This window comes from Roseovarius sp. MBR-51, from assembly GCF_053628575.1.
Genome location: NZ_JBRJGQ010000005.1, coordinates 1 through 114,829, shown reverse-complemented (window position 1 = coordinate 114,829; position 114,829 = coordinate 1). Strand labels below are relative to the sequence as shown.

Sequence of the window (114,829 nt, the reverse complement as noted above, 5' to 3'; positions counted from 1 at the left end):
TCCTGTTCTCGCATTGCGAACTCCGCGGTCTGCAGATGGGTCAATCCTTTGCGCAAAAGCCAACAGTGACCAAGATTGAAGAGTTGTTCGGCACCAAGAACCGCGTCACTGGCACACAATTGGGGCGCATCGCCATGCAGCTTCTCAATCTCAATCCGGTGCCGGTGGCCTGGGAAGAGACGCTTGATGGTCTCAAGCAGGGTTTGATCGACGGTGCTGAGACATGGGCCTCAGCCGTGGCTTATGCCAATATGTCGCCAGTGGTCAGCCAGTCTGTTGATCTCAAGTTCTTCTGTGGCACCGAACATACCTCGATGTCGGCCAAAGTCTTCGACGCCATGGAGGGGCATTTACAGGATGCGATCATGGAATCCGCCTATCTGGCGCAGGTCCATGTGCAGGCTGCCAATGAGGCGGCGCTGGTCAAGACCGTCGGGTTCTCTGATCCGCAACTGCCCGGAACTATTTTTGCCGAGAACAACGTGCGCCCTGCCTTTCTTGCGGATGAGCAGATCAAGATCGCCGAGGAAATGTGCTCGCCAGAGTTCAACCCCGAGCCTTGGGCGCAGTGGCGCGAGCGGCTCAATGGCTGGGCAGGTGGCATCGATACCTATCAAGCGATTTATGACGTTGCGCGGGAAATCCCGGTGGATACTCTGCCCGAAAACGTTGAACCGCGCCGGTGGTGGCGGTCGGCCTGAGCCTTTGCCTCAGGAACCGGGCTGCCTTCCGGGTGGCCCGGACGACAACGCAACGATTGATGTTGCGCAATTGGAATGACCCGAAGGGAGATTCAAGCATGACCGGCTGGTTTCAGGGCACAGGCGAAATCCTGAGCGCCCTCATGGCAGGCGATTCCTGGATGTTGAGCGCGGCGATGAACCAACCTGCGGTTTGGCCGCTTGGTCTCGCTGCGATGTTGGCGCTGTCCCTTTTGATCCTTTTGCTCTATCGCCTCAGCCCTTGGGCCGAGCGCAATCTGGAGCAGACGCTTATGGTCGTCTCCTATCTTGCCATCGGGGGGATCATTTTTGTTGAAGTGTTCCGCCGCTTCGTCTTCTCGCAACAGGTGCCGTGGTCTACGACCTTGCCGCCATTTCTCTTTCTCATCATGACGTGGTTCGGATGCAGCTATAACGTCAAACTACGAACGCATCTGGCCTTTGCCGAATTTCGAACCGCCATGCCGCGCGGCGGGCAAATTGCCTGCCTGATGCTGGATGCGGCTCTCTGGATCGGATTTTCATGGGTGGTTGTCGTCACCTCGTCCAAGGTCGTCGCCAATTCCGCCTCGAATTTTCAGATCATGCTGGGCACCGACAATGTCATGCAATGGTGGTTCCTGCTTTCCGTGCCGATAGCGTTTATAACCCTAGTGGCGCGTGTGATCGAGAATGCCCTGACGGATATCGCGAACTTCCGTAGCGGTGAGACCCTGATTACCCAAGCCGTGATAGGAGGTGATTGAGATGTCCGATCCAACCCTTATCACCTTGATTTCTATCGCAGTTACCTTTCTCTTCATGTTGGGCGTGCCGGTCTTTCTGGTCATCGGTTACTGGGTCATCGGCATTTCCTTTGTGCTTGGTATGTCCTTGCAGAATATCGGCGGGGCATTGGCGGATGTGTTCACCGATGGCTTTGCCCTTCTGGCGATGCCGCTCTTTATTCTGACCGGAGATCTGATCAACCGCTCTGGAATTGCGCGGCGTCTGAGTGATTTTGCCTATGCGTGCCTTGGATGGATCCGGGGCGGGCTTGCCATGGCTTCGCTCGGGGCCTGCGGACTCTTTGCGGCAATCTCCGGTTCAAATTCTGCTACGACCGCGACCATCGGCTCGATGTTACACCCTGAAATGGTCAAAGGAGGCTATGACGAGCGCTTTTCAGCGGCCACGGCGGCGGCGGGCGGCACGGTTGGGATCATCATTCCACCTTCGATCATCTTCATTGTCTATGGGTTCCTCCTTAATCTGCCGATTTCGGAACTGTTCGTCGCGGGCATCATTCCCGGCACCCTGATGGTGCTGGCGATGATGCTGGCCGCGTTCCTGATCTGCTGGCGCAACGGCTGGGGCATTCTCATTGCGCTCAGCCCGATGCGCGTGCTCAAAACAGCCATCGGCGCTTGGCTCGGGTTCTTTGCTATCGGCCTAGTGCTCTGGGGCATTTATACCGGCAAGTTTTCCCCAACCGAAGCGGCGGGTGTAACCGTTGGCTTCTGCGTGATCGTGGGCTTTGTCAGCTTGCCGCTTTACAAGCTCATGGGTGGGGCCAAGGGCCGTGATGTCAGCGAAAAGAAAATCTCGGAAATGCTGGTGGTAGAAGGATTCAGCCCTCTGGAGCTGCCGTCTATCACCATGCGTTCGGCACAGATTACGGGTATTCTGGCGCCGCTCATCGCGGTGTCGGTGGTGATGCAACAGATCCTTTCGGTACTGGGTGCGCAGGAAACCATTGGCAGCTTTGTGACTTCGATGGGCGGCTATTACGCTGTGCTCTTCACCTCCATGGCCATCGTTTTTGTCTGTGGCATGGTGCTGGAAAGCTTGCCGGTCACCATTATCCTCGCTCCCATTCTCGCCCCGATTGCACATGCCGTGGGTGTCGAGCCGGTGCAGTTTGCGGTGATCTTCCTTGTAGGCGCGTCGATCGGATTCATCACGCCGCCCTATGGGCTCAATCTCTATGTGGCGTCTGGGGTGACGGGCGTTCCCTATTTCAAGCTTTTGCGCTACACGGTTCCTTATCTCGTGGCTCTGCTCGCGGTCTGGGTCCTTGTCGCATTGGTTCCCGGTCTCTCGACAGCGCTGCTTCCACAACGGTGAAGATGGGCTAGGCATGGACGGCGAGGACTCAGCAACGATACCGACCAACCTGCGGCTGTTGCTGGTGATCGAAGAGATTGCGCGTGTGGGCGTCCCCATCACGCCGACCGAGGTCAACGCCGCGATTGGCCTGCCCAAGCCAACCATCCACCGCCTCTTTGCCACGTTGGAGGAGGAGGGGTTTCTGCAACGCGATCTTGATGGGCGAAGCTATTCTCCGGGGCCGCGCCTGCGTACCTTGGCGGGCGGCGTGCTGTCATCGCTGCGAATTCGCACCGCTCGGCAGGCGGTTTTGCAACGTCTCAGCCGTCAGATCGGCGAAACCTGCAATATCGCCCTGCCGGATCGGGACGCGATGATCTATCTTGAGCGGATCGAGACGGAATGGCCTCTGCGTATCCAACTTCCCATCGGTACGCGTGTGCCGTTTTATTGTACGGCCAGCGGTAAGATGTATCTCAGTACGCTCGCGCGCAGTCATCTGATGCGATACCTCGGCGCGACTGATCTTGAGGCGCGCACGCCCAACACGCTGACCGATCCTGACGCCCTATTGCAAGAGATTCAGCAGGTGCGAGTTCAGGGCTATTCTCTCGACCGCGAGGAGTTCATGGAGGACATGATCGCCCTCGCCGTGCCGATTTTGGACGTTAACGACCGGCTCATGGCGACACTGGCGTTTCACGCGCCAACGCAGCGTTTCAGCATCGAGAAGGCTTTGGATTATCTCGGTATCATGCGCGAGGCAGCGTCCGATCTGTCACAGCTCGTAGCCTGACGCGGGGTCAGATCCATTTCGCCATGGGCGGAAGGCTCATCAATACGGCGTTCGCATCATGCCCGGTGGCGAGACCGAACTTCGTGCCACGATCGTAGACGAGGTTGTATTCGGCATAGAGGCCGCGATGGATCAGTTGGGTATCCTTGTCGGCCTCTGACCAATCCTGCGCCCGGCGCTTTTCGATCAGTGGCACATAGGCGGGCAAGAAGGCACGACCGATGTCTTGCGTCAGGGCAAAATCCGCCTCCCAGTCGCCGGTATTGCGGTCATCCATGAAAATGCCGCCAACGCCACGCGCGCGGTTGCGATGCGGTACAAAGAAATACTCATCCGCCCATGCTTTGAGTGTGGGATAGAGATCAATGCCATGCGGATCGAGATGCGCCTGTTGTTGAGCGTGAAAATGTGCCGTGTCCTCAGGATACTCGATGCAGGGATTGAGATCGGACCCGCCCCCGAACCACCATGCATGTGGCGTCCAGAACATCCGCGTGTTCATATGTACCGCAGGCGCGTGCGGGTTCTGCATATGCGCCACAAGGCTGATGCCCGAAGCCCAGAACCGCGGATCGCTGTCCATCCCCGGCACGCCGCGGGCCGCCATCGAACGCTGTGCCGCCTCGCCCAAGGTGCCATAGACCTCTGAGACATTGACGCCAACCTTTTCAAACACCCGGCCCCCGCGTAGCACGCTCATGAGGCCGCCCCCGGCGTCCGATCCATCCTCGCTGTGGCGGCGGGTATCGCTGACTTCAAAGCGTCCCGGCGCGGTGTCTGACAGGGGACCTTTGGCGTGACTGTCCTCCAGCCCCTCGAAGGCGGCGACGATGTCATCGCGCAACTGGCGGAACCAAGCGGCGGCGCGGGTTTTCTCCTGGGTAAATTCGTCGGTCATGCGTCTTGTCCTAGGGCAATGATGCCTATTAGTGCGCCGGGGCTGCGCAGGGGTCAAGCAGGGTGCGCCCACCATCGACCGTCATGATCTGCCCGGTCATAAAGGCCGATCCGTCGCAGGCGAGATAGTGCACGGCCTCGGCCAGTTCCGCAGCAGACGCGATCCGACCGAGCGGAGTGTGGCACTCGATGTCGGCACGATAGTCGCTGTGTTCGCGCAAGGTTTCCTTGAGCGAGGCGCTCATGACCGACCCAAAGGCCAGCGCGTTAACCCGAATCCGATGTGGTGCAAGGGCAAGCGCAAGACTGCGTGTCATCTGATCAAGAGCTGCGGAAGAAATCGAATAGGCCAGCAGAGCAGGATGGGTGCAGCGCGCGGCAATCGACGAGATGTTGACAATTGTGCCGGCGCTTCCTTCGGTTTGACCTTCGGATTGTTTGATCATCCGACGCGCGACCTGTTGGCTCATCCGCAGCGCGGTCAGCAAGTTTTGCTGCAACAGCATCTCGACCGCATCATCATCGGGGTTCAGTGCATCAGAAGGGACAATCTGACGGCAGGCATTCACGAGGATGTCGATCTGCTCGAATGCATCAATCGTGGCGGATACGAGATTGGCTTGGGTCAATTTTTCGCGCAGATCTCCGGCGAAATAGCGGACTTTGCTGCTGTCGTCATTCTCACCCAATTCCTTGATCAGCCGTGCCTCGTCCATGTCGGCAAAAACGACATTGGCGCCCTTGTCCACGAAATGACGACCGATCGCGAGACCGATTCCGTTCGCCCCGCCGGTGATGATCGCGGTTTTGCCAGAGATGGAGAATGACATGCTGGGCCTTTCGAGCTGGGTCCAAGGCGTGCGCGCTGGATCCGGTTAGTGGGTTTTCCGCGCGGGACGGCTGGCGTGGAGGATCTTGAAGCGGGTATCGCCTGCTGCCTCGGTGACCGAAGTGAAGCATTGTGCAAGCGTGGTTTCATAGGGGAGATGGCGATTGGCCACCATCCAGAGGGCACCCGAGGGTTTGAGCATTCCCGCCGCTGCACGAATAAAGGCGCGGCCCAGATCCGGATCGGCGGCGCGGCTCTCGTGAAATGGGGGGTTCATGATAACGGCATCGGCGCGCGCCTCAGGTTGCCATCGGGTGGCGTCAGCCCAATGAAAATAGGCGCGGGGGTCCTTGACGTTCTTGCGCGCGCAGGTGAGTGCCGCATGGTCCGCCTCGACCAGATCAAGCCGCGCAATGCTGTCGCGCTCCAGCGCACGGGCGCTCAGATAGCCCCAGCCGGCGCCCAGATCAATCACATACGCGCCCAGCTTGGGTGGCAGGCTGTTGGCCAGAAACTCGGATGCGGGATCAATGCCATCCGCAGAAAACACGCCGGGTGCGGTGACATAACCGCCTTCGATCTCTTGCGGCACGGTCGCGGCCCACTCGGAGAATTCCGGCCCGGCGGCCAAGCTGAAGATCTTGCCATGCGCCTTGGACAGTGGCGTGCTGATGGTCACGCGGCGGCGACAATCCCGCAGCACCGATTCTATGCCATCGGTTTTCAGACCATCGACGATCACCGGGCCATCGGTCACCGATGCAGCCTCTGCCAGCGCGGCACGGGCTCTTGCCTTGGCACGGGGCAGACAGAGGATCGCCGCACCATATCGCCCCTCGGGCGCAACAGCGCAGTCATATCCCAAACCTGCAAAGTAATCGAAATCGGGTTTCAGCGTGGTGATCACCTGCACCCGGTCCATCGGCAACGCCGACAGGTCTGAATCCACACGCGGCGTGAAAACGGCAATCCGCCCCGCTTCGGGAATGGTAACTACCCCGTCGGCGAGGGCAATGGTCAGGCGTGTGGCAGTGGCCAAGTTATTCTTTTTCCATTGTGCATTGCAGCGGGTGCTGGTGGCGGCGGGCAAAATCCATCACCTGCGCCACCTTGGTTTCGGCAATCTCATGACTGAACACACCGACAACGGCGAGGCCCTTCTTATGCACCGTCAGCATGATTTCAAACGCCTGTGCATGCGACATGCCAAAGAAACGTTCCAGCACGGCGACCACAAACTCCATCGGCGTGTAGTCATCATTGAGCAGCAGAACCTTATAGAGCGGTGGACGCTTGGTTTTGGGCCGGGTGGCGACCACGACCGCGGGATCTCCCGCGTCCTCATCGGGCCCGGCCATTGTAATCGGATGTTGGATCATTTGTGTCGCACTATCGGATTATTGCCATGGGACAGGGTCTGTTTCATGACGTCTATATATCTTTTGCCCCCGGTTAGAAAAGGGTCAGCGTGAAAGAAGCGGTTCAATCCGTTGTGTCTGCTACTGGCTCGATCTGTGCGGGGCCACGCGCCCGGCTTGAATTGACCCGAGGATCGACGCGCCACCTCACTAATGTGGTCTCCGGTGCGGGTTGCATGAGAGGGTTGTCACGGTAACGGGTTTGAGGTTGCTGTTTCATTGATCTGGTCTTTGGCGGTGTCGATGCAGACAGAGAAAATCAGCTACAAGCATCACCGGTTTCCACCCCAGACCATTGCGCATGTTGTCCGGCTCTACGCCGGGTTCAACTTGGGTCTGCGCGAGGTCGAGGACATCGCGGGCCGCTCATGTAAAACTTAGGTCTCTAGATTTTAGTGTGAGTTGGAATGTTCGTCGCACATGCTTGGATCGCTGGGTACATAAGAACGAATAGGCGCGAACGGGAACATTCAAAACCTAGCCTCATAGGTTTTCGAGCACCCAAGGTCTTGCGCCGGAGAAATGCGGCCGCTAGCTCGCAAATTTGGGGTCAATAATAGTATACCGCGTTCCTTGGAGGGACCCGTTTCTAGAGACCGGCGGCGTCGAGCATTTCGTAGAAAAAGGTTGTCGAGCGAACAGCGATTGCGCGTAAAGGGTAGAATGGAACTTTGGGGATGCTTGCGCGCGCAATCAGGCCAAGGTCATGTGGTTGGCCGGTCATGCGCCTGGCGATCTGATCCCCAACGAAGCCCGACATCGCGACACCGGCACCGTTGAATCCCGCCGCATAGCCAATGCGGTTCGACAGGAGACCAGCTTGTGGAAGGCCGTCAAAGGTCAATGCAACCTGACCGGACCAGCGCAGCGCAATCGGCACATCGTGCAGTTCGGGGAAAATCTTGAGCATTGCGCCTTCAAGTCGACGAAAGGCGGCTGGTGCATCCACGGCCCCCAATGCACCGCGCCCCCCAAAGATCACCCGCCCATCCACCTTGCGGAACCAGCGCATCATGCGGCGGGTTTCGGTGTAGCTTCGGCATTTGGGTAGCAAAAGCTGATCCAGTTGGTCGGGCAAAGGCTCGGTTGCAACCATGGCACTTCGGAACGGCACGATACTCCTGGCGACAGGCTTTCCCGCCGGAGTAAGCCAAGAGTAAGCGTTGGTGGCCAGCAGAACGCGGTCAGCCATGACGCTTGCGCCCGGTGTAGTCAAGACCACCCGTCCTCCCTTTTCCGCGATGGATTGCACTGGGGTCTGGGCAAAGACGCCAATGCCACGGGCTTTGGCTGCTCCCCATAGGCCCAGTAGATAGGCGAGGGGCTGAATGGTTCCGGCACCATCCTGCAACACGCCGCCGACAAAGCTACTGGAACCTGTCTCCTCGGCGACGGCCTCGGCGCACAGAACGTGCAATCCGGTGTCGCCCAAAGTGTTTCGCAACCAGTCCGCCTCTTGCCGCGCGTGGTAAAAGGCCTTGGCTGAATGCGCGCATTTCAAAGCGCCAACCCGGCGAAATCCAGTGTTCGACAAATCAAATCTGATGAGGGTCGTCGTCAGATGCCCGACGCTGTCGGTTGCGATGGTGTGCATACGTTGCGCCATCTCAAGACCGTGCGATCGGGCAATGTCGCTGAAACCACGGCGAAATTTGGCTGATACGACGCCGCCGTTCCGACCGCTGCCGCCGATCCCTGGCTCTCCAGCCTCGAGCACAATCACGCTTAAACCTGCATCGGCAAAGGTGTGGGCCGCGTTCAAACCGGTATATCCGCCGCCAATGATCGCAATGTCATACGCGCAATCCTGCCGCAGCGCCGGATAGTCCGGGCTGGCGGGTTCTTGCTCTCGCCAAAGCGATTTGGCTGGCGGCGGAACCGGCATCATGCGGCTCCAAATACGGCGTCGGCAAGCGCTTTGAGGCTGGTCAGGCGCAGATCGGGTTCGGTCAAGCGTGCCGGATCCGGGGTTGCGCCGTAGCCCGCCTGATCATGCCGTCGTTCGATCCAGCATGTTTTATAGCCCAAGGATTTAGCGACGCCGATATCGTGATGCTGGCTTTGGGCAACGTGCAGGATTTCGCTTTGTTTGTAGCCAAGCGCCGATTGCCGACCAAGGTTGAAAGCAAAGAACTCCGGGTTCGGTTTAGCGCATTGCGCCTCGTCGCAGGTCACTGCGTCGTGAAAAGGCAGACCGAGCCGATGCGCATAGGCGGAGTATGCCGTGCGATCCGCGTTGGTCATCGCCACCAGACGGAACCGCGTGCGCAAACGCCCGAGGGCCTCGACAGAGTCTGCGAACGCAGGCCATTCTAGGACTGAAAGCTGAAAGTCGCGGGCGGCATCTGGGCTTGTCCGTAGGCCGAGCTCTTGGGCGAGATGCACGTAAACATCTGCGAAAACCTCGCTGGAGCGCCCGTAGTTCAGGTCGCGACCCGCCATATAGGGGCCAAAGATGTCATCATCAGACAGCTGGGCGGCGGCACTGCCACCGATGCGGCGCACGGCGTCCAAAACGCCCTTTTCAAAGTCGATGCAGGTGCCGACGATATCGAATGTCAGCACTTTGAATGCGGAAAAATCCATGGAAGCCTCGTGTTGTTTGCCCCGGTCGGGCGTTCGTATTGAAGTGACAATGATGCAGAGCCCCCCATTTGAGCAATTGCCAAATACTGAGACTTTCCATAACTTGACATCATGAATGGATTGCGTCGAAAATTGCCTTCTGCGAATGCGCTCTTTGTGTTCGAAGCCGCTGCACGGCATGAGAATTTCACCCGCGCTGCTGAAGAGTTGAACGTGACCCAGCCTGCGGTTAGCCGCACGCTTGCGGGTCTTGAAACGCATTTGGGGGCGCAACTGTTTTTGCGTGGCAAGCCCGGAGCCCGACTGACGGATGATGGATTGCTTCTGAAAGAGGTTGTGGAATCGGCATTCTCTCAGATAAACGGCGTTCTCGATCAGTTGCAGGAGCGACGCACAGGCAAGGCGCAGGTTACGATATCGGTTTCGACCGCCTTTACCACGCATTGGCTGATGCCGCGCATCGCACAGTTTCAAGAGGCTTTTCCAAGTGTCGATCTGCGCTTTCAACTGATCCCCGGTCCAGTAACTGGCCCGACAGCCGGGGTCGACATTGCCATGCGCTATAGCAGTGCATCAGAGACGTCGGGGCGTTTTGTCATGCGTGAAGCTTATGTTCCAGTCTGCGCGCCCGGGTATCTGAACCCGCCGCCGCAGGATGGGCCCGCGTTGATCCGTTTGGATGGCGAGGCCACCGAAGGGGTGGCGTCCTTGATGCCAGGTCTGGGTCTGCGGCGCGAAGGACAACTGGGATTCTCAGACTATGCCGTGGTGATTCAGGCAGCCCTCGTCGGGCAGGGTATTGCCGCGGGTTGGATGAACATTGTCAGCTACTGGATGAACGAAGGACGCCTTGTGCCCGCGGTCAACGAGTTGGTCTTTCCAGGCCGAGATTGCCGTATCTTATCGCGCACCGATGGCGCGAATGCCGATGTCGTTCAAGCGGTGAGAGACTGGTTGGTGGACGAGATACAGTCTGACCTGAGGAAAATTGCGATGCTCTATCCGCCACTTGGTGTCGAAAGCGTTCTGAAACCAAGAGATTATCTATGAAATTGCATCCATCTGTTTACGAGGCATTTCAAGTCGTCATGCGGTCAGGGACCGTATCTGGTGCCGCAGACTATCTGGGCCGTAGTCAACCAGCCGTCAGCCGCATGATCGACAAGTTGGAAAGCAGTGTGGGCGTGAAGCTGTTTGAGCGACGCAAGGGGCGTGTCGTGCCCACCCATGCGGCGCATTTATTGCTGGACGAGGTGGAACGGTTGTTCGTGTCCCTGTCGTCACTGGATGATTTCAGCCGTCGGATGGAAGAGGGGCAGGATGGTGGTGTCAGAATTGCCGCTCTGCCAGCTCTTGGGTTGGATTTCCTGCCGGAAGTCATTTCGCGGTTCTCGAAGGATAGACCCCAAGCCCGGGTCAAGCTGAACGTGCGCATGTCGGTCAGCGTTGAAAAGTGGGTTGCGACCCAGCAAGTCGATTTTGGGCTTGCTGAAACGCCGTTCCAGCTCTCCGGGTTTGGAACACGGATTTTTGCAGATACAGTCTATATCGCCGCTATTCCCGCCGATCATGCTCTCGCCGAGGAAGAGGTCGTACGCCCCGACCATCTACGCCGTGAGCCGCTGATCGGTTGGACCGTCTCGGTTTCCGCTCGCCGCATTTTTGACGACATTATGCAGGGCGCGGGGATCGTACCACAGCAATTGATCGAAACCACGATGTCGGCCACCATGTGCAGCATGGTCAAGCGCGGCTTGGGGCTGGCGGTGGTGGATCCCTTCACGGCATGGGCCAATCCGGACCCCAGAATTGTTTATCGCCCGTTTCTTCCTCAGATTCCGTGCAGGTTTGCATTGCTGCGACCGGACACCCGGACGCCAACAGTACTGGCCACCGAGTTGATCGGCCATGCGGAAAGTCTGCGGGATGAGGTGCTTGCCCAGATGAGGTAGGCGGCGACACCTTTCAGTATGCGCTAAACGTATATTGAAAGGCTAACTTTGCATTTTGATTCTAATGATCGCTGGTTCTTAATGCGGTCCATGAACCAGAAACCCGGCTCAATTTCCGCGTCTGACGCACAAGAATTTGACGTTGTCATCATCGGTGGCGGCGTCAACGGAACCGCCGCTTTGCGTGAACTGGCGCGGGCGGGATACGCGGTTTTGCTGGTCGAAGCAGAAGACTTGGGCGCGGGGGCCAGCGGTCGGTCTTCGCGCATGCTCCATTGTGGACTGCGCTATCTGGAAACGCCCAATCCGGTATGGAACGCACTACGCCACCCCATCCACTTTGCGCGCGCGTTGGGCATGGCCCGCGACGCTATGACGGCGCGGGCGGAGTTGTCGCAGGATACCAGCGTCGGGACACGATCCATCGAATTGTCGTTTCCGATCTGGCGCGATGGGCCGTTTCCACGATGGCAACTTGATGCGGGTTTGCGTCTGCTTCAACTACTCGGGCCGCCGGAGCCATCGCTTGACCGCACGATCCGCGACGCGGATGCTGCGCGCGCGCATCCCATCGGCCGCAATCTGCGCAATCAGGACGCGCTTCGCGGCATGGTCAGCTTCCGCGAATATCTGTTTACCGCACCCGAGCGGCTCTGCATCGACAATGCGCTGGACGCTGAGGCCTATGGGGCCAAACTGCGGTTGATGACCCGCGCCGAGTTGCGCGGACGCGACGGTTCTGGGCTATGGCGGATGGCTTTGGATGGGCCAGAGGGCAAAACCGAAGTTCTGGCCCATGCAGTTCTGAACATGGCCGGAAGCTGGGCTGACGAGGTTGGGAGTTTTGGTAAACGGCTGATACGAGGCAGCAAGGGAGCGCATATCATTCTGCGCCTGCCCGATGGTTTTGCCAATCGCGGAATAGCGACAGTGCATCGTGGCGGGCATCCGTTTTACGGCCTGCCATTGGGCGATGATCGTTTCTATTTCGGACCGACGGAAACCCTGTTCGAGGGGGATGCGCGGAACGCCCATGCCGATGCTGACGATGTGGCGTTCTTGTTGGCGGAGGCAAACTTTCTGCTACCAGGGCTGGGCCTGACGAGAAACCATATCGAACAATGTTGGGCGGGTGTGAGACCCCTCACCGAAGACCCTGATCGCCCGATGGGCGCGCGCGAACGCCGTGTGCATGATCTTGCACCGCAGGGGTTTGAAAACGTTTTGGCGATGACTGCGGGGCCAGTGATGAGCCTGCGCAGCGCCGGACGGCGGATGTTGTCTGAGGTTTCAGCGCGGATCGGGCCGCCGCCTGCACGTGCAACCATCAGCCTGCGTGGCGTGTCCCAAGCTAGCCAAAATCCTGTCGAGTACGCCGTGACCCATGAACATGCGCCAGACCTCTATTCGGTGTTGACCCGGCGCACCGGAGCCATCTGGCACGGGTTGATCAGCGGCGAGGACGCGGCACGGGTGGCCGACACTGTTGCCCCGCTGTTCGGCTGGTCCTGTGCGGAAAAAGATCATCAGGTCGCGGCATTTCTGGCCCGACAGGAAACCGAATTCTGTGCGCCTTCGGATCACAGGAGATAACCGGAAAAGCCGGCAAATTAACGGTAGAGAACCCAACAAGGAGAGACCAATGATCACTCTAAAAACACTGCTCGGTATGATCGCAATCACTGCGCTGACTGCGACAGCGAGCTTTGCCCAAGAGGTCGGAAACAACCGTTTCAAAGAAGTGTTGGAGCGTGGTGTGCTGCGCGTCGGCGTTCAGGGCGCGTTCAAACCCTGGGCCTTTCGTGCGCCAGAGGGCACCATTCAAGGCATCGAGGTCGACCTCGCACAAACGGTCGCCGACCGTATGGGCGTGACCTTGGAAACCGTGGTGATTTCCTCGGCCAATCGGATGGAATTCTTGCAACAGGGCAATGTCGACCTGCTGATTGGTGCCATGTCCGACCGCCCTGACCGCCGCAAGGTCGTAGGCATCATCGAGCCTGCGTATTGGACCTCCGGTCCCACCCTCATGGCCAAAGAAGGTGTCATTTCTTCTTGGGACGATATCACGGGCAAGCCGGTTTGCGGCAAGCAGGGCGTGTTCTACAACAAGATCGCGGAAGTCGAGTTTGGTGCGAATGTCGTGGCCTTTGGCGGCAACACCGAAGCGAAGGAAGCGCTGCGTTCGGGCAAATGCCTAGCTTGGGTTTATGACGACACTTCGATTGCGGCAGACATCGCAAGTGGCGAATGGGATGGCTATGAAATGCCTGTAGACACGGTGTTTTCCAACCCGTGGGGCGTTGCTGTGCCGCTCGAGGAAAAGGACGGCATCTGGGGCGCTTTCATGTCCGGCATGGCCTATAACTGGCACAAGGACGGCACGCTGATTGAGCTTGAAAAGAAATGGGGCGTCAAGGCGTCGCCGTGGCTTGCCGCGCTGCACGAGCAGTTGCAGTACGACAACTCGTATCTCGACAATTGATGATACCGGGGGGGTGCATCCCCCCCGAGCTTTGGACAGGATAACACGCGTGCTGGACCTTATCGCGCCGTTCTTTGAACGGCTATACGACACCACCGGGCTTAACTTCTCGCCGTTTTACAACTCCTATGACTGGGGTCGGCTGGTCGAGGGGATGTGGGTTTCGGTCAAACTTATCACGGCGATCATTGCCGTTTCGTTGGTGATCGGAGTGATCGGTGCGGGTGCGCAAACATCACGGCTGCGGATCGTGCGTTGGATGGTGTCGGCTTATATTGAGATTTTTCGCAACACACCGCCCATCGTGCAGCTTTTGTTCTTTTACTTCGGGCTAGGCGCGATCACTCCGCAGGTGGATATGGGCGGTTGGTACGAGCCTGTAATTGGGTCGTTTGGGTGGGCGGTCATTGCCATCGGCATTTTCGGCGGCAGCTATAACGTCGAGATTTTTCGTTCGGGTATCGAGGCGGTGCCAGCCTCGACGAAAGAGGCGGCGGAGTCGCTCGGCTTTTCCGGGTTCAAGATATTTGTCTACGTGACCTTTCCGCTGGCCCTGCGCATCTGCCTGCCCGCGCTCACCAACAACATCGTCTCGCTGGCCAAGACGTCATCGCTGGCCTATGTGATTGCGGTTCCCGAGATCACGTATTCGCTAAGCGGCATCTGGTCGGACAGCGTGAACGTGCCAGAAATGATGCTGCTTCTCTTTGGCTATTACATCGTTCTGATTGCGATCATTGCGCGGATCATGACCATGATCGAGCGTAGAATAGCACTGCCGGGGTACGGACAATGACGCCGAATTGGACCGTTTCTCGTCTGACGTGGCGGGCCCCCGTTCTTGCGGCAGGGCTATGCGTTCTGGCTACATTGGCCGCTATGGCACAAGATGGGTCAACCGGACGCCCTTCGGCGTTGGCCACGCTAATCACCTGGGTGCCGTTTATCCTCAAAGGGTTTGGGTTGAACTTGTTGATGAGCGTTCTGGCCATGGCGCTGGCCACGGCTAGTGGTGTGATCTTGGGCTTTATGCAGATTAGCCCAGTCACACTAATTCGGCTCCCTGCCAAGCTGGTCACGAACCTCTTTCGCAACTCACCTTGGCTGGTGATCTTATTTGCGATCATGTTTCTGGTGCCGTTTCAGATCACGCTGCCGGGTGGAGACAAGGTGATTGTTCCCGACTGGCTTAAGGCCACTTTCGGCTTTTCCTTGCCGGTCATGGCGAATGTCTCTGAAATTCTTCGCGGAGCGGTGGCGTCGATCCCTTCCGGCCAATGGGAAAGTGCTGAGAGCCTTGCATTTACTCGCGGTCAGACGCTTCGTCATATCATCTTGCCGCAATGTATCCGCCGGATGCTTCCGCCGTGGATGAACTGGTACGCGCTGCTGACGTTGATGACGCCGATGGCGGCAATTCTTGGCGTCAACGAGGCGCTTGGCAACACACAGGCAGCCATGGAAGCGGCAGGGTCGCGTCCCGAGTTCCTGATCCCTTTCTACCTCTTTCTGATGACGATCTTCTTTGTCGTCATCTATCCGATATCAATTTGCACCCGTCGGCTTGAAAAGCGCTTCGCCACTGGGTCCTGACAGGAGACTTGACGATGATGTCCCCCACCGGAAACTGGACCGTCGAACAGCCGATCGTGGCCTTGCACGGTGTCCACAAAAGCTTTGGTAGCCTTGAAGTGCTCAAAGGCATCGATATCGACGTCATGAAAGGTGAAGTGGTCTGTATCATCGGACCGTCCGGTTCAGGCAAATCCACCCTGATCCGCACGATCAACGGGCTGACCCCGGTCAGCAAGGGATCGGTAAAGGTCGAAGGGATTGAGGTGCATGATGCAAAGCTCGACAAGCTGGCGCTGCGGCGCAAGGTCGGAATTGTATTTCAGCAATACAACCTCTTTCCGCACCGCACTGTTTTGCAAAACGTGATGATGGCGCCGCTGCTGGTGCTCAAGGAAAGCCGCAAAGAGGTCGAGGAGCGGGCCCGTGCCCTGCTGGCCAAGGTCAAGTTGAAGGATAAGGAAAACGCTTATCCTGCGGAACTCTCGGGCGGTCAGCAACAGCGTGTCGCCATCGCCCGCAGCCTGTGCATGCGGCCCGACGTGATGTTATTCGATGAGGTGACGGCAGCACTAGACCCAGAAACGGTTAAAGAAGTGCTGGTGACGATCAGGGATCTAGCGATGGACGGGATGACCTGCATGTTGGTCACTCATGAGATGGGCTTTGCCCGCGAGATATCGGACCGGGTCTATTTCACCGATGCAGGGCGTATCGTGGAAAGTGGCCCGCCGTCGCAGATCTTTGAAACACCGCAAGATCCGCGCACGCAGGAATTCCTGTCCAAAGTGCTCTGATCCCGACCCCGAACGATAATCGAAAATTCGACAGGTCGCTACGGCCACGTCCTAACCGGAGTTTATGCTATGGCCATCCAGAGCCCCATCCGCGCCAAAGACCCGCTGCTGCAGCCGCTCCAGATTAAAAAGCTGGTTCTGCGCAATAGGATCATGAGCACATCGCATGCCTGCGGGCTGGAGAAAGATGGCTTTCCACAGGAGGCCTATCAGGCCTACCACGAAGAAAAGGCACGGGGCGGCATTGCACTTTCAATGTTTGGTGGGTCGTCGAATGTCGACATCGACAGCCCGAACATCTTTCAGCAGCTCAATGTCGGAACCGACCAGATCATTCCGCATCTGCAACGCTTTTCAGAGCGGATGCATGCGCAAGGAGCGGCGTTGATGTGTCAGATCACACATCTCGGGCGGCGGGGTGATCCCTATGCGCAGGATTGGCTGCCGCCGATTGGCCCGTCTCCGATCCGCGAGACATTGCACCGTGGCATACCCCGAGAGATGGATGAGCACGATATCGCGCGGGTGGTCAAAGCCTATGGTCAGGCCGCGCGCCGCTGCGAGGAGGGCGGGCTGGACGGGATCGAAACACTTGCTGCCGGACATATGATCGGACAGTTCCTGTCACCCAAGACAAACCACCGCACAGACCGGTTTGGCGGGTCATTGGAGAACCGTGTGAGGTTTGCCTTGATGGTGCATGACGAAATCCGTCGCAATGTCAGCGGCGAATTCATCGTTGGCATGCGCTATGTAGTGGATGAGGGCATTGATGGCGAACTGTCCGCAGAGGACTGCTTGGCGGCGGCGCAGATCCTTGAGCACGAAGGCTCTGTCGATTTTTTCAATGCGCTTTTTGGGTCAATGGACACCTCCCGGTCGCTGTCGGAAGAGGTGTTTCCCGGCATGGGAATGCCAGCAGCCCCTTGGGTTGCGGCCGTTGGCCGGTTTAAACGCGAGGTGAAGCTGCCGGTTTTCCATGCGGCGAAACTATCCGACATGGCCTCGGCACGTTTTGCCGTTTCGGAGGGGCATGTGGATATGGCGGGGCTGACCCGCCCGCATATCGCAGACCCGCATATGGTGAACAAGCTTATGCGCGGTGAAGAGCACCGCATACGGCCATGTGTCGGGGCCGGTCATTGTCAGTCACAGCATCGCCCCAAATGCCTTCATAACGCATCAACCGGACGCGAGTTGACGATTGGCCACCGCATTGAACGCGTACAAACCCCGCGCGATGCCGTTGTTGTAGGGGCCGGCCCTGCCGGGTTGGAAGCGGCGCGGGTTTTGGCGGAACGTGGTCACAACGTCCGCCTCTTCGAAGCGGCCGCGCAGCCGGGTGGTCAGGTGCTTATGGCCGCGGCAGACTGGCGGCGAGATCTGATCGGGATCATAGATTGGCGTCTTGCCGAGCTAGAAACTCTGCGGGTCGCGGTGGAATGCAACCGCTACATGGACGCGGAAAGTGTCGCCGCGCTCAATCCTGATCTGGCCATTCTGGCAACGGGCGGTATCCCACAAACCGAATTTGGTGCAGGGGATAATCTGGTGCATTCGGCATGGGACATCGTAGGTCGGCAGGTCAAGCCGGTTGGGGATGTCCTGATCTGGGATAACACCGGCCGACATCCGGCGTTGTTGGCTGCGCAGAGTGCGCAGGCGGAAGGGGCGAATGTGCGGCTAGCGACCATCGATGTGAACATCGGTCAGGATCTCGTCTATCCGGAGTCCACGCGCTGGCACAAAGAATTTGCCAAGTCTGGCCTGCGCCCCGAGGGCAACCTGCGGCTGATCGGCGTCGCGCGCAAAGGCAACAAGCTACAGGCGACGTTGATGAACGAGCTGACCCATGCCATCGAACAGAACCTCTATGATCAGGTGATCGTCGAAATGGGCACGATACCGATGAATGAGATGTTCGAGGATCTGCGCAGGCAATCGACCAATGATGGGGTCACAGACCTTCATGCGCTTAAGAATCTTACGCCCCAACCCAGACAGGGCAAAGGGTTTGAGCTTTACCGCATCGGCGATGCGCAGTCGTCACGCAATATCCACGCGGCGGTTTATGATGCCTTGCGGCTTTGTTCGGTGGCTTAAGTCTCGCTTACGCCTAACACCGATCTCGCGTCTGATGCCGGAGCGTGCAAAATCCTACGCTAAGGCGGTTTGATCACCTTTTGGGCAACGCCTAGTTTCTGGTGACAAGGATGTGGGTTAACCCAAGTGGCGAGATGTGCGCCAAAGGTCTTGTCACGTTAACCGCGGGGTTTGCCAAGTCTGGCCTGTTTTTCGTTGATCACACGACGTTTGCCGCTGATGTCCACGCCTCGAGTGCGTCTAGCCGATGGTAGCGAATGGTGAGAGCGGGACGACGGCAGGCTGGGACGGCGAAGTAATGACGTATTGTGGACTGAATGATCGCGAAACGTTGCACTCCGAGCGGTAATCGGAGACCCTGCATAACCCGCTGTCGTTTTCGGAAAGGCAGATGGCTGTTTTCGGCGCGGTTCTCGAGTCCCTTGTGTGACCAATATTCACGACCCGGCGCGACCTCGCGCAGACCCAAGTTGAACCGGGCGTAGAGCCGGACAACATGCGCATTGGTCTGGGGCGGAAACTGGTTGCTCGGCGATGGTTCCGGCTGGTCGTTGTCAGGGGCCGTCCCAAAGAGCTGCGCCATGGCGTCATTGGGCAGAGTGATGACAAAACGACCCCACATCCTTGGCTTGCCCTCGGTCCGGTCAGGGTTGGCGAGGCAGGCCGGTGCCGATCATTGAATCACGGGTGACAAGGCTGGCCAGCTGCTCTTGGCTCAGTCCTTCGGTCCCCTCTGGTCGGGCAGGCAACACCATATAACGCATGTCGGCGGTGCTGTCGTGAACCCGAACCGTGACACTCTCAGCCAGATCAAGACCGAATTCCCGCAACACAGCGCGCGGCTCGCGCACCGCGCGGCTGCGGTATTCGCGCGTTTTGTACCAGTCGGGCGGCAGGCCCAAGAGGTTCCGGGGGTAACAGGAACAGAGGGTGCAGACGATCAGATTGTGCGCGTCTGCGGTGTTCTCGACAGCAATCAGGTTGAGCGGGCCGATATCGAATCCCATCTCGCGGCTTGCGGCAGAGGCATTGGCGAGCAAGCGTGCCTTGAAATCAGGATCAATCCATGCCCGCGCCACAACCGCCGCACCATTTGCGGGGCTGCGGGCGTCCATGACCTCGATCTGAGTGGCTATCTGTGCAGGTGTCAGGTGAGCTTTTTCCACCAACAACTCACGAACGGCAATTTCCATGCGTTGCCAATAGCTCAGCGGGCCATCATTATCGGAGCGGTAAGGATGACCTGAGGAGCTCATACCCTCGTGGTGATAATCGTCGTGATCGTGGTGGTCATGCGGCATGAATGACCACCTTCTCCAACCAGTGGGCGTAGATCTCGGCATCGAGCGTGTCGTTTGGGTTCTCTGCCGCATCACCCCAGATTTCTGCCATGGAAAAGCGCACGCGATAAAGCGGCTTTTCTTCGGCCGGTAGGCCATAGGCCAATTGCTCAGGATTGTGAAACGCGCCCAAGGGCCGCTCGATCTCACCCGTCTTGCCCCTGAGATACCACGGCACGCGGACATGACCCGGCGGTGTCAGCGCCTTGACTCGCACCCGCTCAGCCATGTTGCGCCTCGGCATAGGTCGGACCGCGCGCGGCGATCTCATCCATCCGGGTGGCCAACTCCTCTAGGGAATAGACCCCCGCTTCCAGCAAGTTCTGATTTACGGCGGCGATCCAGCGTTCGTAGTAGCTGTATTTTTCAAAGGCGTCTTCGCCCATATCCTCGATCGCCCGGCGCAGCCCGTCGACGGTAAAGAGCCCCTTTTGTCCGCAGAGCACCATCAGCGCATCAATTCGCTTTTCCCAGCGAGCAAAGTCATGCCCTTCCATAGGCACAGGCCCGGCTGCCTGTCCTCCCATGTCGTGCCAGCGGCGTCCATCCCAATCACTCATAGGTCCAAGCCTATGTCTGGCTTTTCCGCTTGTCCAGTGGTCAGTCGCCGCTCTGCTCCTCATCTTCCGGGGTGACAAAACTGATCTCTCCAGCGGCTTCTAGCGTGCGTACGGCATTGACGACAGCTGTCATTGCCTCTTCGGCGTCGCGCAGACGGACACGACCCCGCTCTTGCATTTCCTCGCGGATCGCCTCGGACATGCGTTTCCCGAGATTGTTCAGAATGAACTCCGCCACCGTCGCCACATCGCCCGAGGCTGCTCCGGCGAGGGCGGTGACCAAAACCGCCTGATCAAGCTCACGCGTGATCCGGGGAATATCGGTGGGTTTGACCCGGTCTGGTATATGCACAAAGGTAAAGATCGCGCGGCGGACAAGTGCCGCGAATTCCTGATCGGTTTCTTCGAGCCCGGTCAGCACGTCATCCCGAGTGGCCGCAAGTGAGAAATTGAGGATTGCGCCCACGCGTTCCACCGCCCCTTGGGCAAATGCGGTTTCAGGCACGTCATGCAGTTCTGCCGCCAATGCCAAGCCGATCCTGTCCACGGCTTCGGGACTGACCGATCCAGTTTGTGAGACCGCATAGGTGATCCGCCGCGCCAGTTCACCCGGCAATCTGCCCAAAAGATCCGCAGCGCGCGACACCTCGAGTTTGGACAAAAGGACCGCCGCCACCTCTGTACTTTCGCGCTCAATAATAGGAATGAGCGCCGTAAGATTTGCCTCCTTTACCTGATCCCAAGGATCGCCGTATTGCCGCACACCCGCCTCTTTGCGGAGCCGGGCGGCGGTTTGCGGACTGATCCGACCGCCAAGAGTCGACAGCGCACCTGCCACGCCACGCGGAAAGATCAGCCCCATGCCCTCTAGCTCCTGCGCAAACTCCGCGACGACATCGGCCAGCGTGCCGCGGTCGACATAGCGCATGGAGCCCATTTGCGTCGTCAGGCGCGCTTGTAACCCGTCAGGCAGGTCAGTCAGCGCAATCTCGGCACCCTCATTGATCAAGAACCGAACAATGATCGCAGCCTTTTGCGACCGGGTCAGATGGGCCGCGGCCCCGCCGCGTGGCGCTATCCGGGCAAGTGGGGTGGTTGCTTTCATTTTTGGCCTCTGTTCGGGTCTTGAAAGACCTTAAGAGGCAAAGCGTGAAGAAATCTCTAAACCTTCCCCGGCATTTTGACGGTTTCCCGGATGACGTCGCTTTCGCTTCGTGCTAGGGCCAAGCCATGAGCCAGATGCCCAATAAGGACGAGATTCTGCAATGGATCTCGGATAACCCGACCCTCACCGCAAAGCGCGATATTGCCAAGGCTTTTGGCATCAAGGGGGCTGCGCGGATCGACCTCAAGCGCCTGCTCAAGGAGTTGGAGGAAGCAGGCCATCTTGAGAAGCGCAAGAAGACCTACCGCGATCCCGACCGGCTGCCGCCCGTCAGCGTCCTTCAGGTCACTGGTCAGGCCTCTGACGGCGAGTTGTTGGCCAAGCCTCTGGAATGGACCGGCGAGGGGGTGGAGCCAATCGTTCTGCTGATCCCACGCGCCTCTGATCCGGCGATGGGTGCGGGCGACCGTATTCTGGCGCGGCTGCAAGAGGTCAAGGGCGAGGCCTATCACTATGAAGCGCGGCTCATCCGCCGGATCGGAACCAATCCGCGCAAGGTCTTGGGGGTGTTTCGCAAGGGCGCCGAAGGGGGCCGCATCCTGCCCATCGACAAGGGCGACGGCAAGGAATGGACCGTTGCCCCCGATGCCACCGGCGGCGCGCAGGACGGAGAACTGGTCGAGGCCGAACAGGCTGGACCCGCAGGCCGTATGGGCCTGCCGCGCGCGCGGGTTCTGGAACGATTGGGAGATCCCTCCGCCCCCAAGGCGGTATCGCTGATTGCCATTCATCAGCACGGCATTCCCGATGCCTTTCCCGATGACGTGGTCGCCGAAGCGGACGGCATGAAACCGGCGGGCCTGAAGGGCCGCGACGATCTGCGGGACATGCCTCTGATCACGATTGACCCCTGGGATGCGCGCGACCATGACGATGCAGTCTGGGCGCATGCCGACGACGATCCCAAGAACGCCGGCGGGCATGTGATCTGGGTGGCCATTGCCGATGTCGCGCATTACGTACGCCCCGGCTCGGCACTGGATCACGAGGCGCGCAAGCGCGGCAATTCGAGCTACTTCCCTGATCGGGTGGTCCCTATGCTGCCGGACCGTCTGTCGGGCGATCTATGTTCCTTGCACGAAGGCGTGCCGCGCGCCTGTATTGCAGTGCGGATGCAGATCAACGCTCATGGCGACAAGATCGGGCACCGCTTTGTGCGCGGCCTTATGCGCTCCGCCGCCTCGCTGAATTATCAGCAGGTTCAGGCCGCACAGGACGGCACGCCGGATGACAAATGCGGGCCTCTGGTGGAAGAGGTGATTACCCCCCTTTATGCGGCCTACGCCGCATTGGAGGAGGCACGTCGACGCAGGCAGCCGCTCGATTTGGATCTTCCGGAACGCAAAGTGGTGCTGAGCGACGAGGGCAAGGTTCTGTCGGTCAATTTCGCCGACCGGCTGGATGCGCACAAGTTGATCGAGGAATGCATGGTGCTGGCCAACGTGGCCGCGGCAGAGACGCTGGTTGCCCGGAAATCGGCGCTTCTGTTCCGCGTTCATGAGGAACCTACACCGGAAAAACTGGAAACGCTGCGCGATGTTGCGGAGGCGGCTGGTCTGGTTCTTGCCAAGGGGCAAGTGCTGAAAACTGCGCATCTCAACGCGCTCTTATACGCCGCACGCGACACGGATCATTCTGAGGTCATCAACATGTCCACCCTGCGCGCCATGACGCAGGCCTATTACGCGCCGCAGAATTTCGGGCACTTCGGCCTCGCGTTGCAGGCCTATGCGCATTTCACCTCGCCTATCCGGCGGTATTCCGACCTTGTGGTGCACCGGGCGCTGATTTCGGCGCATGGGTGGGGTGACGATGGTCTGAGCCATGAGGAAGAGGCGCGGCTTGAGGCGACGGCGCAGCACATTTCCGACACCGAACGCCGCTCGATGATGGCTGAGCGTGACACGAATGACCGCTATCTGGCGGCGTTTCTTTCGGAACGGCTGGGTGAGGAATTTACCGGGCGGATCAGCGGTATCGCCAAGTTTGGCGCCTTCGTGAAACTGGATGAAACCGGGGCCGATGGACTAATTCCCGTGCGCTCGCTGGGGCGGGAGTATTTCCATTTTGACCGGGACGCTGGCACGTTGATGGGCTCTGATACGGGTTTGACGATTGGCCTTGGACAGCGCGTCACGGTCAAGCTGGCAGAGGCCGCACCTGTGACGGGCGGCATCGCGCTGGAACTCGTCAGCATCGAGGGCACGACCATGCCCAAAGGGCCGAGAGGTGCGCGTGGCAAACCTCCCAAACGCAAGCTAGGGAGCGCCAAGCGCAAGGCCGCTGTGGAAAAACGCAAAGTCGAACGCAAACGCCGATAGGTCGTCACACGAGCGTCGCGTGATGTGGTGTGTGACCTTGAAATGCCGCGCGATCATCGAGTCCTTCGTCGCGCAGTTGATCGGCGGTCACGCGCGCGCAGCCCGCGAGATTGCTTTTGATTCGCAAACAATCGGGCTATCCTATCTCCAGAGCCACATCACAAGGGGGCCAAGCCATGCGAGCGGTACACCTAGGACTACTGAGCTTTTTGATCGGAACGACACCGGCTCTTGCCGGTGCAGTGGAGCAATCCTTGCGTCCACAAATGAGACCCGGTTCGGGCGTCATATCAATGGCGGTCATCGTCTCAAGCGACCTGCCGGTGCGCAGTCTACGGCCGCAATTGCGACCCGAGACTGAGGGCAAGGCTGTCATCGTGCAGGCCAGTGCAAATCCCGGATTCGACAATTGGATCGCTGGCTTTCGCGGACGTGCGGTGGCGCAGGGGGTCAACGGGCAAGTGTTCGACCGGGCCTTTCGCGGTGTAACCTTCAATCCCGAGATCGTCGCCAAGGACCGTAACCAATCAGAATTCAAACGCGAGATATGGGATTATCTCGACAGCGCGGTGTCGCCGGTCCGTGTCAAAAATGGCCAGGAAGCGCTACGCCGCAACCGCCGCGCTCTGGACCGGATTGAGGCGCATTACGGCGTCGAGAAAGAGGTTGTCGCCGCTGTATGGGGCATGGAGAGCACCTATGGCGAGCGGTTGGGAGATCTGCCGCTGATACAGTCACTGGCAACGCTGGCGTATGACGGGCGGCGGGGGGCGTTTTTCGAAAAGCAACTCATCGCGGCCCTGCAGATCCTGCAATCGGGCGATGTGACGCCAGAGAACATGAAGGGATCTTGGGCCGGGGCCATGGGGCACACGCAATTTATCCCGACCTCCTATCTTGCTTATGCTGTGGATTTCACCGGTGATGGCAAACGGGACATCTGGTCAGACAACCCAACCGACGCTCTGGCCTCAACGGCGGCCTATCTCAAGCGCTTTGGCTGGACCAAGGGTCAGCCTTGGGGCGTCGAAGTGCGGTTGCCGCGTGGGTTCAGCACCGGGTCGGCTAAATCAAAACGAATGCCCTCCCAATGGGCGGCGCAGGGTGTCGTGGGGGTCGATGGTCGCGCGGTCCGGGATTATGGAGGCGCATCTATCTACCTGCCAGCGGGGCTACAAGGACCGGCCTTCATGGTCTTTGACAACTTCGGGGTCATCAAACGCTACAACAATTCCGATGCCTACGCGATGGGGGTCGGTCATTTGGCGGATCGGATTGGCGGAGGGCCCGAAGTTCAGGGGGCATGGCCGCGTGGGTATAATCCACTGTCTTTTGACGAACGGATGGAGATGCAGCGACGCCTGCAGCGCAAAGGCTTTGGGATCGAGAAGATCGACGGGATCATCGGTCCCAACACGGTCAATGCAATTCGCGCGTTTCAGCAATCGGTTGGGGCAACGCCGGACGGGCTGCCCTCACAGGAGTTGCTGGCGCTTCTCAAGCGATCGTGAGTGAGCCAACAGACCGTCGCGATGATCTGGACGGATTGATCGCCTGTCCGGAATGCGATCTGGTCTATACCGCGCCACAGGTAGCGATGCGACAGCGCGCGGTGTGCGCGCGCTGTCACACGGTGTTGATTGCCCCCCGGCGCAAGGCCGGCAAGCAACTCATCGCTCTGGCGTTGACTGTCCTAATTCTGATTGTGGCGGCAACACTCTTTCCGTTTTTGTCGATCGGCGCGGGGGGCATGCACCATGATGCGTCGATCCTTCAGGCCGCCTTTGTGTTCGAGGGGGGGCTATCGGTACTTTCCGTTGCGGTTCTGTTCTTTATCGTGCTGATACCGGCGCTGCGCCTCATTCTGCTGATTTACGTGCTCGCTCCCATCATTCGTGATCGTCCTCCCGCGCCGCTCGCACGGTCTGCGTTCCGCTTGTCGGAGTCGCTGCTGCCATGGTCCATGGCCGAGATCTTCGCCATCGGGTGCGCGGTCGCGCTGGTAAAATTGAGCGATCTGGCCGATGTGGTGTTTGGTCCGGCGGCGTGGATGTTCGCGGTGTTAGTGGTCTTGGTGGTCGCCACTGACAACCTGATGTGCCGCTATTCGATATGGGCCTCGTTGGACGAATGAGAACGGCGCGCGATATGGGCCTTGTGGGGTGTACCCGCTGCATGCGGGTGAGCCACTCAGGCACGCAGATCTGCCCGCGCTGCGGGAGTGCGTTGCAGTCCCGCGATCCGTTCTCGCTGCAAAAGGTTTGGGCGTGGTGGCTTCTCGGGCTGGGGTGTTACATCCCGGCAAATATCTATCCGATGCTGGAAACGCGCACTTTGGTCAGCACGCAGAGCGATACAATTGTGGGCGGTGCGGTAACGCTGGCGCAGCATGGCAACTGGGGCGTGGCGCTGATCATTCTTGTGGCCAGCGTGGTGATTCCCGTGGCCAAGTTCTTCGCATTGGCGGGCCTCGGCATCGGGGTCTGGCGCGGCTCGCGCCTGTCCGAGAGACAGCGGCATCTGCTCTACGAGGTGGTAGAATACATCGGGCGCTGGTCCATGATCGACGTGTTTGTGGTGGCGATCCTGTCCTCCTTGGTGCAATTGCAGGCGCTGGCGACCATCACACCGGGGCGTGCCAGCCTGTTTTTCGCTCTTTCGGTGATTTTTACGATGCTCTCGGCGCAGAGTTTTGATAGCCGGTTGATCTGGGACAGTGCCCGCAGACCTGATCGCAAAGAGGACACCCACCCGTGACGCATGACGATATGACCCCGCCTGAGGCCACTGTGAAACCGGCAGGCCGTGGCCTGTTGGAGCGGGTCTCGATAATTTGGCTGGTGCCCTTGGCGGCGCTTGTCGTCGTGCTGGGTGTGGCGTGGCAGACCTATGCAGATCGTGGTCCGATCATTGAGATCGGGTTCGACAATGCCTCCGGCGTGCGGCCCGGCACCACCGAATTGCGCTACCGTGATGTGTCCGTCGGCTTGGTAGAGGATGTGAGCTTTGCCCCCGGATTGGGCCGGGTTCTGGTCAAAGTGCGGGTGGATCAAGAGGTTGCGCCCTATATCGACACTGATGCCCAATTCTGGGTCGTGCGTCCTCAGGTCAGTGCGCGCGGCGTGACCGGATTGGGCACGGTGCTATCGGGCGTTTATATCGAAGGGCTCTGGGATGAGACGCCCGGTGAGGTGTCGGAGCGGTTCGACGGCCTGTCGGATGCGCCGCTGGAACGGGTGGGCCAGAGCGGTTTGCGCCTGACGTTGCGCGCGCAAGGCAAGGCGTCTTTGGTCGAGGGGGCACCGATTGTCTATCGCGGGATCGAGGTCGGGCGGGTCGGCAGGCCGACCATCACCGCGGACGGTTCGTCAGCACAGGCCGAGGCGTTGGTTTTTGCCCCGCATGACAGTCTGATCAACAGCGCGACGCGGTTTTGGGACACGTCCGGATTTTCCTTTTCATTGGGGCCAAGCGGCGCGCAGCTCGATTTCTCTTCGGTGGCGGCGCTTGTGTCGGGGGGCGTCACCTTCGAGACCATGATTTCCGGTGGGACACCGGCGCAATCGGGTGACGTTTATACAGTTTTCCCTGAAGAATCAGCGGCGCGCGCCAATCTCTTTGTCGGCGATGACAGCGAAGTCCTGTCGCTTTCGGCGGTCTTTGAGGAGAATATCGCCGGACTCAGCGTCGATGCACCGGTTGAATTCAATGGCTTACGCATTGGGCAGGTGAGTGCGCTCAACGGTCTAGTCGATAATGAACGGTTCGGCGATGGACGGGTTCGGCTCTTGGTCACTCTGGCGATCCGGCCCGGGCGGCTGGGGCTGGAAGGCGGGGCAGGGCGTGAGGCGGCGCTTGAATTTCTGCGTGAGAGTGTGGCTTTGGGGCTGCGGGCACGCTTGGCCTCTGCCTCGCTTCTGACCGGTGGGCTCAAGGTCGAATTGGTCGAAATTGCCAATCCGCAACCTGACGAGATCGAAGAATTCGGTGAGGATGGCCTGTTCATTCCCACCACCGAGAGTGATATTGCAGACGTCTCGGCCACCGCCACAGGCGTATTCGAGCGGATCAACGCCCTGCCTGTGGAAGAGGTGATGTCCGAAGTCATCACCTTGATGCAAAACGCAAATGCGCTGATTTCCAGCTCTGATATCCGCGCCGTTCCGGGCAATGTCAACGCGCTCTTGGATGAGACGCGGGGCGTGGTCGGCGCGCCAGAGGTGCAAGGCTTGCCGGGGCGGCTGGACGCGGTCTTGACGGAAATGGAGACACTGGTTGCTCAGATCGCGCAAGAAGCCTTGGCCGCCAAGTTGAGCGCGGCGCTCAGTGATGCCTCTGCGGCCTCGCAGGGTGTCAGTGATGCGGTGAGTGGTGTGCCGGACCTTGTGGCGCGAATGGATGCCGTGGCGCGCAAGGCGGAAACGGTTGAAATTGACGCCATGGCGGCAGAGTTGACCGCGCTCATTCGGTCGGCTGAGGCGTTGTTGGCCGGGGATGGTGCGCAGGCTTTGCCCGACACGTTGAACGCAACACTTGAAGAATTACGTAATGTTTTGGCACAGTTACGAGAAGGCGGGGTGGTCGAGAACGCAACCGCCGCCCTTGGGTCAGCCCGCGATGCGGCGGATACCTTTGCCGAAGCCGGGCGGGATCTGCCGGGGTTGATTGCCGAGGCGGAAGCGGTCTTGGCGCAGGCGCGGGGGACTTTGGCGGGATATGCGGCTGAGAACGGGGTGGGCCGGGATGCGCGGGCGGCGCTGCGCGAGGTTGAACGGGCAGCCCGAGCCGTGTCATCCTTGGCCCGAACGATTGAACGCAATCCGAACTCTTTGCTGTTAGGACGTTGATTACCATGAAAAAAATATCCGCTTTCGTCGTGCTGACTGCCCTCATCGGCTGCACCTCTGTCCCCGAGCAACGGCTGACTGTGCCGCGTGCGGCGATTGAGACCAAGCAGCGGATTGCCTTTGGGTCGGTCGCGCTGCGCGAGGTGTCATTGCCGGGTTATGCGGCGGGGGAGCAGATCTATCTCTCTGATTCCATGGGAGTTTTAAGCACGCAGCCGGGTTTGTTATGGGCGGATGATCCGGGGCGGGCGATCACGCTGGAGCTAAGCCGGCATCTTGCGCAGCTGACCGGGGCGCAGGTGGCGGCTGAACCTTGGCCGTTTGGTGAGGTCCCAGAGGCGCAGGTCGAGGTGCGGATTGAAGAGATGTTGGCACAAAATGTTGGTGTTTTCCGGTTGGCGGGCCAATATTTTGTGTCATCTGAGAGCGGACGTGCGCGAGCGCGGCTGTTTGATCTGAGCGTTCCAGTGGCCACGGGAGAGGATGCAAGCGTTGCGGCGATTGCCGCCGCACGCGGTCAGGCGGTGCGGGATCTCGCGGTCGAGATTGCGCGGAACGGGTTGCGGTAGGGGTACACCCGGTACATTTTGGCCCCCGGTTATGTACGCAAGTTCAAGACGGTGTGGATGCCTATGGGGTGAAGGCGGTGCTTGCCCCTGATCAGGTGCCATCGCGCTTGGGTCACAGCTTCGGTCAAGAGAGGGTATCCCTCACCGGGCGGCAAATTCTCTGGAAGTTTCTTTGAGACTCTCCATACATGAAAAAGGCGCGGCGATGTCTCGCCGCGCCTCTCGCGTTTTGGTCGACCGGTCCGGTCAGACCAGATCGAAGCGGTCCGCGTTCATCACCTTGGTCCATGCGGCGACGAAATCGCGCACGAATTTTTCGGGGGCATCGTCCTGTGCATAGATCTCGGCATAGGCGCGCAGGATGGAGTTGGAGCCGAACACCAGATCGACGCGGGTGGCGGTATGTTTCACCGCGCCCGATTTGCGATCCACGATGTTGTAGGTGCCATCGCCATTCGGGTCCCACTTGAAGCCCATGTCGGTGAGCGTGGTGAAGAAGTCGGTCGTCAGTGCGCCCACCTTGTCGGTAAAGACGCCATGCATCGTGCCAGCGTGGTTGGTGCCCAGCACCCGCATGCCGCCGATGAGGCAGGTCATTTCATGCGCGCTGAGGCCCATGAGCTGTGCCCGGTCGAGCAGCATTTCCTCGGGGGTGACGATGTAATCCTTCTTGAGCCAGTTGCGGAAGCCATCGGCCAGCGGTTCCAGCACCTCGAAGGAGTCCCCGTCGGTCATGTCCTCGGTGGCGTCGCCGCGACCGGGGGCAAAGGGCACGTCTATAGCGAAACCTGCGGCTTTGGCCGCCTGTTCGATCCCGAGATTACCGGCCAGAACGATGACATCCGCGACGCTCGCCCCGGTTTCTGCTGCGATCGGTTCGAGCGCTGCCAGAACCCGCGCCAGACGGGCAGGCTCGTTGCCCTCCCAATCCTTTTGTGGGGCAAGGCGGATGCGCGCGCCATTGGCCCCGCCGCGCAGGTCAGAGCCGCGGAAGGTGCGGGCGCTGTCCCAAGCGGTGGCGACCATCTCCGACAGGCTCAGACCGCTTGCGGCAATCTTGGCCTTGACGGCGGCGACATCATAGCCGGTCGACCCCGCCGGGATCGGGTCTTGCCAGATCAGATCCTCTTGGGGCACGTCCGGGCCGATGTAGCGGGCCTTGGGGCCGAGATCGCGGTGGGTCAGCTTGAACCATGCGCGGGCAAAGCAATCCTCGAAATAGGCTTGATCCGCCATGAACTTTTCACAGATGGCGCGATAGGTCGGGTCCATCTTCATCGCCATGTCGGCATCGGTCATCATCGGCATGACGCGCTTGGAGGTGTCGGTTGCGTCAACCGGCATATCCTCTTCTTTGATGCCGATGGGCTGCCACTGTTGCGCGCCTGCCGGGGATCTGGTGAGTTCCCAGTCATAGCCGAACAGCAGTTTGAAATAGCCCATGTCCCACTTGGTCGGATGGGTGGTCCACGCGCCCTCGATGCCAGAGGTGACGGCATTGGTGGCCTTGCCGCCGAGGTTGGGATTGACCCAGCCAAAGCCTTGGGTTTCGAGATCGGCGGCTTCGGGTGCATCGCCCAGAGTCTCGGCATCGCCATTGCCATGCGCCTTGCCGACGGTATGACCGCCGCAGGTCAAAGCCGCGGTTTCCTCGTCGTTCATGGCCATGCGGGCAAAGGTTTCACGGACCTGTCCGGCGGTGGCCAGCGGATCGGGTTTGCTGTTCACGCCCTCGGGGTTCACATAGATCAGACCCATCTGCACGGCGGCGAGGGGGTTTTCCATGGTGGCCGGATTCTCGACGTTCTCATAGCGGCTGTCACTAGGGGCCAGCCATTCCTTTTCCGCGCCCCAATAGGTGTCTTTCTCGGGGTGCCAGATATCTTCGCGGCCAAAGGAGAAGCCAAAGGTTTTGAGGCCCATGGATTCATAGGCCATGTTGCCTGCGAGCAGGATCAGGTCAGCCCAGCTCAGCTTGTTGCCGTATTTCTTTTTGACTGGCCAGAGGATGCGGCGGGCCTTGTCGAGATTGCCGTTGTCGGGCCAGCTGTTGAGCGGGGCAAAGCGGATGTTGCCATGGCCACCGCCGCCGCGCCCATCGGCCAGACGGTAGGAGCCCGCGGAATGCCATGCGAGACGGATCATCAAGCCGCCGTAATGGCCCCAATCGGCCGGCCACCAGTCCTGACTGTCGGTCATCAGCGCCTTGACGTCGGCCTTGACCGCCTCGAAGTCGAGGGTCTTGACCTCTTCGGCATAGTTGAAATCCGCCCCGAGGGGATTGGTTTTGTGGTCGTGCTGGTGCAGGATATCGAGGTTCAGGGCCTTGGGCCACCAATCCATGACGCTGGTGCCTGTTTCTGTCACGCTGCCATGCATGACCGGGCATTTGCCAATGTTGTTGCCGTCCATTTTCGTCTCCTACTTGAATGTTGTCTTCGGTGAGGTCGCCCAGAGTCGTCGCGATGGATGCGACTGATTCCTTGGGCGTGCGCGGTATCCTTGATGCGTTTACCAGAAGCGTTCAATAATTAATAATTGGTTTTACTAAACGTATTCATAGCCTGGGGTTATGGGTTTCGATCCCGCCGATAGCGAAATACGCCGGTGCCCGTGGCGATGAGCGCCCCGGTTTCATCCCGCACGGTGCCTTGGGCAAAATAGGTGGATTTGCCGCCGCCCGTGCGCCGTGCCTCGGCGATCAGCCGTGTTCCGGTGGCCTGCCCCAGATAATTGACCGTCAGCGACAGGGTGAGCGCCATCTGCTGCTGCTCCGGGTCGCCGGTGTAGCACCCGGCAAAACCCATGGCGGTATCGAGCATGGTGGCGTGGATGCCGCCATGGGGCAGACCCTGACGGTTCATCAGGTAGGGCTCCAGCGGCAGTTCCAGCCGGGCAAAGTCTTTGGACCAGGCAATGAGGCGATAGCCGAGATGGGTCTGCAGCGCCGAGGGCGGTTCGAGGAGGTTTGGGTCGATGTCCTGGGTCATGTCTTGTCCTTGGTCGCGATAAGGCCCGCGCGGGCGAAGTCGGGCACATACTCCCCGAGGCGCAGGCCGCGTGCGGGGTCAGAGGCATTGCCATCCAGCGCACGTTTCTTGACGCCTTGCAGGATGGCCGCCATGCGGAAATAGCTGAAGGCGAGGTAGAAATGGAACCCCTCGATCGGGGCAATCCCGCGCCGTTCGCAATAGCGGGCGATAAACTCCGCATCTGACCAGAGACCAAGTGCTGCGCGGTCCACACCCGCAAGGCCGCGTCCCTCTGCGGTGGCGGGCATCGACCATTGCATGATCACGGCGGCAAGGTCGGCGTAGGGGTGGCCGAGGGTGGAAAGCTCCCAGTCGAGCACGGCGACGCAGGCGGTGCCATGGGATTCAAAGAGCAGATTGTCGAGCCGGTAGTCGCCATGCACCAGCGTGCGTTGCCCGTCATCGTCAGGAATATGCGCATCGAGCCACGCCATGAGCGTGGTCATGTCAGGCAGATCATCGGTGGCGGTGGCGGTATATTGCGCGCACCAGCGATCCACCTGACGGCGATAGTAACTGCCGGAGGGGCCATAGTCCGTGAGGCCGGTTTGCACGAGGTCAATGTCATGGATGGCGGCCAGAACGCGGTTCATCTCGTCGATTATGGCGTGGCGTTCGGGCGGGGTGAGGCCGGGCATCGCGGGGGCGTCAAAGGTGCGGCCCTTGACCTCGTCCATGATGTAAAAGGGCGTGCCGATGACACGCTCATCCTCGCACAAAAGGTGCATCCGGGCGACCGGGACCGCCGTATTCTCAAGCGCGCGCTGCACGCGGAATTCGCGCTCGACCGCATGGGCGGATTTCAAGAGCACGCCGGGCGGTTTGCGGCGCAGGACGTAACTGCGCGTGGGGGTTGTCAGGCGGTAGGTGGGGTTGGATTGCCCGCCGCTGAATTTCTGCGCCTCCGCCGGGCCATGGAACCCCGGCAGATGATCGCCGAGCCATGCGGCGACGGCTTCAGTGTCGAGCGCGCTCATACCCCGTCCCCGCGCAGGTCGGGGTGGATGTAATCGGCGAATTGCTCGCGTAGTGTCAGTTTCGAGACTTTGCCGGTGGCGGTCAGCGGCAGCGCCTCGACCCAGAGCAGATCGTCGGGCAATTGCCATTTGGCGAAATGGGTTTCCATATGGGCGCAGATCTCTGACAGTGCGGGGCGGTCCGGCCCTGCGGCCACGGCCACCAAGACGGGGCGTTCGTCCCATTTCGGATGCGGCACGGCGATTACGGCGCAGGCGACGATGCCGGGATGCGACAGGGCGGCGTTTTCCAGATCAATCGAGCTGATCCATTCGCCACCCGATTTCACCAGATCCTTGGATCTGTCGCGGATCGTGAGCCGCCCCGCGGGGCCGACCGAGGCGACATCGCCCGTGCCAAACCAACCCTCGCTATCCATAGCGGCGCGGGTGGCCTCTGGGTTCTCGAAATAACCACTGATGACGGTATTGCCGCGAATGAATAGCTCGCCCGCCGCCTGTCCGTCATGGGGCAGGCGCTGGCCCGCGTCATCGACGATCTTGTACTCCACCCCAAAGAGGCGACGCCCGGCACAGCATTTGGCGGCGATGCGGTCCGCCATCGGCGCCGCTTGCAGCGCCGGGGACAGGACGCCATAAGCGCCGATGGGGCTGGTTTCGGTCATACCCCAAGCCTGCGAGACCACGACGCCGCGCGTCTCATAAGCCTCGATCATCACGCGCGGCATGGCAGAGCCACCGACCACCAGATCGGCAAAGCCAGCGGGGATGCGCCCCTGTGCCTTGATTTCCGCCAGCAGCCCCGCCCAGACCGTCGGCACGCCCCAGGCGGAATAAACCCCCTCCGCGTCCATCAGACTAAAGAGACTGGCCCCGTCGAGATGCGGTCCCGGCATCACCAGCGTCATGCCGGTGAGTGGGGCGACATAGGGCAGCCCCCAGGCATTGACGTGAAAGAGCGGCACCACAGGCAGCACGCGGCCCCCAGCGCGAAAGCTGGAGGTTTGGCAGAGCGGCACTTGCAGCGCATGCAAGAGCGTGGAGCGGTGGGTATAAAGCGCGCCCTTGGGGTTGCCGGTCGTGCCGGAGGTGTAGCAGAGACCGGCGGCGGTCTCCTCAGCGAAGGTCGGCCAGTCAAACTCGGGCGGCTGCGCCGCCAGCAAATCCTCGTAGCAGAGCGCATCAAAGGCGCAGTCGGGCATACGCGCACGGTCGGTCAGGATCACAAAGCGCAGGTCCGGCGGCAGATCGGGCAAGAGCGCCTCGATCAGCGGCACGAAGGTGAGATCGAGGAACAAAAACCGGTCGCCCGCATGTCCGATTATATAGAGCAATTGCTCGCGCGACAGGCGCGGGTTGAGGGTATGGCACACCGCGCCGATGCCCGAAATCCCGTAATAAAGTTCGAAATGCCGGTGGCCGTTCCACGCCAGCGTGCCGATCCGGTCGCCCGGTTCCAGTCCAAGTGCCGTGAGCGCCTGCGCCAGTTGTGCCGCCCGCGCCAGCGTTTGCGGATAGCTCTGGCGGTGGAGATCACCCTCGACCCGCGCCGACACGATGCCCTCGGTGGCATGCGCCTCGGCGGCGTGCAACAGGATGTCTATGATCCTGAGCGGCCGATGCATCATCTGGCCCTGCATGGTGGTTCCCTCCCTCGTGCCTCCGCCGCGACGGTGGCATGAAAGCGGAGGGGGATCAATCGGCCGGAGGGGGCCTTGACTTGTTGCGAATAGTTCTCATATTCATTCTCATGTCACATCACATCACAGCCTTTCCGTCTCTGACCCGCCGCCGCGCGCTTGGCCTTGCGCTGGGTGCGGCAGTCCTTGCCTCGCGCCCTGCAGTCGCCCAAACCGCCCCGCTGGAGGTGGTCGCCACCACCGGCATGATCGCTGACGCCGCGCGGGTCGTGGGTGGCGACCGCGTGCAGGTGCGCGCCCTGATGGGGCCGGGGATTGATCCGCATTCCTACCGCCAGACCCGCAGCGATATTGCCGCCCTCGCCCGCGCTGATCTGGTGCTCTGGCATGGCCTCTATCTTGAGGCGCAGATGGAGGAGTTTTTGCTGAAACTTGCCGCGCGCTCGCCCGTTGTCCCGGTGGGCGAGGCGGTGCCCGACGCCGCGCGCATCGCGCATGAGGATTACGAGGGCCGCTATGATCCGCATGTCTGGATGGTGCCGGAGTTGTGGGCCTCTGTTGTGGACCGCATCGCCGAGACGCTGAGCGCCGAACGGCCCGAGGATGCGGACCTCTTTGTCAGCAATGCCGCGCGCTACAAAGAAGATTTGGCGCGGCTGGGCCGCTATGCCACGGGTGTTCTGGACACGGTGGCCGAGCCTGAGCGCGTGCTGGTCACGGCGCATGATGCCTTTGGCTATTTTGGCCGGGCGTACGGCTACCGCGTCGAGGGTATTCAGGGATTGTCCACGGAATCCGAGGCCGGTCTGGCGCGCATCCGTGATCTGGTTGATCTGTTGGTCAGTCGTCAGATCAGGGCGGTGTTTGTCGAGAGCACCGTGTCAGATCGCAATATCCGTGCCCTGATCGAAGGGGCGGCGGCGCAGGGCCATGAGGTGATCGTTGGCGGCGAGCTTTTCTCGGATGCGATGGGCGCACCCGGCACCTATGAGGGCAGCTATCTGGGCATGATCGACCATAATGTGACCACCATCGCCACTGCCTTGGGTGGCACCGCTCCGGGGCGCGGGATGGATGGAAAACTGGCGGCAGGGGGATGAGCATGGCACTGGAACTGGTTAGCAAAGCCACCGCGCCAGACACCGACAGCCCGCTGTCGATCCGGGGGCTGACGGTCTCTTATGGTGAAAAGCCGGCGGTTTTTTCCGTCGATGTCAGTTTTCGCCCCGGTCAGATGACCGCCATCGTTGGCCCCAATGGCGCGGGCAAATCGACGCTGCTCAAGGCCGCACTCGGGATCATCCGGCCCCTGTCGGGGCAGATCACAAGCTATGGTCGTGCGCTGCACGAGCAGCGCGCGCGGATTGCCTATGTGCCACAGCGCGCCAGTGTGGATTGGGATTTTCCGGCCCGCGTGCTTGATGTGGTGATGATGGGTCTCACCCGTGAACTGGGTCTCTTGGGCCGGGTGCGGGCCAGCCACCGTGCCCGCGCCACGGCCTGTCTTGACCGGGTCGGGATGGCAGGTTTTGCCCATCGCCAGATCGGGCAGCTCTCGGGCGGGCAGCAACAGCGGGTGTTTCTGGCGCGGGCCTTGGCGCAGGAGGCGGATCTCTATCTGCTGGACGAGCCCTTTGCTGGCGTCGACGCCGCCACGGAAAAGGCGATCATCGCGGTGTTGCACGGGTTGCGCGCCGAGGGCAAGACAGTGATCGCCGTGCATCACGATCTGGCCACGGTGGCCGAATATTTCGACCGCGTGTTTCTCATCAACACCACCGCCATTGCCGAAGGTCCGGTGGCCGAGGTGTTCACCCCCGCGCATTTGCAAACCGCCTATGGCGGGCGGCTGGCGTTGGCGCAGATGGGTGGGGCGGCGGCGGGTTGAGCATGCTTTGGGACGCGCTCACGCTGCAACTGGGCTATAACGCCACGCTGGTCACGCTGGGGGCTACGATGCTGGGTGTGGGAGCGGGGGCCACGGGCACCTATCTCTATCTGGGCAAGCGTGCGCTGGTGTCGGATGCCATCAGCCATGCCACGCTGCCCGGCGTCGTGCTGGGGTTCATGGTGATGGTGGCGATGGGGGGCGAAGGCCGGTTTCTGCCCGGTCTCATGCTGGGGGCGGCGCTGTCGGCGGGGCTGGGCCTTCTCGCCGTCACATGGCTCACGACGCGCACGCGGTTGCATGAGGATGCCGCGATTGGCGCGGTGCTGTCGGTGTTCTTTGGCTTTGGCGTTGTCCTGCTGACGGTGGTGCAGGTGATGGATGCCGGGCGGCAGGCGGGGCTTGAGACCTTTTTGCTGGGCGCTACGGCAGGCATGCTGCGCGACGAGGCGCTGACGATTGCGGCAGGCGGTGCTGTGGTGCTGGCGTTGGTGCGGCTCTTGCATCGGCCGATGATCCTTGTGGCCTTTGACCCCGAATATGCAGTGGGGCAGGGGATGCGGCTTGCGCGTGTCGATCTGGCGATGATGGGATTGGCACTGGCCATCACCGTGACCGGGCTCAAGGTGGTGGGCCTCGTGCTTATCGTGGCGCTCTTGATCATCCCGCCGGTGGCGGCGCGGTTCTGGTCCGAGCGCGCGGGGCATGTGGTGATGATCGCGGGGATCATTGGCGGGGTTGCGGGCTATCTGGGGGCTGCGGTGTCGGCCACGGCACCGGACTTGCCCACCGGACCGCTCATCGTGCTGGCGGCCTTTACGCTCTTCGTGCTGTCGCTCTTGATGGCACCGGGGCGGGGCGTGCTGGCGGCGGCCTTGCGGCATCTACGATTTCAGCGCCGGGTGCATCTGCGTCAGGGCCTCTTGGCGCTGGCGGCGGGGCAGCCGGTCTATGAGCGGCTGACCCTGCGCTTGATGCGCCGGGCCGGGCTGGCGCGGGCCGATGGCGTCGCGACCGAGGCAGGCCGTGCCATGGCGGCACGCGCGCGGCTGGATGAGCGGCGCTGGCAAATCCTGCGCTCGGACCCGGCATTCGAGGCGGCGGCGGCGCGGTACGATGGGCTGACACCGTTGGACGAGGTCTTGACGGGCGATCAGATTGCAGCACTGGACCGGGGGCTTGGGCCAGAGGGGGCGGTGTGATGGGGCAGGATTTCGTCATGCTGTCGCTCACGCCGCTTCTGATTGGCATTGCGGCAGCGGTGGCCTGTGCGCTGCCGGGGAATTTCCTGTTGCTGCGGCGTCAGGCGCTGATCGGCGATGCGATCAGCCATGTGGTTTTGCCGGGGATCGTGGCCGGGTTCCTTGTGACCGGCATGGTCGCCACCGGGCCGATGATGCTGGGGGCGGCGGCGGCGGCGATGGTGGCTGTGATCCTGATCGAGGTGATCCGCCGTCTGGGCCGGATCGAACCGGGGGCAGCAATGGGTGTGGTCTTTACCGCCATGTTCGCGGGTGGCGTGTTGCTCTTGGAACAAAGCGCCGCCTCTGGCGTGCATCTCGACGTGCAACACGCGCTTTACGGCAATCTCGAAAGCCTGATCTGGCTGGATGGCTATGGCTGGGGCGCGCTGACCGATCCGAAGGCGCTGGCAGGCTTGCCGCCCGAACTGGGGCGGATGGTCGCCGTTCTGCTCTGCACAGTGCTTTTTATCGCGGTGCTGTGGCGCCCCTTGGTGATTGCGACCTTTGACGAGGGGTTTGCCCGCGCCATGGGTATCCCAACGGCCATTTTGGGGCTGGCCTTGGTGGCGGTGGCGGCGCTGGCGGCGGTGGCGGCGTTTGACGCGGTGGGGTCGATCATCGTGATCGCGATGTTCATCTGCCCCCCCGCGAGTGCCCGTCTGATGACCGACCGCTTGGGACGTCAGTTGGCGTGGAGCGTGGTCTTTGCCACGCTGTCGGCGGTGTTGGGCTATGTGCTGGCTGGCTACGGCCCGCTCTGGCTGGGTTATGACAATGCGGTCAGTGCGGCGGGCATGATCGCCACGGTCTCGGGCGTGATCCTTGGGGGAGCTGCTCTTTTTGGTCCGCGGCGGCAGAGCGTCAGCCGCGCAGACGCCACGTCTCTCGCATCAACTCCGGCAGAATAGCCGCGCATCGTGCATAGCGGGGCAGCATCCGGCGTGGGCTGGCGAGCGCGCGCCACAGCCATTCAAAGGCCAGACGTCGCAGCCAGAGCGGCGCGCGGGGTTGCACCCCGGCGATGAAATCAAGCCCGGCACCGACGCTGGCAAAGCCCATATGCGGCAGGGCGGCATGGGCGCGGGCGGCGAAAATCTCTTGCTTGGGCGCGCCAAGCGCCACGAGGCATAACCCCGCACCCGAGGCGCGCAGCGCGGCAATCACCTCGTCGCCTTGAAGGCCCATCGGATCAAACGCCATCGGTGGTGCGATGCGCGCGGCGATCACCAGCCCCGGCACACAGGCACAAAGCCCCTCTTCGGCGGCGCGCAACGCCGCGTTTGTGCTGCCCACAAGGGCCACGCTTGCCCCTGTATCGGCCGCAAGCTGCGCCATCGGCACCACCATGTCAGCCCCTGGCACCAGCCCGACGGGACGCCCGGCAAGGTACGACAGCCATACCACCGGGTTGCCATCGGCAACGATCAGATCATGCTGCCCATAGGCCGCCAGAAAGGCGGGATCGCGGCGCAGTTTCACCAGATGGTCGAGGTTGAGCGTCGCCAGCGCAAAGCCGCTCTTGTCGCGCAACCGATTGCTCAGGACCGACAGCAGGCGCGAGGCATCGCGGGGCGCGATCCGTATCACCTCATCCTTAATGTGAAATTCCACCCGATTCCCCTACGAAAGTCGCGGCCTTTGGTGCTATATCTACCCTAGCGCGTGGTTACACTAGGGCGAAAATGTGCAGCTTTTGCGGCAATGCGGTGGGGACTGTGTCCGCGTTGCATCAAGGGTGTGCAAGGGATTGAAACTGTAGGGAAATGGTCGGATTCTTGCCATGATTCTGTGATTATCCGAGGCGCGAGATACAGGGGTAATGATGCAGGCAGAGGGCAGAGGGAGCAGCAGCCGGACGGCACGGCTGGGGCGCGTGGCGCTGGTGGGCTGCGGATTCGTGGCCGATCTCTACATGCGGTCGCTCGCGGCCCATCCCGAGATTGCCGTGATCGCCGCCCATGACCATGATCCCGCACGGCTGGCCAAATTTGCGGCGCATTGGGGCGTTGCGACCGACGCGACCCTCGCGGCGCTCTTGGCGCGGCTCAGCCCCGGCGATGTGGTGCTGAACCTCACGAACCCTGCGGCGCATTATGCCGTGAGCCGCGCCTGTCTTGAGGCAGGCCATCACGTCTGGTGCGAAAAGCCGCTGACGCTTGAAGTCGCGCAGGCCCGCGCGCTGCATGATCTGGCAGAGGCGCAGGGGCTCATGCTGGCCTCTGCGCCGTCGTCGGTGCTGGGCGAGGCGGCACAGCTGCTGATTGGCGCGGTGCGGCGCGGTGTGGCGGGCACGCCCCGGCTGATCTATGCCGAGATGGATGACGGCTTTATCCCTCAGGCCCCCTATGGCAAATGGCAGAGCGAGAGTGGGGCACCGTGGCCCCATGCCGATGAATTCGCGGTTGGCTGCACGCTGGAGCATGCGGGCTATGTGCTAAGCTGGCTCATCGCCATGTTCGGCAGCGTGACGCGGGTGGTGTCGGCCTCGGCCGAGGTCATTCCCGATAAACCGGGTGCGGGGGGGGCGCCCGATGTTTCGGTGGCCACGCTCGTCTTTGAGGCAGGCCCGGTGACGCGGCTCACATGCTCGATTGTGGCGTCCCATGATCACCGCCTGCGGGTCTTTGGTGACGAGGGCGTGTTGCAGGTGCGCGAGGTTTGGGACAATGCGGCGGCCGTGCGGTTTTATCGCCGTTTCACACTGCGGCGCAGGCTGATCGAGACGCCCTTTGGCCGGCGCATCCGGGCGCGTGGGCCGTCGCATCCCAAGGTGGGGCGATGGGGGGCGGCGTCGATGAATTTCGCCCTTGGTCCCGCCGAGATGCTGGCGGCACTGGCCGAGGCGCGCGCCTGTCGTCTGACGAATGCCATGGCGCTGCATCTGACCGAGGTGACACTGGCGCTTCGGGGTCCAAGCGGCGTCGTGGAGATCGAGAGCCGCTGCGCCCCGATGGAGGTCGCATCATGGGTCTGAGCCTTGTTGTCACGGGGGCAGGCGGGTTTCTGGGCCGGGCAGTGGTCGCAGAGGCCCGCGCGCAGGGTCATGCGGTGCGGGGCGTGACGCGCGCTGATATGGATCTGGCGGCGGGCGGGGTGGGTGACATCCTCGACGGGATTGACTGCGTGATCCATCTGGCCGGGGCGCTCTCGGGCGACTGGGCCGTGCAGGACCGCGACACGCTCACCGCCACGCGCCACCTCATTGCGGCGATGCAGGCGCAGCCTTTGCCGCCGCGTCTGGTGCTGGCGAGTTCGATTGTCGTCTACAGCGCTGATGCAATGGGCGTTGTCACCGAGGCGACACCGCTCGAAGACCGTCCTGAGCGGCGCGACGCCTATGCCCGTGCCAAGCTGGCGCAAGAGGCGATGTTGCGTGAGAGTGGCCTGCGCCATACAATTTTGCGGCCCGGTGCGATCCTTGGGCCGGGGCGGGTGATGAATGCCCATCTGGGGCTGGGGATTGGGGGGACGTTGATCCTGATGGAGCGGGGCGGCGAGGTGCCGGTGGTGTCGCTCACCGATTGTGCCCGCGCCTTTGTTCTGGCGGCAGAGGCGCCGGGCGAGGGGCGTGCGCTCAATATTCTGGGCGCGGACCTGCCGACGCGGGCGCGGTATGTGGACGCCCTGCGGCGCACAGGCTGGCCGCGCCATGTGGTGCCGGTCAACTGGCGACTGGTTGCCCCCTTGGCAGGGTTGCTCTCGCCCTTGGGCGCGCGTGTGCCGGGGCTCTTGCGCCCCGCTGTGCTGCGCGCGCGGATGCGGCCGCTACGCTATGACATTGCGGCGGCGGAATTGGCGCTGGGCTGGGTGCCGCAGGATGATTTCGAGACGGCGTTTGCGCGCGCGGCGGAGGGCGCGGCATGACCCTGCGCATCGCCTATCTGACCGGCGAATATCCCCGCGCCACCGATACCTTTATTCAGCGCGAAGTGGCGGCGCTGCGCGCGCAGGGGCTCACGGTCGAGACCTGTTCGATCCGCCGCACCGGGGCCGAGCATCACACCGGACCCGAGCAGCGGGCCGAGGCGGCGGGGACGTTTCATGTGTTGGAAACCGCCCGCTCGCTCCGCCGCCTGATGGCCGCGCATCTGGCGGCGTGGCGTAGGCCGGGGGCGTGGCTGCGCGCCCTGCGTCTGGCATGGCGCACCAGCCCCGGCGGGATCAAGGCCACGCTCTACCAGTTCATCTATCTGGCTGAGGCCGCCGTTCTGGCGGAGCATCTGCGCGCCCGTGGGCTGACGCATCTGCACAATCACATCGCAAAATCGAGCTGCACCGTGGCGATGCTCATGTCGGAAATGTCGGGTATTGCCTATAGTTTCACGCTGCATGGGCCGGATATTTTCTATGAGCCTTATCGCTGGCGGCTGGATGAAAAGATTGCCCGCGCGCGTTTCGTTGCCTGTATCAGCCATTTCGCCCGCTCGCAGGCGATGGCCTTTTCCGACCCCCGGCATTGGCACAAGTTGCATATCGTGCATTGCGGGGTTGATCCGGCGCGCTATGACCGCCCTGCCAGCCGTGCGCCCGCGCATCTTCTGTTTGTCGGCCGTCTGGCGGCGGTTAAGGGCGTGCCGATGCTCTTTGATGCCCTGCGCGACCTGAGCAAGGATCATCCTGCGCTGCATCTGACGCTTGTGGGAGACGGTCCTGAGCGCGCTGCACTGGAGCGGCGTGCCCGCGACATGGGCCTTGCGTCGCGGATCACCTTTGCGGGCTATAGGTCTCAGGCCGAAGTGGCGGACCTGCTGCGCACGGCGACGGCGCTTGTCCTGCCCAGCTTTGCCGAAGGCGTGCCGGTCGTGCTGATGGAGGCGATGGCGGCGCGGGTGCCGGTGGTGACAACCCGCATCGCGGGCGTGCCGGAACTGGTCGAGGACGGGGTGAGCGGCCTCTTGGTGCCGCCCGGTGATGCCGATGCCCTGCGTGTGGCGCTTGTCCGTTTGCTGGACGATGCCGACCTCTGCCGCGTCATGGGCGAGGCGGGGCGGTTGCGCGTCAGCGCTGAGTTTGCCTCGGACACCGAGGCGGCATGGCTGGCCGCTCTCTTTGAGGGTTATGCAGAGGGGGTGCCCCCCAAACACCTCAGACCGGAAGGGCAAGAATGAAAATCGCCGTTGTTCTGATCGGACGCAATGAGGGCGCGCGGCTAGTGGCGAGCCTCGCCTCGCTCAGCGGGCAGGGGCTGCGGGTGGTCTATGTCGACAGCGGTTCGAGCGATGGCAGCGTGGCCGCAGCGCGGGCGGCAGGGGCCGAGGTGGTGGCGTTGGACACAACCACGCCCTTTACCGCCGCGCGGGCGCGAAACGCGGGTTTCGCCGCTCTGGCTCCGGACCTGCCCGACGCGGTGCAATTCATCGACGGCGATTGCATCGTGGTGCCGGGCTGGATCGACCGGGCGGCAGCGGTGCTGATGGCGGAGGACAGCATCGGCCTTGTCACCGGCTGGCGGTCTGAAATCCATCCCGAGGCCTCCGTCTACAATGCGCTCTGCGATCACGAATGGCACCGGCCTGCGGGTGAGATCACCGCCTGCGGCGGCGATATGCTGTTGCGGGTCGCGGCCTATCAGGAGGTTGGCGGCTTTGACGGCACGATCATCGCCTCTGAAGACGAGGAATTCTGTCAACGCCTGCGCAAGGCGGGCTGGCGTCTGATCCGCCTGCCCGAACCGATGACCCGGCACGATGCTGCGATGCGGACCTTTGGCCAATGGTGGCGGCGGGCGGTGCGCTCGGGGCACGGATTTGCGCAGGTCGGGGACATGCACCCCGGCTATTTCGCGCGGGAACGTGCGCGGGTCCGGGTCTATGGGCTGGCTCTACCTCTTTTGGCGGTGGCAGGGCTATTCTGGTTTCCGTTGCTGGCAGGCGTTTTGTCGGCTTATGCGTTGTCCTATGCCAAGACGGTGCAGGGGTTGCGCAGCTCCGGGATGGGCATGCGGAGCGCGCTGCATCAGGCGCTGTTTCTCAGCCTGTCCAAATTTCCAAATCTGATCGGCATGGTGACCTACAAGCTGCGCAAGTGGCGTGGCGATGCGATGCAGATCATCGAGTACAAGTAAGGGAATCTGCGATGAGTAAAGTGATCAATGTGGGCCTGATCGGCGCGGGCTATATCGCAGGCTGGCATGCCGATGCGCTCAAGCTCACACCGGGGGTGCGGCTGGCGGCGGTCTGTGATCTGTCGGCCTCTGCCGCCGAAGGCTTGGCGGGCGCGCATGGGGCGCGGGCGTTTTCCTCGGTCGAGGATCTGATTGCGAGCGGTGCGGTCGAGGCGGTGCATATCCTGACGCCGCCCGATAGCCATGCGGCGCTTGCGCGCAAATGTCTGGCGGCGGGGCTGCATGTTCTGATCGAAAAGCCGGTGGCCCTCTCGGGCGACGAGACCGCGGGCATTGCCAGTGTTGCACGGGCGGCGGGGCGTATCTTGGCCGCCGGTCACAATTTTCTTGGGCTGCCCAGTTATCTGCGCCTCAAGGATCAGATCGCACGCGGCGAGTTGGGCCGTATTTCCAGCGCCGAGATCACCTGGGCCTTGCCGCTGGCGCCTTTGCGCTCTGGCCCCTATGGCCTCTGGCTCTTGCGAGAACCGCGCAACCTCTTGCTGGAACTCGGGCCGCATCTCTTTGCCTTTGCCCATGATCTCTTTGGGCCGGTCACCGTGACCGGGGTTTACCTGAGCAAGCCCGTGGCCCTGCCGGGGGCGGGGGCGCGACCGCAAAGCTGGCGGATCACGGCACAGGCGGGGGGTGTTGATCTTGCCTTCAACCTGCAACTGGTCGAGACGGTCGATGACCGATCGCTGATCCTGCGCGGTTCCTCGGGTCTGGCGCGGTTGGATTATGCCGCCGATGTGCTGACCGTGACCCATGAGAACACCGCCGATCTGGTGCTCAATCCGTTTCTGCGCCAGATGGGCGCAGCCTGGGAGAATCTGCGCGACGGCGTGGGAAATGCCGCGCGGCAGGTCGGATCGCTCAACCGGAAATCGCCCTATGCGCTTGGCTTTGTCGGCACGTTTGCGGCGTTCTATACCGCCATTCGCGAGGACAAGCCGCTCGATGCGCGCTTTGACGGCGTGGCGGCGGAAGCGGTGATGCGCGCGATTGATGCGGCGATTGCGATGATGCCGGATCAGGGCCGCGAAACCTGGGCAGCGCCCAAGGCGCGGCGCAAGCCTAAGCCCACGGCGTTGGTGATTGGCGGCACCGGGTTTTTGGGACGCGACCTGACGCGCGCGCTGGTGGCGCGGGGGCAGGATGTGCGGGTGCTGTCGCGCGGGGCGCATGGCCCGTTTGACGACCTGCCCGAAAGCGTCGAGACCTGCGCGGTTAGCCTGCGCGATGAGGCGGGGCTGAGCCGCGCGATGGAGGGGATCGAGGTGGTTTATAACCTTGCCCGCGCGCTCGGCACCTCTTGGGAGGACTGTTTGGAGAATGATGTGGCCGTGTCGGACCGGATTGCGCGGGCGGCACTGGCGGCAGGTGTGGGCCGGTTCGTCTATACCGGCACGATTGCGTCTTATGACATGTCCAACCCGCAGACGGTGATTACTGAATCGACGCCCTTCGCGCAGGATATGCGTGACCGCAACCTCTATGCTCGCTCCAAGGCGGAATGTGAGCGGCGGCTCTGGGAGATGGCGCGCGATCATGGCCTGCCGCTGACCATCGCGCGACCGGGAATCGTGGTTGGTTATGGCGGGCCGTTGCAACATTGGGGCATCGGGCGCTGGCATGGCGCGGGCGCGGTGCGGCTCTGGGGGTCGGGAGACAACCCGCTGCCCTTTGTGCTGATCGGGGATGTGTCGGACGCGCTCATCCGGATGGGCGAGAGCAGGGCCGCGCCGGGGCAATCCTTTAACCTTGTTGGCGATGTGCCTCTCACAGCGCGCAGTTATTTCAACGCGATCCATATGCGGTTGGGCGCGCGGATTCGTGTGAGTTCCGGCAATCTGACGGCGATGTGGGCGGCGGATGCGGTCAAATCGGCGCTCAAGACCTATGCCCTGCGCCGCCCCGGCGTGATCCGCGCGTCGCGGCGAGACTGGCAATCGCGGGCGCATTTCGCGCAGTTCGACAATACCAAATCCAAGGCTTTGTTGGGCTGGAAACCGGTGTCGAACCGCGAAGAATTTCTGCAAGAGGCCGTGGACCGCGCCGGGCTGATTGGGTTCTGAGCGGCGAGATGGGCATATAATCCCGCGCTTTTGGTCGCATTGTTGCCGGATTTTCGGGCCATACCTGCGGCAACAGGCAGGAGACCTTGCAATGGCAGGACAGGCCACCCCCGGCAGACCCACAGGCACGCGCCGCGGCGCGGGGCCGTGGCATGGGGTGCGATCATGAACCTCAAGCGCCATGACGACTATATGCGCCGCCGCGCCGCCCGTCGGGCCAAGATGGAGGCCGAAGCCGAGGAGAATGCGCCGGTCGTGCGCCCCAACCTTGAATGGCCGGAAGACGAGGAATCGGTACTTGCCACATTCTCCGAGGTGCTAAATCTTCCTGAGCCTGAGCCTGAGCCTGAGCCTGAGCCTGAGCCTGAGCCTGAGCCTGAGCCTGAGCCTGAGCCGGCGATCGCCTCAGATGTCGCGCCAGACCCCACACCTGCGCCTGCGCCGCTGCTGTGGCCTGCGCTGCGCCGGGTGGTGTTCGACCCCAAGCATCTGGCGATGCACCGACTCATTTCCGCCACGCGCGAGGACCCCGCGCATGTGGCCTTTGACGTGCTGCGCACCAAGCTCTTGGCGGCGCTGCGTGCGAATGGGTGGCACCGGGTGGCGATTACCTCGCCCACCCCCGATTGCGGCAAATCCTTTGTCGCGGCCAATCTCGCGATCAGCCTGTCGCGGCAATCGAGTGTGCGCACCGTGTTGATGGACATGGACCTGCGCCGCCCCTCTTTGGCCCATACCCTGGGCCAGCCAGATCCCGGACGCATGGCCGGGTTCCTGAGCGGTGATATTCCGTTAGAGCGGTTTTTGACCTGTCCCGAGGACAATCCGCTCCATATCGGTCAGACCCTCGCCATGGGGCTCAACGACCGGGCAGAGCCCTATGCCGCCGAAATCCTGCATACGCCAGAGACCGGCGAGGTGTTGCAGGACATGTATCGTCGGCTTGCCCCGGATGTGGTGATCTTTGATATGCCGCCCGCGCTTTATTACGACGATGTGCTGGGGTTTCGCCCGCAATTCGACGGGGTGTTGATTGTGGTGGGCGGTGGGCGCACCACCGCGCGGCATGTGCGTGACCTCAAGGCGCGGTTCGGCACGGACACGCCGCTCTTGGGCGTGGTGATGAACCGGGCCGAGGGCGAGAGCATCGCCAAATACGGCTACTGAGCGGGTTTGAGGCGCTGGGGCTCCGGCTGAGAGTCGCGCGGCGGCGCGTGCCGCGCCTTTTTTCGCGCGAGTGGCACTGTAAATGGCGTAGGCAGGCTAGATCTTTGCAAATGCCTCGGACGGTGCCCTAGTTGCCGCCCAGCAGTCGCAGCGGCATCAGCCGCTCCTGCGCAAACTTCACCAGAATGGGAACGATGAGCAGGATCATCACCACAGTTCCGGCGATCTTGAGCGCGCGACGCCGCCGCTCGTGACGCAGGCGCACGATCGGAATGGTCACGACAGGCGTGATCTCCAGCTCTTGTTCGAGCTGCGCCGCGCTGCGGATTGCCGGGTTCATGATCTCCAGCAGCACCGCAAATCCGATCCCGGCAACAAGGCTGGCCAACGCGCCCGCAATCACCAGTTTCTTGCGACTGGCTGAGACCGGAAATTCGGGGGGAATCGCGGTTTCCAGAATCTCGAACCGTTCTTGTTGCTGGCGCGATTCCAGCACGCTTGCCATTTCCGCCTCGACCCGGTTGGTGGTGATCGTTCTCAACTGGTCCTGCAACTGGGTCAGATCGCGGGTGAGCGCGCCCAATTCCCGTTCGACGCGGGGGGCCGCCGCCAAGGCTGCCTCATTCTCGGCGATACGCCCGGCCACCAGCGCGCGCTGTTCCGTCAACTGACCGATCTGTCGGGCAAAGACTTCTTGGCGTTGGCGCGAGGCCTCGGTTTCCAGCGTGATGATCTGCTGATCAAGCGCAAGCAGCGTTTCATTCAGGGTGCGCAATTCCTCGCGGACCGGCGTGATGCTGGTGGGCAGGGATTCTGCATTGGCGCGTTTGAAATCGGCGATGACGCCTTCGACTTCTGCGATGCGCGCGCTGACCCGCGTCTCTTCGGCACTGAAAAAATCGAGGGTTTCGCGGACCAGCGCCATCCGCCGCTCGCGGTTCTCGGCAATCACGGTCTCGACGAAATCATTGGCCACCTCGGCGGCCTTGACCGGATCGTTGAGATTCACCGTCACACTCAGACCCGAGGGGGCCGTTGCCGGACCCATGCCGGGAACACCAACGGTGATCGGCGTGATGCGAGCGGAAATCCGAAGCTGATGCACCTTTTCAGCCAGTGGCATGTTGCGGGCATTGGCAAAGAGGCCGTGCCGCTCGATCACCTTGACCAGATTGTCCCGCGCCATCAATCGCTGTTCGATCAGTTGCAGCCGGTGATTGGCATCGGTGGCAATGGTTTGTCCGGCCAGATCGCTGCCGACCTGCGGCGTCTCGATCTGAATGACGGCGGTGGCCTGAAATACCTTGGGCTGATTGAGCGCCACGATGATCGACAGAATTGCGCCGACCACAGCCACCAGCACGATCAGCCAGAGCTTGCGGTGCAAGAGCCGCATCAGATCGGGAAAGGACTGGATCGCGCTCATGGCTTGCCTATCAGTGTCGTTTCAACGCGGCTGAACGCAAAAGACCGCTCGGGTTACTCGATGCTGACGGACGGCCGCGCAACTGCGGGGTGCCATCCTGTCAGCCGAATGCCCCCAAACGGCCCTGACAGAATTAAGTCTCAACTCGGCCACAATTTAGCAATCACGCCATAATTTCGCCACAGGTTATTTGCCGGGGTTTGGAAACAGACTGTTCAGAGGCGGGGCAGGGCGACGAGGGCCGCGAGGATATTGCCGGTTTGCAGGCTGTGTCCGGCAAAGCGTGTGGCGGGGGGAAAGGGGGGGCAGGCGGTCTGGAGGTGGGCGATGAACCCGCCTGCCCCGTCAAAGCTGACTTCAAGATCGTGGAAGGAAAGCAGCCTGCGGCTCTGGGCATATTGCGCCTTGTAGGTGGCTTCCTTGGCGCAAAAGAGGCGGCGGGAGAGGAGGCCGCTGGGGTCTTGGGCTACGGTCTCACGCTCGGCGGGGGTGCAGATTGTGGCAACGGTGTCCTCGGGCAGGGGCAAGGCCGGCTCAAAATCGAGGCCAAGCCCGGCCCAGTCTTCGGTGCGCCCAAGGAGCGCCAGACAGATCCCGGCACCGTGGCTGATCGTGCCGGTCACACCCTCGGGCCAGAGCGGCACGCGGTCGGGGGCCATGGGGATGGCGGCCGGGGCGTGGCCAAGCGTGGCCAAGGCGCTGCGCGCCGCGCGGCGGCCAGCGGCGAATTCGCGGCGGCGGTTGGGCACTGCGCGGGCCATGGCTGTGGCCTCCTCGGGCCAGAGGCCGGTTGCCTCGGCGCGTGGATCGCTTGCGGCCAAGGCCAGCCCCTCGGGCAGAAGGGCGCGCAGCGCGGCGATCAGCGCGGCGCTCACCCTTGGCGCGCCGCCCGCATGGCGCGGCGGCGGGCCATGGCATCGGAGCGTGCATCGGCACGACCGGGGCTGGGGGCCGGGGCGGGGGTATTGGCGGGCGTGGGGGGCGCGTCGCCGCGCAATTCCGCCACACGCGCCGCCAGAGTGGCGAGTTTCGGGCAGCGGAAAATATCGGTGATGCTGAGCCGGTCGACCGCCAGCGTGCTTCGGATCTCGCGATGCGCCTGCACCGCCAAGAGGGAGTGACCGCCCAGATCAAAGAAACTGTCCTGTGCGCCAATCTCGGCCACGCCAAGAATGCGCGCCCAGATCGCCGCGATGTCGCGCTCGATCGTATTGGCGGGCGTGACCGGTTTGGGGGCGGCTGCGGGGCGCGGGGCTTTGACTTCGGTCTCTGGCGCAGGCAGCGCCTTGCGGTCCACCTTGCGGTTGGGGGTGAGGGGGAAGTGCTCCAGCACGACGACATGCGACGGGATCATGTGGGCGGGCAGATGTGTGGCCAGATGCGCGCGCGCGGCCTCTGGTGTGATCGTGCCGCGCAGATAGGCCACGAGACGCATGTCGCCGGGGGTATCCTCGCGCGCCAGCACCACCGCTTGTGCGACGCCGGTGCAGCCCTCAAGTGCGGCCTCGATCTCGCCCAGTTCAATGCGGTAGCCGCGCAGTTTTACCTGTGCATCGGCGCGCCCGACGAAATCGAGCCGCCCATCGGCGCGCCAGCGCACCAGATCGCCGGTGCCATAGATGCGCCCGCCCGCACGGAACGGATCGGGGCGGAAGCGGTCTGCTGTCAGGTCGTCGCGCCCGAGATAGCCGCGTGTGACGCCATCGCCGCCAATCCAGAGCTCGCCTGCCACGCCCACGGGCAACGGCTGCATGTCGGGGCCCAGAACATACGCCTGCGTATTGGTGATGGGCGTGCCGATGGCGGCGGGGCCGGGGGTCTCTTCGGCGGGGCCGGTGGTGGACCAGATGGTCGTTTCCGTGGGACCGTACATATTGGTCATCCGTGCGCGCGTGACCTGCCGCAACTCTTGGACCAGAGCGCCCGGCAGCGCCTCGCCGCCCAGCATCAGGTGCCGCAGCCGCCCGAGGGCGTGGCGGGATTCGTCGTTCATGGCGATCATCCGCGCCATTGAGGGGGTGCATTGCAGATGCGTCACGCCATGGCGCAGGATTTGCGCGGCGATGGAAAAGTCATCCTCGGGGATAGCCCCCACACGGTTCGAGCGCTCCAGCACGCGCGCGAGCGGGCGCAGACCGTCAAGCACCTGTCGCGCGGGAATACCGTAGTCGATAAGACAGGCCACTTCATCCACGCCGATGCGTTTGAGCCCTTCGACGCGAGCGACGCAATCCTCGACCGTGCCGAAAAGGCCGGAATCCTCGAAATAGCGCTCGAAGGCGAAATCGAGGATGCCGTCGAGTTCCTCTGGGCTGAGCGATCCGAGGTCAAGCTCGAAAGGGTTGCTCACACCTTGCGGGCGTTTGAAGGCGGGGAAGGCCCAAGCGTATTGCTTGATGAGGGCGGCGGCGGAGCGCAGATAGTCCTTCATCGGCTCGCGCGCCACGCGCCGCGCCTCGTCGCGGGTTTCGGCCACATAGGTATGCAGCATGAGCGTGACGGTGAAGGCGTCCGGATCATTCCCTGCCTCGCGCAGGGCGGTGCGGTAGAGGGTGATCTTGCCCGCCACCTCGTCGATGGATTGCCCCAAGAGATGCGTGAGCACATTGGCGCCATGCGCGCCCGCCTCGCGCCATGTCTCGGGGTTGCCGGCGGTTGTGACCCAGACGGGCAGCACCTTGGACACCGGGCGCGGTTGGGTCACGACGGCGTGCATCGTGCCATCGGCGCGGGGAAATTCCACCGCCTCGCCGCGCCAGAGGCGGCGCAGATCACGGATCGCCTCGAACATCGCCGGTTTGTTGCGGGGCGGCGTGTTTTCCGGGCGCAGGATGAAATCATCGGGGTGCCAGCCGCTTGCAATCGCAAGGCCCGCGCGCCCGTTGGTGAGGTTGTCGATGACCGCCCATTCCTCGGCAATGCGCGCGGGATGGTGGAGGGGGGCAACGCAGCTTCCGGCGCGCACGGCGATGTTTTGCGTGACCGCCGCGACGGCGGCCCCCGTTACCGAGGGGTTGGGATAGGGGCCGCCAAAGGCGTGGAAATGCCGCTCGGGCGTCCAGACTGCGCAAAAGCCGTGGGTGTCGGCGAATTGCGCGCCTTCGAGCAGGGATTTGTATTTGTCGCGCCCCATGCCATCGTCATTGCCCCAATAGTAAAGGCTGAACTGCATGCCCCGGTCGGACGTGGCCAATTGCCCAGACGAGACCAGCGCGCGGCTTTCGTCGCCGCTAAGGATGAGGGTGTAGCCGCGCGCGAGCGTGTAAAAGAGTTCGAGCACGGAAATGTCGAAATTGAGGCTTGTCACGGCGAGCCAGACCGCCCCCGGTTCCGCCGGGATACGGTCATCCATGCCGGCAAAGAAATTGGCGACGTTGCGATGCGTGACCATGACGCCCTTGGGGCGGCCGGTCGAGCCGGAGGTATAGATCACATAGGCCAGATCATCGGGGCCTGCGCCGCCGTCAACCGCGCTGTCGGGGGCGTGCGCGACGCGCGGGTCGGTGTCGAGCGTGAGGGTATGCGCTGTTGGCGGCAGGGTCTGTGCCACGTCAGAGCGGGTGACGACCACCCGCGCGCCGCTGTCGCTGAGATAGAGCGCCAGACGCTCGGCGGGATAGGCCGGGTCCATCGGCACATAGGCCCCGCCTGCCTTCCATATGCCCAAGGCGGCGGCGATCATATCGGCAGAGCGCGGCAGGCAGAGGCCCACCAGCACGCCGGGGCCGACGCCCATCTGGCGCAGCACATGGGCGATGCGGTTGGCGCGGGCGTCAAGGGCGGCATAGGTGAGGGTTTCGGCCTCGAACACAACGGCGCGGGCATGGGGCGTCTTGGCAATCTGTGTGGCGATCAGGCGGTGCAGGGGGCGGGCGTCATAGGGGGTATCGGTGCGGTTCCACGCCTCGACGACCATGCGGCGCTCGGCCTCGGGCAGGGGGGCGGTGTCGCCGCGCGCCAAGGTCTCAACCCGCCGCGCGAGAAGGTCGGCCATGGCGGGCGAAAGGCGTGCGGCGTCATAGACGAGCGTGGGTGTGTCAGAGAGGTCGATGGTCAGCACCGTGCCGGGAATAAGGCCGCGCCCCGCGACACGCAGGCCGATATGCGGGGTCTGCGCGGCATCAAGGGCCGGGTCACGGGCGAAGAGATCGAGCGCGAAGGCCCCGCGGGCCTCGGCCTCGGGGATGCTTTGGGGCAGGTTCGGGGCGGCAACCGGCACCCATGGGCAGACATGGCCGGGGGCAAGTGCCGCCTCGACCGCCGCCCCGGCATAGGCAATATGCGTGGCCTCCTCGCCGCCCAGACGCGCGGCCCAGAGGCCGATCGCGTCGAGCGCATCGGCGGGCAGATCAAGCGTGCGGCGCTCTTCAACGCCTGCGCCGCTGCCCAGTGGCAAGGTGATCGGGCGCAGGGCGCGCAGGCTGCGACGCCAATAGCCGTCTTGGGAGGCGAGCTTTGTCAGAAGGTCGGTGATGGCTTGAGTGGTCAGGACCGACCCCACGGCGATGCCTGCAAGAGAGGTCGCGCCGCCATCCGGTCCGGTCAGCGCACTGAGCCGTAACGCACCCGCACCTGTGGCCACGGTGAGGCGTGCGCCCTCGACGCTGAGGACCACGCCCGGTGCGCCGTTGCCCGGCACCACCTCGGCCCGGCCCACGAGCAGCACGCGGTCGCCCGCGATGATCCGCGCCCTGTTGAGCGGGTTGGCATAGCCGCCGTGATCAAGCGCGCGCACCAGCCGTGCCAGAGCCTCGGCGGGTTGGGTGAAATCGAGGCAGAGCCCCTCGGGGCGCTGGTCGCGGGCGAAATAGCTGCGCGCGCTGAGGTCTTGGGTCTGTGCCGTCACGGCGCCCTGTTCGAGGGCGGTGATCACATCGGGAAAGCTGTCGAGCGCCGCTGCGTAGCATTTGGCGTTGAGGGTAAAGGCGGTTTCATCCCCCGAGATGTCCACCATGCGCTGAGTGATGATGCGCCCTTCGTCCACCCCGCCTTCGATCAGGTGCCAAGTGATGCCATGCCGCACCTCGCCGTTCAGAATAGCCCAGACCGGCGCATTGAGACCGGCGTAGCGCGGCAAGGGGCCATCGTGGAAATTGACCGCGCCGCGCGTGGCGCGCGCCAGCACGGTCTGCGGCAAGAGGTCGAGATTGGCGATGGACAAGAGCCAATCGCAAGTGAGATCGCCCAAGCGTTTGGCCAGACCCGGACCGGGGGGCACGACGCGCAGGCCTTTGGCCTCGGCCCAAGCGGTCACATCCGCATGGCGGGTGATCACCGCCTTGATGCCGTGCCCGCGCGCGAGCCAGGTCTCGCCACACTGAAGGGCGAGGGATTCGTTGCCGATCAAGAGGGCCTGCATCATGGCTTGATCCTTTTTTGCCGGTTCAGCGCCGCGCCCAGATCGCCCAGCACCAGATCGCGCAGGAAATAGGGTGGGCGGCTTGCGCCCTTGCGCCGCAGGAGCCGCCAGAGCGTGCCAAGCCCGGCCCCCAGCAGATGCGCCAGCGTGACAAGGGCGAGATAGGCGGCACCGTGGTTCTTGGTGAAATAATAGCGGCGCGAGGCAAACCAGTAGGCGGGCACGCGGTCCCAGCCCTTCATCCCGGTGCTGACCGATCCGATATGCTCGATCCGGCTATTTTCGACGAAATCGGTGCGCCAACCCGTGCGCGCGGCGCGCAGGCAGAGGTCGGTTTCCTCGAAATAAAGGAAGAACCGCTCGTCAAAGCCACCGATTTGATCAAGCACGTCTTGGCGGATCATCAGGCTGGCTCCGGCCAGCCAATCGACCGTCTGCGAGGTCTGGGGCACGGGCAGGGGCACGGCGACAGTGCGCAAGAGGCGGCTGATCGGGCCGATCCGCGCCGCGCCCTCGAATTCACCCAAGATCGAGGGAAAGCGGAAGCAGGTGACATGGGCCGCGCCATCGGGGCCGTGGATATAGCTGCCTGCGAGGCCGGTTTTGGGATGCGCCTCAAGATGCGTCACCAGCGCGGCAATGGCATCCGGGGCGGGAAAGGCATCGGAGTTGAGGATATAGACGTAATCGGGGCGCGTGCCGTCGCTAAGACCGGCGCGCATGCCCGCGTTATTGCCCGCGCCAAAGCCGCCGTTATGGCCGGATTGCACCACGCGCACGCGGTCCCAATCGGCGGTGGCCTTTTGCATGGCCTCAAACGAGCCATCGCCGGAATCGTTGTCCACCAGCACGATCTCGCCCGCGATGCCCCGCATGGCGCGCCATGCGGCATCCGCTGCCTTGAGGCTCATGTCAGGCGTGCGCCAGTTGAGGACGATGGTGAGGACGCGGGGAACGGTCATTCTGCGGCCTCGCGGTGATCGGGCATGGTTTGTGCCACTTCTGCCGCCTCGATCACCCGGCGCAGGCGCGCGGCCAAGACCCGCACATTCGGCTCCAACACCATGGAATCATGCGTGCCGGGTACCTCTGTCACCTGCACCTGCGGGGCAAAGCCCGCCCAGTCATTATCAGGCAGGACATAGGCACGCTCGCTGCTGACCCAACGGCCATCGGAGACCTGCCATTTGCCCACCAGCGGCGGACGGAAGAGATGCAGCGCGCCTGCCCATGGGCGCAGCTGATATTTGGCGATGGCGCGGTAAAAGGCGGCCTCTATGGCGCTGTCGTGGAATTGGTGCGTGTCGGTCACGGCCTCGGGTTTGGGCTGGCGTTTGGTGATTTCCCACGCGAGCCTGCGCGCCGCCCACCGCAGCGGATAGAGCGGGCCGCCGGCCCTGAGCTCCTGCCATTGGATCATCAGCCGATCGCGGCGCGAGAGCGGGCGGCGCTGTGGCAGCGGCGTGTCGAGCATCACGATCAGCGCCACATCTTCGCCTGCCGCGCGCAATTGCTGCGCCATTTCATAGGCGGTGATGCCGCCGCCCGAGAAACCACCCAAGAGATAGGGGCCGTGCGGCTGCACCTGCCGCAGTTCGGCGATCATGTCGGCTGCGGCCTCGGTCAGATCGTCATGGGGGGCCGCGCCGCCATAGAGGCCGCGCGCCTGAAGACCGTAAAAGGGCCGATCCTCGCCCAAGAGATGCGCCAGATGGCGTAGGTTCAGCACATTGCCGAACATGCCCGCGACAAGGAAGAAGGGTGTTTTCGGCCCGCCTTCGCCCCGATGCATCGGCACAAGATGGGTAAAGCGGCGCTGTGGTTCTTGTGGTGCGGGGGTGTCCTCTCCCGCCTCCTGCGGCCCGATTTGCGCCTCGATCAGCGCGGCGCAGGCGCGGATGGTGGGGGCCTCGAAAAGGATCGAAATGGGCAGATCGACGCGATACGCCTTGCGGATCATGCCAAAGAGGCGGACCGCGATCAAGGAATGACCGCCAAGATCAAAGAAGGAGTCCTCGGCGCCCACCTGCTCCAGCCCCAGAAGGTCTGACCAGAAGCCCGCAAGCCGGGTCTCGATCTCGCCCTCAGGGGCTGTGAAATCACTGTCGAGATCGGGGCGTTCAAAGCGTTGTCCGTTGCTCTCAGGTGCCTGCGCGCCCGCCTCTGCCTGCGCGATGAGGGCGGGAAGGTCGAGCGAGGAGACGAGGATTTGCGGCGCGGATTGCGCCAAGGCACGGCGAAAGGCCTCGGCCCCCTCAGTGGGGCGGATACCTTCGCGCAAGGCGTGGCGCAGGCGCTCTTCGGCGGGGCTTGTCGGGGCGCTCTCGGTCTGGCCCTCGAACCGGATTTCGCTGGGACGTGGCGGGGTCAGGGCGAGACCGCCCACCTGTTTGCGGATGGCGAAATCGGTGATCTCGATCAGCACCCGGCCTGCAGCATCGCAAAGCGTGATGTCAAAGCGCGCGGTTTCATCGCTCGCGTGATTGTCGGCGGCATTGCGGACATGAGACCAGACATCGGCCCCCAAGGGCGCATGGACGCTGAGCGACCTGTAGGACATAGGCACCCAGAGATCGGACCCGTCATAGCCCGCAATCAGCCCCATGGCCCAGCCGGTTGCGATATCCATCAACGCGGGATGCAGGAGATAGCCCGCCGCCAGATCGCGTTGGGCGCTCTCGGGCAGGTGCAGATGCGCGAGCCCCTCGCCCTGTCCAAGCCCCATGGCGCGCAACACGCGCCAGCGTGGGCCGAACTCAAGATGCACCTCTTGTGGGGCGGCAAGGGCGGTATCGCCTGCCTGTTGCCAGTTTTGCATACGGTAACGTATGGAATCAAGATCGAGCGCCGCAGGAGCGGGGAGCGGCAAGAGGCTCAGCCCGGCCTCGGCCAGTGTGACCCAGCCCTGACGCCCGGCCTGCGCATGATCGCCCTCGATCCGCGCGGCATAGCCGGTGTCGTTGCGCGTCAGGGTGAGGCGCATGTCGCGGGTGCCGCCCTCGGGCATGTCAAAGGCGCGCAGGAACCACAGATCGCGGATCTCAAACGGGCCATCCTCGCCCTGTGCGCGCAGCGCCTCGGCCAAAAGCTCCAGATAGCCGGTGCCGGGCAAGAGCGCCTGACCGGATTTGGTGCGGTGCTGATCGAATACCCAGAGACCGGCATCATAGCGGGCGTGAAAGAGGCGGTTGCCCATCGCATCATGGCTGGTCTCTTGCACCAAGGGGGCCTGCACGGGCAGGCGCGGGGCGGCGAGGGTGTCGCCGCGTTGCTGCGCCACAGCCTCGGCGGCCATGCCCACCTCGGACCAGATGCCCCAGTTGAGCGCGATGACGCGGGTCTTGTCGCCTGCGCGGCTGCGCGCATAGGCGTTGAGATACTCATTGGCGGCGACGTAATCCACCTGTCCCGCCGGGGCGGTGGCGGTGGAGGAGGAGGAAAAGAGCACGAGCCAGTCGAGCGTGCCATCGGGAAACACCTCGTCCAACACCTGCGTGCCGTGGATTTTCGGGGTGAACACATCCTCGATCGTATCGGGGCCTTTGCTGAGGAGCGGCGCGTCCTTGATGACACCGGCGGCGTGGATCACGCCATGAAGCGCGCCAAAGCGGGCCTCGATGTCCGCGCGGGCGGTTTGCATATCCTCGATATTGCTGACATCGCCCGCCACGACCATGACCTGACCGCCCAAGCCCTCCAATCGCTCAACGGCAGCGATGCGGCGGGCCAGTGGATCGCCTGCGCCGCGTGTGGCCATCATGCGCGGCCAGTCGGCGCGGGGCGGCAGCGGGCGGCGCGCCATGAGGACGATCTTGGCGTTGGAATGCGTGATCAGATCCTCGGCCAAGGTGAGGCCGATGCCACCAAAGCCGCCGGTGATGAGCACGGTCTGGCCCTCTGCCAACGGGGTCTGAGCGGGCAGGAGGGGTGTTGCGCGCCAACCCGCCTCGTAGCGCCGCGCGCCGCGCAGGGCAGCCACATGATTGCGCGGGGGCTGCATCAGATCCTCGAGCACTTGTGTCACCAGCGCCGCATCGGGGCCGCGTGCGGGCAGGGCCAGATCAAGGCTTGCCGCCGTCACGCCCGGCATTTCATGCGGGATCACCCGGAGTGGGCCCATGAGCGTGGCCTTGGCCGGGTCGCGCAGGCCCTCGTCGCGGACCTGCGTCGCGCCATTGGTGATGGCGGTGATGTGGAGCGGGCCCGAGAGCCCTTCATCCGCCATGGCCTGTGCCAGAAAGAGCAGGCTGTAGAAGCCTTGTTCCTGAACGCGGTGGAAAAAGCTCGATCCGGGGCGGTGGCGGGCATCCTGCGTGACCAGCCAGAAATGCGCGATGCGGGTGGGCAGGCGGCCTTCGGCGCTGAGCGCGCGGATGAGAGCATCATAGCCTTCACGCCCGCGTTCGGGCGAGAGGGCATAGCGCCCCGGTGCAAGCGGAGCAAAGGCATCGCCGGTCGTGACATACGTCACCGTATGTCCCGTGGCGGCAAGCCGCTTGCCCACGGCTGAGCCAAGACCTGCGTCATCCTCGAAAATGAGCCAAGTCTCGCGGGGCATGGCTGCCAGATCGGCCTCACTGACAATCTCGATCTCGGCCAGATGCGGCCGCCAATAGGGCAGGTAGCCCCAGTCGGTCAGGTCGTCGCGGCGCGTGGGCCAGTCAGTTTGCCCAGTGTCGCGCGCCTTGCCGGGGGTGATGAAATAGGGCTTGTGCTGAAACGCGTAGGTGGGCAGCGGCACGCGGGTGCGCCGCGCCTCGCCCCAGATCTGATCCCAGTCTATATCGACGCCCACCGCCCACATCCGCGCCAGCATCGCCATGAAATAGGCATCGTCGGCGACGCTGTCCTCGGGGTGGCGCAGGGTGCTGATGACCTGATTGGCGCTTATGGCGCCATGGGCTTGGGCGAGGGAGGCCAGCGCTTTGCCCGGTCCCACCTCCAGGAACACGCGGCGCGGACCCTCGGCCAGACGCCCCAGACCGTCGGCGAAATGGACGGTGTTGCGCAGGTGGCCGACCCAATAGGCGGGGTCTGTCGCCTCGGCCGCTGTCAGGTAATCGCCGGTGCGGTTCGACAGGATCGGGATTTGCGGGGCGTTGAGGGCGATGGAGCGCAGGTAATCGCCAAAGCGGGTCAGGATCGGTTCCAGCATCCGCGAATGGGCGGCGATGTCGATGGGGATGCGCGTGGTCTCGATCCCCGCCTCGGCCAGACGCGCCGCCAGATCATCGAGCGTCGCCTGTGGGCCAGAGGCCACGCTGAGCCCCGGCGCATTGACCGCCGCGATGTCGAGTGTTGTGCCCAGATAGGGGCGCAGCGCCTCGGCGGACAGGGGCACGCTGAGCATCCCGCCCTTGGGCACGGTGTCGAAGAGTTGCCCGCGCAGATGCACCAGCCCGATGCAATCCTCGAAGCCCATCACGCCTGCAAGACAGGCGGCGGTATTCTCGCCCATGGAATGACCGATGAGGGCAGCAGGGGTTACGCCCCAGCTCTGCCACAACTGCGCCAGCGCGTATTCGGTGATCATGATGAGGGGCAATTGAACCGACGGGCGTTTCAACCGTTCGGCAGCGGTGGCCATATCGGCAGGGGCAGGCAGCCAGAGAGCGCGGATGTCGTAATCGAGTTTGGGTTGCAGCACCGCAAGGCCACGGCCCATCCATTCGGCAAAGACCGGCTCTGTCTCATAAAGATCGCGCGCCATGCCGGCATATTGCGCGCCGCCGCCGGGGAACATGAAGACGACCTCGGGGGCGTCGAGCGCCTCATGGGTGAAGACGCGGCGCGGATCGCCCTTTTCCAAGAGCGTTGCCGCCTCGTCATGGCTGCTTGCCACCACCACGCGGCGGCGTTCAAAGGCGCGGCGGCCTTGCTTGAGGGTCCAGGCCACATCGGCCAAGTCCTGCTCGGGGTGATTGCGCAGATGCGCGGCAAGGCGGGCAGAGTTTTCCTCCAGCGCCGCTTTGGAGCGGGCAGAGATCACCAGCGGCTGAAAGGGCCAATCGCTGGCCTCGGGGGCCGCGCGCGCGGGGGGTTCCTCTAGAACCACATGCGCGTTGGTGCCGCCCACGCCCAGAGAATTCACGCCCGCGCGGCGCGGATGATCGCGGCGGGGCCAAGCGGTAAGCCGGTCATTGACCGCAAAGGGGCTGCCGTCAAAGGCAATCGCCGGGTTCGGCGCCTCATAGCCCAAGGAGGGGGGCATTTGCCCGTGATAGACCGCCAGCGTCGCCTTGATCAGGCTGGCCACGCCCGCTGCCGTGTCGAGATGGCCGATGTTGGTCTTGACGCTGCCGATGCGGCAGAAATCGACGGCTTGGGTGGTCTCGCGAAAGGCCTGCGTGAGAGCGGCCACCTCGATGGGATCGCCCAAATAGGTGCCGGTGCCGTGACATTCGACGTAATCGACCGTTTCGGCAGAGATGCCCGCCACCGCCTGCGCCTCGGCCACGGCTGCGGCCTGACCGTCGACGGACGGCGCGAGATAGCCCGCCTTGGCCGCACCATCGTTGTTGACCGCAGAGCCCTTGATCACGCCCCAGATGTGATCGCCATCTGCCAGCGCATCCGAGAGCCGCCGCAGCACCACGACCCCCGCGCCAGAGCCAAAGACGGTGCCTTGGGCGCGGTGGTCAAACGCATGACATTCGCCATCGGGCGACAGGATCTCGCCCTCTTTGTAGAGATAGCCGCGCCCCTGTGGCAGCTCGATGGTCACGCCGCCCGCGAGTGCCATGTCACATTCGCCATTGAGCAGCGATTGCGATGCCACATGCACCGCGACAAGCGAGGTGGAGCAGGCGGTTTGCAGGCCCAGAGATGGCCCCTTGAGATCGAGAATATGGCTGAGCCGGGTGGTCAGGAAATCCTTGTCATTGCCGGTGTGGCGCAAGAGGAACATGCCCACATCGTCGACGAGATCGCGGTTGGAGCAGAGGTTGAAATAGAAATAGCTGCCCATGCCGCAGCCTGCGAAAACGCCGATGGAGCCGGGGAAATGCTCGGGCGGATGGCCTGCATCCTCGAGCGCCTCCCATGCCACTTCTAGAAAGCGGCGGTGTTGCGGATCGAGGATCGCGGCCTCTTTGGGGCCAAAGCCGAAGAACTCGGCATCGAACATCTCGAACCCCTCAAGGGGTGCGGCATAGGGCACGTAATCGGGGCGGCGGATCATTTGCGCGGGCTCGCCCGCGGCCAGCAACTCGGCCTCGGTCATGCGGCGGATGGCGCGGTGCCCGGCGCAGAGGTTTTGCCAATACTCGGCCACGTTCCGCGCCCCCGGCAGGTGCGCGGCCATACCGACAATGGCAATCTCGGTGCCGTCGGGCGACGGTTGGGTCATGTGATCGGCCATCAAATCCACTGCTCAAATCATACGGTGCCAAAACTCGCCCGACAATGCGACTGTTTTGCGGCATGCCCTTGGCGATAATGGTGTTTTCTCAGTTACCATCCAGAGAGCCGCGCCAGATCAGAGAGCGCCGCACCGTTGAGCCAGAGCGCCAGCGCCGCCAGCGCCAGCCCCAGCGCTGCCATGCCTGCGTCATGCGCCGGGTCCCAGGCCCGCATGTGCCGCGCGAGCCAAATCACCACCGGATAGGCCAGAACCATTGCCGCGCCATAGCCCAAGAGCGCCCCCAAGAGGCCACCCCATTCGAGGCCCAGCAAGAGCGCCAGAACCATCGCCGCCGCCTTGGCCAGCGTCAGGATGAAGAACCGCCGCGAATCCCCTGCTGCAAGCGAGGCCTGATCATAGGTCATCACGATGATCTGGGGCAGTTGCATCAGCGCCATCAGCACCACCACAGCCCCCGCCATGGTATAGCGGTCGTCATACATGATCCCCACCAGCCACACGCCAAGGAGGGCAAACCCGGCCGACAGCGCCATCAGCCCGCCCGTGACCGCAAAGCGCATGCGCCGCAGTTTGGCGAAATTGGCCGCGCTCTCGTGCGGAGGGAGTTCGCGGTAGATCGGGATGAGCAGGCGCCATGTCAGCATATGGCCCAAGAGCATGGGAAAGGAGGCGAGAAAGAAGCCGATATTATAAACACCAAAGACATCAAAGCTGAGGTATTTGCCCAAGATGAGCTTGTCCGCCTGATTGAAGAGAAAGCCGCAGATGGTGCTGAGGAAAATCCATTTGCCAAAGCTGACAAGCTCCGAGGCCGCCAGCCGTTCCCAGCCCATCCGGTTCGACGCCCCCGGCAGAAAGAGCCAGAAAAGCACGAGCGCAATGCCCGCGCTGAGCAGGCCCGAGACCACCAGCGCCCAGACCGACTGCCACCACCATGCCAGCGCCACCGCCGCCACGATGCCGGTGATCTGCACGGCGAAGTCGATGGCCGTGACCCGGCCCCAGCGCAGATGCCGCTTGGCGGTATCAAGGGCTGTGGGGTTGAACCCGGTGATCAAGAGCGACAGCCCCGCCACCGGCAAGAGCTGCATCAGGAGAGGCTCGTCATAGATCACCGCCACCGGCCAAGCCAGCGCGCAGGCCACCAGCCAAAGGCCCACGCCGCGCAGCGCCTGAATGGTCCAGGCGGTGTTGAGAAACGCCGGATCATCGCCACGTTTGCTTTGCATGATCGCGGGGCTTACGCCCACGTCGGAGAATTGCATGAGGCCTTGGATGATGACCGAGACAATCGCCATCAGGCCGAACGCCTCGGGGAAGAGGAGGCGGGCAAGGATGAGGTTCGACGCCAGCCGGAGCACCTGCGCCCCGCCGAATCCCGCGACAGTCAGCGCCGAAGACCGCAGCGCCCGCGCCAAGAGGCCGTCGCCCGAGAATTTCGCTGTTAGCCGCTGCATGCGCCTCACTACTCCGTCGTTCCGGTTTATCCGGACTTCGCGATGACTCAGCGGCCTCGCGCCCAATCGCGCCCACCCTGCCGCAACCGCACAGCAATCGCCACAGCAATATAAGCGAGAAAGCCCAGAGGCACGCGCATGGCGGCGCGCAACACCCACGCCGGCCCCCGAGGCCGTGCGTCGTCATTGGCCAAGAGAGCCGGGTACAGGCGCGCGATTTCCGCGACGCCCGCATCCTGCCTGCGCCGCACCCGGACCAGTGCTGCAAAGCCTTCGACGATGGGCCACTCATAGCGCGCGGGCACCGCGTGGCGTTCGCGGGGGTCAAAGTGCAGCCGCGCAAAGGTATCGTCCGAGATGATCCCCGGCCAATCGCCCCACCGCGCCCGACCCGCGCGCGTCATCGCGAAGAGACCGCAGCCAGGCACGCCGTGGTGGAAAAAGGGCACGTGACGGTAAAACCCCGCGTAGAGGCGGCTGAAGCGCGTGCGCGGTGTGGGAATCACAACCTGACCGCTGGCATAGCCCGGGCCTGCGCGATCAAGCGCCTCGGTGATCTGGCGCAGGAGCGGGGGTGAAACCACCACATCGGCATCGAGATAGGCCAGCACCGCGCCCCGCGCCACCGCCTCGCCCGCGCTCAGCGCGCCGGGTTTGCCACCCTGCGGCATGTCGAGCACGGTAAACGTCCAATCGCGCGCCTGCGGACGGCAGGCTTCGGCGTCGGCCACGGTAGTATCGTGACAGCCATTGGCCACGACGATCACCTCTGCGCCCCCCGCGACCGGGTCAGAGGCAAAGAGCGCCTGCAGGCAATCCCCGATCATCCCCGCCTCGTTATGGGCGGGAATGATGACGCTGAGCCGGGGTGCGGTTATGTCCGTCAACAAAGGGTTTCCAAATCCATCGCCCGCGAGCCTGTGCTGAGCCTGCGCGGCATGCTAGAGCTTATCCGACAAACTGGCGGCAAGCGGAACCGAAAATGCCTGATCCTCTGAATCTCGGCTATCTGGTGCCTCAGTTTCCGGGCCAGACGCATATCTTCTTCTGGCGCGAGATTGCGGATCTGGAGCGCGTCGGCGCGGTGCCGCATCTCTTTAGCACGCGGCCGCCGCCGCCCGCTCTTGTCTCGCATGACTGGTCTGACGCGGCGATCGCGCGCACCACCTATCTCGGGCGGCCCACATCCGGTCACGCGCTGATGGGTCTCTTGCGCGCGCCGTGGTCCGCCATTCTGCGCGAGGGGCAGGGGGGTGAATTCCTCAAGGATGTGCTGATCTGCCTGCCTGCGGCGCGGGCGCTCATCCAAAACTGCCGCGCGCGGGGGATTGGTCATGTGCATGCCCATTCCTGCGGGCGTGCCGCGCTGATCTGTGCGCTGGCACGGCTGATGGGCGGGCCAAGCTATAGCCTCACGCTGCATGGGGCGCTGTCGGATTATGGCCCCGGACAGGGGTTCAAATGGCGGCATGCCAGCTTTGCCACGATCATCACCCATAAACTCATGGCTGAAATGCGCGATGTTCTTGGCCCCGACCTGCCCGCCGATGTGATGGTGCAGCCGATGGGCGTCGATACCGAGGATTTCAAGCGTGACACGCCCTATCAACCGCCCCGCCCCGGAGCACCTTTGCGGCTTTTTTCCTGTGGGCGGTTGCACCGGGTCAAAGGGCATCAGGATTTGCTCTCGGCGCTGCGTCTGCTCTTGGATCGCGGCATCGACGTGCAGTTGGACATCGCGGGCGAGGATGACGCAGGCGGCACCGGCTATCGCCGCGACTTGCAGGACCATCTTGAAAAGCTCAACCTTGGGTCACAGGCCCGCTTGCTTGGGGCCATCAGCGGGGCTGAGGTGCGGCGGCATCTGCTGGCGGCGGATGTGTTCGTATTGGCCAGTTGGCATGAGCCCTTGGGCGTCGCCTATATGGAGGCGATGGCCTGCGGCGTGCCGACGATCGGCACGGATGCGGGCGGGGTGCGGGAATTGATTGATCCGGGCGAAAGCGGGCTCTTGGTGTTGCCGAAATCGCCGCAGGGGCTGGCCGAGGCCATTGCCACCCTTGCCGATGATCCCGCGCTCTGCGCACGCCTCTCTGAGGCCGGGCGCGCGCGCGTGGTGCAGGATTTCCGCTCGAGCCAAGGGGCCGAGACGCTGATCGCGGGCGCACGCCGGGCGATGGCTAGGGGCGGGGCGAGTGCCTGATGGTGACATTCGCTCCAAACAACGAGCCGCGCCTTGTTCCGCGCGGGCATGGACAGGGGCAACGTCCGCAACAGACAAATGCTTTTGTGCCACCCCAGCCCCCCGATCTAGCCCTGTGCAATCTCCAGAAACCGCGCGATCTGATCCTCGGTGACGGACCAATCGCACACGAACCGCGCCATCAGCGGCTCATCCATCGCATCGCCGTCCAACGGCCCCTCATAGAGCGCATAGGCCGCCCCCGCCGCCTTGAGGCGCTGATGCGTGGCGCGGGGCAGGCGGGCAAAGATCATGTTGACAGCGCGCGCAAACACCATCTCCACCCCCGGCACCGCGCGCAATCCCGCCTCGAGCACCGCCGCGCGGTCATTGGCCTCTTGCGCCGTGCTCAGCCACAGGTCGTCGCGCAGATAGCCCAGCATCTGTGCCGACAGATACCGGTGTTTCGACACCAGATGCGCCGACCGCTTGCGCCGCAATTCAAACTCCCAGGCATTCTCGGGATTGAAGAAAATCACTGCCTCGACCCCCAGACAGCCATTCTTGGTGCCGCCCATGCTGACCGCGTCAATGCCGGCGCGCCATGTCATTTCCGCAGGGGTGCAGCCCAAGGTCGCCACCGCATTGGCAAAGCGCGCGCCGTCCATGTAGCAGGGCAACCCGTGATCGCGCGCCACTTGGGTCAGGGCCGCAATCTCGGCGCAGGTGTAAACCCGCCCCCGTTCCGTCGCTTGCGTCAACGCCAGCGGCCCATGCTGCGGATTATGCACATCGCCCGCCGGCCAGAGCGCAATCGCGCGGGCCAGATCCTCGGGCGTCATCTTGTCGGCCTCCCCCACAAGGCTCAGCTTGGCCCCGCCGGTGAAAAACTCGGGCGCGTTGCATTCGTCGGTGTGGATATGCGCAAGCGGGGTGCAGAACACCGTCTGCCACGGCTCGGAGAGGGTGGCCAGCGCCAGAGCATTGGCCGCCGTGCCGGTCGCCACCAGATAGACGCTGGCCTGTGGTGCCTCAAAAAGCGCGCGCAGACGGTCGCGCACCTCATCCATCTGCGCCTCTGTGCCATAAGAGGGCGCATGACCCCGATTGGTCTCGGCCATCGCTTGCATGACGGCGGGCAGGGCCGGGCCGGAATTGTCAGAGGCAAACTGCATCAGAGCGGCTCCTCAATGATGTGATCTTCCCAATCGTCCTCGGGCACCTCGAATTCCGGCAGGGTCCGGTGCCGCATCGACACGCCTGCGTCATGCACGCTCGCTGGATCGCCGGAAATCAACGGATGCCAGGGATAGAGCGGCTTGCCCAGATGCAAGAGCTTGTAGGCGCAGGTTTCGGGCAGCCAATAGGCATGGCTCTCGATCGTATGCGGCTTGAGCGTGATGCACTCGGGCACGAACTGATGCCGGATCGGGTATTGCGCACAGAGGCAGGTGGTATCGTCAAACAGGCGACAGGCCACGCGGGTAAAGGCGACCTCGCCGGTCTCCTCATCCTCCAGCTTGTTCATGCAGCATTTGCCGCAGCCATCGCACAGCGCCTCCCATTCCGCGCGCGTCATGCGGTCAAGGCGCGTGGTTTCCCAGTAACGCGGGCGCAATCCGCTGCGGTTGATGGCATCGCTCATAGCGCAGCCAGAATGTCGCGGGCGCGCAGGCAATCGGCATCCATCTGCGCGATGAACGCCTCCAGACTGTCGAATGTCGCCTCGGGGCGCAGGTAGTCTATCAGCCCGACGGACAGGTTGGCCCCATAAAGATCGCCGGTAAAGTCAAAGATGAAGGTTTCGATATTGGCCTCTTCGCCCTGAAACATCGGTCGCACGCCTAGCGAGGCCGCGCCATGATACTGCCCTTTGTGCGGCCCATCCAGAACATCGACCAGCACGGCATAAATGCCGAACTTGGGCGGATGCAGCCCCTTGATCGACATATTCGCCGTGGGATAACCCAGCGTGCGGCCGCGCTGCTCGCCGCCAATCACCGGCCCGTCGATCCGGTGCCAATGGCCCAGCATGGCGGCGGCGGCGCGCGGCTCGCCAGCACTCAGCGCGGCGCGGATCGCCGTGGACGACACCTGCCCGCTCTCGCCCTCAAGAAGCGTGGCGATGGTCACGCCAAACCCCATTTCGTCGCCAAACTCTTGCAGCATCGCGGCATTGCCCGCCCGTCCTTTGCCAAAACAGAAATCCGAGCCCACCACCACATGCCGCAGGCCCAAACCATCGCGGATCACAGTCTCCGCAAAGGCGCGCGGGCTGAGCGCCGCCAACCCTGCGTTGAAATTGATCTCATAGAGCCGCTCCACCCCCAGCTTTTCCAGCCGATGCGCCCGCGCCTCGCGTCCCATCAGGCGAAAGGGTGGCGCGTCGGGCGCGAAATATTCCCGCGGATGCGGCTCAAAAGTGAGAATCCCCAAGGGCGCGCCGATCCGCTCCCCCTCTGTGCGCGCCAGTTCGATCACCGACCGATGGCCGACATGCACGCCATCGAAATTGCCGATGGCGACGCTCGCGCCCCGGTCGGCGTCAGTGACATAGGTGTAATCGCGGATGATACGCATGGGCAGAGGGGTAGCGCCGCGAGGCCGCCTGTGCAAGAGCGATCAGGCGCTGCGCGGGCGGCGCAACGCGGTGACAAGATAGACCAGCCCTAGGCCCAAGGCGCTGCCCATCAGGAAAAATGCCAGCGCCGCGCCCATCGGCGGCAGCGGCATCAGCCCCGCCAGCGGCCCCGGCAAATCCCCTGTCACCAGCACCCAGCCCATCGTCGCCCCGAACCAGCCCAGCACCATCGCGAGCCCCGCCCCCAACACGCCCTGCAACCCGGCCCGACGCCCGCGCAGCCCCCGGCGGAGCGCGGTCACAGGCCGCGACAGGTCCCGCCCGATGGCCAAGAGCGCCGGCACGACCAACAGCACCAGCACCATCCCGAACCCAAGCCCGTAAACCAGCGTGATCACCGTCGGCTTGAGAAATTGCGCCTGAGTCGAGCGTTCAAAGAGCAAGGGCGCCAGCCCTAGAACCGTCGTCAGCGTGGTCAGCAGAACCGCGCGCAACCGGTCCGCGGTGCCTTCGATAATAGCCGGGATCAGGCCCCGCGATTGCGCATGTTCGTCAATCGACGTGACCAAAACGATGGAATCGTTGATGATGATCCCGGTCATGCCCAACAATCCCACCACCGTGAACATCGACAGCGGCACATCCCATTGCGCATGGCCCCAGATGGTGCCGACAAGGCCAAAGGGAATGATCGCCATCACCACCATGGGCCGGGTCCAACTCGCAAAGACCAGCGACAGCACCAGATAAATCCCCAAGAGCGTCGCAATCAGGCCAAGGCGCGCGTCGGCCATAAAGTCATCTTCTTGTTCGCTGAGCCCCGCCAGCCGGTATTCCACCTGATAGCGCGCGGCGACCTCGGGCAGGATTTCGGTCTCCAGCGCCTGCACGATTTCGGCGGCGCGGGCCGGGTCATCCTCGGAAATATCACCCGTCACCGTCACCAGCCGCAGGCCGTTTTCCCGCCGGACCGAGGCAAAGCCGGTGCGTGTCTCGACGCTGACCACATCGGCCAGCGGCACATATTGCCCGGTGGGCGTGCGCAACTGCATGCGTTCGAGAAAATCGGCGGCCAGTTCATCCTCGGGCAGTTCCACCCGCACCTCGGCAGAGCGCGGGCCGTCGGGATAGGTCGCGGCCTCGATGCCGTTCACCCGGTTGCGCAGGGTCTGGCCAAGATCGTCGATGCTAAAGCCAAGGGCCGCCCCCTGCGGCGTGAGGTCTAGGATCATCTCGGCCTTGTCATAGGCAAGAGAGTCCTCCAGCGCCGACACTTCGGGATAGCGCCCGAGTGCTGTTTTCAGCGCCTCAGCGGCAGATTTGAGTTGATCCGCCTCCGCGCCGTAGAGTTGAATGTCGAGCGCATCCCCCCCCGGCCCCGCGCGCGATCCGCGAAAGCTCAGCGTCTCGGTCAGCGGATGCTGCTCCACCCGCTCTTGCAGGTCAGCGACAAACGCAAAGCTGGAATAGGGCCGCAGATCGGCGTCGATCAGCTCAATGGAAATCCCGCCCAAAAGATCGGCCTCGCGGGTGTCCGATCCTGACAGACCGCGCCCCGCAGCACCCCCCAATTGCGCCACCACATAGGCCAGCGGGTTTGCCCCATAGTCGGCCTCGTAGTCCGCGCCCAGTTCCTCGGCGGCCTGCTGCAAGGCGCGCATTTGCGCAAGCGTATCGTCGCGCGTGGCCCCGGGCAGCATGGCGAAGTTGCCCGTCACGCTGCCCTGTTCCGGCGCGTTGAAAAACCGCCATGTTACATCGCCGCGCATAAAGCTCGCGACCTGCGTGGCCAAGAGCAGCACCGCCGCCGCCAGCACGACATAGCGCGCCCGGATCACGAACCCGATCAGCGGGCGAAAGGCACGGTCGCGAAACACGCCAAAGCCCCGGTTCACCACCCGGCTCGGGATGTCATACCAATGGACCTTGGCCGAATGCGCCAACGCATGCGCCATGTGGTTGGGCAGGATCAGGAAACACTCGATCAGGCTCGCGGCCAGCACGGCAATCACCGTGAAGGGAATGTCATAGATCAGATCGCCGAACCGCCCGCCGATCACCACCAGCCCGAAGAATGCAATCAGCGTGGTCAGCGTCGCGGCAAAAACCGGCAGCGCCATGCGCCCGGCGGCGCGCTCTGCCGCGACCATTGGCGGCTCGCCCAGCTTGCGGTGCCGCGCATCGGCATGTTCGCCCACCACGATGGCGTCATCCACCACGATCCCCAGCGTGATGATCAACGCGAACAGCGAAATCATGTTGAGCGTGAGACCGGCCGAATACATCAGCGCCAGCGCGGCCAGCATCGCAACCGGAATCCCCGCCGCCACCCAGAACGCCGTGCGCGCGTTCAGAAACAGAAAGAGCAGCCCCACCACCAGCGCCAGACCCGTCAGCGCATTGTCCAAGAGCATCTTGATCCGGCCCGAAATCGCCTCGGCCCGCGTGCGGATGAGATCAATGCTCACGCCTTCGGGCAGGGTTTCGGCCATGCGGTCGGCCACCGCCTGCACCTTGGCCTGAATATCAAGCGCATCCCCGCGCGCCGAGCGGTCCACGCGGACGTTCATGGCCGGGGCATCGCCGACGTAATAGGCCAGCGCCCGCGTCGCCCCCTGAACCCGCACCCGCGCCACATCACCCACCGTCAGCGCGCTGCCATCGGGGGCAATCCGCAGGGTAATGCCAGCGATGTCGCGCGCGCTGCGCTTGTCAGAGCCGGTGCGCAGCCGGGCATTCGCCCCGGTCATGTTCCCGGCCGGATCGGCGGTGATCTCGGCGGCAATGGCGGCGGCGATCTCGGCCATGGTGATGTCATTGGCAATGAGCGCCGGACCCGGCACCTCGACCACCGTTTCGGGGGCTGCCACGCCTTTGATCGTGGTGCGCGTCACCCCCGCATCAAAGAGCCGTGTGACCAACTCATCCGCCAGCCGCGCCAATTGCTCGGTGCCGACCGGGCCGGTGATCACCACATCCGTCACCTGATCGCGCCACGCGCCGCGCCGCACGACGGGTTCATCGGCCTCGTCGGGCAGGGTGGTGATGATATCGAGCGCCGCCTGCACCTCGTCGGCGGCACGCCCCATATCCCAGCCCGGCTCGAATTCGAGTGTCACCAGCGCGCTGTTCTCACGGCTGAGCGAGGTCGCGGCCTCCACCCCCTCCACCGCCAACAGGGCCGGTTCCAGCACCTGCACGATGGCCCCGTCCACATCCTCGGCGCTCGCACCGTCCCACGCCACCGACACGCTCACATTGTCGATCACCACATCGGGAAAGAACTGCGCCCGCATACGCGGCAAGGCCATCAGACCCAAGGCGATCATCAGCACCAAGAGCAGGTTGGCCGCCGTGCGGTGCCGCGTGAACCATGAGATCAGGCCCGGCATGACACTCAGCCTCCGATCCGGCGTTCCAGCCGTTCCACCGTGCTCAGCGAGACCTCGGGCTGCTCCAATTGCGCCAGCAACCGGCGCTTGGCCTCGTCCGGCATATCGGTGCTCGCCTCGACATAGGCCATGAGGCGCGCGCGCCGATCCGGGGTGAGCGTCACGGTGTCGGCCTCGGGCGTGGCCTCGGCACTCTCGAGTTTGCGCACCTTGATGCCCGTGCCCAGAACCGGCGTGCGCTCGGCCACCACATCGCGCCCCGCCAACCCTGCGCCGCGCACCAGAATATCGTTGCCCTGTCGCCGCAAGAGCGAAACCTCGACCGCCTCCAGCCGCTCGTCCGCCCCAATCACCAGCACCCGGCCATCCGGCCCCAGCGCCGTGGCAGGCAGGCGAATAGCGGCGGCAAGGGGCGGCTCCTCGACGGTCACTGTCACGAAATCGCCGGGCTTCATCGCGGGGGCAGTGTCCAGTGTGGCAAAGACCAAACGCCCGCTTTCACCTTCGGCCAAGGTCGCGGATTGCCGCGTGATCCGCCCCACAGCGCTCAGGTCCAGCCCGCCGGTATCAAGCGCCACCCTGACCGGTGCGTCGATCAACCCGCCGCCCGCATCCAACAGCCGCGCATATTGCGCGGTCGAGACGCGAAACGCCACCTCGAGCGCCGCGCCATCCACCAGTTGCGCCAGTTGCTCATTGGCTGCCACCAGCCGGCCTTCAACCACGCTCACCTCGCTCAGCGTGCCGGTGAATCCTGCGGTGATGCGCGTTTCAGCCAGCCGCCGCTCGGCCTCGGACAGCGCCAGGTCGGCGCGGGCGGTGGCGGTGGCGGCCTGATCTATCCGCGCCTCCGCGAGCGCCAGCGCCTGACGGCTGGCCAGCACCGTCTGCCGCGCCTGCACCACGTTGAACTCGGCGCTCTCCACAGCCGTGAGCGTGCCCACGCCCCGCGCCTCCAGATCACGTTGCCGCGCCAAGGCGCGATCCTGAATCTCGGCCTGCTCGCGCCGTGCGGCCAATTCATCCCGCGCCAGCTCCAGCGCCCGCGCCGCCTCGCGCGCCTCGGCTTGGGCATCCATCAGGTCGGTGCGCGCACTCTCCAGCGCGCTTTCGGCATCCGCAGGGTCGATCCGCGCCAGAAACTGCCCGGCGCGCACCATGCCGCCTTCAATGAACTCAGGCGCCAACTCGGTGATCACCCCGGTCGCCTGCGCGCGGATTTCCAGCGTGCGGCGGCTCTCGATCTGGCCAAAGGCGGTAAGGGTGGGCGTGATCTCGGCCTCGACCGCGCGCACCGTCCGCACGGCAAAGGCACGCTCCTTGCGCTCGGGCACCCGCACCTCACGTGCCATGCGCTCTTGCACCGCGCTGACCACGGTCTGCCCGGCATAGGCCAAAAGACCCAAGGTCAGGGATAGCAGAAAGAGCCCGATCAGCCCCTGACGCAAAAACCGCATGCTGCGCAACCTCTTGAGCCGGCCCGGTTGGCCGACTGACCCCTTGTAATGTAACCCCGGCGGGCCGAATGCCAAGCCGGATACGAGGGTCCAACGCCGCCGGGGGTCACTTCCGGCGCTTATGCTCGTCAAGCCGCGGCATGATTTCCACAAAATTGCAGGGCCGGTGCCGATAATCGAGCTGATATTTCAGGATTTCGTCCCAGGCATCCTTGCACGCCCCCGGACTGCCGGGCAGCGCAAAGAGATAGGTGCCCCCCGCCACGCCCCCCGTGGCGCGGCTCTGCACCGCCGAGGTGCCGATCTTCTGCATCGACACGATGGTAAAGACCGTGCCAAACGCGTCGATCTCCTTCTCATAGACATCGCGATGCGCCTCAACCGTCACATCGCGCCCCGTCAGGCCGGTGCCGCCCGTCGAAATCACCACATCCACCTCTGGATTGGCGATCCACTCGCGCAATTGCTCGGCCACCTGATCGCGCTCATCCCGCACGATCATGCGATCCGCCAGAATATGCCCCGCCGCCTCGATCCGCGCGACCAAGGTATCTCCCGAGCGGTCATCGGACATGTCGCGGCTGTCGGAGACGGTCAGCACCGCGATCCGCACCGGGATAAACTCCTTGGTCTCGTCGATACGCGACATTGGGTCAGCTCCTTTGCATGAGGGCGAGGCGGGCGGCCAGCGCGGTAAAGATCGTGGCCGAGGCAATCCCCAGCCCGCGCGCGAAACGCGGCGAGGTCGTCAGACGGCGGCCCAGCCCCCCGGCAAAAACCCCGACCGCGCCGTTGATGACAAACCCGCCGACCGCCAGCACCAGCCCAAAGATCAGGAACTGCGGCAGGATGGCGCGCCCCGGATCAATGAATTGCGGCACAAAGGCCAGCACAAAGAGAATGACCTTGGGATTGAGCAGGTTGACCATCATCCCCTCCCGAAAGGCACGCGCCACACCCAGCACCGGCGCATCGGGGCGCATCGGGCCCATCCGCAGCGCCCCCCAAGCCAGCCACAAGAGATAGCCAACCCCCAGCCAGCGGATCACGTCCAGAACCACCGGCTGCGCGGCGATGGCCGCCGCCAACCCCAATCCCGCCAGCGTCACATGCACCATGCCCCCCGCAGAAATCCCGGCACTCGCGGCCAAGGCCGGGCGCGGCCCCGCGCGCAATCCCAGACCCAGGCAGAACATCATATCCGCCCCCGGCGTGAGGTTGAGCGCGAGACCCGCCGGGATAAACGCCAAGAGCATCAACGGATCAACGATCATTTTGCCGCCTCGCGCAGCCGCGCCTTGAGCGCGAGCAGATCGGCCCATGCCTCGCGCTTGGCCGTAGGCGTGCGCAAGAGATAGGCCGGATGAAACATCGGCAGCGCGGGCTTGCCATAGGCCTCGGCCCATGTGCCGCGCAGCCGGGTGATACCGCGTTTACCAAGACCCGCATCACAGCTGATATTGCCCATCAGCACGATGAGATCCGGCGCGATCAGATCGACGTGCCGGGCCACGAAGGGGCGCATCATGGCGATTTCCTCGGTGCTTGGGTCGCGGTTCTGCGGCGGGCGCCACGGCAGGACATTGGTGATATAGACCGCCTCATGCGGCGCGTCGGCCCCGCGCGACAGGCCGATCGCCGCCAGCATCCGGTCCAGAAGCTGCCCGGCACGACCCACAAAGGGCAAGCCTTGCAGATCCTCGTCCCGCCCCGGTGCCTCGCCGATGATCATCACCCGCGCGGCCGGGTTCCCATCACAGAACACCAGATTGCGTGCGCCACGCTTGAGGTCGCAATGTGGATAGGCCCCCACCGCCGCGCGCAGCGCGTCGCGGTCCGGGGCTGCCGTGGCAGAGGCGCGCGCCACAGCCACCGGATCGCTGCTCGCGGGTGCGGTCAGAGCGGCGGGTGCGGCGGGCCGCCCCTCAGCTTTGGGCGCGGCGGCGGGCTTGGCAGGTTTGTCCGGCAACTCATAGCGATTGATCGGCGCATCACAGATCGCCTCGGTCGCGCCAAGCTCGATCTGCCAGACCAGGCTGGCCAGCGCATCATGGGGGCGGAGCGTTGATTCCATGCGCGTGACGCTACCTTGGGACGCGCTCCGGTGAAAGAGCCATGATGGCGCGCCCGTGATGCGGCGCGGATTTGAGTATTTGCAGAACGATGAACGCCAAGCGCCCTGGCGCAAACCCCGCCTTGCCCTGCGGCACCAGCGGTCTTACAAAGCGGGATGAACCGGCTCGGAGGGCGGCATGACATTTCCACACGCGCATCTCTTGGGGATCGAGCCGCTGTCCCCAGCGGATATCACCGCGATTCTCGATCTGGCCGAGGATTACGTGACCCTCAACCGCAGCCCCACGAAACATGGCGACGTGTTGGCGGGGCTCACACAGATCAACATGTTCTTCGAGAATTCCACCCGCACGCAGGCCAGCTTTGAGTTGGCAGGCAAACGTCTGGGCGCGGATGTGATGAACATGGCGATGCAGGCCTCCAGTCTCAAAAAGGGCGAGACCCTGATTGATACTGCGCTCACCCTCAACGCCATGCACCCCGATTTGCTGGTGGTGCGCCATCCCCATTCCGGCGCGGTGGATCTGTTGGCGCAAAAGGTGCGCTGTGCGGTGCTCAATGCGGGCGACGGGCGGCACGAACATCCCACCCAGGCACTCTTGGATGCGCTCACGATCCGCCGCGCCAAGGGGCGTCTGCACCGGTTGACCGTGGCCATTTGTGGTGACATCGCCCACAGCCGCGTGGCGCGCTCGAATATCCTGCTCTTGGGCCGGATGGAGAACCGCATCCGCCTGATCGGCCCGCCCACGCTGATGCCAGCAGGCATCGACGCCTTTGGCGTCGAGGTCTATGACGACATGCGCCGCGGGCTTGAGGGGGCCGATGTGGTGATGATGCTCAGGCTGCAAAAGGAACGCATGGACGGCGGCTTCATCCCGTCCGAGCGCGAATATTATCACCGCTACGGGCTCGATGCCGAAAAGCTGGCCCATGCCAAGCCCGATGCCATCGTCATGCATCCCGGCCCGATGAACCGCGGCGTCGAGATCGACGGCGAGATTGCCGATGACATCAACCGCTCGGTCATTCAGGATCAGGTCGAGATGGGCGTCGCGGTGCGCATGGCGGCAATGGACCTGCTTGCGCGCAATCTGCGGGCACGCCGGGCGGCGGCGGCATGAGCACGCGGCTGCATATCCCGGCGGGAGAGGCCCATGTGGTGCGCGTTTTTGCCGTGGACGAGGACCGCGCCAAACCCCATGCCGATGAGGCCATTCTCGAAGCCTTGGGCGCGGGAGAGTTGAAAACCTCGGAAATCGAACTCTTCGATCTTGAGGATTTGCAGAGCATGACGCTGGCGGACTATCTGGCCGACGGGCATGGCATCGCGGCAGGCGACCTTGGCCCGATGCGCGGACAGTTGAACGGGCTCAAGGGCCGGGTGCTGATCCTGCCGTCACGCGCCTTTGAAGGCCGCGCCCTCGAGATGCGCCCGCGTGCGCCGCTGCGTCTGATCGGGCGGTTTTCCGAGGATGTGGCCCCCCCCGCGCGCTTTGCCCCGCTGCCCAGCGGCGGTGCCGAGGGAGTGGTCAGCGCCCGCGCCAATGCCCGTCCGCGCGGTGCAGGGCGTCTTCGGCTGATGGCCTTTGCGGCGCTGGCCCTCCTGGCCATCGGGGCGGCGGTGGCCATCGGTCTGGCGGTCAAGCTGTGATCGGTGATCTCATCCAGTCCATGACACCCACAACAGCGCTTGATCCCGGCGAACGCGTGATCCAGAGCTTTCACCCCGACCGCAGCGCCTATTGGCGTGACCATGCCTGGCTTGCCGCCGGGGCGATGGCGCTTGGCATGGGTATCCTTTGGGCCATTGGCAATCCGCATGCCTGGACCGGGGCGGTGGGCGGCCTTGCGGCGATTGCAGTGCGGGGATTTTATGTGGCCTCCGATGAGCTCAAGGCGCGCTGGGACTTGACCGACCGGCGGCTCCTTGGCCCGCAAACCCGCGCGGTGCGCCTTGCAGAGATCAAAACGGTCCGGGGCTTGGGCAGCGCCGTACAGGTGATCACCGCCGCAGGCGACAAGCACCTGATCAAATATCAAGCTGACCGCGCCGGCACCGAGGCACGCATCCGTGCCGCCGTAGGACTATAAGAGGACAGAATGCAGGAACCCAAAGACCCCCGCATGTCCGGCAAGATCGCCATGGCGGCCCTTCTGGTGATCGCGGCGCTGACCGTGGTCATGGTCTGGGTGGCGGGATGAGCCGTGCCGGAGCCGAAGGAAAGTAACAGGATGACCCAAACCCTTTTCACCAATGCCCGCCTGATTGATCCCGAGGCAGGAACGGACGCCCCCGGCTGGCTCCTCATCGACAAGGGCGTGATCATTGCGCGCGGCACAGAGGACGCACCACAGGCCGAGACCGTGATCGACTGTGGCGGCCATTGCCTTGCCCCCGGCATCGTCGATATCGGCGTCAAGGTCTGCGAACCGGGCGAGCGGCACAAGGAAAGCTATCGCTCTGCGGGCCTTGCGGCGGCGGCGGGCGGGGTCACCACCATGGTCACGCGCCCTGACACATCCCCCGCCATCGACAGCCCCGAAGTGCTTGAATTCGTCGCCCGCCGCGCCAATGAGGCCTCGCCGGTCAAGGTGCTGGTGATGGCGGCGCTGACCAAGGGGCGGCAGGGCCGCGAGATGACCGAAATCGGCTTTCTCATGGATGCGGGTGCCGTGGCGTTTACCGATTGTGACCATGTGGTCAGCGATACCAAGGTCCTGAGCCGTGCGCTGACCTATGCGCGCAGTCTGGGCGCGCTGGTCATCGGCCACCCGCAAGACCCCGGCCTGAGCGCCGGGGCGGCGGCGACCTCCGGCAAATTCGCCTCGTTGCGCGGTTTGCCCGCTGTCTCGCCCATGGCCGAGCGGATGGGGCTGGACCGTGACATTGCGCTTCTGGAAATGACCGGCGCGCGCTATCACGCCGATCAGATCACCACCGCCCGCGCCCTGCCTGCCTTGGCGCGGGCCAAGAAGAACGGGCTCGATATCACGGCGGGCACCTCGATCCATCACCTGACGCTGAATGAGCTGGATGTCTCGGACTACCGCACCTTCTTCAAGGTCAAGCCGCCGCTCAGATCCGAGGATGACCGTCAGGCCGTGATCGAGGCGCTGCGCGAGGGGCTGATCGACATTATCAGTTCGATGCACACGCCGCAGGATGAGGAATCCAAACGCCTGCCGTTTGAAGAGGCGGCAAGCGGCGCTGTGGCGCTCGAAACGCTGTTGCCCGTCGCGCTCCGGCTCTATCACGCCGAGGCGCTCGATCTGCCCACGCTCTTTCGCGCGATGTCGCTTAACCCTGCAAAGCGGCTGGGATTGGCCTCGGGGCGGTTGGCCGTTGGCGCGCCAGCCGATCTGGTGCTGTTTGATCCGATGAAACCCTTTGTGCTGGACCGTTTCGCGCTCAGATCGAAATCCAAGAACACCCCCTTTGACGGCGCGCGCCTGCAGGGTAAGGTCTGCGCGACCTATGTCGCAGGCACCCGCGTATTTGAGGCCGACACATGCCCCTGATCGAGACCACCACAACCCTGCTCCTGCTCTGGGCCGTGATCGGTTATCTCTTGGGCTCCATCCCCTTTGGCATGGTGCTGGCGCGGGTCATGGGCCTTGGCAACCTGCGCGAGATCGGATCGGGCAATATCGGGGCCACCAATGTGCTGCGCACCGGCAACAAGACCGCCGCCGCGCTGACCCTTCTCCTTGATGGCGGCAAAGGGGCGGTCGCGGTGCTCTTGGCCCGCGCCATGGCCGGCGAGGATGCGGCGCAACTGGCGGCATTGGCGTCGTTCGTGGGGCATTGCTACCCGGTCTGGCTCGGCTTTCGCGGCGGCAAGGGGGTGGCGACCTTTCTCGGCATCCTTCTGGCGCTGGCATGGCCGGTGGGCCTTGCCTGCTGCGCCACATGGCTGGTGACGGCGCTGGTCACGCGGGTCTCGTCCAAGGCCGCGATCATGGCGGCGGCGCTCTCGACCGGCTGGATGGTGGTGCTGGGCTATAGCGCGGGAATGATGCTGGCCTTCGTGCTTTCGCTGCTGGTCTTCTGGCGTCACCGCGAAAACATCGCCCGGATCAAGGCCGGGACAGAGCCGAGGATTGGGCAAAAGGGGTAGGGAGAGTGGTGCTTATCCCCAATCGGTAAGCCGCGCGGTCGCTGGGCCGGGGACTAGCGATCCAACGGAAATGGCTGCCACTTTATGCCAGCAAAGTGCGTGTGACCCCTCAGCGATGCGCTCCCTCTCAAAATCGCTAGGCCGCCACGCCAAAGGCGTGCCGAGTAAAGCGGCGCACCTTTGGTGCGACGGACGGCCCAGCGATCGCGCGGCGGCGCGTGCCGCGCCTTGTTCCGCGCGGGCTATGGCAACAAACCGCCCCCCTCACCCTTCGTGAACGATCCTGATATGCCGTTCGCCCCGCGCCTCGGCCAAACCCATCTGCTTTTGCCGCTCGCGAAACCGCGCCTTGTCCTCTGCGCTGGTCTCGGCGACACAGTGATGACAGGCGACGCCCTCTTCATACTCGGGCCGGTCCATATCTGCGGGCAGGATCGGCCTCCGGCAGGCATGGCACAACCGATGCGGCCCCTCAACCAACCCATGACCAACTGACACCCGCCCATCAAAGACGAAACACTCCCCCCGCCATGTGCTCTGATCCGCAGGCACCTCTTCAAGGTACTTCAGAATACCACCTTTGAGGTGATAGACCTCCTCCACCCCTTGCCCCAACAGGTAATTTGTGGATTTCTCACACCGAATGCCCCCGGTGCAGAACATGGCAATCCGCTTGTTGTGAAAGCGGTGCTTGTTTTCCTCCCACCACGCCGGGAAATCGCGGAATGTCGCGGTCTGCGGATCGACTGCGCCTTCAAAGGTGCCAATCGCCACCTCGTAATCGTTGCGCGTGTCGATCACCGCCACATCGGGACTGCGGATCAGGTCATTCCACGCGGCAGGTTCAATATAATGCCCGACCCGCGCGCGCGGGTCGACATCGGGCTGCCCCATGGTGACGATCTCTTTCTTCAATCGCACCTTCATCCGGCGAAAGGGCTGTGTGGCCGCCGCGCTTTCCTTCCACTCCAGACCGTCGCAGCCGGGCAGGGCGCGGATATGCGCCAAAACTGCGGCAATCCCCGCCGCGGGCCCGGCAATCGTGCCATTGATGCCCTCGCGTGCGAGCAACAGCGAGCCGCTGATCTTTTCGGCGTCGCACAGCGCTTGTAGCGGCCCCTGCACGGCGGCAGGGTCATCGAAACGTGTGAAATGATAAAGCGCTGCAATCTTGTACATGGCGCGCGGCTTACGCCCCCTCGCGCCCCCTCGCAAGAGGACAATCCGCCGCTTTTGTCCCGCAATCGCGTGGGTTCATCCCGCGCCTTCCGAGATGAACAACTCTGTCGGCTGGCCGCCAATCCCGTAGACCCGCACCCAGATGTACCGGGTCCGCCCCGACAGCACCCACTCGGGCAGATATTCAGAGCCGGGCATGATACGGCAGCGTCCGGGAATTCGGGCGCGCATCTCGCGCGAGGCAAAGACCGGGTCCGATTGATCGCCGTCATGGCGGATGCCGAAGCGGTGAAAATTCGCCCTGTCTTGCTGAACAACTGCGCAGAAATCCCCGAGGCGTTGCCCTTGCGAACTCCGCATGTCCTCTGCGCCGAGAGAGGTGTAATATTCTGCGATCAAGTCTTGGGCAAGGCCGGGCGATGCGATCACACATGCCCCGAATACCACTGCTAGGATGCGTTTCATGATTTTCCCCTGCTAAAAATGGCAATCTAGAATAGTCGCTTTCAGACTGCCATGTTCTGCATCCAGTGGCAACGTTGTGGGCATCACGCTGGTCGGCGCGAGACAGAATAGACCGCGCGCGATGATTGACGCCCGCGTCCACGGACCTTACCTCTGCTCTGCAAGGAGCCACGCCATGACATCTGCCCTCATTGTGATCGACCTGCAAAATGACTTTTGCCCCGGTGGCGCCCTTGCCGTGCCTGAGGGCGATCAGATCGTGTCGGGCATCAACGCCTTGATGGAGACGTTTGGCGCGGTGATCCTGACTCAGGATTGGCATCCCTCTGGCCATTCCTCCTTTGCGGCGTCACATCCCGGTAAATCGTCCTATGAGGTGATCCAGATGCCCTATGGCCCCCAAGTGCTCTGGCCCGATCACTGCGTTCAGGGCAGCGAGGGGGCGGCCTTTCACGCGGGGCTGAACACAACGCGCGCGGACCTCATCCTTCGGAAAGGCTATAACTCCGCCATCGACAGTTATTCGGCGTTCTTCGAGAATGACCACGCGACCCCCACCGGGCTGCACGGCTATCTGCAAACGCGCGGCATCACCGACCTGACCATGGTCGGCCTCGCCACCGATTTCTGCGTCAATTACTCGGCCCTCGATGCCGCCCGCCTTGGCTACCGCGTCACCATCCGGCGCGATCTGGCGCGGGGCATTGACCTTGACGGATCACTGGCGGCGGCAGAGGCGGCGATGGCGGCGGCGGGGGTCGCCCTTCTATGATGGGCGCGCGCAAGATGCGTCCCGAATCCGAGTACAAAGTGTCTCGCATGCACACAAAGCCATGACGGATCTACCCTCGGAGATCCGCGCCTGCCGCCTCTGCGCGGATCGTTTCGCCGCTACCCAAACCGCGCATGCCCCCCGCCCTGTGGCTTGGTTCAGCCCCTCCGCCCGCCTGCTCATCGCCGGGCAGGCACCGGGGCTACGGGTGCATCAGTCGGCCAAGCCATTTGATGATCCCTCCGGCAATCGTTTGCGCAATTGGCTGGGGCTAAGCGATTGTGAATTCTACGATAAATCCCGTGTGGCGATTGTGCCGATGGCCTTTTGCTTTCCCGGTTACGATGCCAAGGGATCGGACCTGCCGCCGCCGCGTATTTGTGGCAAAACATGGCACACTCGCGTCATGCAAGCGCTTGATAATGTGCAATTAACCGTGCTCGTGGGTGGCTATGCCCACAAATATCACCTCGGCGTCAAGACCGGCGTCACCGACACCGTGCGCGCATGGCGCGACCATGCACCGCGGATTTTCACCTTGCCGCATCCCTCGTGGCGCAATACCGCTTGGCTGAGGAAACATCCGTGGTTCGAGGCCGAGGTTCTGCCGGAATTACGTGCGCAAATTCAAAGGGTTATCCATGACTGACCTGACCCCGCTCGACACCACCCATGCCGCGATGGAGGCCGCGCCCGAGGAAGCGACCGCCCGCTTGCGGTTCTATGAAACCTTGGCCGCAAGCGAGCTTTACCTCTTGCTCAAAGCCGAGGCGTCTGGCGATCAGCTTGACCCGGAAGTGTTTGATTTATCGGATCATTCCTTCGTCCTCGTATTCGACCGAGAGGATCGCTTGGCGCAATTCGCAGGCCGCATCGTGCCCTATGCGGCGCTCAGCGGGCGCAGCATCGCGACCATGCTGGCGGGGCAGGGGGTGGGCCTTGGCGTCAATCTTGACGTCGCACTTTCGTCGATCCTGCTCCCGCCCGAGGCGGTGGATTGGCTGGCCGAAACCTTGGGCGGTGCCCCTACACAGATCGAGGCGCGACCAGAAAAATTCAGCGCCCCCAAAGGCTTGCCAGAGAACCTCTTGCTTGCGCTCGACGCGCGGTTGGCCAGCATGGCGGGGCTGGCCGACCTCGCCTATCTGGTCGGCGTGACCTATGACACGGGCGCGAGGGGGCATCTCTTGGGGTTTGTCGATGCCCAACCAGAGGCGCAAGCGGCCCTCGCCCGCGCTGTGTCTGAGGTTCTGATCTTTTCGGGACTTGAGGCGGCAGCGCTCGACGTGGCTTTTTTTGCCGCCTCCGATCCGGTTGCGGCACGTCTGGCACAATGCGGATTGCGCTTTGATCTGCCCGAACCGCCTCGGCCATCGGTGCGCGCGGCCCCCGGCTCTGACCCGGATAAACCGCCACTTCTCAGATAGTTATCCCGTTTCAATAGCCCTTGATGCGATCCACCAGATGCAAAAACGGCTCTCCCGCCTCGCCGCGCCGGACATTCTCGATGATCACCCGCGCCGCCGTGATGGGCCGCGTTTCGGATGCGATATGCGGCGTCACGGTCACACGCGGATGCGCCCAATAGGGATGCGCGGGCGGCAGTGGCTCCACGCGGAACACATCCAGCGTGGCATGTCCGACATGCCCTGCATCCAACGCAGCCAAAAGCGCCTCATCGTCAATCAGCGGCCCGCGTCCGGGGTTCACGATCATCGCCCCTTTGGGCAGCAGGGCCAGCCGTTCGGCGTTCATCAGGTTCTCGGTCTCGGTCGTCATCGGCAGCAAAAGCACAAGTATTTCAGCGGTTTGCAGCGCCGCGCGCAGCCCGTCATCGCCTGAGAGACAAGTGATCCCCGGCACCTCGCGCGCACTGCGCCCCCAGCCTGTGACCGGAAACCCAAGACCGCGCAACGCCTTGGCGCAAGCCTGTCCGAGCACCCCCAAACCCAGCACCGTAACGGGGCGATCCTCGGCCAAAGGTGGGATCGTCTTGCGCCAGACGCCATCCTGCCCAAGGATATGCGCATCCATCCCCAGATGATGCCGTAGGACATGCCCCGTGACCCATTCCACCATCCCTTGCGTCAGCCCATGGTCGACCATACGCGCCAAGGGCACCTTTAGCGTTTGATTTCCAACGATATTCTCGACCCCGGCCCAGAGGTTCAACACCGCCTTGAGACGCGTATAGGGGGTGAAATCCTGCACCGCGCTGTTGGGGGCATAGACCATGTAATCGACGTCTTCGGGGGCCAGATCAAGCGCAAGGTTCGCGGCGACACCTGCCTCGGAGAGGGCTGATTTCAAAGGCTTTTCATAGATGTCCCACTGCTCTGATCGAGCAGCAAAGAGGATATTGGGCGTCATTGGTCCTACCTTGGTTTGTGGATATGGGCGCTCTGGACAAGGCCAAAGCCGACCATGAGCACGAGCATCGCCGATCCGCCATAGCTGACCAGCGGCAGCGGCACGCCGACCACGGGCATAAGTCCCATGACCATCGCCAAATTGACCGCGAAGAACAGGAAAAACGTCATCGCCACCCCCAGAATGAGCAAGGAGGAATAGCGATCCTTGTTGCCGAACGCCGCAGAGACGCAGAACAGGAGGATGAGCGTATAAAGCCCCAGAATGGAAACGCCGCCGATAAAGCCGAATTCCTCGGCCAGCGTCACAAAGATAAAGTCTGTATGTTTCTCGGGCAGGAAGTTGAGCCGCGATTGCGTGCCCTGCATGAAGCCCCGGCCCGTCCAACCGCCAGAGCCGAGGGCGATCTTGGATTGGGTGATGTGATAGCCTGCGCCAAGCGGATCATTGTCGGGATTGAGAAAGGTGTCGATCCGGCGATACTGATAGTTTTCAAGCAGTTGCCAATCGGTGCCGCGACTTTCGAACACAGCAAAGATCAAAGCCACCACCGCAAGGATCACGGTTGCGAAATAGGCCCAATGCACACCGGCGACGAACATCATGACCCCCCCCGCCGCCAAGAGAAGGATCGACGTGCCGAGATCGGGCTGGCGCAGCACAAGGGCCACCGGAGTCAGGATCAAGGTCACCGGAATGAGCACCCATAAAGGCCGCGATACCCGCGACATCGGCAGCCAATCGTAGTAGGCGGCCAATAGCATCACGAGGGTGATCTTGACCAGTTCCGAGGGTTGCAGCCGCATGAACCCAAGTTCGATCCACCGCTGCGCACCCTTGCCCTCGACTCCAACCAGAGCGACGGCGATCAGCAGGGCGACGGAAATCACATAGGCCATAAGTGACATATTGCGCCAGAACCAGATTGGCACCATGGCGACGACGAGCATCACAGCGAGGCCGAGCGCAAATCGCTTCATCTGAGGTTCGGCCCAGACCGACAAATTCCCCCCCGCAACCGAGTAAAGCATGAGAAAGCCGATCCCCGCGACCGCGCAAAGCAAGAGGATAAGCGGCCAGTTGAGATAGAGGATCTTGCGCGCGCCCGACGGGGCGGTCTTGATGGAGTGTTCGAGATAACTCATGCGCGGTCCCTGTCTTCGCCATCGGGGCTCGGGCGGGTATTGCGCAGCTTTTCCTGAAGGGCCTTGATATTGGGACGGTCGGCCTCGGGATAGGCGGCGAGCGGCGGGTCTTCGCCGTATAGGGCCTGAAGGATGACATCACGGGCAATCGGCGCCGCGACGGTTGATCCACCGCCGCCATGTTCAACCACCACCGCGACGGCGTATTTTGGGGCGTCAAAGGGCGCAAAGCTGACAAAGAGCGCATGATCGCGCTGTTCGCGGGGCAGGGCACTATTGCTGAGCACGCCGGTTGCGCGTTCGCCGGTCGAGATGTTGCGCACCTGACTGGTGCCGGTCTTACCCGCCATGCGAAAGGCATCTTCGACAATGCGACTGCGATAGGCGGTGCCGCGATTGCTGTTGGTGACGGCAAACATCGCGCGGCGCACCTCGCGCAGCAGGTTTTCATTGAGGCCCATCGGTTCACCGTGGCCAGAAGGCTGTTCGACCCCGTCGATGGATTTGACCAGACGGGGCGTCACGCTCCGGCTGGTGGCCAGACGTGCCGTCATCACCGCGAGTTGCAGTGGCGAGGCCAGCACGAAACCCTGCCCGATCGAGGCATTGGCGCTATCCCCCACGACCCACGGCTCGCCACGATTGGCCACTTTCCATTCTCGCGTCGGGGCCAAGCCCTTGGCGACACTGGTCATTGGCAGGTCAAACTGCACCCCAAGACCCAGACGTTCGGCCATGGCGCTGATGTTTTCGATCCCCGTCCGCAAGGCGAGTTCGTAATAATAGACGTCGCAACTTTCGCGGAGAGACAGGTGGAGATCCATGTTGCCATGCCCGCCGCGCTTCCAGCAGTGAAAGCGGCGGCCACTGATTTCCAGATGGCCGGGGCAATAGACCGTGTCCTGAAGCGACATATCACCCGCCTCGAGCGCTGCAAGCGCCGTCACCATCTTGAAGGTGGACCCCGGAGGATAGATGCCCTGCACCGCCTTGTTGGGCAGCGGGCGGTAGGGATCATCGAGCAGGGCGCGATAGTCCGCCACAGAGATGCCGCGCACAAAGAGGTTGGGATCGTAGCTGGGGGAAGAGGCACAGGCCAAGATGTCACCGGTTTCGCAATCCAGCATCACCACCGCCGCACTCTCTCCATCAAGGCGCGCGTTGGCGTAGGATTGCAATTTGTTGTTCAGTGTCAGTTGGATATCTGCCCCTGGCTGCCCCTCCTGACGGTCAAGTTCGCGCATCACGCGCCCTGCGGCGTTGACCTCGACGCGTCGTGTCCCAGCCGAGCCGCGCAACAGGTTCTCGTGCTGCGCCTCTAGGCCGATCTTGCCAATCTGAAAGCGGGGCAGGCGCAAGAGTTGTTCCGGCGCGTCAATCCGTTCGAGATCACGGTCGCTGACCGGACCGACATAGCCCACCACATGCGCATGATCGCCCCGCAACGGATAGCGGCGCGAAAGACCGACCTCGGGATGCACCCCCGGCAGAGCGGGCGCGTTGACCGCGACGCGGCTGATCTCTTCCCAAGTGACGCGGTCAGCGACCGTCACGGGGGTATCGCCGCGCAGTTCCGTCAATTCACGCCGGGCCTTTTCCAACTCGCCCGGGTCCAGTTCGACCAGTCGGGCAAGTCGGGCTATGATTTCGTCCACGTCGCGGGCCTGTTCTCGGATCATGGTAATCCGGTAGCTGGGCACATTTTCGGCAATGACCCGTCCTTCGCGGTCAAAAATGCGACCGCGCGTTGGGGGAATCAGCTGAATGTTGATACGATTTTCATCGGCCAAAAGGCGAAACTGATCGGCCTGTTCAAGCTGCATATAGCGCATGCGCAGCGCGAGCGCGCCCATCACGCCCAATTGCAGCCCACCCACGACCAGACCGCGCCGGGTGATCCGTCGTTGGCTCTCGGCGGTGTCGCGGGGCGGGCGTCTCATAGGCGCGGCCCCGCCGTATCGAGATCGCCGGGCGCGCGCTTGCGCACACCCAGCAAGACATGTGACACGATAGCCATGGCCGGGTATGCGACCAATGTTGACAGGAGTTGCATCAGGCTGAGACCCAAAGGGGCCTGATCCACCATAAGAACTGCCAAAATAACCCGGTTGGCAACGGTGATCAAAACCATGGTGCTGGCGACTGAAGCCCATTCCGCGGCAAAGGTTAGATCGCGCAACGAGGGTGCCCGGTTGCGCAGGGTCTGTGTCCCAATGACCATCAGCGCCGCCCAGAGTCCCGGCGGTCGCTGCAACATCAGATCCAACCCGAGTGTCACCACGGCCACCAGAAGCACCGGAACATAGTCCGGTCGACGCACCGCCCAGGCAAATGTGAGAGCCATCACGAAATCCGGCCCGGCCCATTTCGGCGGCATATGCTCCAACGGCATAAGGTGCAGAAAGAGCAGAGTGATACAAAGCACGAGATAGAGCGCCCGCATGACCCAGGAACGTGGCACGAGTGCATCAGCCATTGCCAGCCTCCGCAGCCTCTGCCGGGTCGGTCGGGATGGTAGGGCCCTCCGTGCCGGGTAGGATCAAGGGCGCGATCACTTGTCCGGGGTCGGTCAGCCGCTCTTTCTCATAGCTGCGCAGAACGCGAAGGAACTCTAGTCGTTCGTAGTCGGCAGATATGCGGACGCGCATACGACCGCCCGGATCTTCGGCCAGTTGACCCACCAACAGACCCGCAGGAAACACTCCGCCATCGCCCGAGGTCAAAACGCGGTCGCCCGGGCGTACCTGATCCGGGGCTTCGACGAAATCGACCACCGGCGCGATGGAGTTATCGCCGATGATCAACGCGCGTTGACCCGACGGCTGGATCGTGACCGGGATACGGCTCGAGGTGTCGGTGAGCAGGATCACCCGCGCGGTGTTGCGACCAACGCCGGAAATCCGCCCAACCAGCCCCAGGCCGTCCATCGCCGCCCAGCCATCCATGATGCCATCGCGCGCGCCCACGTTGATCAGCACCGATTGCCGAAACGGCGAGCCGCTATCAGCCATGACGACGCCGGTCACATAGGTCAGGCGCGGATCGAGTTGCACATTGTTGAGATCCAAGAGCCGCGCGTTTTCCTGTTCGAGTTGCAGCGCCGCCTCTTTCCACGCCTTCATCTGTTGCAATTCGCGGCGCAGGTCCTGATTTTGTTGATACATCCGCTGATAGCTCTGGAAATCGCGCAGGATGTTGACCGCCCCCGTGACCGGCGCCATCGCCCAGTCGAACGACGGCACGACCCGGTCCACCACCTGCGCGCGGAACCTCTCGACGCGCGGGCTGTCGATCCGCCAGATCAGGAAGATGCCAAGCAGGCACAACAGCAGGACCCCCAGAAGCAGGCGCTTCAGCGGGCCACTGTAATCTTCGCCTTGTCCCCGGTCCCTAGCCACGGAGTCCCCCTTCTAGGCAAAGGTGGGTGGTTCAGCTGTCGTAGTCAATCGCGTGGCGCAACTGCTTTTCAAACTCGAGCGCCTTGCCGGTGCCAAGGGCCACGCAATTGAGACTGTCGTCGGCGATGGACACGGCCAGCCCGGTCTGTTCGCGCAACGCCAGATCGAGATCGCCCAACAGGGCACCGCCCCCGGTCAGCATCACGCCCCGGTCCACGATATCAGCCGCCAGATCGGGCGGCGTGGCCTCGAGCGCGGTCATGACCGCCTCGCAGATCTGCTGCACGGGTTCGGCAAGCGCCTCGGCGATCTGCGCCTGACTGATTTCGATTTCCTTGGGCACGCCATTGAGCAGGTCGCGTCCGCGCACATGCATCGAGGTGCCACGCCCGTCGTCGGGCATACGCGCCGTGCCGATGCTGGTCTTGATACGCTCTGCGGTAGATTCCCCCACCAGCAGGTTTTGCTGGCGACGCAAATAGTTGATGATCGCCTCGTCCATGCGGTCGCCACCGACCCGCACCGAGCGGGCATAGACGATATCGCCAAGGCTGAGAACCGCGACTTCGGTCGTGCCGCCGCCAATGTCCACAACCATGTTGCCGGTGGGATCGGTGATGGGCATGCCAGCCCCAATGGCCGCAGCGATCGGTTCCGCAATCAGGCCCGCCCGGCGTGCGCCAGCAGAGAGCACCGATTGCCGGATTGCACGTTTTTCCACGGGCGTCGCCCCATGGGGTACGCAGACGATGATCTTGGGTTTGGAGAAGGTCGAGCGCTTGTGTACCTTGCGGATGAAATGCTTGATCATCGCCTCGGCGGTGTCGAAGTCGGCAATAACGCCCTCGCGCATGGGCCGGATTGCCTCGATGCTGCCGGGTGTGCGACCCAGCATGAGCTTGGCATCCTCGCCCACGGCCAGCACTTTGCGGACACCGTCCTTGATGTGATAGGCGACAACCGAAGGTTCCGAAAGGACGATGCCACGTCCCTTGACATAGACCAGCGTATTCGCCGTTCCCAAATCAATTGCCATGTCTGATGAAAACAGACTGGGAATCCTATCAAATATAGACATATGCGTCCGTGCCCTGTCGCCCAAAACGATGATTAACCCCGCGACTCGGGGTCCGGGGCGTTTGCCCTTATAGTGTCCGGACGCCGCAGGTGAAAGGGTGCGTTTCGAGTTCGCAAGCGTCAAACCGCCGCTTTAAGTGTTCAGATGGTCAAGTCTCGCGCGCACGGAAAGGCCATGTGCTTCAAGGCTCTCGGAGATGGCCAGCGTCTCGGCCGCCGGGCCGATAGCGCGCAGCGCTTCGGGAGTCATCTTGGCCAGTGTCGTGCGCTTGAGGAAATCCATGACGGACAGGCCGGACGAGAACCGAGCCGAGCGCGCGGTGGGCAGGACGTGATTTGGCCCGCCGACATAATCGCCAATCGCCTCGGGCGTCCAAGCCCCTAGAAAGATCGCGCCGGCATGGGTGATCTGTTCTGACAGGGTGTCAGGATCAGCGACGCAAAGTTCCAGATGTTCAGGCGCGATACGGTTCGAGAGCGTTACTGCTGTGGCCATGTCGGGGACAAGGATAATCGCGCCATAGTCGCGCCAACTGGCCCCCGCAATGGCGCGGCGCTCCAGCGTTTCGAGGTGGCGGTCGATGGCGGCGCTGACCGCGTCGGCAAGCTCTGCATCGTCGGTGATCAGAATGGCCTGCGCGCTCTCGTCATGCTCGGCTTGGCTCAGCATATCGAGCGCGATCCAGTCGGGGTTTTGACCCCGGTCGGCAATCACGAGGATTTCCGAGGGGCCAGCGATCATGTCGATGCCGACCTTGCCGAACACCCGCCGCTTGGCAGCCGCGACAAACGCGTTGCCGGGGCCGGTGATCTTGTCCACTGGGGCAATCGTTTCGGTGCCATAGGCAAGGGCGGCAATCGCCTGCGCGCCACCGATGCGATAGATTTCATCCACGCCCGCGATTTGCGCGGCCAAGAGAACCAGCGGGTTCGCCTTGCCATCGGGGGTCGGCACCACGATGGCCAACCGCTCGACACCAGCCACCTTGGCGGGAATGGCATTCATCAGCACCGATGAAGGGTAAGAGGCCAAGCCGCCCGGCACATAGAGCCCCGCCGCAGAGACGGGCGTCCAGCGCCAGCCCAGCATTGCGCCGCTTTCTTCGGTCCAGCTTGCATCCTCGGGCATCTGGCGCGCGTGATAGGCGCGGATGCGGCTGGCGGCCAGGTCCAATGCGTCACGCTCTGCCTGCGGCACTTGACTGATCAGCGCCGCAATGTCCTGAGGCGAAAACCGCAGCGTTTCCGGCGTCAGCACCAGACGGTCGAACCGCTCGGTCAAGGCGATGACGGCTGCGTCCCCACGGGCCCGCACATCGGCGATGATGCCCGCGACGATATCGTCCACATCGGGGCTGTCCTCGCGTTTGGCGCTCAGCAATTGTGAAAAGCGGAGCTCGAAATCGGGCGCGGTGGCGTCAAGCGTGATCGGCATGGCGGTTCCTTTCGCCGGGGGACATAGCGGGGTGTGTCCCCTGTCTCAAGCCCCCGCATTTTCCTTGGGGCAAATACTCATATTCGGCGGCTGGCGCGCGGCTCAGCCCTCGTGATGGGGCACCTTGCCCGAAGGTGCGCGGTAGGGCCGTGTCACATCCTTGAGTGTGACTTCCAGCGCCTCGACCTCCAGCCGCAGCGCGCCGTCGCCCGCGAGAGTCAGCAGCACATGCCCCGCGCCGTCCGCCCCCGGCTCGAAGGTGATTGCGAGCAGCGACAGGATCGTATCCTTGTCACTCCGATCAATGCCCTGGCTGGCCACACGCAGCACATTGTCGACCACCAAGAGCGATTGCGCTCGTTCCGGAGCATGCCGCGCTTGACCCCGATCCTCCCACCGAAAGCGATTGAGTAGCAGGCCAAAGCGACGCTGCCCAGCACGCCATGTCATTTCGGTGATTGGAAAGACGGCATCCTGTGCGAGGCTCGAAATCACCCTGAGGTCATCGGCGTCCATCGCCCCAAGATTGAGCGGCGCTTCGCGTCCATCCTCGAATTTGGCGTCTTGGGTCATTGACCGCTGATCCTCTCGATTTTCGCGCCGACGTTGCCCAGCTTTTCCTCGACCCGTTCATAGCCACGATCAAGGTGATAGACCCGGTTGACGATGGTTTCGCCCTCTGCGGCCAGACCCGCAAGGATGAGCGACACAGAGGCCCGCAGATCGGTGGCCATGACCGGTGCACCCTTGAGGTGATCAACCCCGGTCACCGTGGCGGTGCCACCATGGACATCAATCTTGGCCCCCATCCGCATCAGTTCAGGCGCATGCATGAAGCGGTTCTCGAAAATGCGTTCCTCCAGAACCGAGGTGCCGTCGGCGGTACACATCAACGCCATCATCTGCGCTTGCAGGTCGGTGGGAAAGCCGGGGAAGGGCTCTGTCACCACATCGACAGAGCGAACCAGTCCGTTCGTGCGGCTCACCTTGAGACCTTTCTCGGTCTCACTCACGCTGACGCCCGCCTCTTCGAGCTTGTCACAGAAAGCACCCACTAGGTCGCGCCGCCCGCCAAGGCATTCCACCTCGCCGCCGCAGATTGCAGGGGCAAGCATATAGGTGCCTAGCTCGATCCGGTCGACCACCACGGGATGTGTCGCACCACCCAGACGGTCCACGCCTTGAATGGTGATCGTGCTGGTGCCCTCGCCTTCGATCTGAGCGCCCATGCGGCGCAGACATTGAGCAAGGTCGACAATTTCCGGTTCGCGCGCCGCGTTTTTGAGCACCGTTGTACCCTTGGCCAACGTCGCCGCCATCAGCGCATTTTCCGTGGCCCCGACCGAAACGATGGGAAACTCAAAAATGCCACCCTTAAGGCCACCGGGCGCGCGGGCATGCACATAGCCATCGCGCAGGTCGAGTTCGGCACCCATGGCCTCCAACGCCCGCAAATGCAGATCGACGGGCCGCGCGCCAATGGCGCAGCCGCCCGGCAGCGACACCACCGCATGCCCGTCCCGCGCCAGCATCGGCCCCAGTACGAGGATGGATGCCCGCATCTTGCGCACGATGTCATAGTCGGCGACGTGGTTGTTCAGGCTGTGCGATGACAGCGCCAGCACCTGACCACCCTGCATCTGCACCACCTCGGCCCCCAGCGATTGCAGGAGCGTTGTCATGGTCTTGATATCCGACAGGCGCGGCGCGTTCGTCAGGGTCAGCGGCTCGTCACTCAAGAGCGTGGCGGGCATGAGGGTGAGGCAGGCGTTCTTCGCCCCCGCGATTGGGATTTGCCCCTTGAGAGGGCCATTGCCCGTGACGACGATCGAATCCATCTGCTCTATCCCTCATCCTTTTCACCGGTGCGCTTTGGGCCTGATCCCTCATCCGCCCGCGCCCGCACCTGCGCCTTACGCCGTGCGAGATTGGCCTTCAACGCCGATTTCAGCCTGTCCTCGCGGCTTGGGCCCTGTTTCGCGGCTTTATCCGGTGTTTGTTTTTTGCTCATGGTCTCTCTCTTACAGGAGGTGCGAAAAACCGTCCAGTTACCCCTTGCGCCATCGGCGATTAGCGTCTAATCAGCGCGCCACACGTGCTGCTGTAGCTCAGTGGTAGAGCGCGTCATTGGTAATGACGAGGTCGGGAGTTCAATCCTCCCCAGCAGCACCAGTTTTCCCCGTTTTGCGGTGATGGTCCATCTGAAAACCCTGGTCGTGATGGCCTATGCGCCCTTGAAATTGATGCTTCCTTCGCGTTCGAGAGCGTCGTCGAGCGCCAATTTTTCTGCGATTTCCGCGCGGCGTTCTGCCTTTTGACGGCGAAGTCGGCCATATTGGCCGATGCCGATCCCTGTAAGGATGATCGCACCGCCGGGGATCAGGCCGGGTCCGGGGTCTTCTCCGAGCAGCAGCATGGCGATCACAAGTGCTGCGACGGGAGAGAACGACGTGGCCAAGGATATATCACCCGAGCGCGCATATTTCAGGCCGAGCGTCCATGAAAACTGTCCCACGACGATGACGAGGATGGCGTATACCCAGACCCATTTCCAAACGATGCCCGCAAAAATGTCTTGAAAATGCAGGGCCCCATAGAGGTAGATCGCGAGGAAATAATAGATGATCGTGCCAAGAATGGTTCGATAGATTGAGAAGATTCCCAGTGGAATGCCCTTGAGCCCAACCCGGCTGACGATGGTCGAGGCGATGAAGGACAGGGTCGCAAACACCGTCGCAATCTCACCCTTTCCAAATGTAAAGGCGGCACCATCGCTGTTCAGAACCAGCATGAGAAGTGCGCCCAGAAGGGCAATCAGACCAGCGGCAAAGGCCCAATAATCAAGCTTTTCCCCAAGAAGGAGGAACGTTGTGAGCAAAAACAGCGGCGGTTCGATCCGCCCGATCAGTACCACATTCGTAACGGTGGTGTAATCGAGCGCGATAAAGAACAGGGCCGGTGTCACCGCTGATGACAAGAGCGCCGAAAGCGAAAGAATTCCCCAGTCCTTGCGCGTAAGCCTGCGCAGGGTCTCGCGTGTCCAGTCTTTGTGAAACATGATGCCCATCGGAATGAGCGACAACAGAGACCCCAGAAAGAGCAGATTGCAAAGCGTAACGGCGTTGCGCCCCATCACTGGATGTTCTCGACCGATATCGGCCAGCAAGGAGACCACGGAATTGGACGCAGCGTAGACCAGCACCGCAACCCAGACCAAGACAGCTCCCATCAAGGCCAAAGATTTGCCTGACGGCTCCCCATTAACGGCGATGTTCATTGTGGCTGTTCCCGTTCTCTCGTGACCGTTTTGGGCCAGATCCTGCGCCATCTTCGCCAGACCTGTTCAAAAAGCAACAAAACGATGATCACGCCTAGGTGGTGAGGCAGACTGACACGTTGGCGGTTACGATCGAAACACAGCCATTGCCCCTGCGCACGAGGTCTGTAACCTGCGCGAAGATGCACAAGTCGGGGGGTGTGATGCTCGAGGTCAAACCGGAACGGTTTTTGGATGATCTGCACCATCTGCGCAGCTTTGGCGCCGCGGGTGTGGGCAAGGGCGTGGTACGGCCTGGCTATAGCCAGCCCGATATTGCCGCTCGGCAATGGTTGGCAGAGCGGATGGCACAAGCAGGGCTCAGACCGCAGTTTGATCCTGTGGGCAATCTTTTTGGATTGGTTGATGGGCCATCGCTCTTGCTGGGCAGTCATAGTGACAGTCAGCCTGAGGGCGGTTGGCTGGACGGCGCGCTGGGAGTGATTGCCGGGTTGGAAATCGCCCGAGCAGCCCGAGAGGCGGGTGGCCCGCCCGTGTCAGTCGTATCCTTTCAAGATGAAGAAGGGCGCTTTGGCGTGACCACGGGCAGCGCGATCTGGTCGGGAAATCTAGCTCTGGAGGTGGCGGACCGGCAGACGGACCGAATGGGCGTCAGCTTTGCCGAGGCGCGTGCGGCGATGGCGCATCTGGCGGGAAAGTTTGTCGATCCCTTGCAGTTCTCCGGGTTCATGGAACTTCATATCGAACAGGGTCCATGGCTGTCCGAAGCCGACGAGGCTGTGGGCATTGTTACTGATATCGTAGGGATTCGGGATATGCGGATCACCTTTGACGGCGAACAAAACCATGCGGGTACCACGCCCATGCATCGCCGCCGGGATGCCTTTCAAGGGCTTGCGCGGTTCAACGCTCTGATCAACGAGCGGTTTCGCAACGTGGTGTCTCCACAGACCGTCTGGACCATTGGGCACGTCGCGTTGCACCCGGATGCGCATTCTATCGTTCCGGGGCGTGCGACGTTCTCGATGCAATGGCGCGATGGAGATACCGAGCGATTGAGCCGCATGGAGACAATCATTCGCGACGCCGCCGAGGAGGTTGCGAGCGGGGCGGGTCTTGGCCTCAGCTTTGGCGATATGCTGGGACTGGAACCGGTGCCGATGGATGCCCGCCTGCGTGCAGCGCTTTGCGAGAGTGCTGCCACGGTCGCTCCGGGACGTTGGCGACAGATGCAATCAGGCGCGCTGCATGATGCCACCAATGTGGCGCGACTGATGCCAGCGGCCATGCTTTTTGTGCCGTCGATCAATGGGATCAGCCATGCCTTTGCCGAAGATACTGACGAGGCTGATCTGGTAACCGGTCTCATGGTGCTCGCGGGTGCGGTGGGGCGCGGTGCAGTCTGATACGTATGCTGCACTGCTGCGTGACAATTCACGATATTTTTACACAATGAACAGATCTGAATCATGGACGAGTCGCATGCCCCTATTTTTCATTTGAGATTGGAGGGGTGACTCGGATCTGCGGGCCGGGGGAGGGCGGAAACATATGCTGTATGAGTTTAGAGATCGTATGTTGCCGGATGTCGAAGGTCTTGATGCTCTGCCGCGCCCGCCGGGTGCGGTGCGTGAAATGCGTCTTGCCGACCTATGCACCGGGTGTGGTGATTGCGTCGAAGTCTGTCCGAACCAGATCATCGAGTTGGATAAGGAACGTTTGCCGGTTGTTGTCTCGATTCAGAGTTGTGGACTATGTGGCCTATGTGCCGACGTCTGCACGCATGGTGCGATCGAGTTCACTCGCGAGACGCGATCCGGTCTGAAGCGCGTATTACAGGCTGAGGTCAACAACGGGCCGATTTTCTGATGACGCAACGGTGGCGGGGCGCAGGTCCTGCACGATATGTCGCATTCTGAATTCATCTTTGTGCCCCATCTAAAGGGTATGCAGAGATGGAGTGTTGCATGAAATCCGAGATGAGCTTTCAACACGATGACACGACGGACCTCGACGTCCACCATACGCCGCGTGATATTCACGACCGGGTTGCTCTGCGGATCGTGAAATTCATGCGGATTTTTGCCGACGCCTTTTTTACCAAGCGTTACGGCCACCGGGCTGTGGTTCTTGAGACAGTGGCAGCGGTTCCGGGCATGGTGGGCGGCCTGTTGCGGCATCTCAAATCCATTCGCCATATCCGCGATGATCAGGGATGGATCCGCGAGCTGCTGGATGAGGCCGAGAATGAGCGCATGCATCTGATGACCTTTATCCACATTGCGCAGCCGTCACGGGCGGAGCGCATGTTGATCATGGTGGCGCAGATGATTTTTTATAATGTTTTCTTCTTTACCTACCTCTTTGCGCCGCGCACAGCCCATCGGATTGTCGGATATCTGGAAGAGGAGGCGGTGGTCAGCTACACACAATACTTGGCCGAAATTGATGCCGGCGGCCAAGAGAACGTGGCGGCCCCGCAAATCGCTATCGACTATTGGAACTTGGATGCGGATGCCCGTTTGCGGGACGTCGTGATTAGGGTCCGCTCGGACGAGGCTCATCACCGCGACACAAATCACCGCTTTGCCAATGAAATCATGGAGGGGCGTGATCCATAAGTCTAAGGGGAGATTTTCAGACTTCAGCTATCCCCACGCCACATCTCCGAGAAAGATATAGCCCGCGCCATAGATCGTCTTGATCAGACGCGGATTTTTGGGATCTTCGCGCAGCTTTGTGCGCAAGCGTGAAATGCGGACATCCATGGCGCGGTCAAAGCTCTCGCCCGCCGCTCCGCCAAGCGCCTCTTGCATGGCCTGCCGGGAGATCAGCCGTTTTGGGCGTTCGAGAAAGAGCCGCAGCACCTCGCCTTCAGCATGGGAAAAGGGTGTTTCAACGCCTTTTTCATCTTCCAGCATGTAGCGATCGAAATGTGCGGTCCAGCCGTTGAAGCGCGCCACCTCACCCGTTTGTGGCGCAGGTGTTCCACGCCGCAGCCGGGCGCGGACCCGCGCCACCACCTCGGCTGGGTCAAAGGGTTTGATGATGTAATCATCTGCGCCAAGTTCCAGACCCGTGACCCGGTCCTGCACCTGCGCACGACCTGAGATAATGATCACGGTCGCTCCCTGCTCTAGGGCGAGCCGATGCACGAGGCTGAGCCCGTCACGATCCGGCAGCGACAGATCCACGAGGCAGACATCTGGCGTCGTACTGCGCAGGGCTGCTTCGAACTCTGTGGCGCGGCTGAACGTCATGGTGCGAAACCCGGCTTCGGTCAAGGCCTCGGCCAGCATGGAGCGGATCGCAGGTTCGTCGTCAAGAATAGTAACAAGCGGCGCGGTCATAGCGTCTCTCCGGCATTGAGGGCCGCATCTAGCTGAGTTGCGGTGAAGGGCTTGCGCAGTACGGGGACGAGTTTGGCGGCCTCTCGATGCAGCGGGTCATCAGGCGGCAGCGACGTCATGAGCACCATTGGGCACCCTTTGCGGCGGGGCAGGGCGGCCAGATCGAGCCCGGTTCTGTCACCTTCCAGAACGATATCCGACAGGACAGCGGAAATCTCTGGTAGATCGGCAATCAGGGCTGACGCTTCGTCCACGCTCGCTGCCTCGATCACGCTATGACCGGCACCGCGTAGCATGTCGCGCAGGGTCGAGCGCAGATCGGGGCTGTCCTCGACCAAGAGCACGAGTCCGGGCGGGCGTGCCGCCCCGGCCGGGCGCAGGGGCAGGCGCAGAGCCACGCGCCCGCCTTGGTCGGTGTTGTCGAGAATGATGCGTCCGCCCGCCAGTTTTGTCATGTCGTAGACCATGGATAGGCCAAGCCCCGATCCCTCGCCTCCTTTGGTGGTGAAGAACGGATCGAGCGCATGTTTGAGCGCTTCGGTGCTGAATCCGGGTCCGGTATCGGTGACCGCAAATTCGAGCCATATGTCCTGCAGCGGGTGGGTGGTGAGAGTAATCGTGCCACTTCCTGCACAAGCATCGCGGGCGTTGAGTACCAGATTGATCAGTGAGTCCTGCAACATGCCCGGATCGAGCAGGTAACGGTCCTTGATGCCGTCGCGCCCGATGCGGAGTGTTATGCCAGAGGGCAGCGCAGAGCGCGCCAGTGTTTCAAGATCGTCCAGAAAAGCGGCAAGATCCGTGGGCACCGGTTCGTGCTCGCGCGGGCCGGTCATGTCGGCGATCCGGTTCAAAAGTCCGCCCCCGCGCCGTGCTGCGGCAAGCGTGGCGTTGATCAGCTCTTGCGCCGCAGGTTGAAGGCCCATCCGCCCAAGGCGTGATTGCATACCCAGAATGATCGTCAAAAGGTTCGAGAAGTCATGCGCAAGGCCGGAGGTCAGCTGAGCGGCCATCTCTCGACGCCGTGTTTGTTGCAAAGCGGCACGAGTCTGACTTTCTTCAGTGATATCCATGGACAGGATATAGACGCCGCCGCTGGAATGATCCGGCGTCAGGGCCACACGGACGCGCCGCGAACTTGGTTCATGGGTGAACTCAAAAACCGAGGCTTGCCCGGCATACGCCTTGTCGAGTTCCGGCCCGATAATGGCCCATGTCTGCGGTCCCAGCACCTCTGCCGCATGCACGCCGATCAGGTCAGCGCGTGATCCGGGCATGACAGAGGTCAGTCGGCGGTTGGAATAGGTATAGCAGTGGTCCGGGCCGACATGCGCAATATGGGCGGGCATCATCTCGGCTGTGAGGCGCGTGCGCGCCTCGGCCTCGGAAATCTGACGCTTGGCCTCTTCGAGTGCTGTGATTGTTGCCTCAAGCTGGCGATTGGTCGCCGACAATTCCTCGGAATATTCGACCAACTGGTCGGATAGCTCTTCGGAGCGTGAGCGCAAAAGCGCTTCTTGTCGTTTGGTGCGTGTGATGTCGGTATAGACCGTGACCCATCCCCCTTGCGGAAGGGGCGTGCCTTCGACGCTGATCGTGCGGCCATTGGCGCGGGCGCGTTCCATGTAATGCGGCTCGAACGCGCGGGCGATTTCAACGCGGGTGGCGACAAACGCATCGACATCTCCCACATCACCGTAATCGCCACGTGTCGCCAGATAGTGGATTGTGTCGGCAAAATCGGCGCCAGGGGTCACGAGCGTATCGGGCAGAGCGAACATTTCCTGAAACCTCCGGTTGCAGACGGCAAGCCGCAGGTCACGGTCATAGATTGTCAGTGCCTGCTGAATGAGGTTCAGCCCGGCCATTGTCATGGCGTCATGATCGGCGCGGGTTGGGCACATGAAGGGGTCCTCCTTCTCTTTGGCTAGCATCGGAAAACCTCTCCGCAAAGGGCAATCGTCGCCCTGTTACAATTCGTAAGGATTGCGAAATGTTCAGGAAAAAGTTGACGGCGACGATGATTCTCGCACCCTCTAGGGAGAGGAGAATCGCCCTAAGGCGGTCGGATGCTCGTGAAAGCGGGCAAAGGGAGGATATAACTTGGCACAGCCGTCACAGGCGACGGACGGGATGGATTCCGTTCCGGCGCTGTTGCAACGTAACGCCACGCGATTTGCGGATAAATCCGCCTACCGCGAAAAGGAATATGGTATCTGGCAATGCTGGACCTGGGCCGAGGCGGAGGAGGAAATTGAGGCACTTGCCTTGGGTCTCATCAACCTTGGCGTGAATGAGGGCGATTTCATCGCGATCATTGGCCAGAACCGCCCACATTTTTATTGGGCGATGGTCGCCGCGCAATCAGTCGGAGCGATCCCTGTGCCGCTCTATCAGGACGCCGCCGCCCCCGAGATGGCCTATGTCATGGACCACTGCGGGGCCCGCTTTGCGATCGTGCAGGATCAGGAGCAGGTCGACAAATTGATCGAGGTGCAGGAAGGGCTGCATAAGCTTGAACATATGATCTACGTCGATCCACGTGGATTGCGGAAATACGATCACCACAAACTGCACCGCTTTATCGACATCCAGGAGCAAGGGCGCGCCGCCTATTACGAATGGATCGAGGATCTCAAGGCGCGGCGCGGCCGGCTTACCTATGACAGCGTCTGTGTCATGCTCTACACCTCTGGCACCACCGGAAAGCCCAAGGGCGTGGTTCTGAGCAACCGCAACATTATCGAAGCGTCGAAATCCTCGTCTGAATTCGACAAACTGACCAAAGATGAAGAAGTGCTTGCCTATCTACCGATGGCATGGGTGGGCGATTTCATCTTTTCCATCGGGCAGGCCTATTGGTGCGGTTTCTGCGTCAACTGCCCTGAAAGCCCGGAAACCATGCAGACCGATCTGCGCGAGATTGGACCGACCTATTACTTCGCCCCGCCGCGGGTGTTCGAGACTCAGCTGACCAGTGTGATGATCCGGATGGAGGATGCAGGACGCGTCAAGAAGTGGCTCTTTGATCACTTCATGGCGCACGCCCGGCGGGTCGGTCCTTCGATCCTCGATGGTAAGCCAGTGAGTGGAATGGACCGGCTGAAGTATGCGCTTGGGAACCTGTTCATTTACGGCCCGCTCAAGGATACGCTCGGGCTTGGTCGGGTTCGGGTTGGTTATACGGCGGGCGAAGCGATCGGTCCGGAGATCTTTGATTTCTACCGCTCGCTTGGGATCAATCTGAAACAGCTCTACGGTCAGACCGAGGCCAGCGTATTCATCACCCTACAGCCAGATGGCGAGGTCCGCAGCGATACCGTCGGGGTGCCTGCACCAGGTGTGGAAATCAAAATCAGCGATACGGGCGAGGTATTCTACCGCTCTGCGGGTACGTTTGAGTATTACTATAAGAATCCCGAGAGCACGGCATCCACCAAGGATGCTGAGGGCTGGGTTGCCACAGGCGATGCAGGCTTTTTCGAGGAAGGCAGTGGGCATCTGCGGATCATTGATCGCGCCAAAGATGTGGGCAAGATGGCCGATGGGCGGATGTTCGCCCCCAAATATGTTGAGAACAAGCTCAAGTTCTATCCCAATATTCTGGAAGCGGTGGTGTTTGGCAACGGGCGCAATGTCTGCTCCGCCTTCATCAACATTGACCTTACGGCAGTTGGAAATTGGGCCGAACGCAACAACATCGGTTATGCGTCGTATCAGGAATTGGCCGGGCATCCCAAGGTGTTGGAGACGATCAAGGCCCATGTGGAAGAGGTCAATCGCAGCCTCGCCGACGATCCGATGCTGTCACATTGCCAAGTGCATCGGTTCCTTGTGCTTCATAAAGAGTTGGATGCCGACGATGGTGAGATGACCCGCACCCGCAAGGTGCGCAGAAGTGTAATATCGGAGAAATTCGATGACCTTCTGACCGCGCTCTACGATGGGTCGAGTGAAATCTACACCACCACTGAAGTGACCTACGAGGACGGCCGCAAGGGTGCGATCAGCGCTACCCTCAAGATCGTCGATGCCAAGGTCGCGCCGGTGGCAGCGGCGCATAAGGTGGCGGCGGAATGAGCGGGCAGGAACATAGGGAGGCTGTCATGCTTGACGCGAGCGAAGGTTACACGACCGAAGACGGTCGCAAGATCGGCGGCGTGGTGATGGAGATGAAGAACATCACACTACGGTTCGGTGGCGTCGTGGCGATCAAGGACATCAGTTTTGACATCCGTCAGGGAGAAATCCGCGCCATTATCGGGCCGAACGGGGCAGGCAAATCCTCGATGTTGAATGTGATAAGCGGGTTCTATCATCCGCAAGAGGGCGAGGTCTGGTATCAGGGCGCACGGCGACCCCAGATGAAACCCTATGAGGTGGCGCGGCAAGGAATTGCTCGGACATTCCAGAATATCGCTCTGTTTGAAGGCATGACCGTGCTCGACAACGTGATGACGGGCCGCATCCGGCAAATGAAGGCGGGCCTGCTGTCACAGGCAATCTGGAAGGGCAAGGCAGAGCGGGAAGAGACCTTGAACCGCGAAGTCGTCGAAAAGGTCATCGACTTTCTGGAGATCCAGCATATCCGCAAGACCCCTGTGGGGCGCCTGCCTTATGGTCTGAAAAAGCGGGTGGAATTGGCGCGCGCGCTCGCGGCGGAGCCGTCGATCCTGCTCTTAGATGAGCCGATGGCGGGTATGAACGTCGAAGAGAAAGAGGACATGAGCCGCTTTATCCTCGACGTGAACGACGAATTTGGCACCACGATTGCCCTCATTGAACATGATATGGGTGTGGTCATGGACCTCTCCGACCGGGTGGTCGTGATGGATTATGGCAAGAAAATCGGCGACGGCACCCCCGACGAGGTGCGCAGAAATCAAGACGTGATCGACGCCTATCTGGGGGTCGCGCATGATTAGGGCATTGGTGATGGCCAGCATGCTGCCAATCGCAGCCAATGCTGCGCCATCAGATCAGTTCGCTACATTTCTGGAAGAGCGCTGCCTTGCCTCGATCAAGGATGCGACCACGCCTGTGACTGCCGATCTGACTCAGTTCACCCCGGAGCAGTCCGAACAGCTTGGGCGCAATATCGGCGAGTCCTTTGAAAGCTGGACGCTGTGGACCGATGCGCAGGCGCAGCATGTTCTAGGTATTCGACAGGGCGGTGATGCCTGTAAGGTCTTGAGCTTCAGAGCTTCGACCGAGGATGCAATTCAGATTTGGGACCGGATCAGTCGCTATGAGGGTTTGCGGGGTACGGCAGAATTGACCACCGCTCCGCTCGCCGGGACGAAGATCGAGGATTTTGGCGCGGCGTCCGGGGCCATTCACACGACTGAAAAGGACTTTGTCCACGTCATGATGAACTTTGCGGGCAACCCATCGTTGAGCTTCACGAGTGTTGTCGTGTTTCACGTCGTCGAAACCGAATTCGCCTGCAATCTTTTCCCAGAGGAGTGCCGCTAATGCCTGATCAGTTGATTTTCGGGATGGAGGTCGTGCTCAATGGCCTCATGGCAGGGGTGCTCTATGCGCTGGTCGCCTTGGGCTTTGTGCTCATCTACAAGGCATCAGGCATCTTCAACTATGCGCAAGGGGTGATGGCGCTGTTTGCGGCGATGACCTTGGTGGGGATGATGGAGGGACGCGTACCCTTCAGCCATTTGATCAACGCGATTTTCGGCACGGAGATCCACCACTTTGGGTGGCATTTACCTGGGCTGGTGGCAATCCTGTTGACCATGGTGATCATGGTGGCGCTCGCTTGGATCGTGAATCAGTTGATCTTCCGGCATCTGGTGAATCAGGAACCGATCATCCTCTTCATGGCGACGATTGGTCTTGCCTATTTCCTCGAAGGGTTTGGGGATATGATGTGGGGCAGCGACATCAAGAAGCTGGACGTGGGCCTGCCGCAGGGGATCAACGACTGGGTAGACGCCACGACATTCGAGATCATGGGTTACGGCTTTTTCATCGACAATCTTGATATTGTGGCAACAGGGGTGGCAGCGCTTTTGGTGATCGCGCTCGTGGCCTTTGCACAATATTCCAAGCAGGGTCGCGCGATGCGCGCGGTGGCGGACGACCATCAGGCGGCTCTGTCCGTTGGCATATCGCTCAACTTCATCTGGGTCATGGTTTGGTCGCTGGCGGGGTTTGTCGCGCTGGTGGCGGGCATTATGTGGGGCACCAAGTCGGGTGTGCAATTCTCGCTCTCGCTGATCGCTCTCAAGGCGTTGCCCGTGCTGATGCTGGGCGGTTTTACGTCAATCCCCGGTGCGATCGTGGGGGGGTTGATCATCGGTGTGGGTGAAAAGCTTTTTGAATTTGCGATTGGTCCCATGGTGGGCGGGGCAACCGAGAACTGGTTCGCCTATGTTCTGGCTCTTATTTTCCTTGTGTTCCGACCACAGGGTCTGTTCGGCGAAAAGATCATCGAGAGGGTGTGAGACCATGCAAAAGCTGATTGCCATCGTCAACGTGATCGCCTGGGCCGGGTTCTGGTCGTTTGGCTATCTCGCGCTGTCGGCTCGGGTGGAAAACACCGGGCAGATGGTCACAGCCGCAGTCCTCGCCGCATTCGGTGGGGGTGTGGGTATGCTCGCATACCTCTGGCTGGTGCGCCACACCGAGGCCACAGGTTATGCCAAACCCGCAAATCGCGCGATCAAGCGCGAAGACGACGAAATCCATGGGGAGGTTCTCTAGATGTTTTACCGTGAGGCGGGGGATTTCAAGACCTCCTATACCGACGACAGCCAGACCTTTCCGATCAAGTTCGATCGTTACCGCTATTACGTGGTGCTGGTTGCAGCCTTTGCGGTCGTGCCGTTTGTGGTCAACGATTACTGGGTTAATGCGGTGTTTCTACCGTTTCTAATCTACGCGATTGCCGCCATCGGTCTCAATATTCTTGTGGGATATTGCGGGCAGGTGTCGCTTGGAACGGGCGGGTTCATGGCCGTAGGGGCCTATTCGGTCTACAAGTTGATGACCAGCTTTCCGGACGTAAGCATTCTGATTCATATCATTCTTGCTGGCGTCATAACGGCAGCTGTCGGGGTTCTATTCGGCCTGCCGTCGTTGCGGATCAAAGGGTTCTACCTTGCAGTCGCGACGTTGGCGGCGCAGTTCTTTCTGGTCTGGCTCTTCAATCGGGTGCCGTGGTTCTACAATTACTCGGCGTCTGGCCAGATCAGCGCGCCCGAACGTTCCTTTTTGGGAGTGCCGGTCACGGGGGCGGAAACTGCCCCTTGGGCAGCCTATCTCTTTTGCCTCGTGTTCGTGGTGGCCTCGGCCATCATAGCGCGAAACTTGACGCGCGGTATGGCCGGACGCAAATGGATGGCGATCCGTGATATGGACATCGCCGCCGAAATCATCGGGGTGAACCCGCTCAAGGCCAAGCTGACCGCCTTTGCCGTCAGTTCGTTTTTTGTGGGCATCTCGGGCGCGCTGTTTTTCGCAGTCTATCTGGGCGCGGTCGAGGTGGGCGAGGCCTTTGGCATCAACAAGTCGTTCCTTGTTCTCTTCATGGTGATCATTGGTGGACTTGGGTCGATTTTCGGGAGCTTTGCCGGCGCCGCGTTTCTTGTGCTTTTGCCGGTGCTTCTCAAGAACACGCTTGTCGGGGGTCTTGGCTGGCCCACCGATCTTGCCGCGCATCTTGAGTTCATCATTGTCGGCGCTCTGATCATCATCTTCCTGATCGCAGAGCCGCATGGTCTGGCGCAGCTTTGGCGGGTCGCCAAGGAGAAGTTGAGACTTTGGCCCTTTCCGCATTGAGGGATGGGTATTGGTGGGGTGATCCCACCCTAAGAAATTGGGCGCATTACACTGCGTCCAAGACAAGACGTCGGAAAAACCAAGGGAGGAATAAACCGATGAAACAGAGACTGCTGACGGCGCTGACCGCCGCCATGTTGGTCGCAAGCCCGGCGCTGGCCGAGCTAACGATCGTTGATACCAGCTATCGCACTGGGCCTTACGGCGCGAATGGCATCCCGTTCTCGGACGGCTACCAGGATTACTTTACCCTGCTCAACGAGCGCGATGGCGGCATTGGCGGGGAAAAAATCAATCTGGTGGAATGCGAGACGGGCTATAACACTGAGAAGGGGGTGGAGTGCTATGAAGCCACCAAATCCGCGGGCAACGGCGCGCTGATCTATCAGCCGCTCAGCACCGGCATCACCTATCAGCTGATCCCCAAGGTTTCCTCTGATGGCATCCCGATGCACACGATGGGCTATGGCCGCACCTCGGCCAAGAATGGCGAAGTTTTCAAGTGGGTCTTCAACTACCCTGCCAACTACTGGGATGGCGCAAGCCACGCCATAACCCATATTCTGAACGAGAACGGCGGTGATATCAAAGGGCGAAAGATAGCGCTCGTTTATCACAACTCTGCTTATGGGAAAGAGCCGATCCGCACATTGGAAGAGCTGGCCAAGAAGCATGGCTTTGAACTGACCCTGTTGCCGGTCGAACATCCCGGACAGGAACAAAAATCTCAGTGGCTCCAAATCCGCCGCGAAAAGCCGGACAATGTGCTGATGTGGGGCTGGGGCGTGATGAACCAAGTGGCCGTGCAAGAGGCGGTCAACATCCGCTATCCCATGGATCAGTTCATCGGTATTTGGTGGTCCGGCTCCGAGAATGACGTAAAGGCCGCCGGTGAGGGTGCCAATGGCTATAAGGCACTGACATTCCACAACCTTGGGGATGAGTATCCGGTCTATGACGACCTCCGCAAATTTGTGGTGGATGGCGGAAAGGCCGCTGGTGCCGGCGATCAGGTGGGCTCGGTGCTCTATAACCGGGGCATGTATGCCGCGATGCTGGCCGCCGAGGCGATCAAGACCGCGCAGGAAATGCACGGCGTGTCCGCGATCAACGCGGCGCAGATGCGGGACGGCATGGAGAATCTCGAAATGACTGAGGCCAAGATGGCGGCGCTCGGCCTGCCCAACTTTGGCCCCGAGTTCAAGGTCAGCTGTCAGAACCACGGTGGCAACGGCTTTGGCGCGGTGTCGCAATGGGATGCGGCTGCGGGCGAGTTCAAGCTCATCACCGACTACTTCCAGTCGGATCAAGAGATCATCTCGGCGCTCGTGGCCGAGGACAGCGCGGCCTTTGCCGCCGAAAGCGGCATCACGCCGGGCTGCTGATCTGAGTGAGCCATTCCGGTCGCGGAGTGATCCGCGGCCGGAGACCATGAGTGTTTTGACATGATGGCGACGGGGCTGTCCTGTCTGTCTGAGACGGAGATCTGTGATGCTGGATACTTCCCCACGCGACGAGACCCTGCTTGAGGTCAACAACATCGAGGTGATCTACAATCACGTCATTCTCGTGCTCAAGGGTGTCAGCCTCAACGTACCCAAGGGCGGGATCACGGCCCTCTTGGGCGGCAATGGTGCGGGTAAGACAACCACGCTCAAGGCGATCTCTAATCTGCTTAAATCCGAGCGTGGCGAAGTGACCAAGGGTACGATCACCTACCGCGGTGAGCGGGTACAGGATCTCATGCCCTCTGATCTGGTCAAGAAGGGCGTGGTGCAGGTGATGGAAGGGCGGCATTGCTTTGAGCATCTGACGGTCGAAGAGAACCTCTTGACCGGGGCCTATACGCGTGGTGTTTCGCGTGGCGAGATTGATGCAGATCTCAATATGGTTTACGACTATTTCCCGCGCCTCAAGGAGCGGCGGAAATCGCAGGCTGGCTATACCTCGGGCGGAGAGCAACAGATGGTCGCGATTGGTCGGGCGCTGATGTCACGCCCTGAGACAATCCTCTTGGATGAGCCAAGCATGGGCCTTGCGCCGCAGCTTGTGGAACAGATCTTTGGCATCGTAAAATCGTTGAACGAAGAGCAGGGCTACACGTTCCTGCTGGCTGAGCAGAATACCAATGTGGCGCTGAGGTTCGCGCATTATGGTTATATCCTCGAATCCGGGCGCGTGGTGATGGATGGCGATGCCAAAAGCCTGCGTGAGAACCCTGACGTCAAGGAATTCTACCTTGGAATGTCGGATGAGGGGCGCAAATCGTTCAGGGACGTGCGCAGCTATCGCCGCCGCAAGCGTTGGTTGGCGTGACGCGCGGTTTCCCATTTGCATGACCCTGCGCCAGAGGATGATGGCATGACCCAGTATTTTGATTCCCTAGAGACCCGAAGTGATGAGGCGCGCGCCGAAGCTCTGACACATCTGCTGCCTCAGCAAATCGCTCGGGCGCAGCTCTTGCCGGGTTATGCTGGGACTTTGGATGGATTTGACGCGGCACAGGTTACTGACGTGGCCAATCTGGCGCGCCTGCCAGTGCTACGAAAATCTGATATGGGGCGCGCGCAAGGGCAGGCCGCGCCATTTGGCGGGCTCACGAGTCGTGCCGCGCATGATTTCGCGCATGTGTTCCAATCGCCGGGGCCGATATACGAGCCGGGAGGCGTGGCCCATGACTGGTGGCGTATGGGTCGATTTCTGCATGCCTGCGGTGTTGGTAGGGGCGATATCGTGCAGAATTGCTTTTCCTATCATTTGGTCCCTGCCGGAATGATCTTTGAGAATGGCGCGCGCGCAGTCGGCGCTGCGGTTTTGCCGGCCGGGACGGGCCAGACCGAATTGCAGGTTCGTGCTGCATATGATGTGGGGGTCACCGCCTATGCCGGTACGCCCGATTACCTCAAAGTTATCCTCGACAAGGCCAAAGAGATGGGAGTGTCACTCAAGATCACCAAGGCGGCCGTGGGAGGCGGGGCGCTGTTCCCGTCGCTCAGGGCCGAGTACGCCGAGCGCGGCATTCAGTGTCTGCAATGCTATGCCACGGCTGATCTGGGCAATATCGCCTATGAAAGCGCGGCACAGGAGGGGATGATCGTCGACGAGGGTGTGATTGTCGAGATCGTGACCCCCGGCACGGGCACTCCTGTCGCCCCCGGCGAGGTGGGCGAAGTGGTCGTGACGACGCTTAATCCTGACTATCCGTTGATCCGTTTCGCCACGGGCGATCTCAGTGCGGTGATGGAAGGGACAAGCCCCTGTGGCCGCACAAACCTGAGGATCAAGGGCTGGATGGGCCGCGCCGATCAGACCACCAAGATCAAGGGCATGTTCGTCCGTCCGGAGCAGGTGGCCGCTTTGGTGGCGCGGCATGACAGCATCTCGCGCGCGCGCGTGATTGCCAGCCGTGAGGGCGAGGCAGATGTGATGACCGTTCGGATCGAGGCCACAGTCGGTGAGGCCGAGCATTTTGCCGGATCAGTTGCCGAGACACTCAAGCTCAAGGGCCGGATCGAAATCGTGCCGCCCGGCAGCCTGCCCAATGATGGCAAGGTGATCGAAGACCTGCGCAGCTACGAGTAACGCGGCCGAAATCTAGAAAGGATTTCGGACCGCGATCTTTTCAAGATCGCGGGGCTGTCATGCGAACCGATTTGCGTTATAAGGTGCAAGGTCGATATTCGGGCGCTTGCCGCTCAAAAGGTCGGCCACGATCCGCCCCGTCTTGGGGCCAGCTGTCAGCCCAATATGCTGGTGTCCAAAGGCCGCGTGTACACCCGTGCGCCCAATCTCGCCAATCAGCGGCAGGCTGTCGGGCGTAGACGGGCGAAAGCCCATCCACTCCTCGACCCCCTCATAGGTCAAATCGGGAAAGACACGTGCCGTGCCGCGCCGGATCAGATCGAGCGGGGCCCGGGATGGACCCTTGGTGATACCGCCCAGTTCGACTGTTCCCGCACAACGAAGCCCATGCGCCATCGGGTTAACAGCGAATTTGCAGCTGGCGATCATCATCGGGTTGCGTGGCATCTGCGAGGGTTTGTTGAAGTGCAAGTGATAGCCGCGCTCGGCCTCAAGCGGCACCTTCAGGCCAAGTTTTTGCATCAGGGGTTTGGACCAGATACCGGCCGCCAGCACAGCACTATCGCAGGGCATTCGGCCGCGATCTGTTTCGACACCAGAGATATGTCCATCCGAAAGCGTAAGGTCGCGGACTTCGGCCTGGACAAAATGCCCGCCTTCGTCCTGTAGCACAGCAGCGAGATCGGCCATGTAGGCGCCGGGATTCAGAATGTGACCATGACCCTTGAGCGTTGCAAGGCATTGGATCGCGGGTCCGAGCATCGGCTCTGCCTCTTGCACGGCACAACCTTCCAACACCTCGGGCACATAGCCTGCCTCATGTTTGAGCGTCCAGCCATAGGCGTCAGCCTCAAATTCGGCGCGGCTTTCATAAGCATAGCTGAAATCACTGGAGGCCACCCATTTTTCAGCCCGCGTTCCGCGTGTGAGGGCCAGATGTTGATCCAGACTGTCGCTGACAATGGCGGTGATCCCTGCTACCATGCGCCGCGCGTCTTGGTCATTGGCGTTGCCCGCGAATTTTATCAACCACGGGATCAGGCGCGGGAAATAGGACCATTGCACAAAGAGTGGCTTGTTTGGGTTCAGGGCATATTTCAGCCCGGTCGACAGCACGCCGGGCGTGTTGACTGGCACAATTGCCCATTGCGCCAAGAGCCCGGCATTGCCAAAGGACGCGCCTGCGCCGGGGCCATCCTTGTCAAGCAGTGTCACATCATGGCCCGCCCGGCGCAGCCATATCGCCGCACTCAGACCGCAAATACCCGCGCCGATGACGATGATCTTGCTCGACATGGTGTGTTGTCCCCATTCTGTTTGCGTGCACGTTGGGCAACAGGATGGGGGAATGCAAGGGGATGGTTCAGACCTTCTTGGGCTTTTCCGCCACTGCGCCGCCTGCTGCCTGCCAGCCTTTGAATCCGTCGCTGATGTGGCTCACATTTTTCAGCCCCATTTCCTGCGCAGTTTGCGTTGAGAGAGCCGAGCGCCAGCCGGAGGCGCAGTAGAACACAAACCGATTGCCGCTTTGAAACTGCGGTTTTGCATAGGGGCTTTCGGGGTCGATCCAGAACTCCAGCATGCCGCGCGGACAGTGGAACGCGCCAGAAATCATCCCGTCGCGTTCCAATTCGCGAGGGTCTCGCAGATCGACAAAGGTTACGCCGTCGCTGCCGTGAAGGTTGAGCATCTCTGCAGCGGTGCCGTGCTCGACCACCGCATTGGCCTCGGCCACCATATCCTTGATTTTTTTCACGTGTGTCTCCTCCGCTGTGCGTTTTGTTTGCACGCTATCGTGTGCGGTGCTGGATGGAAACCCGGCCTACGCTTGACTTTGGGCATGGCTTGGCTCAGGGCTGCGCGCGATGGAGGGGCAGGCATGACCGACACTGAAAAGAAACCCAACCGCCAACAGGTTTTTACACTGCTGGTAGAAATAGGCCGCAAGGCTGGGGACGGGCTGCCCGACAAGGCGACAGGTGCCGCGCTGATGGTCTACGCCTCTGGTGTCGATGAGGCTGAAGCGGTACGCGAGACGGTCGCGATACTTAAACAGGCCGACTGTGCGCCGCTAGACGTGTCAGGATACGGCACTTTGGCCGAGCGAGAGGCAGAAGGTCACGACATATCCGATGAAGAACGTGCGTTGATGCAGCGTGCTTTGGATGAAAATTCTGTGATCGTGGCGCAGATGACGCCATTCTTCGACTGATAGGATTATCTATCGGCTAGCCTTCGGCGTCCGCTTCTTCTTTTGGGTGAAAAATCGGGCGATCCTTGGAAATCGCGTGATGTGCGACCAATTATCGCGAAGATACGGGGTTACCCAACGTTAACTCCCGCTTGGGTCGTAAAAATCCGGTGATTTATCAATAGATTGCAATCTATGCGATTGTTTTGCGCCGGTGCTTTTCGGCTGAGTTCGATATGGCAGTAACCGGACTAAAATTCTTCTTCCCATTGTTAAATTGGCTCGTATGTATGTCGTGGTGCAACTATCGGAAGACGGTTTTCCAGATGACCGATCCTATACGATAGGTTGGACTGTAATTTTACTAACGATTGGCCATTTAATGGATTGGTGTCTCATTTGCATCAACCGACGGATGGTAAGGCAGAGTGCTGTAAAGGTAGAAGCTCTGATGCAGAGAGAATTATCAGAGGGAATTGTCACTGAGGCGGGGGCGCGCCGCCGTCAGGTTTCATTTGCTTTCGTCTGGTTTGGGCTTGTCTTCACCTTTGGTTGGATGGTTCTCACCGGGCTAAGCGGAGAGATTGAGGTATTCTTGATCGGGGTGCTGGCCTTTAACGGGTTTGCCGTCGTGCGGTTGTTCAGGACCTACTTGCCTTTGGTTTGGGCTAACACCTGTTGGTTGACCACAACCAACGTCGCTATTTTTCTGGGCGCGTGCGTGGTGCATCCAAACGGACATGTGGACCTCATGTTAATTCCGATGGTGGGATTCCCCTTTGCCGTGTTCTCGATCTACCGTGACCGGTTTCATATCGCGGCGATGGTGGCTTTGCCTGTGGTTTTATGGGCTGCTTGGTTTGTCACGCAAGGGGATTGGACTTTGATCATCGGCGAGGCGAAGGCTGAACGGATTTATGCTCCGATGTCGGCCCTGACGGCGTTCAGTACAATCGTTTACCCTGTTCTTTATTTTGCGATTGTCTCGGCGCAGCATTCGCTCGAGATCAAGCGCGCACGGCGGGATGCCGAGCAATCTAGCCGAGCCAAGACCGTGTTGCTGTCAGGGATCAGCCATGAAATGCGCACGCCACTGAATGCGGTGATAGGTCTCGCTGATTTGTTGCGGGATGACGCGCAACGCAGTGGCGATGTACGGCAGACCGAATATGCCAGCCGGATCATGGAAGCAGGCGAGACGTTGCTCGCAACAGTTGATAAGACCATGCATTTCGCTGATATCGCAGCGCGCCGCACATCGGTGGCACTTGTGCCCGTGCGCGTGGCGCTGGTGATTGATCGGGTTGTCGCGCGCTATCAAGAAGAGGCGTTGCGGCGAGGCGTTGTGCTGCAGGTGGAGGATACCAAAGCCACTGTTCTCGCAAATACCGCGTTGTTTGAGGATGCTTTGGGGCAATTGGTAGAGAACGGTGTGCGCTATTGCGGGTCCGCGGGCACTGTCTGGATTCGGGTCAAGAGCGAAAGAGCCGGGTATCACCGCATCACCGTGTCTGACGATGGCCCCGGATTCGGCGCAGTCGATCCGGCATTGGCCTTTGCACCGTTCGAGCGACTGGCGCACGCCACGGGGACGACGTTTGGCGCAGGAATGGGGCTTGCCCTTGCGCGGATCAAGGCCGAAGCGATGTCGGGCACCGTCGGGATAGACTTCGATGTTCCAAGCGGTGCGCGGGTCTGGATCGAATTGCCCGCCTCGATTGAGCCGGCAGTGTCCTGACACTGGCTCAGGCTGCGCGGTTCATTGCCAAGGTTATTGCCTCATAGGGCTTGAGCACCGGCCAGATCGGCCTTGGGTGTTCGGGCAGGCGGGCGCGGTCAAACTCGGCCAGCACGCTGGCGCGCAGCAGGTCTGGATTGCGCCGGAGACGCCCGATATAAAGACTCTCCGTGCGGGTTCCGGCTGCAATGATCTCTTCATGTCCGGGCAAGAGGAGATGGTGATAGCTAACAATGTCAGAGGTCTCGGCGAAAAGCGCGGAGAAGCCGTTGACCAGATGGCGTGCCGGGACCAGAACTGCCTCGCAACCGAAGAGGTATTCCACTTCCGAGCCACGGATCACCAACCTTTGTTGCGGAGAGACGACAATATCGTGCCGCAAGCCGAAATAGGGCGCGCGCAGCCGGACCGGACGGAAACTCCCCATGGCCGGTACGCGCCGCGCAACGGTTTGCAAGACCGGGACAATTTGCCCTTCCTCCGTATCCACCAGATCGCCTCGCTTGAGGTGACCCGCTGGCACATAGCCTCGTGGAGTGCAAACTGGCACGCTCGCGCTCAATCCGGGCATCGGGCCAATCGGTTCAATCTGGGTTGAAAGTGCCACAAAGATGACATCGGGGTCCATTTGGCGTTGGCGCGGATCCGTCAGCACAGTGCGCAGGTCAGCAAGCGGCATTGGGTGTGGCGGCGGCAGCAGGATGCTGTGCACGCGGTCCATCTCGGGCCGCTCGAGGGACAGGCGTCCCCAACGTGCAGGAGCATCCCAAGCATAGGTCAGGCGTAAGGTGTCCGTGCGGTCATCGGCGCGGTAGGGCAGGGTTGCATGGCGCACATCGCCTGCTTGCGTCTCGATCAGCACAATTCCCCCACCCGGCAAGGCCTGAAGCGAAAACCCTCCGCTCCATGGATGGCTGCGGCTGAACGCGAGAAGAGTTTGCGGTCGCCCCTCGGACGACAGACGGGTTTCGATCATCAGCGTGCCCCGTGCCATCAGGGCGCAATCATGCGGTGGGGCCACGGTCTTTGACTGTGGAACGTCAAGCCCGCTCAGGGCGAACCGCCCACCGCTCTGATCAGAGAGACCGATCCACCCCACCGCTCAGGCCGCCAGTCCCTGCGCCACCAAGAGCCTTGCCTCATAACTCTTGAGGGTACGGCGCGCGGCAGGGCTATATCCCACCCCGGTTTCGGGGTCGATTTCCGGGAAAAGGGCGCAAATTTCAGCGATGATCTCGGCTTCGAAACTTTGCGTTGTTTGTGGTCCGGGCAAGAAACTTTCCGTGGCGAGCCCTTCTGAGAACACCACCTGATGTCGATCAAAGAGGATATGCACGTAATCGACCATGCCACCTTCTACCCTGCGCACTGAGCGGTCGTTGACCAGATCTCGCGCGGCAATCAGAACCTCGCGTTCGCCAAAGAGCAATTCGGCCAGACTGTCACGGATCAGAACCCGGTGCAGAGGGGAGAGGAGCAACTCCCGGTGCCGTCCAAATGTATTGGCTGCGATGCGGATCGGGGCGAATGCGCCCTCTGCCGCAACGCGCCGCCGCCCGATCCAGCGTAATGGCTGTGGCCCCTCGTCTTGGGTGATCACCAGATCTCCGGGCCGCAGGGTTTCTACGGTGACCTCGCCGTCCGGTGTGCGGATCAACGTACCGGCAACAAAACATGGCACCGAATTGACAGTGACAAACCCCACATCGGTCTGGCCAGTGCTGCTTCGGACCTCGTAAGTGAAATTGAAGACTTCGGTGTCGCCGTCGCCAATCACCTCAATAGTGCCATCGGCATTCAACCGGATTTGCTGGCCGGAATTCAGCGTGACGATATCGCCAGCGACCACGGCCTTGCCGTTGATATGGGTGATGACCAAAGTGCCTGCTGTGTTGTTGACGTCATTGCCAAGCAGGTCAATTATGCGTGTTCCATCCGGGAAAAGCGTTGTCAGATCATCCATAGCGACCAGCGTGGTCTGAACGCTATCGGCGGCAATCAGGACGGTCGAGTCGTAATTGGCGTCGGTCACGTCCGCGATGCCGATGCGGATTGAATTCACTTCGCCGGAATTCACTGGGATGGTTAGGGTCATGGTGACGGTAAACCCGTCCATCTCGGTATTGAACTGATCTTGTGTGTTGTTGATGAATAGGTTGCTGTTGGACCCGGCATTGAGATTGTTGGGGTCAATGTCGCCGTCGCCGACGCTGAGGGGCACAAGGCTGCCATTGATCCACACGCCAAAGAAATCCTGAAACGCACCTACGGCGAACTCTGGATACTCCTCAGAGGAAAAGACGAACTGCATCGTCATCACATCGCCGGTTGGGATAAAATCCACATCCAAAAAGGAGGCGTCATATGTCTGTGAACGGCGGAGCAATACTCGGCCACGGTAGCGACGGCATAGTGTTGTCGCGGGCGGCGTAAAAGTCGTCCACTTTTGCCCTTTCGGATTTC

At 62.1% G+C, this 114,829-nt stretch carries 98 protein-coding genes, 1 tRNA gene and 4 pseudogenes (1 of these 103 cut by a window edge); 53 read left to right on the top strand and 50 right to left on the bottom strand.

All coding sequences use genetic code 11. The features are described 5' to 3' along the window. The 4 genes and pseudogenes from ACSSVY_RS08710 to ACSSVY_RS08695 form a co-directional block, all read left to right on the top strand. Positions 1–701: pseudogene (locus tag ACSSVY_RS08710) on the top strand (TRAP transporter substrate-binding protein); it begins 534 nt to the left of the window's first position. 98 nt (positions 702–799) lie between these two features. Beyond that, positions 800–1,468 (top strand): TRAP transporter small permease, encoded by a 669-nt coding sequence (locus ACSSVY_RS08705; protein WP_454269111.1) that lies wholly within the window; start codon positions 800–802, stop codon positions 1,466–1,468. 1 nt (position 1,469) lies between these two features. Continuing rightward, the gene (locus ACSSVY_RS08700; protein WP_454269109.1) at positions 1,470–2,828 is read left to right on the top strand and encodes a TRAP transporter large permease; all 1,359 of its coding nucleotides are present in this window, start codon (positions 1,470–1,472) and stop codon (positions 2,826–2,828) included. 13 nt (positions 2,829–2,841) lie between these two features. After that, positions 2,842–3,606: an IclR family transcriptional regulator gene (locus tag ACSSVY_RS08695; protein WP_454269107.1), complete on the top strand. Its 765-nt coding sequence runs from the start codon at positions 2,842–2,844 to the stop codon at positions 3,604–3,606. Positions 3,607–3,613: 7 nt separating this feature from the next. Here the strand turns inward: ACSSVY_RS08695 and hemF are convergent, their stop codons facing one another. Genes hemF through clpS form a run of 4 tightly spaced genes read right to left on the bottom strand, consistent with a single transcriptional unit; the run spans position 3,614 to position 6,711 of the window. After that, the gene (gene hemF, locus ACSSVY_RS08690) at positions 3,614–4,504 is read right to left on the bottom strand and encodes an oxygen-dependent coproporphyrinogen oxidase (protein ID WP_454269105.1); all 891 of its coding nucleotides are present in this window, start codon (positions 4,502–4,504) and stop codon (positions 3,614–3,616) included. Between the two features lie 28 nt (positions 4,505–4,532). Beyond that, positions 4,533–5,333 (bottom strand): SDR family NAD(P)-dependent oxidoreductase, encoded by an 801-nt coding sequence (locus ACSSVY_RS08685; RefSeq protein ID WP_454269103.1) that lies wholly within the window; start codon positions 5,331–5,333, stop codon positions 4,533–4,535. A 45-nt stretch (positions 5,334–5,378) separates the two neighbouring features. Further along, positions 5,379–6,371 (bottom strand): class I SAM-dependent methyltransferase, encoded by a 993-nt coding sequence (locus ACSSVY_RS08680; protein ID WP_454269102.1) that lies wholly within the window; start codon positions 6,369–6,371, stop codon positions 5,379–5,381. Between the two features lies 1 nt (position 6,372). Next, positions 6,373–6,711, bottom strand: a complete 339-nt coding sequence (gene clpS / locus ACSSVY_RS08675) for an ATP-dependent Clp protease adapter ClpS (RefSeq protein WP_009815904.1) — start codon at positions 6,709–6,711, stop codon at positions 6,373–6,375. A 282-nt stretch (positions 6,712–6,993) separates the two neighbouring features. Here clpS and ACSSVY_RS08670 point away from each other — a divergent pair. After that, positions 6,994–7,107, top strand: a pseudogene (locus ACSSVY_RS08670) (IS6 family transposase); the annotation flags it as partial. A 232-nt stretch (positions 7,108–7,339) separates the two neighbouring features. Here the strand turns inward: ACSSVY_RS08670 and ACSSVY_RS08665 are convergent. Together ACSSVY_RS08665 and ACSSVY_RS08660 are read right to left on the bottom strand one after the other, a co-directional pair. Then, positions 7,340–8,638: an NAD(P)/FAD-dependent oxidoreductase gene (locus ACSSVY_RS08665; RefSeq protein ID WP_454269100.1), complete on the bottom strand. Its 1,299-nt coding sequence runs from the start codon at positions 8,636–8,638 to the stop codon at positions 7,340–7,342. Further along, entirely contained in the window at positions 8,635–9,336 is a 702-nt protein-coding gene (locus ACSSVY_RS08660) for an HAD-IA family hydrolase (protein ID WP_454269098.1), read from the bottom strand. The genes ACSSVY_RS08665 and ACSSVY_RS08660 overlap by 4 nt, the downstream gene beginning before the upstream one ends. 111 nt (positions 9,337–9,447) lie before the next feature. Between ACSSVY_RS08660 and ACSSVY_RS08655 the strand changes: the two genes are divergently transcribed. The 8 genes from ACSSVY_RS08655 (at position 9,448) to ACSSVY_RS08620 (ending at position 18,245) form a co-directional block, all read left to right on the top strand. Next, a complete protein-coding gene (locus tag ACSSVY_RS08655; RefSeq protein ID WP_454269096.1) occupies positions 9,448–10,386 on the top strand; it encodes a LysR family transcriptional regulator in 939 nt (312 codons plus the stop codon). After that, the gene (locus tag ACSSVY_RS08650) at positions 10,383–11,288 is read left to right on the top strand and encodes a LysR family transcriptional regulator (RefSeq protein WP_045686332.1); all 906 of its coding nucleotides are present in this window, start codon (positions 10,383–10,385) and stop codon (positions 11,286–11,288) included. The genes ACSSVY_RS08655 and ACSSVY_RS08650 overlap by 4 nt, the downstream gene beginning before the upstream one ends. A 90-nt stretch (positions 11,289–11,378) precedes the next feature. Next, a complete protein-coding gene (locus ACSSVY_RS08645) occupies positions 11,379–12,881 on the top strand; it encodes an FAD-dependent oxidoreductase (protein ID WP_454269094.1) in 1,503 nt (500 codons plus the stop codon). Between the two features lie 49 nt (positions 12,882–12,930). Next, a complete protein-coding gene (locus ACSSVY_RS08640) occupies positions 12,931–13,773 on the top strand; it encodes a transporter substrate-binding domain-containing protein (RefSeq protein ID WP_454269092.1) in 843 nt (280 codons plus the stop codon). Positions 13,774–13,822: 49 nt separating this feature from the next. Further along, entirely contained in the window at positions 13,823–14,569 is a 747-nt protein-coding gene (locus ACSSVY_RS08635; RefSeq protein WP_454269090.1) for an amino acid ABC transporter permease, read from the top strand. 83 nt (positions 14,570–14,652) lie between these two features. Further along, on the top strand, positions 14,653–15,366 hold the full coding sequence (locus tag ACSSVY_RS08630) for an amino acid ABC transporter permease (protein ID WP_454269088.1): 714 nt from the start codon (positions 14,653–14,655) through the stop codon (positions 15,364–15,366). A 14-nt stretch (positions 15,367–15,380) separates the two neighbouring features. After that, the gene (locus ACSSVY_RS08625; RefSeq protein WP_454269087.1) at positions 15,381–16,142 is read left to right on the top strand and encodes an amino acid ABC transporter ATP-binding protein; all 762 of its coding nucleotides are present in this window, start codon (positions 15,381–15,383) and stop codon (positions 16,140–16,142) included. A 69-nt stretch (positions 16,143–16,211) separates the two neighbouring features. Continuing rightward, the gene (locus ACSSVY_RS08620; protein ID WP_454269085.1) at positions 16,212–18,245 is read left to right on the top strand and encodes an oxidoreductase; all 2,034 of its coding nucleotides are present in this window, start codon (positions 16,212–16,214) and stop codon (positions 18,243–18,245) included. Positions 18,246–18,444: 199 nt separating this feature from the next. On the opposite strand, the pseudogene ACSSVY_RS08615 reads toward ACSSVY_RS08620, so the two are convergent. The 5 genes and pseudogenes from ACSSVY_RS08615 to ACSSVY_RS08595 form a co-directional block, all read right to left on the bottom strand. Next, positions 18,445–18,705: pseudogene (locus tag ACSSVY_RS08615) on the bottom strand (IS6 family transposase); the annotation flags it as partial. A 184-nt stretch (positions 18,706–18,889) separates the two neighbouring features. Then, positions 18,890–19,546, bottom strand: coding sequence for a nitrile hydratase subunit alpha (nthA, locus tag ACSSVY_RS08610; protein WP_454269084.1), 657 nt, complete (start codon positions 19,544–19,546; stop codon positions 18,890–18,892). Continuing rightward, positions 19,536–19,814 (bottom strand): SH3-like domain-containing protein, encoded by a 279-nt coding sequence (locus tag ACSSVY_RS08605; RefSeq protein WP_454269082.1) that lies wholly within the window; start codon positions 19,812–19,814, stop codon positions 19,536–19,538. Before ACSSVY_RS08605 ends, nthA begins: the two co-directional genes overlap by 11 nt. After that, on the bottom strand, positions 19,807–20,145 hold the full coding sequence (locus ACSSVY_RS08600) for a ScnB-like protein (protein ID WP_454269080.1): 339 nt from the start codon (positions 20,143–20,145) through the stop codon (positions 19,807–19,809). Before ACSSVY_RS08600 ends, ACSSVY_RS08605 begins: the two co-directional genes overlap by 8 nt. A gap of 40 nt (positions 20,146–20,185) precedes the next feature. After that, entirely contained in the window at positions 20,186–21,250 is a 1,065-nt protein-coding gene (locus ACSSVY_RS08595) for a flagellar motor switch protein FliG (RefSeq protein ID WP_454269078.1), read from the bottom strand. A 125-nt stretch (positions 21,251–21,375) separates the two neighbouring features. Between ACSSVY_RS08595 and rnr the strand changes: the two genes are divergently transcribed. The 6 genes from rnr to ACSSVY_RS08565 all read left to right on the top strand — a co-directional run bounded on the left by rnr (position 21,376) and on the right by ACSSVY_RS08565 (position 29,047). Further along, complete coding sequence (gene rnr / locus ACSSVY_RS08590) at positions 21,376–23,631, top strand: ribonuclease R (protein WP_454269076.1); 2,256 nt, start codon at positions 21,376–21,378, stop codon at positions 23,629–23,631. Positions 23,632–23,924: 293 nt separating this feature from the next. After that, entirely contained in the window at positions 23,925–25,142 is a 1,218-nt protein-coding gene (locus ACSSVY_RS08585) for a lytic murein transglycosylase (protein ID WP_454269074.1), read from the top strand. Continuing rightward, the gene (locus ACSSVY_RS08580; RefSeq protein ID WP_454269072.1) at positions 25,139–25,765 is read left to right on the top strand and encodes a paraquat-inducible protein A; all 627 of its coding nucleotides are present in this window, start codon (positions 25,139–25,141) and stop codon (positions 25,763–25,765) included. Before ACSSVY_RS08585 ends, ACSSVY_RS08580 begins: the two co-directional genes overlap by 4 nt. Further along, entirely contained in the window at positions 25,762–26,388 is a 627-nt protein-coding gene (locus tag ACSSVY_RS08575; RefSeq protein ID WP_009815885.1) for a paraquat-inducible protein A, read from the top strand. The genes ACSSVY_RS08580 and ACSSVY_RS08575 overlap by 4 nt, the downstream gene beginning before the upstream one ends. Further along, on the top strand, positions 26,385–28,478 hold the full coding sequence (locus ACSSVY_RS08570) for a PqiB family protein (RefSeq protein ID WP_454269069.1): 2,094 nt from the start codon (positions 26,385–26,387) through the stop codon (positions 28,476–28,478). Before ACSSVY_RS08575 ends, ACSSVY_RS08570 begins: the two co-directional genes overlap by 4 nt. A gap of 5 nt (positions 28,479–28,483) precedes the next feature. Continuing rightward, entirely contained in the window at positions 28,484–29,047 is a 564-nt protein-coding gene (locus ACSSVY_RS08565) for a PqiC family protein (protein ID WP_454269067.1), read from the top strand. Between the two features lie 246 nt (positions 29,048–29,293). Here the strand turns inward: ACSSVY_RS08565 and katG are convergent, their stop codons facing one another. The 4 genes from katG to ACSSVY_RS08545 form a co-directional block, all read right to left on the bottom strand. Beyond that, entirely contained in the window at positions 29,294–31,459 is a 2,166-nt protein-coding gene (gene katG, locus ACSSVY_RS08560; RefSeq protein ID WP_454269065.1) for a catalase/peroxidase HPI, read from the bottom strand. Positions 31,460–31,617: 158 nt separating this feature from the next. Further along, the gene (locus tag ACSSVY_RS08555) at positions 31,618–32,037 is read right to left on the bottom strand and encodes a PaaI family thioesterase (protein WP_454269064.1); all 420 of its coding nucleotides are present in this window, start codon (positions 32,035–32,037) and stop codon (positions 31,618–31,620) included. Then, a complete protein-coding gene (locus ACSSVY_RS08550; RefSeq protein WP_454269062.1) occupies positions 32,034–33,056 on the bottom strand; it encodes a phosphotransferase family protein in 1,023 nt (340 codons plus the stop codon). Before ACSSVY_RS08550 ends, ACSSVY_RS08555 begins: the two co-directional genes overlap by 4 nt. Further along, entirely contained in the window at positions 33,053–34,696 is a 1,644-nt protein-coding gene (locus ACSSVY_RS08545) for a long-chain fatty acid--CoA ligase (protein WP_454269060.1), read from the bottom strand. The genes ACSSVY_RS08550 and ACSSVY_RS08545 overlap by 4 nt, the downstream gene beginning before the upstream one ends. A gap of 110 nt (positions 34,697–34,806) precedes the next feature. Between ACSSVY_RS08545 and ACSSVY_RS08540 the strand changes: the two genes are divergently transcribed. Genes ACSSVY_RS08540 through ACSSVY_RS08525 form a run of 4 tightly spaced genes read left to right on the top strand, consistent with a single transcriptional unit; the run spans position 34,807 to position 38,736 of the window. Further along, positions 34,807–35,796 (top strand): metal ABC transporter solute-binding protein, Zn/Mn family, encoded by a 990-nt coding sequence (locus ACSSVY_RS08540; protein WP_454269058.1) that lies wholly within the window; start codon positions 34,807–34,809, stop codon positions 35,794–35,796. Further along, positions 35,793–36,584, top strand: a complete 792-nt coding sequence (locus ACSSVY_RS08535) for a metal ABC transporter ATP-binding protein (protein WP_454269056.1) — start codon at positions 35,793–35,795, stop codon at positions 36,582–36,584. Before ACSSVY_RS08540 ends, ACSSVY_RS08535 begins: the two co-directional genes overlap by 4 nt. 2 nt (positions 36,585–36,586) lie before the next feature. Then, a complete protein-coding gene (locus tag ACSSVY_RS08530) occupies positions 36,587–37,786 on the top strand; it encodes a metal ABC transporter permease (protein ID WP_454269054.1) in 1,200 nt (399 codons plus the stop codon). Beyond that, complete coding sequence (locus ACSSVY_RS08525; protein ID WP_454269053.1) at positions 37,786–38,736, top strand: metal ABC transporter permease; 951 nt, start codon at positions 37,786–37,788, stop codon at positions 38,734–38,736. The genes ACSSVY_RS08530 and ACSSVY_RS08525 overlap by 1 nt, the downstream gene beginning before the upstream one ends. On the opposite strand, the gene ACSSVY_RS08520 is transcribed toward ACSSVY_RS08525, so the two are convergent. Further along, positions 38,690–39,439, bottom strand: a complete 750-nt coding sequence (locus ACSSVY_RS08520; protein ID WP_454269052.1) for a WecB/TagA/CpsF family glycosyltransferase — start codon at positions 39,437–39,439, stop codon at positions 38,690–38,692. The two genes, ACSSVY_RS08525 and ACSSVY_RS08520, sit on opposite strands and share 47 nt — an antisense overlap. Positions 39,440–39,647: 208 nt before the next feature. On the opposite strand from ACSSVY_RS08520, the gene ACSSVY_RS08515 reads away from it, so the two are divergent. The 6 genes from ACSSVY_RS08515 to ACSSVY_RS08490 all read left to right on the top strand — a co-directional run bounded on the left by ACSSVY_RS08515 (position 39,648) and on the right by ACSSVY_RS08490 (position 47,176). Beyond that, positions 39,648–40,802 carry a Gfo/Idh/MocA family protein gene (locus tag ACSSVY_RS08515; RefSeq protein WP_454269050.1) on the top strand — a complete coding sequence of 385 codons (1,155 nt, stop codon included), beginning with the start codon at positions 39,648–39,650 and terminating at the stop codon, positions 40,800–40,802. Then, positions 40,793–41,692: an NAD-dependent epimerase/dehydratase family protein gene (locus tag ACSSVY_RS08510; RefSeq protein WP_454269048.1), complete on the top strand. Its 900-nt coding sequence runs from the start codon at positions 40,793–40,795 to the stop codon at positions 41,690–41,692. The genes ACSSVY_RS08515 and ACSSVY_RS08510 overlap by 10 nt, the downstream gene beginning before the upstream one ends. Then, positions 41,689–42,936 (top strand): glycosyltransferase, encoded by a 1,248-nt coding sequence (locus tag ACSSVY_RS08505; RefSeq protein ID WP_454269046.1) that lies wholly within the window; start codon positions 41,689–41,691, stop codon positions 42,934–42,936. The genes ACSSVY_RS08510 and ACSSVY_RS08505 overlap by 4 nt, the downstream gene beginning before the upstream one ends. Further along, positions 42,933–43,892: a glycosyltransferase gene (locus ACSSVY_RS08500; protein WP_454269044.1), complete on the top strand. Its 960-nt coding sequence runs from the start codon at positions 42,933–42,935 to the stop codon at positions 43,890–43,892. Before ACSSVY_RS08505 ends, ACSSVY_RS08500 begins: the two co-directional genes overlap by 4 nt. Before the next feature lie 11 nt (positions 43,893–43,903). Further along, positions 43,904–46,009 carry an NAD-dependent epimerase/dehydratase family protein gene (locus ACSSVY_RS08495; RefSeq protein ID WP_454269042.1) on the top strand — a complete coding sequence of 702 codons (2,106 nt, stop codon included), beginning with the start codon at positions 43,904–43,906 and terminating at the stop codon, positions 46,007–46,009. Between the two features lie 165 nt (positions 46,010–46,174). Continuing rightward, positions 46,175–47,176, top strand: coding sequence for a CpsD/CapB family tyrosine-protein kinase (locus ACSSVY_RS08490; protein ID WP_454269040.1), 1,002 nt, complete (start codon positions 46,175–46,177; stop codon positions 47,174–47,176). Positions 47,177–47,303: 127 nt separating this feature from the next. Here the strand turns inward: ACSSVY_RS08490 and ACSSVY_RS08485 are convergent, their stop codons facing one another. The 7 genes from ACSSVY_RS08485 to ACSSVY_RS08455 all read right to left on the bottom strand — a co-directional run bounded on the left by ACSSVY_RS08485 (position 47,304) and on the right by ACSSVY_RS08455 (position 63,671). After that, complete coding sequence (locus tag ACSSVY_RS08485; protein ID WP_454269039.1) at positions 47,304–48,602, bottom strand: GumC family protein; 1,299 nt, start codon at positions 48,600–48,602, stop codon at positions 47,304–47,306. Between the two features lie 215 nt (positions 48,603–48,817). After that, positions 48,818–49,477 carry a 4'-phosphopantetheinyl transferase family protein gene (locus ACSSVY_RS08480; RefSeq protein ID WP_454269037.1) on the bottom strand — a complete coding sequence of 220 codons (660 nt, stop codon included), beginning with the start codon at positions 49,475–49,477 and terminating at the stop codon, positions 48,818–48,820. Then, entirely contained in the window at positions 49,474–53,964 is a 4,491-nt protein-coding gene (locus ACSSVY_RS08475) for a MupA/Atu3671 family FMN-dependent luciferase-like monooxygenase (RefSeq protein WP_454269035.1), read from the bottom strand. The genes ACSSVY_RS08480 and ACSSVY_RS08475 overlap by 4 nt, the downstream gene beginning before the upstream one ends. Next, on the bottom strand, positions 53,961–54,923 hold the full coding sequence (locus ACSSVY_RS08470) for a glycosyltransferase (protein WP_454269033.1): 963 nt from the start codon (positions 54,921–54,923) through the stop codon (positions 53,961–53,963). The genes ACSSVY_RS08475 and ACSSVY_RS08470 overlap by 4 nt, the downstream gene beginning before the upstream one ends. Next, a complete protein-coding gene (locus ACSSVY_RS08465) occupies positions 54,920–61,321 on the bottom strand; it encodes a type I polyketide synthase (protein WP_454269031.1) in 6,402 nt (2,133 codons plus the stop codon). The genes ACSSVY_RS08470 and ACSSVY_RS08465 overlap by 4 nt, the downstream gene beginning before the upstream one ends. 92 nt (positions 61,322–61,413) lie before the next feature. After that, on the bottom strand, positions 61,414–62,781 hold the full coding sequence (locus tag ACSSVY_RS08460) for an oligosaccharide flippase family protein (protein ID WP_454269029.1): 1,368 nt from the start codon (positions 62,779–62,781) through the stop codon (positions 61,414–61,416). Between the two features lie 47 nt (positions 62,782–62,828). After that, entirely contained in the window at positions 62,829–63,671 is an 843-nt protein-coding gene (locus ACSSVY_RS08455; RefSeq protein WP_454269027.1) for a glycosyltransferase family 2 protein, read from the bottom strand. Positions 63,672–63,763: 92 nt separating this feature from the next. On the opposite strand from ACSSVY_RS08455, the gene epsE reads away from it, so the two are divergent. Further along, a complete protein-coding gene (epsE, locus tag ACSSVY_RS08450; RefSeq protein WP_454269025.1) occupies positions 63,764–64,984 on the top strand; it encodes an exopolysaccharide biosynthesis GT4 family glycosyltransferase EpsE in 1,221 nt (406 codons plus the stop codon). Between the two features lie 107 nt (positions 64,985–65,091). On the opposite strand, the gene ACSSVY_RS08445 is transcribed toward epsE, so the two are convergent. The 8 genes from ACSSVY_RS08445 to ACSSVY_RS08410 all read right to left on the bottom strand — a co-directional run bounded on the left by ACSSVY_RS08445 (position 65,092) and on the right by ACSSVY_RS08410 (position 74,467). Then, a complete protein-coding gene (locus ACSSVY_RS08445; protein WP_454269023.1) occupies positions 65,092–66,138 on the bottom strand; it encodes a threonine aldolase family protein in 1,047 nt (348 codons plus the stop codon). Continuing rightward, complete coding sequence (locus ACSSVY_RS08440) at positions 66,138–66,608, bottom strand: YcgN family cysteine cluster protein (protein ID WP_009815858.1); 471 nt, start codon at positions 66,606–66,608, stop codon at positions 66,138–66,140. Before ACSSVY_RS08440 ends, ACSSVY_RS08445 begins: the two co-directional genes overlap by 1 nt. Continuing rightward, positions 66,605–67,543 (bottom strand): bifunctional riboflavin kinase/FAD synthetase, encoded by a 939-nt coding sequence (locus ACSSVY_RS08435; protein WP_454269021.1) that lies wholly within the window; start codon positions 67,541–67,543, stop codon positions 66,605–66,607. The genes ACSSVY_RS08440 and ACSSVY_RS08435 overlap by 4 nt, the downstream gene beginning before the upstream one ends. A gap of 42 nt (positions 67,544–67,585) precedes the next feature. Further along, positions 67,586–70,936: an efflux RND transporter permease subunit gene (locus ACSSVY_RS08430; protein WP_454269019.1), complete on the bottom strand. Its 3,351-nt coding sequence runs from the start codon at positions 70,934–70,936 to the stop codon at positions 67,586–67,588. Positions 70,937–70,941: 5 nt separating this feature from the next. Further along, positions 70,942–72,393 (bottom strand): efflux RND transporter periplasmic adaptor subunit, encoded by a 1,452-nt coding sequence (locus ACSSVY_RS08425; RefSeq protein ID WP_454269017.1) that lies wholly within the window; start codon positions 72,391–72,393, stop codon positions 70,942–70,944. A gap of 106 nt (positions 72,394–72,499) precedes the next feature. After that, positions 72,500–73,042 (bottom strand): molybdenum cofactor biosynthesis protein B, encoded by a 543-nt coding sequence (gene moaB, locus ACSSVY_RS08420; RefSeq protein WP_297778833.1) that lies wholly within the window; start codon positions 73,040–73,042, stop codon positions 72,500–72,502. Positions 73,043–73,046: 4 nt separating this feature from the next. Continuing rightward, on the bottom strand, positions 73,047–73,667 hold the full coding sequence (locus ACSSVY_RS08415; protein WP_454269015.1) for a LysE family translocator: 621 nt from the start codon (positions 73,665–73,667) through the stop codon (positions 73,047–73,049). Then, a complete protein-coding gene (locus tag ACSSVY_RS08410) occupies positions 73,664–74,467 on the bottom strand; it encodes a uracil-DNA glycosylase (protein WP_454269013.1) in 804 nt (267 codons plus the stop codon). Before ACSSVY_RS08410 ends, ACSSVY_RS08415 begins: the two co-directional genes overlap by 4 nt. Before the next feature lie 178 nt (positions 74,468–74,645). On the opposite strand from ACSSVY_RS08410, the gene ACSSVY_RS08405 reads away from it, so the two are divergent. From ACSSVY_RS08405 to plsY, 5 genes are all read left to right on the top strand, one after another. After that, entirely contained in the window at positions 74,646–75,593 is a 948-nt protein-coding gene (locus ACSSVY_RS08405) for an aspartate carbamoyltransferase catalytic subunit (RefSeq protein WP_454269012.1), read from the top strand. Continuing rightward, the gene (locus ACSSVY_RS08400) at positions 75,590–76,123 is read left to right on the top strand and encodes a hypothetical protein (protein ID WP_454269010.1); all 534 of its coding nucleotides are present in this window, start codon (positions 75,590–75,592) and stop codon (positions 76,121–76,123) included. The genes ACSSVY_RS08405 and ACSSVY_RS08400 overlap by 4 nt, the downstream gene beginning before the upstream one ends. A 20-nt stretch (positions 76,124–76,143) precedes the next feature. Next, positions 76,144–76,563: a hypothetical protein gene (locus ACSSVY_RS08395; protein ID WP_454269008.1), complete on the top strand. Its 420-nt coding sequence runs from the start codon at positions 76,144–76,146 to the stop codon at positions 76,561–76,563. Between the two features lie 141 nt (positions 76,564–76,704). Continuing rightward, positions 76,705–77,991, top strand: a complete 1,287-nt coding sequence (gene pyrC / locus ACSSVY_RS08390) for a dihydroorotase (protein WP_454269006.1) — start codon at positions 76,705–76,707, stop codon at positions 77,989–77,991. Then, positions 77,982–78,590, top strand: coding sequence for a glycerol-3-phosphate 1-O-acyltransferase PlsY (gene plsY, locus ACSSVY_RS08385; RefSeq protein ID WP_454269004.1), 609 nt, complete (start codon positions 77,982–77,984; stop codon positions 78,588–78,590). Before pyrC ends, plsY begins: the two co-directional genes overlap by 10 nt. A 264-nt stretch (positions 78,591–78,854) precedes the next feature. Here plsY and trhO read toward each other — a convergent pair whose 3' ends face one another. Beyond that, positions 78,855–79,769 carry an oxygen-dependent tRNA uridine(34) hydroxylase TrhO gene (gene trhO, locus ACSSVY_RS08380; protein ID WP_454269003.1) on the bottom strand — a complete coding sequence of 305 codons (915 nt, stop codon included), beginning with the start codon at positions 79,767–79,769 and terminating at the stop codon, positions 78,855–78,857. 75 nt (positions 79,770–79,844) lie between these two features. Beyond that, positions 79,845–80,234: a hypothetical protein gene (locus tag ACSSVY_RS08375; protein WP_454269001.1), complete on the bottom strand. Its 390-nt coding sequence runs from the start codon at positions 80,232–80,234 to the stop codon at positions 79,845–79,847. A gap of 175 nt (positions 80,235–80,409) precedes the next feature. Between ACSSVY_RS08375 and pncA the strand changes: the two genes are divergently transcribed. From pncA to ACSSVY_RS08360, 3 genes are all read left to right on the top strand, one after another. Beyond that, positions 80,410–81,006 (top strand): bifunctional nicotinamidase/pyrazinamidase, encoded by a 597-nt coding sequence (gene pncA, locus ACSSVY_RS08370; protein WP_454268999.1) that lies wholly within the window; start codon positions 80,410–80,412, stop codon positions 81,004–81,006. A 61-nt stretch (positions 81,007–81,067) separates the two neighbouring features. Next, a complete protein-coding gene (locus ACSSVY_RS08365; protein WP_454268997.1) occupies positions 81,068–81,655 on the top strand; it encodes a uracil-DNA glycosylase family protein in 588 nt (195 codons plus the stop codon). Next, on the top strand, positions 81,648–82,433 hold the full coding sequence (locus tag ACSSVY_RS08360; protein WP_454268995.1) for an SseB family protein: 786 nt from the start codon (positions 81,648–81,650) through the stop codon (positions 82,431–82,433). The genes ACSSVY_RS08365 and ACSSVY_RS08360 overlap by 8 nt, the downstream gene beginning before the upstream one ends. A 10-nt stretch (positions 82,434–82,443) precedes the next feature. On the opposite strand, the gene ACSSVY_RS08355 is transcribed toward ACSSVY_RS08360, so the two are convergent. From ACSSVY_RS08355 to ACSSVY_RS08310, 10 genes are all read right to left on the bottom strand, one after another. Then, entirely contained in the window at positions 82,444–83,376 is a 933-nt protein-coding gene (locus tag ACSSVY_RS08355; RefSeq protein ID WP_454268993.1) for a 2-hydroxyacid dehydrogenase, read from the bottom strand. Positions 83,377–83,381: 5 nt separating this feature from the next. Further along, complete coding sequence (rodA, locus tag ACSSVY_RS08350; protein WP_454268991.1) at positions 83,382–84,521, bottom strand: rod shape-determining protein RodA; 1,140 nt, start codon at positions 84,519–84,521, stop codon at positions 83,382–83,384. Then, positions 84,518–86,461: a penicillin-binding protein 2 gene (mrdA, locus tag ACSSVY_RS08345; protein ID WP_454268989.1), complete on the bottom strand. Its 1,944-nt coding sequence runs from the start codon at positions 86,459–86,461 to the stop codon at positions 84,518–84,520. The genes rodA and mrdA overlap by 4 nt, the downstream gene beginning before the upstream one ends. Continuing rightward, positions 86,458–86,997, bottom strand: a complete 540-nt coding sequence (locus ACSSVY_RS08340) for a rod shape-determining protein MreD (RefSeq protein WP_454268987.1) — start codon at positions 86,995–86,997, stop codon at positions 86,458–86,460. The genes mrdA and ACSSVY_RS08340 overlap by 4 nt, the downstream gene beginning before the upstream one ends. Beyond that, positions 86,990–87,919, bottom strand: a complete 930-nt coding sequence (gene mreC, locus ACSSVY_RS08335) for a rod shape-determining protein MreC (protein WP_454268985.1) — start codon at positions 87,917–87,919, stop codon at positions 86,990–86,992. The genes ACSSVY_RS08340 and mreC overlap by 8 nt, the downstream gene beginning before the upstream one ends. 31 nt (positions 87,920–87,950) lie before the next feature. Continuing rightward, positions 87,951–88,997: a rod shape-determining protein gene (locus ACSSVY_RS08330; RefSeq protein WP_037275078.1), complete on the bottom strand. Its 1,047-nt coding sequence runs from the start codon at positions 88,995–88,997 to the stop codon at positions 87,951–87,953. A 132-nt stretch (positions 88,998–89,129) separates the two neighbouring features. Then, positions 89,130–90,431: a histidinol dehydrogenase gene (gene hisD, locus ACSSVY_RS08325; protein WP_454268983.1), complete on the bottom strand. Its 1,302-nt coding sequence runs from the start codon at positions 90,429–90,431 to the stop codon at positions 89,130–89,132. A gap of 102 nt (positions 90,432–90,533) precedes the next feature. Then, the gene (locus ACSSVY_RS08320; protein WP_454268981.1) at positions 90,534–91,004 is read right to left on the bottom strand and encodes a DUF2948 family protein; all 471 of its coding nucleotides are present in this window, start codon (positions 91,002–91,004) and stop codon (positions 90,534–90,536) included. Continuing rightward, the gene (gene murA, locus ACSSVY_RS08315; protein WP_454268979.1) at positions 91,001–92,269 is read right to left on the bottom strand and encodes a UDP-N-acetylglucosamine 1-carboxyvinyltransferase; all 1,269 of its coding nucleotides are present in this window, start codon (positions 92,267–92,269) and stop codon (positions 91,001–91,003) included. The genes ACSSVY_RS08320 and murA overlap by 4 nt, the downstream gene beginning before the upstream one ends. A gap of 5 nt (positions 92,270–92,274) precedes the next feature. Beyond that, positions 92,275–92,442 carry a hypothetical protein gene (locus ACSSVY_RS08310; RefSeq protein ID WP_454268977.1) on the bottom strand — a complete coding sequence of 56 codons (168 nt, stop codon included), beginning with the start codon at positions 92,440–92,442 and terminating at the stop codon, positions 92,275–92,277. An 86-nt stretch (positions 92,443–92,528) separates the two neighbouring features. Here ACSSVY_RS08310 and ACSSVY_RS08305 point away from each other — a divergent pair. After that, positions 92,529–92,603, top strand: a tRNA-Thr gene (locus tag ACSSVY_RS08305). Between the two features lie 52 nt (positions 92,604–92,655). On the opposite strand, the gene ACSSVY_RS08300 is transcribed toward ACSSVY_RS08305, so the two are convergent. Further along, on the bottom strand, positions 92,656–93,708 hold the full coding sequence (locus ACSSVY_RS08300; protein WP_454268975.1) for a DMT family transporter: 1,053 nt from the start codon (positions 93,706–93,708) through the stop codon (positions 92,656–92,658). A 203-nt stretch (positions 93,709–93,911) separates the two neighbouring features. On the opposite strand from ACSSVY_RS08300, the gene ACSSVY_RS08295 reads away from it, so the two are divergent. The 3 genes from ACSSVY_RS08295 (at position 93,912) to ACSSVY_RS08285 (ending at position 96,329) form a co-directional block, all read left to right on the top strand. Next, a complete protein-coding gene (locus ACSSVY_RS08295; RefSeq protein ID WP_454269369.1) occupies positions 93,912–95,114 on the top strand; it encodes a hydantoinase/carbamoylase family amidase in 1,203 nt (400 codons plus the stop codon). A gap of 145 nt (positions 95,115–95,259) precedes the next feature. Continuing rightward, positions 95,260–95,577 (top strand): 4Fe-4S dicluster domain-containing protein, encoded by a 318-nt coding sequence (locus ACSSVY_RS08290; RefSeq protein ID WP_454268974.1) that lies wholly within the window; start codon positions 95,260–95,262, stop codon positions 95,575–95,577. A 98-nt stretch (positions 95,578–95,675) separates the two neighbouring features. Beyond that, positions 95,676–96,329, top strand: a complete 654-nt coding sequence (locus tag ACSSVY_RS08285) for an alternative oxidase (protein ID WP_454268973.1) — start codon at positions 95,676–95,678, stop codon at positions 96,327–96,329. 27 nt (positions 96,330–96,356) lie between these two features. On the opposite strand, the gene ACSSVY_RS08280 is transcribed toward ACSSVY_RS08285, so the two are convergent. Both ACSSVY_RS08280 and ACSSVY_RS08275 read right to left on the bottom strand, forming a co-directional pair. Then, the gene (locus tag ACSSVY_RS08280; RefSeq protein ID WP_454268971.1) at positions 96,357–97,058 is read right to left on the bottom strand and encodes a response regulator; all 702 of its coding nucleotides are present in this window, start codon (positions 97,056–97,058) and stop codon (positions 96,357–96,359) included. Next, the gene (locus ACSSVY_RS08275) at positions 97,055–98,962 is read right to left on the bottom strand and encodes a PAS-domain containing protein (RefSeq protein WP_454268969.1); all 1,908 of its coding nucleotides are present in this window, start codon (positions 98,960–98,962) and stop codon (positions 97,055–97,057) included. The genes ACSSVY_RS08280 and ACSSVY_RS08275 overlap by 4 nt, the downstream gene beginning before the upstream one ends. Before the next feature lie 229 nt (positions 98,963–99,191). On the opposite strand from ACSSVY_RS08275, the gene ACSSVY_RS08270 reads away from it, so the two are divergent. The 9 genes from ACSSVY_RS08270 to ACSSVY_RS08230 all read left to right on the top strand — a co-directional run bounded on the left by ACSSVY_RS08270 (position 99,192) and on the right by ACSSVY_RS08230 (position 108,437). After that, positions 99,192–101,138 (top strand): AMP-binding protein, encoded by a 1,947-nt coding sequence (locus ACSSVY_RS08270; RefSeq protein WP_454269368.1) that lies wholly within the window; start codon positions 99,192–99,194, stop codon positions 101,136–101,138. A 26-nt stretch (positions 101,139–101,164) separates the two neighbouring features. Further along, a complete protein-coding gene (locus ACSSVY_RS08265; protein WP_040650283.1) occupies positions 101,165–101,983 on the top strand; it encodes an ABC transporter ATP-binding protein in 819 nt (272 codons plus the stop codon). After that, on the top strand, positions 101,976–102,533 hold the full coding sequence (locus tag ACSSVY_RS08260) for a hypothetical protein (RefSeq protein WP_454268967.1): 558 nt from the start codon (positions 101,976–101,978) through the stop codon (positions 102,531–102,533). Before ACSSVY_RS08265 ends, ACSSVY_RS08260 begins: the two co-directional genes overlap by 8 nt. Further along, positions 102,533–103,519 carry a branched-chain amino acid ABC transporter permease gene (locus ACSSVY_RS08255; RefSeq protein WP_454268965.1) on the top strand — a complete coding sequence of 329 codons (987 nt, stop codon included), beginning with the start codon at positions 102,533–102,535 and terminating at the stop codon, positions 103,517–103,519. Before ACSSVY_RS08260 ends, ACSSVY_RS08255 begins: the two co-directional genes overlap by 1 nt. A 4-nt stretch (positions 103,520–103,523) precedes the next feature. After that, entirely contained in the window at positions 103,524–103,778 is a 255-nt protein-coding gene (locus ACSSVY_RS08250) for a hypothetical protein (RefSeq protein ID WP_454268963.1), read from the top strand. After that, positions 103,779–104,855, top strand: a complete 1,077-nt coding sequence (locus ACSSVY_RS08245) for a branched-chain amino acid ABC transporter permease (RefSeq protein ID WP_454268961.1) — start codon at positions 103,779–103,781, stop codon at positions 104,853–104,855. Between the two features lie 98 nt (positions 104,856–104,953). Beyond that, on the top strand, positions 104,954–106,240 hold the full coding sequence (locus tag ACSSVY_RS08240) for an ABC transporter substrate-binding protein (protein WP_454268959.1): 1,287 nt from the start codon (positions 104,954–104,956) through the stop codon (positions 106,238–106,240). 106 nt (positions 106,241–106,346) lie between these two features. Beyond that, a complete protein-coding gene (locus ACSSVY_RS08235; RefSeq protein ID WP_040650282.1) occupies positions 106,347–107,171 on the top strand; it encodes an ABC transporter ATP-binding protein in 825 nt (274 codons plus the stop codon). A gap of 45 nt (positions 107,172–107,216) precedes the next feature. Then, positions 107,217–108,437, top strand: coding sequence for a phenylacetate--CoA ligase family protein (locus ACSSVY_RS08230; RefSeq protein ID WP_454268957.1), 1,221 nt, complete (start codon positions 107,217–107,219; stop codon positions 108,435–108,437). 57 nt (positions 108,438–108,494) lie between these two features. On the opposite strand, the gene ACSSVY_RS08225 is transcribed toward ACSSVY_RS08230, so the two are convergent. Together ACSSVY_RS08225 and ACSSVY_RS08220 are read right to left on the bottom strand one after the other, a co-directional pair. After that, entirely contained in the window at positions 108,495–109,733 is a 1,239-nt protein-coding gene (locus tag ACSSVY_RS08225; protein ID WP_454268955.1) for an NAD(P)/FAD-dependent oxidoreductase, read from the bottom strand. A 67-nt stretch (positions 109,734–109,800) separates the two neighbouring features. Then, positions 109,801–110,193: a rhodanese-like domain-containing protein gene (locus ACSSVY_RS08220; RefSeq protein WP_454268953.1), complete on the bottom strand. Its 393-nt coding sequence runs from the start codon at positions 110,191–110,193 to the stop codon at positions 109,801–109,803. Positions 110,194–110,316: 123 nt separating this feature from the next. Between ACSSVY_RS08220 and ACSSVY_RS08215 the strand changes: the two genes are divergently transcribed. Together ACSSVY_RS08215 and ACSSVY_RS08210 are read left to right on the top strand one after the other, a co-directional pair. Continuing rightward, positions 110,317–110,649, top strand: coding sequence for a hypothetical protein (locus ACSSVY_RS08215; RefSeq protein WP_085978783.1), 333 nt, complete (start codon positions 110,317–110,319; stop codon positions 110,647–110,649). A gap of 430 nt (positions 110,650–111,079) precedes the next feature. Further along, on the top strand, positions 111,080–112,366 hold the full coding sequence (locus tag ACSSVY_RS08210) for a sensor histidine kinase (RefSeq protein ID WP_454268951.1): 1,287 nt from the start codon (positions 111,080–111,082) through the stop codon (positions 112,364–112,366). Positions 112,367–112,373: 7 nt separating this feature from the next. Here the strand turns inward: ACSSVY_RS08210 and ACSSVY_RS08205 are convergent, their stop codons facing one another. Further along, positions 112,374–113,465, bottom strand: coding sequence for a Hint domain-containing protein (locus ACSSVY_RS08205; RefSeq protein WP_454268949.1), 1,092 nt, complete (start codon positions 113,463–113,465; stop codon positions 112,374–112,376). Between the two features lie 3 nt (positions 113,466–113,468). Then, positions 113,469–114,740: pseudogene (locus ACSSVY_RS08200) on the bottom strand (Hint domain-containing protein); the annotation flags it as partial. Positions 114,741–114,829: the final 89 nt, after the last annotated feature.

What these genes read in the sequence shown, in the direction of transcription:
- ACSSVY_RS08630 (WP_454269088.1), top strand. Translation starts at nt 14,653, where the DNA reads ATGGCACAAGATGGGTCAACCGGACGCCCTTCGGCGTTGGCCACGCTA.
- ACSSVY_RS08430 (WP_454269019.1), bottom strand. Translation starts at nt 70,936, where the DNA reads ATGCCGGGCCTGATCTCATGGTTCACGCGGCACCGCACGGCGGCCAAC.
- ACSSVY_RS08410 (WP_454269013.1), bottom strand. Translation starts at nt 74,467, where the DNA reads ATGGAATCAACGCTCCGCCCCCATGATGCGCTGGCCAGCCTGGTCTGG.
- ACSSVY_RS08535 (WP_454269056.1), top strand. Translation starts at nt 35,793, where the DNA reads ATGAGCATGGCACTGGAACTGGTTAGCAAAGCCACCGCGCCAGACACC.
- ACSSVY_RS08460 (WP_454269029.1), bottom strand. Translation starts at nt 62,781, where the DNA reads ATGCAGCGGCTAACAGCGAAATTCTCGGGCGACGGCCTCTTGGCGCGG.
- ACSSVY_RS08555 (WP_454269064.1), bottom strand. Translation starts at nt 32,037, where the DNA reads ATGACCCAGGACATCGACCCAAACCTCCTCGAACCGCCCTCGGCGCTG.
- ACSSVY_RS08695 (WP_454269107.1), top strand. Translation starts at nt 2,842, where the DNA reads ATGGACGGCGAGGACTCAGCAACGATACCGACCAACCTGCGGCTGTTG.
- ACSSVY_RS08285 (WP_454268973.1), top strand. Translation starts at nt 95,676, where the DNA reads ATGAAATCCGAGATGAGCTTTCAACACGATGACACGACGGACCTCGAC.
- ACSSVY_RS08625 (WP_454269087.1), top strand. Translation starts at nt 15,381, where the DNA reads ATGATGTCCCCCACCGGAAACTGGACCGTCGAACAGCCGATCGTGGCC.
- murA (WP_454268979.1), bottom strand. Translation starts at nt 92,269, where the DNA reads ATGGATTCGATCGTCGTCACGGGCAATGGCCCTCTCAAGGGGCAAATC.
- hemF (WP_454269105.1), bottom strand. Translation starts at nt 4,504, where the DNA reads ATGACCGACGAATTTACCCAGGAGAAAACCCGCGCCGCCGCTTGGTTC.
- ACSSVY_RS08465 (WP_454269031.1), bottom strand. Translation starts at nt 61,321, where the DNA reads ATGGCCGATCACATGACCCAACCGTCGCCCGACGGCACCGAGATTGCC.
- ACSSVY_RS08545 (WP_454269060.1), bottom strand. Translation starts at nt 34,696, where the DNA reads ATGCAGGGCCAGATGATGCATCGGCCGCTCAGGATCATAGACATCCTG.
- ACSSVY_RS08700 (WP_454269109.1), top strand. Translation starts at nt 1,470, where the DNA reads ATGTCCGATCCAACCCTTATCACCTTGATTTCTATCGCAGTTACCTTT.
- ACSSVY_RS08215 (WP_085978783.1), top strand. Translation starts at nt 110,317, where the DNA reads ATGACCGACACTGAAAAGAAACCCAACCGCCAACAGGTTTTTACACTG.
- ACSSVY_RS08500 (WP_454269044.1), top strand. Translation starts at nt 42,933, where the DNA reads ATGAAAATCGCCGTTGTTCTGATCGGACGCAATGAGGGCGCGCGGCTA.
- ACSSVY_RS08495 (WP_454269042.1), top strand. Translation starts at nt 43,904, where the DNA reads ATGAGTAAAGTGATCAATGTGGGCCTGATCGGCGCGGGCTATATCGCA.
- ACSSVY_RS08475 (WP_454269035.1), bottom strand. Translation starts at nt 53,964, where the DNA reads ATGATGCAGGCCCTCTTGATCGGCAACGAATCCCTCGCCCTTCAGTGT.
- moaB (WP_297778833.1), bottom strand. Translation starts at nt 73,042, where the DNA reads ATGTCGCGTATCGACGAGACCAAGGAGTTTATCCCGGTGCGGATCGCG.
- ACSSVY_RS08210 (WP_454268951.1), top strand. Translation starts at nt 111,080, where the DNA reads ATGCAGAGAGAATTATCAGAGGGAATTGTCACTGAGGCGGGGGCGCGC.
- ACSSVY_RS08360 (WP_454268995.1), top strand. Translation starts at nt 81,648, where the DNA reads ATGACTGACCTGACCCCGCTCGACACCACCCATGCCGCGATGGAGGCC.
- pyrC (WP_454269006.1), top strand. Translation starts at nt 76,705, where the DNA reads ATGACCCAAACCCTTTTCACCAATGCCCGCCTGATTGATCCCGAGGCA.
- ACSSVY_RS08310 (WP_454268977.1), bottom strand. Translation starts at nt 92,442, where the DNA reads ATGAGCAAAAAACAAACACCGGATAAAGCCGCGAAACAGGGCCCAAGC.
- ACSSVY_RS08525 (WP_454269053.1), top strand. Translation starts at nt 37,786, where the DNA reads ATGGGGCAGGATTTCGTCATGCTGTCGCTCACGCCGCTTCTGATTGGC.
- ACSSVY_RS08605 (WP_454269082.1), bottom strand. Translation starts at nt 19,814, where the DNA reads ATGGCTGAGCGGGTGCGAGTCAAGGCGCTGACACCGCCGGGTCATGTC.
- ACSSVY_RS08240 (WP_454268959.1), top strand. Translation starts at nt 104,954, where the DNA reads ATGAAACAGAGACTGCTGACGGCGCTGACCGCCGCCATGTTGGTCGCA.
- ACSSVY_RS08405 (WP_454269012.1), top strand. Translation starts at nt 74,646, where the DNA reads ATGACATTTCCACACGCGCATCTCTTGGGGATCGAGCCGCTGTCCCCA.
- epsE (WP_454269025.1), top strand. Translation starts at nt 63,764, where the DNA reads ATGCCTGATCCTCTGAATCTCGGCTATCTGGTGCCTCAGTTTCCGGGC.
- ACSSVY_RS08645 (WP_454269094.1), top strand. Translation starts at nt 11,379, where the DNA reads ATGAACCAGAAACCCGGCTCAATTTCCGCGTCTGACGCACAAGAATTT.
- ACSSVY_RS08565 (WP_454269067.1), top strand. Translation starts at nt 28,484, where the DNA reads ATGAAAAAAATATCCGCTTTCGTCGTGCTGACTGCCCTCATCGGCTGC.
- ACSSVY_RS08270 (WP_454269368.1), top strand. Translation starts at nt 99,192, where the DNA reads ATGGATTCCGTTCCGGCGCTGTTGCAACGTAACGCCACGCGATTTGCG.
- ACSSVY_RS08300 (WP_454268975.1), bottom strand. Translation starts at nt 93,708, where the DNA reads ATGAACATCGCCGTTAATGGGGAGCCGTCAGGCAAATCTTTGGCCTTG.
- plsY (WP_454269004.1), top strand. Translation starts at nt 77,982, where the DNA reads ATGCCCCTGATCGAGACCACCACAACCCTGCTCCTGCTCTGGGCCGTG.
- rodA (WP_454268991.1), bottom strand. Translation starts at nt 84,521, where the DNA reads ATGAGTTATCTCGAACACTCCATCAAGACCGCCCCGTCGGGCGCGCGC.
- ACSSVY_RS08440 (WP_009815858.1), bottom strand. Translation starts at nt 66,608, where the DNA reads ATGAGCGATGCCATCAACCGCAGCGGATTGCGCCCGCGTTACTGGGAA.
- ACSSVY_RS08540 (WP_454269058.1), top strand. Translation starts at nt 34,807, where the DNA reads ATGTCACATCACATCACAGCCTTTCCGTCTCTGACCCGCCGCCGCGCG.
- ACSSVY_RS08255 (WP_454268965.1), top strand. Translation starts at nt 102,533, where the DNA reads ATGCCTGATCAGTTGATTTTCGGGATGGAGGTCGTGCTCAATGGCCTC.
- ACSSVY_RS08250 (WP_454268963.1), top strand. Translation starts at nt 103,524, where the DNA reads ATGCAAAAGCTGATTGCCATCGTCAACGTGATCGCCTGGGCCGGGTTC.
- ACSSVY_RS08265 (WP_040650283.1), top strand. Translation starts at nt 101,165, where the DNA reads ATGCTTGACGCGAGCGAAGGTTACACGACCGAAGACGGTCGCAAGATC.
- ACSSVY_RS08330 (WP_037275078.1), bottom strand. Translation starts at nt 88,997, where the DNA reads ATGTCTATATTTGATAGGATTCCCAGTCTGTTTTCATCAGACATGGCA.
- ACSSVY_RS08230 (WP_454268957.1), top strand. Translation starts at nt 107,217, where the DNA reads ATGACCCAGTATTTTGATTCCCTAGAGACCCGAAGTGATGAGGCGCGC.
- ACSSVY_RS08705 (WP_454269111.1), top strand. Translation starts at nt 800, where the DNA reads ATGACCGGCTGGTTTCAGGGCACAGGCGAAATCCTGAGCGCCCTCATG.
- ACSSVY_RS08470 (WP_454269033.1), bottom strand. Translation starts at nt 54,923, where the DNA reads ATGACCGTTCCCCGCGTCCTCACCATCGTCCTCAACTGGCGCACGCCT.
- ACSSVY_RS08225 (WP_454268955.1), bottom strand. Translation starts at nt 109,733, where the DNA reads ATGTCGAGCAAGATCATCGTCATCGGCGCGGGTATTTGCGGTCTGAGT.
- ACSSVY_RS08245 (WP_454268961.1), top strand. Translation starts at nt 103,779, where the DNA reads ATGTTTTACCGTGAGGCGGGGGATTTCAAGACCTCCTATACCGACGAC.
- ACSSVY_RS08585 (WP_454269074.1), top strand. Translation starts at nt 23,925, where the DNA reads ATGGCGGTCATCGTCTCAAGCGACCTGCCGGTGCGCAGTCTACGGCCG.
- ACSSVY_RS08445 (WP_454269023.1), bottom strand. Translation starts at nt 66,138, where the DNA reads ATGCAGTTTGCCTCTGACAATTCCGGCCCGGCCCTGCCCGCCGTCATG.
- ACSSVY_RS08600 (WP_454269080.1), bottom strand. Translation starts at nt 20,145, where the DNA reads ATGAGTGATTGGGATGGACGCCGCTGGCACGACATGGGAGGACAGGCA.
- hisD (WP_454268983.1), bottom strand. Translation starts at nt 90,431, where the DNA reads ATGCCGATCACGCTTGACGCCACCGCGCCCGATTTCGAGCTCCGCTTT.
- ACSSVY_RS08655 (WP_454269096.1), top strand. Translation starts at nt 9,448, where the DNA reads ATGAATGGATTGCGTCGAAAATTGCCTTCTGCGAATGCGCTCTTTGTG.
- ACSSVY_RS08685 (WP_454269103.1), bottom strand. Translation starts at nt 5,333, where the DNA reads ATGTCATTCTCCATCTCTGGCAAAACCGCGATCATCACCGGCGGGGCG.
- ACSSVY_RS08275 (WP_454268969.1), bottom strand. Translation starts at nt 98,962, where the DNA reads ATGTGCCCAACCCGCGCCGATCATGACGCCATGACAATGGCCGGGCTG.
- rnr (WP_454269076.1), top strand. Translation starts at nt 21,376, where the DNA reads ATGAGCCAGATGCCCAATAAGGACGAGATTCTGCAATGGATCTCGGAT.
- ACSSVY_RS08295 (WP_454269369.1), top strand. Translation starts at nt 93,912, where the DNA reads ATGCTCGAGGTCAAACCGGAACGGTTTTTGGATGATCTGCACCATCTG.
- ACSSVY_RS08365 (WP_454268997.1), top strand. Translation starts at nt 81,068, where the DNA reads ATGACGGATCTACCCTCGGAGATCCGCGCCTGCCGCCTCTGCGCGGAT.
- ACSSVY_RS08280 (WP_454268971.1), bottom strand. Translation starts at nt 97,058, where the DNA reads ATGACCGCGCCGCTTGTTACTATTCTTGACGACGAACCTGCGATCCGC.
- ACSSVY_RS08485 (WP_454269039.1), bottom strand. Translation starts at nt 48,602, where the DNA reads ATGAGCGCGATCCAGTCCTTTCCCGATCTGATGCGGCTCTTGCACCGC.
- ACSSVY_RS08575 (WP_009815885.1), top strand. Translation starts at nt 25,762, where the DNA reads ATGAGAACGGCGCGCGATATGGGCCTTGTGGGGTGTACCCGCTGCATG.
- ACSSVY_RS08660 (WP_454269098.1), bottom strand. Translation starts at nt 9,336, where the DNA reads ATGGATTTTTCCGCATTCAAAGTGCTGACATTCGATATCGTCGGCACC.
- ACSSVY_RS08530 (WP_454269054.1), top strand. Translation starts at nt 36,587, where the DNA reads ATGCTTTGGGACGCGCTCACGCTGCAACTGGGCTATAACGCCACGCTG.
- ACSSVY_RS08640 (WP_454269092.1), top strand. Translation starts at nt 12,931, where the DNA reads ATGATCACTCTAAAAACACTGCTCGGTATGATCGCAATCACTGCGCTG.
- katG (WP_454269065.1), bottom strand. Translation starts at nt 31,459, where the DNA reads ATGGACGGCAACAACATTGGCAAATGCCCGGTCATGCATGGCAGCGTG.
- ACSSVY_RS08620 (WP_454269085.1), top strand. Translation starts at nt 16,212, where the DNA reads ATGGCCATCCAGAGCCCCATCCGCGCCAAAGACCCGCTGCTGCAGCCG.
- ACSSVY_RS08260 (WP_454268967.1), top strand. Translation starts at nt 101,976, where the DNA reads ATGATTAGGGCATTGGTGATGGCCAGCATGCTGCCAATCGCAGCCAAT.
- ACSSVY_RS08435 (WP_454269021.1), bottom strand. Translation starts at nt 67,543, where the DNA reads ATGCGTATCATCCGCGATTACACCTATGTCACTGACGCCGACCGGGGC.
- ACSSVY_RS08415 (WP_454269015.1), bottom strand. Translation starts at nt 73,667, where the DNA reads ATGATCGTTGATCCGTTGATGCTCTTGGCGTTTATCCCGGCGGGTCTC.
- pncA (WP_454268999.1), top strand. Translation starts at nt 80,410, where the DNA reads ATGACATCTGCCCTCATTGTGATCGACCTGCAAAATGACTTTTGCCCC.
- ACSSVY_RS08650 (WP_045686332.1), top strand. Translation starts at nt 10,383, where the DNA reads ATGAAATTGCATCCATCTGTTTACGAGGCATTTCAAGTCGTCATGCGG.
- ACSSVY_RS08550 (WP_454269062.1), bottom strand. Translation starts at nt 33,056, where the DNA reads ATGAGCGCGCTCGACACTGAAGCCGTCGCCGCATGGCTCGGCGATCAT.
- ACSSVY_RS08510 (WP_454269048.1), top strand. Translation starts at nt 40,793, where the DNA reads ATGGGTCTGAGCCTTGTTGTCACGGGGGCAGGCGGGTTTCTGGGCCGG.
- ACSSVY_RS08340 (WP_454268987.1), bottom strand. Translation starts at nt 86,997, where the DNA reads ATGGCTGATGCACTCGTGCCACGTTCCTGGGTCATGCGGGCGCTCTAT.
- ACSSVY_RS08320 (WP_454268981.1), bottom strand. Translation starts at nt 91,004, where the DNA reads ATGACCCAAGACGCCAAATTCGAGGATGGACGCGAAGCGCCGCTCAAT.
- ACSSVY_RS08505 (WP_454269046.1), top strand. Translation starts at nt 41,689, where the DNA reads ATGACCCTGCGCATCGCCTATCTGACCGGCGAATATCCCCGCGCCACC.
- ACSSVY_RS08595 (WP_454269078.1), bottom strand. Translation starts at nt 21,250, where the DNA reads ATGAAAGCAACCACCCCACTTGCCCGGATAGCGCCACGCGGCGGGGCC.
- ACSSVY_RS08355 (WP_454268993.1), bottom strand. Translation starts at nt 83,376, where the DNA reads ATGACGCCCAATATCCTCTTTGCTGCTCGATCAGAGCAGTGGGACATC.
- ACSSVY_RS08400 (WP_454269010.1), top strand. Translation starts at nt 75,590, where the DNA reads ATGAGCACGCGGCTGCATATCCCGGCGGGAGAGGCCCATGTGGTGCGC.
- ACSSVY_RS08665 (WP_454269100.1), bottom strand. Translation starts at nt 8,638, where the DNA reads ATGATGCCGGTTCCGCCGCCAGCCAAATCGCTTTGGCGAGAGCAAGAA.
- clpS (WP_009815904.1), bottom strand. Translation starts at nt 6,711, where the DNA reads ATGATCCAACATCCGATTACAATGGCCGGGCCCGATGAGGACGCGGGA.
- ACSSVY_RS08425 (WP_454269017.1), bottom strand. Translation starts at nt 72,393, where the DNA reads ATGCGGTTTTTGCGTCAGGGGCTGATCGGGCTCTTTCTGCTATCCCTG.
- ACSSVY_RS08290 (WP_454268974.1), top strand. Translation starts at nt 95,260, where the DNA reads ATGCTGTATGAGTTTAGAGATCGTATGTTGCCGGATGTCGAAGGTCTT.
- ACSSVY_RS08395 (WP_454269008.1), top strand. Translation starts at nt 76,144, where the DNA reads ATGACACCCACAACAGCGCTTGATCCCGGCGAACGCGTGATCCAGAGC.
- ACSSVY_RS08515 (WP_454269050.1), top strand. Translation starts at nt 39,648, where the DNA reads ATGATGCAGGCAGAGGGCAGAGGGAGCAGCAGCCGGACGGCACGGCTG.
- trhO (WP_454269003.1), bottom strand. Translation starts at nt 79,769, where the DNA reads ATGTACAAGATTGCAGCGCTTTATCATTTCACACGTTTCGATGACCCT.
- mrdA (WP_454268989.1), bottom strand. Translation starts at nt 86,461, where the DNA reads ATGAGACGCCCGCCCCGCGACACCGCCGAGAGCCAACGACGGATCACC.
- ACSSVY_RS08375 (WP_454269001.1), bottom strand. Translation starts at nt 80,234, where the DNA reads ATGAAACGCATCCTAGCAGTGGTATTCGGGGCATGTGTGATCGCATCG.
- ACSSVY_RS08490 (WP_454269040.1), top strand. Translation starts at nt 46,175, where the DNA reads ATGAACCTCAAGCGCCATGACGACTATATGCGCCGCCGCGCCGCCCGT.
- nthA (WP_454269084.1), bottom strand. Translation starts at nt 19,546, where the DNA reads ATGCCGCATGACCACCACGATCACGACGATTATCACCACGAGGGTATG.
- ACSSVY_RS08235 (WP_040650282.1), top strand. Translation starts at nt 106,347, where the DNA reads ATGCTGGATACTTCCCCACGCGACGAGACCCTGCTTGAGGTCAACAAC.